The organism is Rhodoligotrophos defluvii (assembly GCF_005281615.1).
In the GTDB taxonomy this organism is placed as follows: Bacteria; Pseudomonadota; Alphaproteobacteria; order Rhizobiales; family Im1; genus Rhodoligotrophos; species Rhodoligotrophos defluvii.
In genome coordinates this window covers 279,651-393,420 of sequence record NZ_SZZM01000005.1, presented here as the reverse complement: position 1 = coordinate 393,420, position 113,770 = coordinate 279,651, and the positions used below count along the sequence as shown (strand labels likewise).

Here is a 113,770-nt window from a genome sequence, read left to right as displayed (position 1 = left end):
CGATTGGCGACAATATCGCTCAGCTCGGCTATTTCGCCGGCACCTATACGCCGAAGGAATTGCCGGTGGCCAATCTCGTGGCGTCGCTGGCCTTCGAGAGCACCGACATGGTGGCGCAAGTGCTGGCGGTGACGGAATTCAGCTTCACCAATGAAGCACAGCTCAAGGAATGGAAGGACAACAAGGTGGTGTTCGGCGGTGGTTTCAGCACCCCGCCCTATAACCTGTTCTGCACGACGGAGGTCAAGACGCTGGCCGATATGGCCGGGAAGCGGGTGCGGATGCCGGGCGGCGTCTACGAGCGCTGGGCACGGTTCGTCGGCGCGACGCCGGTCAATATCAGCTCCAATGAGATGTATACGGGCCTGGAGAAGGGCGCGCTGGACTGCGCGGGCAATTCCAACGACGCGCTGAAGTCGCACAGCCTGTGGGAGGTGGCCAAGTTCGCCAACATGGTGCGGGCCGGCGTCTATTTCTCCGGCGCGATGTATGGCTTGAACCCCGGGTTCTGGGCTGGTCTGACACCCGAGCAACGCAAAGTCATGCTCGACACGATGGCGGTGCACGTGGTGCGCACCACCCTCGGCTATGAGAAGGAGAACGAAGAGATCCTCGCCTGGGCCCAGGAGAAGGGGGTCAAGGTGGTCGAGCCTGCGGAAGACCTCAAGGCCAAGACGGCAGAATTCATCAGTGAAGACCGTAAGGCGCAAGTCAGCGGACCCGGCGCGATGGAGGGTGCGCAAGCCATCATCGACGACTATCTCCGCATCCTCAACCGCTGGACCGAGCTTCTGAAGACCATCGACCGCAAGGACGAAACCCAGGTGGTCGCTCTGCTGAAGAAGGAGGTCTATGACAAGCTCGACCCAGCCACCTATGGCGTGCAGTGACAGGACCGCTCGCGTCCATGGCTGACCCGGAGTTCATCGTGTCGAACGGAAGCTTCATAGCGGACGTGACCCGCATCGTCGGCGAGGAGAACTGCCTCACCGACCCTGCGGCGCAGGTCCCCTACCTGTCCGACTTCCGGGGTCTCTATCATGGGCGCGCGGCGGCGGTGGTGAAGCCGTCCGACACCGTGCAGGTGGCCGAGGTGGTCACCCTGTGCGGCCGGCGCGGTCGGCCGATCGTTCCGCGCGGCGGTAACACGGGGCTGTGCGGCGGCACGGCCCCCTCAGCCCAGGAAGACGGCATCATCTTGAGCCTTGAGCGGATGAACCGGGTCCGCTCGCACGATCTGGTCAACAATACCATCACAGTGGAAGCAGGCTGCATCCTGCAGGTATTGCAGGGTAAGGCAACAGCGCTGAAGCGCCATTTCCCGCTCAGCCTGGGAGCCGAGGGCTCCTGCCAGATCGGCGGCAATATCGCGACCAATGCGGGCGGCACGGCTGTGCTGCGTTACGGCAATATGCGTGAGCTGGTGCTGGGGCTGGAGGTCGTCCTGCCTTCCGGCCAAATTCTCAGCGACCTGCGCGGTCTACGGAAGAACAACACCGGCTACGATCTCAAGCAGCTGTTCGTCGGTTCGGAAGGGACGCTCGGCATCATCACCGCAGCGACGCTGAAGCTGTTCCCGGAACGGCGCCAGACGGAGAGCGCCTTGGTGGCTGTGGCCGATCTGAACGCCGTGCTCACGCTCTACGCGGACGTGCGGGACCAGGCGGATGAATTCCTCACCGCCTTCGAGCTGCTGCCGCGCAACGGCATCGAGATGGCGCTGGCTTATGTGCCTGGGCTGGAGGATCCGCTGGAGCAGCAGTCGTCCTGGTACGTGCTCATCGAATTGTCGTCGAGCCAGACGGCTGTACCGCTGCGGCCGGTGATCGAGGACATCCTGGCATCCAATTTCGCAGCGGAACGCGTTCTTGATGGGACTATCGCCGTCAGCACGCGCGAGGCGCAGATGTTCTGGCGTATCCGCGAGGCCTGCGTCGAGGCCCAGCGGCTAGCCGGGCCAAGCTTCAAGCACGACGTGTCGATGCCGCTCAACATGATCCCCCGCTTCATCGAAAGTGCCACGGCCGAGATCGGCCGGCGCTTTCCGGCAGTCGAGGTGGTGGCGTTCGGCCACGTAGGGGACGGCAACATTCACTTCAACATCTGCTGCGGCCGGGAGCAGAGCCCGGACGACTTCTTCGAGCTCGCCAAGCCGGTTGAGACCATTGTCTATGATCAGGTTGCCGCGGTGGGCGGAAGCTTCAGCGCGGAACATGGCGTGGGTTTGCTGAAGCGCGATGCGCTCATCCGCTACGGTGCGGCCGATGCCGTGGAGATGATGGCCTGCATCAAGCGGCTGCTCGACCCCGGCAATATTCTCAATCCCGGCAAAGTGCTGGCTTTGGGGTCTGGCGGCAGCAAAATCGACGAGAGGTCCTGCGCATGACCATGGGCCTCAACAGGGGGCGGCTTTTGGCTGACCAGATCGCCGATGTGTTACGGCAGGAAATCCTGGCCGGCACGCGCGAGCCTGGCAGCAAATTGCCCACCGAGCAGCAAATGGCTGACATGTTTGGCGTGAGCCGCGCGGCCATCCGCGAGGCCGTATCTCGGCTGAAGCAGGATGGGCTGGTGCAATCGCGGCAGGGCCTCGGCGCCTTCGTTAGCGAAACCGGCGCGAGCACCGCCTTTCGGATCGAAGGGGAGAGACTCGACCGACATGAGCTCGCGCTGATCTTCGAGCTGCGCCGGCCGCTGGAGGTCGAGGCAGCCGGCCTGGCCGCCAGCCGTCGGACCAAGGCCCACCTGAAACAGATGAGGGAAGCGATGGCGCAGATGGCCAAGGCCATCGAGCTTGGCGCGGATGGGTCGCAGTCGGATGCGCGCTTCCACCGGTCGATCGCGGAAGCCTCTGCCAATCACTACTTCATCGAGTTCATGTCCTTCCTGGAAGGCAGCGTGCGCGGAGCGATCGCTACCGCCCGGCAGAACACCGCGCGCTATCCCGGCCTCGGCACTACGGTGGAAAAAGAGCATGAGGCGGTCTTCCTCGCCATCGAGGCAGGCGACGAGGCGCGCGCTCGCGATGCCATGTTCTCCCATCTCAGCAACGCTGCCGCCCGGCTGGACCTGCAGCCGAAGAAGGGCGCACAGGCACGCGCGAAAAGGTGAAGCGATGATATCCACAGCGCTCAAGATACCCAATGCCCGCAAAGTGGTGCAGCTGTTGGGCGGCTGCACCGCCGAGACCCAGCTTCTGATCCTCTGCGATGCACTCACCGCCGGGAATGTGGAGCCGCTGGTGCTGGCGGCGACCGAGGTAGGTGCGCACCCGATCACCATGCAAATGATGCCCTCATCCCACCATGGGTCGGCGTTGGCCCCGGCCATAGCCGCAGCCATGGCCGCAAGCGAGCTGATCATTGGCGCGACCGTGCGAAACATTGCCCATACTGAGGCACGCCGCAATGCCCAGGCCAAGGGCGCAAGAGTGATCGTCTTGCCGGAATCGAGCGACGAGAACTTCTTCCTCGCGTCGGGCTGGCAAGTGGATTTCGAGGCCTTACGCCCGCAGATCGATGCACTCGCCCATGCTTTGACCGAGGCATCCACCGCACGCGTGGTCTCGGACCTGGGGACCGACATCACCATGAGCCTGGCCGGGCGGCGCGGGCGGTCGCTGAACGGCTTTGCCAATACTGTCGACATTTCCGCGGGCTATTGCCTGGAAGCGAGCATCGCGCCGGTGGAGGGCACGGCCAACGGGCGCATCGTGGTGAATGCCAGCATTCCCGGGGTGGCGCTGATCGAGAGCGCGCCGGTGGAGATCACCTTCCGCGACGGGCTGGCGGTCTCGATCGAAGGCGGCCGGGAGGCCAAGCTGTTCCGCGAGCTCCTGGAGAGCTTCGATGATCCCAATGTTTACAATCTGGGCGAACTCGGGTTGGGCATGAATCCGATGTGCACGCTGGATGGCACCATGCTCAGCGATGAGAGCGTGTGGGGCGGATTCCAGCTGGCGCTCGGCACCAGCGCCTATATCGGCGGCACCTGCAAGGCGGCCGCCCATTACGACACGGTGTTGACCGAGGCCACGCTCGAATTGGACGGCAAGGCGGTCTTTTCAGGCAACCGGCTGCTGATCTGACCGGGCGAAACTTTCATGACATCACGGCCGGTCTGCCGGCCGGGACAGGGGAGCGATGTTGGTATGAGTTGGATTGGAATAGATGTGGGCGGCACGTTCACCGATGCGGTCGCCTATGACGCCGCGCGCGGCGAATTGCGGTCGGAAAAGGCGCCGACCACGCCCCATGCGCCGCAGGAAGGAGTGCTTGCCGCGCTCAACCGTCTGGGCATCGAGCTTGCGCAGGCCGAGCGCCTGATCCACGGACTGACGCTGGCGACCAACACGGTGCTGGAGCGCAAGGGCGCCGATGTATGGGTCATCACCAATCGCGGCTTTCGCGATACGCTGGAGATCGCCCGCACCAACCGCCCGGTGCTCTACAACATCAAGACGCTGAAGGCCGCGCCTCTGGTGCCGCGCAGCCGGATCCTCGAGATCGACGAACGCACGCTGCGGGATGGAACCGTGTTGCGCGACGTTCCCAGGGACGAGCTTCAGGAGATCATCGCGAAGCTGCGTGCGGTGGATGCGATGGCGGTAGCGGTATGCCTGCTGCACAGCTATGCCAATCCTGCGAGCGAGCGGAAGATTGCGCAGGCCATCGAGGAGGCTTTGCCGGGTTGCTTCGTGACGACGTCGGCGGATGTGCTGCCGGAATTCCGCGAATACGAGCGCTACTCGACCGCGGTGCTCAACGCCTATACCGGTCCGCGGGTGAGCCGCTATCTCGCATCGCTCGACGGCGCCCTGAGCCAGCGCGGCTATGGCAAGCCGGTGTTCATCATGACCTCCAATGGCGGCGTGTTCACCGGCGAGCGCGCGGCACGCTTTCCCGTCAATACCATCCTCTCCGGCCCGGCCGGCGGCGTTGCCGCCTCGGTGTCGCTGGGGGAAGCCATCGGCATCCGCAACCTGATCACCTATGACATGGGTGGCACCAGCACCGATGTCTGCCTGTTGGAAGACCTGCAGGTGCCGCTCACCAACGAGCAGTTCATATCGGACTTCCCCAATCGCACCCCGCAGATCGAGATCAATACAGTGGGCGCCGGCGGCGGTTCCATTGCCTGGCTGGACAGCGGTCCCATTCTGAAAGTGGGGCCACAGAGCGCCGGGGCGCAGCCGGGGCCGGCCTGCTATGACCGCGGCGGCACGGAGCCGACGGTGACGGACGCCAATGTGGTGATGGCGCGCATCGATCCCGAGGGCCTCCTGGCCGGCACGGTGCGGCTGCGGCCCGACCTGGCGGAGGCGGCGGTCGACCGGCTTGCGGCCAAGATGGAGGGCGTGACGCGCCTGTCCCTGGCCGAAGGCATCGTGCGCATTGCGGTTGCACGCATGGTGAGCGCGATCAAGGAGATCTCGATCGGCATGGGCTATGACCCGCGCGACTTCGCTCTGCTCGCCTATGGGGGCGCCGGTCCCCTGCATGCCGCCTTTATTGCGGAGGAGCTGGAGATCCCGAAGGTGGTCGTTCCGCCAAACCCGGGCAATTTCTCGGCCTACGGTGCAATCCTCTCCGACGTCCGGCACGATTATGTGCGCACCCGTCCACTGCCGCTGGTGGCCGAGAATGTGCCGGAGATGGAGACGATCTTCGGCGAGATGGAGGCGGAAGGCGCTGCCGGGCTTGCGGCCGAATCGATCGAGTCGAGCTCGGTGCAGATGCGGCGCGCCTGTGGCCTGCGCTATGTCGGCCAGTCGTGGGAGCTGGTGGTCGAGCTGCCGGACGGCCCTATCGATCTGGCGCAATATGCGAAGGCCTTCCATCAGGCGCACGAGCAGCGCTATGGCCATTCGGCTGAGGGCGATCCGCTGGAAATCGTGAATTTCCGTCTGGCGGTGATTGGCGTCATGTCCAAGCCGATGCTGCCGGAATGGCATGTGCAAGGTACCCTTGCCGCTGCGTGCACTAGCGAGCGCAAGGTGCTGTTCGACGGCGCGTTCCAGTCCACGCCCGTCTACGACCGCACGAAGCTGCCGGCGAACGCTGCCTTCGCCGGCCCGGCGATCGTGGAGGAATCCGGATCGGTCACCGTGGTGCCGCCGGGTTGGCACTGCACGGTCGAGCGATTTGGGGTTCTCATTCTGGCAAAGGGGCAGTGATCATGGACCAGAGGGTAACAGGCATGGTTGACCCCATCACGCTGGAGGTGGTGACCGAGGGCTTGATCGCCATCGTGCGCGAGATGCGCGCCAATGTGGTGCGCACGTCCTATTCCGCGGCGGTCTACGAGCTCGACGATTTCTCCTGCGCCCTGTTCAGCGTGGATGCGGAATTGGTGGCGCAATATAACGACCTGCCGAGCCATATCATCCCCATGCCCTGGGGCGTGCGCTGCGTGATGGAGGATTTGGGCGACGACCTCGCGCCGGGCGATGTCATCCTGTTCAACGACAGCTATAGGGGCGGCACGCATCTCAACGACGTGACGGTGCTGATCCCCATGTTCGTGGATGGCGAGCTGTTCATGTTCCCCGGCGTGCGCACCCATTGGGCCGATGTGGGCGGCATGGTGCCGGGCAGCTATTCCGGCGCAGCGCAGAGCATCTTCCAAGAGGGTGTGCGCATTCCGCCGCTCAAGCTTTATGACCGGGGCAAGCTGAACAAGGCGGCACAAGACCTGGTGCTCTGCAATATGCGCATTCCGCAGGAGCGCCTGGGTGATCTCAACTCGCAGATCGGCGCCTGCCGCATTGCCGAGAACCGCATCCGCAAGATGATCGACAAATACGGGAAGGAGACGGTCAAGACCTGCATCAACCTCAATCTCGACCGGGCCGAGCGGCGCATGCGCGAGCGCATCTCCGCGTTGCCGGATGGCGACTATTACTACGAGGACTATCTCGAATATTATGATGACGGCGTGTTCGACCCGGTGCTGATGAAGCTGAAGCTGACGATCCGCGGCGACGAGATCGTGGCGGATTTCGCCGGCTCCAACCCGCAGGTGCCGGGCCCGGTGAATTCATCGCTGGCGGTGGCCGGTGCCGGCGTGTTCGTGGCGCTCAAGGCGACGCTCGACCCGGGCGGCGCCGTGAATGGCGGCTCGTTTCGGCCGATCAGCTTCACCGCACCGGCGGCCTCGATCGTGGACGTGAAGCCGGATGCGCCGGCCGGGGCGCATGCGGAGGTGCGCAAGCGCTCACTCTCGGTCATGCTGGGGGCCCTCTCGCAGGTGGCGCTGGAGCGCGTGTCCGGCGACCTGTGCGGTACCTCCTTTCCCAACAATATGGGCGGCTATCACACCGGGCATAAGCGCAACTACGTCTATATCGAGGTGCCGGCGGGCGGTAACGGAGGCTTTGCCGAGCATGACGGCTCGTCAGCCTTCGTGAATGTGGACCACGGCAATGTGCGCTCCATCGAGACGGTGGAGAACCTGGAGGCGACCATTCCCTTCATGGTCGAGCGCCTGGAGCTGCGCACGGATTCCGGCGGCGAGGGCATGAGCCGCGGCGGGCTCGGCATGCATCGCGCGCTGCGCCTCATGGATGAGGAGGCGGAATATTCGGTGCTCAGCGACCGTGCCGTGATCCCGCCCTATGGCATGGCACGGGCCCATGCCTCGCACCAGGTGCGCGCCACCATTTACCGCGACGGCGTCGAGCGGCCCCTTGCGACCCCGGGCAAGACCACCGGCTTGAAGCTGCAGCAGGGCGACGTCGTCGTCATGGAATCGGCCGGTGGCGGCGGTTATGGCGATCCACTGCGGCGCGATCCGGAGAAGGTGCGCGCCGATGTGGCGCTAGGCTATGTCTCGGTGGAGCGGGCGCGGGATCGTTATGGTGTGATCCTGACGGCGGCCGGTGAGGTCGACATGGAGGCGACAGTGCAGCGCCGGGCCGAAATCGCCGCCAGGCGTTTGCTGGTGAAGGTGCACGCCGACGAGACCAACCCTTACGAGGGCCGCCGCGGACGCCACCGCACCCTGCGTCTTTCACCGGCGCAGAGCGCTGCCTTTGGTGCATCCGATGGTGCCCTGATCGAGCTGCATGGCCGCAACCCTGCCCCGCTCAGAGCTTGGGCCAAGGTGGTCACGGACGCAAATGAGGAGACCATACCGCTGGACGCGTTCGGCCGCCGTGTTCTCGGTATCGCGGCTGGCGATGCGGTGGAGCTGCGTGTGCTATCCATGCCGCCTATTCCCGGCGGCTTGGCCACCGGCCCGCGCACAAGGCACTAATCATGTCTTCCACGCGCAGCCTTTGGCTAGACGAGGCATTGGCGGAGGAGACAGATCCTCCGCTGGCGCTCGAGGGCGACACGAAGGCAGACGTCTGTATCGTCGGCGGCGGCTTCACAGGTCTTTGGACCGTCATCGCCATCAAGACGCTGCGACCCGCAACGGATGTGGTGCTGCTGGAGGCGGACCTATGCGGCAGCGGGGCCAGCGGCCGCAATGGCGGCTTCATGCTGACCTGGGCGGCGAAATTCCTGACCCTGGTCAAGATGGTGGGCGGGCAGGACGCCCGACGCATCATCGAAATGGGCGAGTCATCCGTGCCCGAGGTCGGCCGCTTCTGCACCGAGCACGGGATTGACGCCCACTTCCGCCGCGATGGCTGGCTTTGGACAGCCAGCAACCCCGAGCAGGTGGGTTCCTGGCGCTCCACGCAGGAGGCGCTCGAGCGCTATGGGCTTCCGCTGTTCCAGCCGCTTTCACCGGAGGAGGTGCAGCAGCGCAGCGGATCGCGCCGGCAGCTGGCGGGAACCTTGTTGCCGAATGCGGCGACGATCCACCCGGCGCGGTTGGCACGAGGCCTCAAGCGCGTGGCGATCAGCAAGGGTGTGCGCATCTACGAAAAATCACCCATGACAAAGCTGGTGCGCGGCGCGGCGCCGCAGGTGGTCACCCCCCGCGGCACGGTCAGGCCTGAGCGCGTGGGCTTGGCGATGAATGCCTGGAGCGGCCTCATCCCGGAGCTTGCCCCCCTCATGGTGGTGGTGGGCAGCGATATCGTCGCAACCGCCCCCTGCCCCGAGATCCTGGCCAAATCCGAGCTGCGTAACGGCATTGCCATTTCGGACTCGCGCCTGTTCACGAACTACTATCGCTCCACCCTCGACGGCCGCATGGTGTTCGGCAAGGGCGGCGGCGCCTTCGCTTTCGGCCGCAAGCTGGGCAACCTTTACGAAGGCCCCTCCCCGTTCCGCGACCAGGTGCGGCAGACCATGGAGTGGTTCTATCCAGAGCTGCGGCAGGTGCCGGACGCCAAGAGCTGGTCCGGCCCGATCGACCGCACTATGACCGGCCTGCCGCTGTTCGGCCATTTGGCCGGCCAGCCCAATATTGCCTATGCCTTCGGCTATTCCGGCAATGGCGTGGGACCGAGCCATCTTGGCGGCCGCATCCTGGCCTCGCTCAGCCTCGGGCTCGATGACGACTATGCGCGGCTGCCGCTGGTGGACTACAAAGCCGAACGTTTCCCGCCCGAACCCTTCCGCTATGTCGGCGCCCGTGTTATTCGCGCTGCACTGGCCAGGAAGGAGGCTGCCGAAGACGCCGGCCGCGCCCCTGCCAGGCTTGATGTCGCGTTGGCGGCGCTGATGCCAGGCGGGCTGGTTCCGGTGAAAACGAAAGACGGATCGCAATGAGTTCCGATGGCAATCTCTACACGCTGCTCGAGAAACGGTTCCTGGAGGCCGGCGACAGTCCGGCCTTCACGGTGCCGGGGCGGGTGGGCCTGTCCTATGCGGGCCTGCTGGACAAGGTGGGCCGCTATGCCAATGCCCTGCGCGAGCTCGACATTCGGCCTGGCGACCGGGTGACCGTGCAGGTGGAGAAGTCGCTCGCCAATGTGGCGCTCTATCTCGCGGTGATGAAGGTGGGCGCGGTGTACCAGCCGCTGAATACCGCCTATACCACGGCTGAGGTGGACTATTTCGTCGGCGATGCCGAGCCGCGGCTGATCGTGGCCGACCCGGTGCGCCGCGCCGCCATGGACGAGCTTGCCGACAAGCACGGCGTGCCGGCGGTGGAGACCCTGGATGCGCAGGGCGAGGGCACTCTGGCCGAACTCGCGGCCGGTATGCCTGTGGCCGCCGAGACCACCCCGCGCGCGGGCGACGACCTTGCCGGCCTGCTCTATACCTCGGGCACCACCGGGCGCTCAAAGGGCGCCATGCTCACCCATCGCAACCTGTCCTCCAATGCGCTCACGCTGAAGGACCTGTGGGCGTTCGCGCCGGGCGACGTGCTGCTGCACGCCCTGCCCATCTTCCATGTGCATGGGCTCTATGTGGCGTTGAACACCGCCTTCCTGAACCGCTCCGAGATCATCTGGCTTGCCAGGTTCGACGCGGACCAGGTGATCGCCCAGCTGCCACGGGCCACCGTGATGATGGGGGTGCCGACCTTCTACACCCGGCTGCTCGCCCATTCGGGGTTCAACCACGACGTCTGCCGCAACATGCGCCTGTTCATCTCGGGCTCGGCGCCGCTGCTGGCCGAGACGCACCGGCAGTTCGCGGCGGTGACCGGACACGAGATCCTCGAACGCTACGGCATGACCGAATGCGGCATGATCACCTCCAACCCCTATCATGGCGAGCGGGTGCCCGGCACGGTGGGCTTCGCCCTGCCCGAGGTCAAGGTGCGCATCGCCGACGCGCAAGGCCGCCCCGTGGCGCCGGGCGAGGTGGGCATGCTGGAGACCGACGGCCCGAACCGGTTCAAGGGCTATTGGCGCATGCCGGAAAAGACCGCGGAGGAGATCAGGCCGGACGGGTTCTTCATCACCGGCGACCTCGCCACCATGGATGAGCAAGGCCGGGTGACCATCGTCGGCCGCGGCAAGGATCTCATTATCAGCGGTGGCTTCAACGTCTACCCGAAGGAGGTGGAAACCGAGCTTGATCAGCTTACCGGAATCGAGGAATCCGCGGTCATCGGCGTGCCTCATCCCGATTTCGGCGAAGCGGTGGTGGCGGTGGTGACGCTCAAGCCGAACGCGTCGGTTGACGAGCCGACAGTGATCGGCCAGCTGGCCCAGCGGCTGGCCAAGTTCAAGGTGCCGAAGCGGGTGCTGATGGTCAACGAGCTGCCGCGCAACACCATGGGCAAGGTGCAGAAGGCTGAGCTGCGCAAGCAGTATGGCGATCTGCTCAAGATTGAGACCTGAGCAGGCTCAGCGATATTCAGCGGACGGTGAAGTCTATCAGATGGACCGGGCCCCGCCCAGGTCGTCAACACCTGCAATGAAACAGATGTTGACTCTCTGCGGTATGGATATACCATCTGTTTCATGAGTGGGGCACAGCTGACCGAACGCATCAAGTCAGAGTTCGACCGGATGCCGGCGCAGATGCAGTCGGCCGCGCGCTTCATCTTGGAAAATCCAAGCGAAGTGGCTTTGCTGTCGATGCGCGAACAAGCCCGTCTCGCCAGCGTTCCTCCCGCTACCATGACCAGGCTTGCCCAGCGGCTGGGCCTGTCCGGCTATGACGAGTTGAAGGCCATTTTCGCTGACAACATGCGCGACAGCGCGGCCTGGTTCAGCGGACGCGCGGAGGGCATGCTCTCGAGGCGGGAGAAGCTCGGCGAAAAAGGCCTCGTTTCCGCAATGGCCGAGAGCCTGTCGGGCTATATCTCGGCGCTTGCCAGCCCCAAGGCGACGGCCAGCTTCATTGCGGCTGCCGACTGCCTGTCCAAGGCAGAACGGATCCTGTGCATCGGCGCGCGCGCTTCTTTTCCCGTGGCTTACCAGTTCAGCTACGTGCAGAGCTATTTCTGGGACCGCGCCATGCTCCTGGATGGTCCTGGCAATATCGGTCTTGATCCCTTGCGGCGCGCGCGGCCGAACGATGTGCTATTCGCGGTCAGCTTCGACCCCTATGCCCTGAGCACCATCGAGGCGGTGGAACTTGCCGCGCGCGCGGGCGTCCCGGTGGTCGCGATCACCGACAGCGAGCTGTCCGTCATCGGCAGGCTGGCAACCGTTCCCATCATCGTTCCGGTGCGCTCGCCCTCGTTCTTCGACACGATCTCCCCGGCGTTCGCCGCCGCCGAAATTCTCATGGCGCTGCTGGCGAGCCGCCTCGGGTCATCCGTGCCCGACATCGTGCGCCAGCGCGAGCAGGGGCTCACCGCCGCCGGCGTCTGGTTGAGCGGGACCAGACCCGCCAACGAGAAGGAGCCTTAGGCTCAGAAATTTCCTAGCATAGAGGGCGTCGGCTGCACCGCTCCCGCCCTTCCCGTCGAGAGAAGAGGTACCAGTGATGACCGAACCCCGTTATGCCGCCAACCTCCCCAGCGTCGGGCTCTGTACATTCTTCCGCTCCCCTCCGCATGAAGATCTGGCGACCCTCGATACCGACATCGCCTTTCTCGGCATCCCCTATGATTGCGGCATCGGCTTCCGGCCGGGCACCCGCTTCGGCCCGCGCGACATGCGTACCATGTCGGTGCGCTATTCCGCCTGGGGCGGGCACAAGCCCAACGGCTACTGGGACGTGAACCAGCGCAAGCGCTTCCTCAAGGGCGTGCGAATGGCCGATTGCGGCGACGTCGACATCGCCTATTACGATTTTGAGACCAACCGCCGCAACATCACGTCCAGCATCGAGAGGATTCTCGACCGCGGCGCCTTTCCAGTGCTGATCGGCGGCGATCATTCCGTCACCTTCCCCAATGTCTGTGCCTTCTCGCGTTTCGGTCCGCTCGATATCGTCCACATCGACGCGCATATGGACTGGCGCGACGAGATTGGCGGGGTGAAATTCGCCAATGCCAGCCCGCTGCGGCGCTCGAAGGAGCTGCCCTTCGTGCGCAACATGGTGCATCTCGGCATTCGCGACGTGCGCACCAGCGACGACCAGATCGCGGACGCGGAAGCAGCCGGCGCCATGGTGTTCACCCGCGAGGCCATCCGCGAGCTGGGGCCTGACGCGGTGCTGGAACGCTTCCCGAAATTGGGCAATACTTTCGTCACGATCGACATCGACGGCCTGTGCCCGTCCATTGCTCCCGGCACCGGCTCGCCGACGGCGGACGGCCTGCTCTACCACGAGGTCCGCAAGATCCTGCAGGGGGTGGCGGCACGGTCGAATATCGTCGGCTTCGACCTGGTGGAGGTGAACCCGATGGTCGACGAGCATGGCCGGACGAGCCTGCTCGCCAGCACGCTTATTCTTGAATTCCTCGGTGCCATCTTCGCGTCGCGCGGCATCGGGGTCGAGTAAGAAGAAGAACATCTCGCCAAGCATGAGAACAGGGGAGGTAGAACATGAAGCGATTATTCGGATGGATACTCGCGGCGGGTCTGGTGGCGACAATGGCCGCCGGCGCTGCCCAAGCAGAGGGCACCCTGAGGGTGGCGGTGCCGTCCAATGTCAACACGCTCGATCCGGCTAAGACCAAGATCGGCGAGGAATACATCATCAATAACCTGGTCTTTTCCGGTCTGACCGAAAGCGACCCGAAAGGCCAGGTGAAGCCCGACCTCGCCGAGAGCTGGACGGCGAGCGACGACCTCAAGACCTGGACGTTCAAGCTGCGCGACGGCGTGAAATTCCACGACGGCCGCCCGCTCGAGGCGGAAGATGTGAAGGCCACCATCGAGCGCGTGATGGACAAGGCGACCGCTTCGGTGGCGCGGGTGAACTTCAGCATCGTTGAAGCGATCGAGACACCCGACAAGAACACCGTCGTGTTCAAGCTGACGCAGCCCTATGCGGGGTTTGCCGAAATCCTGGCTGATCGCCAGGTCCGCATCGTGCCGCGCGACAAGCTGGATACGATCGCCTCCAAGCCGATTGGCACGGGTCCCTTCAAACTTGATCTGTTTCAACCGGGCGATCGTTTCGAGCTCTCGAAGAATGCCGACTATTACAACCCGGACATCCCGAAGCTCGACAAGATCCTGATCCGGATCATCCCCGAGCGCGCTGCGCAGTTCGCCGCCCTGGAGAATGGCGAGATCGACCTGATCTGGGACGTGCCGCCGGAAACGATCAGCCAGTACAAGGACAACCCGAACGTCGAGATGGACTCGATCGCCACGTCCACATGGGACGGCGTCATCCTGAATGCCAATCAGAAGCCCTTCGATGACCAACGGGTGCGCAAGGCGGTCTCCCTGGCGCTTGACCGGCAGGGCCTGGTGGACATCGCCCTGTTCGGCGCGGGCACGCCCACCCACACGATGATCCCGCCGACGCATCCCTACTACAATTCCGATCTGCCCATCACCAAGCCCGACATCGCCCAGGCGAAGGCGCTGCTCGCCGAGGCCGGGTATGCGGATGGCTTCGAAATTCCACTCTATGTCCCGAGCGGCCGGCCGACCCGCGAGCGCCTTGGTCTCGGCGTGGCGGAGATGCTGAAGCCGATCGGCATCAGGGCTGAGATCCAGCGCGTACCGTGGGATAAGTTCGTCAAGGATATCGAAGGCAAAGCCGCCTTCTTCATCGACGGCTTCTACAGCCGGCCGACCATCGATACCTCCATCTACCCCTGGTACCACTCGACCGGATCCTGGAACACGACGCTGTGGAACTACAGCAACCCGGAGATGGACAAGGTGCTCGATGCCGCCCGGGCGGCGAAGACCGACGAGGAGCGAGCCGCGCTCTACAAGAAATTCCAGGAAGTGGCGGAGGCCAGCCCGGCCGGGATCATTCCCTATGTGCTGAACCACACCAACGCCTTTTCGCCGAAGGTGAAGAACTTCCACTCGCATCCGATGATGTGGCTGGATCTGCGCGAGGTTACGGTTGAATAGCTGATCGCCGACCGGAGGCGGGTCTCATGACCGTCTACATCCTGCGCCGCCTGCTCGCTATCGTCGGGATACTGATCGTGACGTCGGTGCTGATCTTCGGCGTGACCCAGGTGCTGCCCGGCAATGTCGCCTATGTCATTGTCGGGCAGTTCGCCACGCCCGAGGTTGTCGCCGCGGTCGAGCAGCGGCTGGGCCTGAACGACCCGGTTTATGTGCAATACTGGCGATGGGCGTCCGGCATCCTGCGCGGCGATCTCGGCCAGTCCATGGTGATGGACCGGCCCGTGGCCCCCCTGATCTGGGATGCGTTGCGGGCCTCCGCCCTCCTTGCGGTGCTCTCCTTCATCTGCGTCACCATCATCGGCATCGCGCTCGGGGTGATCGCGGCAGTGCGGCGCAACAAGCTCACCGACCATGCCGTCTCGATGTTCACCTATCTCGGCATCTCGGTCCCCGAATTCTTCTGGGGCATCGTTCTGATCATCCTCTTTGCCCGCTATCTGCACTGGTTGCCGAGCGGCGGCATCGGCGACAGCGATGCCGACTGGGGCACCAGGCTCAAACATCTCATCCTGCCGACCGCGACGCTGACCTTCACCCTCATCGCCCATGTCTCGCGCCTCACCCGCTCCAGCATGATCGAGACCTTGCGCAGCAATTACGTCCGCAATGCCCGGGCCAAGGGGCTGCCGGAGCGGGTGGTGATCTATGGCCATGCCCTACGCAACGCGCTGCTGCCGACCATAACGGTGCTGGCGATCGACGTGGGCTGGCTGATCGGCGGCATCGTCGTGGTCGAGTCCGTATTCGCCTATCCTGGCCTGGGCCGGCTCCTGATCTTCGCCATCGAGCGCCACGACTTGCCGCTCATCCAGGGCACGATCCTGATCATCGCAGCGATCTATGCCGTCGCCAATCTGATCGCCGACCTGCTCTATGCCTTTTTCAACCCGAAGATCCGCTATGCCTGAGCAAGCAGCAGAGCCCACCACCGCCCTTGCACCGGCACGGCGGCTGCACCGATTGCCGGCAAAGCTGTGGGCCGGCGGTGCGATCGTCTTCAGTCTGGTGGCCGTGGGAGCCCTCGCCCCGCTCGTCGCGCCCTATCCCTATGACGAGATGAACATCATCCAGCGCCTGCGTCCGCCGAGCCCGCAGAACTGGTTCGGCACCGACGAATTTGGTCGCGACGTGTTGAGCCGCACCCTCTACGGTGCCCGGCTCTCGCTGATGACGGGCTTCTTGGCCACCGCCATCACCATTGCCATCGGCGTGCCGCTGGGCCTGATCGCCGGCTACAAGCGTGGCTGGCTTGATGGGCTCATCATGCGGGCCATGGATGTCCTCATGTCCTTCCCGCCGATCATGCTCGGCCTTCTGGTCCTTGCCGTCACCCAGCCGGCGTTGTGGAAGACCATCATCGCCGTCGGCATCGTCTATGTGCCGGGGGTGGTCCGCCTCACCCGCAGCGTGACCCTGGAACTGGCCCATGAGGAATTCATCGAGGCCGCACGCGCGCGCGGCGAGCACATCAGCTATATCCTCGCCCACGAGATCCTGCCCAATGCCTGGCCACCCATCGTGGTCGAGGCCAGCCTGCGCGTGACCTTCGCCATCCTGCTGGGCGCTGCCCTGAGCTTCCTCGGCATGGGCGCGCAGCCGCCCAGCTCCGACTGGGGACTGATGATCGCCGAAGCCCGGCCGTTCATCGATCAGGCGCCGTGGATTGCGCTTGCCCCGGGACTTGCCATGTGCGCGACGGTCATCGGCATCAATCTCCTCGGCGATGGCCTGCGTGAGGCCCTCGATCCGCGAATGATGCGGTCACCGGCATGAAACCGGAAGCACTCCTCGAGGCGACGGGCCTGACCGTGACCTTCCCGACCGCCGCTGGATCATTGGTGGCCGTGGACGGCATCGACTTTCGCGTCGATCCAGGCGAGGTGCTGGCGCTGGTGGGGGAATCCGGCTCCGGCAAGAGCACGGCGGCCTTGGCCTGCATCGGTCTGCTCGGGCCGGAGGCACGCATCGGCGGCACCGTGCACATCGACGGCCAGGAGCTGATCGGGCTTGCCGAGGCGGAACGGCGCAAACTGCGCGGCCGCGTCGTCAGCATCATATTCCAGGATCCGTTCACCTCCCTCAATCCGAGCCTGCCAATCGGTCGGCAGGTGGCCGAGCCGCTGGTTGTCAATTTCGGGATCAGTCCGGAGGCGGCCCGCAGCCGCACCCTTGAAGTGCTGGCGGAGGTAGGCCTTCCCGATCCGGCATCCCTGCTGAATGCTTATCCGCATCAGCTCAGCGGCGGCATGCAGCAGCGGGTGCTGATCGCCGGCGCGCTCATTTCCGATCCCAAGCTGCTCATCCTGGACGAGCCGACCACCGCCCTCGACGTCACGGTGGAGGCTCGCATCCTCGATCTGCTCGATACGATCCGGCAGCGGCGCAAGCTCGGCATGCTGTTCATCACCCACAATCTCGGGGTGGTGAACCGCATCGCCGATCGCGTGTGCGTGCTCTATGCAGGCCGCGTCGCGGAAACGGGGGAAAAGGACCAGGTGCTGGCCGCCCCGGCCCATCCCTATACCAAGGGTCTGCTTGCCTCACTGCCGAAACTGGCCGCAGTCGGACGGCACACGCGGCTGCTGCCAATCCCCGGCCGGCTGCCGGACATGACGGAGCCGCCTGCGGGGTGCGCTTTCATGGCCCGCTGCCCCTTCGCCGAAGAGGCGTGCAGCGCGCCGCAGCAACTGGTGCCGGCCGGTTTGGGACAATTGGCCCGCTGCTGGAAAGTCAATCAGCTCCGGGATCGGCCCTGGCCGAGCCTGGAGGCGCCCGCGGATCGGCGCGCGGAAGCCAGAGCTGCCGGAGCGACGATCGTCGGCCGCGATCTCTCCAAGACCTTCACGGGCCGGCAACTGGGCGGCAAGATCCGTTGGCAGCGCAAATACGGCCTGCCCTGGCCTACCCTGCCGGGCCGCACCGTGCATGCTGTGAACGGTGTCTCGCTCGAGATCGCGCCCAGCGAAATTCTTGGCCTGGTTGGCGAGAGCGGCAGCGGTAAATCCACCCTGGGCCGGCTTCTCCTCCGCCTGGTCGATCTGGACGAGGGCACGATCGAGATCGATGGGACCGATGTGAGCCGCCTGCCCGAGTCCAAGCTGCGGGCGTTCCGCAGCAAGGCACAGATCGTGTTTCAGAACCCGAACTCCTCGCTCAATCCGCGCCAGAGGGTGGGCGAGATCATTGGTCGGGCCGCCAAGCTCCACACACCTACACCACCCAATGGCCGGCGTGCCCAGGTCGAGGATCTGATCGACCGTGTCGGTCTTTCCCGTTCTTTCTACGATCGCTATCCCCACCAGCTTTCGGGCGGGGAAAGGCAGCGGATCGGCATCGCCAGGGCGCTGGCCACCCAACCGAGCTTCGTGGTCTGCGATGAACCAACCTCCGCCCTGGACGTGTCGGTGCAGGCGACCGTGCTCAACCTGCTCGCCGATCTGCGAGAGGAAGAAGGCCTCTCCTACCTGTTCATCTCCCATGATCTCTCGGTCGTGGCCCATATCAGCGACCGCATCGCGGTCATGTATGCTGGCCATATCGTCGAGATCGGCAAGACGGCCGACGTGCTGCATCCACCCTATCACCCCTATACGGAGGCGCTGCTCTCGGCCATTCCCCTGCCCGATCCGGCACTGGCGCAGCGCGAGCGCGTGACCTTGCGGGCAGACACCCCGCCCGACGGCGGCAAGGCTACGGGATGCCCGTTCCACCCCCGTTGCCCGCGCAAGCTCGGCAAGCTCTGCGAGACGGTGACCCCTCCGCTGCGGAAGCCGACGCCCGACCATGAGATCGCCTGCCACATACCGCTCGAGGATCTGGCCGCGATCCCCTCCGTCATTCCGGACTCCACGCCCCGCGCCGAGCCACGGTACTCCCGCCGATGAGCCAGCTTGCGGACCGCTAACCCCCGCCACCCACTTTGCTTCAGGAGAGCCGCCATGACGCTTCCCCTAACCGTCGCCCCGAAATTCGGTCACAAGAGCTTCCTGTTTTCGGAGGTCTCAACCGATCTCGACAACCTCCAGGCCGATATCGCCTTTCTCGGCATCCCCTATGGCGCCCCCTACTCCATGGAGGACGTGAACAACGAGCAGAGCCGTGCGCCGTTCGCGGTGCGCCAGGCATCCGACCGCGCGGTGCGCTCGCTGGAACGCTACGATTTCGACATCGGCGGACCGCTGCTGCAGGGCAAGGACATCAGGCTCGTCGATGTGGGTGACGTGCCGGGCAACATGCATGACTTCGACGAGCATTTCCGCCGCTCGGAGACGGCGGTGCGCAAGATCCTGAAAGCTGGTGCCTTACCCCTTGTGATCGGTGGGGACCATGCCATCACGATCCCGGTGCTGCGCGCTTATGAAGGCAGAGGCCCGATCACGCTCGTGCAGATCGATGCGCATATCGATTGGCGCGACGACTTCAATGGTGTGCGCCAGGGCTTGTCGAGCACGATCCGCCGCGCATCCGAAATGGCGCATATCGACCAGATCTTCCAGATCGGCCTGCGCGCCCAGGGAAGCGCCCGGCCAGAGGAGGTCGAAGCCGCGCTCGACTACGGCGCGCATCTCATCACCGCTTACGAGCTGCACGATGTCGGCATGGACGAGGTGCTCAACCGCATCCCCGACGGCGGCAATTACTATCTCACCGTGGATGCGGACGGCATGGACCCTTCCGTGATGCCGGCGGTGGCGGGTCCGGCGCCGGGCGGTGTCACCTTTCCCCAAGCGCGCAAGCTGATCCATGGGCTCGCCAATAAGGGCCGGGTGGTCGGCATGGATATCGTCGAAATCCTGCCGGCCATCGATGTCAATCGCATCACCTCGATCGTCGCGGGCCGGCTGTTCGTAAACATGATCGGCGCCACCATCCGCGCCGGCTATTACGGGAAGTAGCGCTCATCCCAGCTTGGCATTCGCGAGGCCCGCGCACCGGCGCCGGCGTCAGGCGATGATGGGCAGTATCTTGACATCATAGGCGTGGCGGAGACTGCGCCCCAGCCGGGGGTCTTGCAGCTCACATTCGAAGCGCGCAGCAGGCCTGATGCCGTCCATCGCGGCGTGCGTGCCGCAGAACATCACCGTCCCATCACCGGTTGCGCCGCCATAGCCTCCGAGCAGCTCTTCAGGCGAGAGCATCCCACTGACTGGCCCCTCCTGGTAGAGCACCCGCTCGCCATCGATCCAAATCCAGGATCGCAGCATGAGGCTGTCCCAGTGGTCCCTCACGTCGTCATAGCGCCAGAGGTCCTGACCCATAGGCTTGTCGCACATCTGCTTGGAGACGGTGATGTCGTAGGTCTCGACCTTGCGATCGGTGTGATCGGAGCCTATGCCCACCAGCAGCTCGCCGCGGTCACGCAGCATCACGAATTCCACCTCGCCGCTGGAGGCGGTCCCGACCGCTTCCAGGAGGGGGGCAGTGGTGATGCGGGCTGCGGCCACGCGATAATAGATCGGCGTGGAGGTTGGGCGCGGAACCCCCAGCGCCTCGAGCTCGGCTATGTGCTTCTCCAGCGCAGCCTTGTCGCGGCCGGTCCAGCCGGCAATGACCGCCTCCCGAATGGCGATCGACCGTTGCTCCCGGGCCTGCCTGCCATGGACTACGAAATTCACTTGGTATGTCATGAATATGCCTGCGGGCCTTGAGGTGTTTGTCGAGCCGACCAGAGCTCAAAGATTGCCGCCGTCAATGCGGATGGTCGTGCCGGTAATGTAGCCAGCCTCTCTGGATAAGAGATACTCGATCATCGAAGCAACCTCGTCCGTGTCGCCCGCGCGCCCGATCGGATAGCCCGCCAGCATGCGCGCACGCTCTTCCTCCGGCAGCGCATCGAACCGGTCGCGGATGCGCGAGCCCTTCTCCCCCAAGATCAAGCCGGGGCACAGCGCGTTGACCGTGATGCCATCGGCGGCGACATCCTTCGCGAGCTGTGCGGTGAACCCGATGATCGCCGCCTTCGCCGTCGCATAGGGCAGCCGCGCGGCCACGGTCGTCGGCGGCCCCTTCTCGCCGAAGGCGATGACGGAGGACAGGTTGACGATGCGGCCATATTGCTGGCCGCGCATCACCGGCATGACGGCGCGGCAGAATAGAAAGGTGCTTTTGACGTTCAGGTCGATCACGTGATCCCAGACGTCGGTATCGATCTCCTCGATATCCGTCACGCGCTTTGGTCCGGCCCCGCCGGCAATGTTGACGAGCGCATCGATCCGGCCAAAGGCTTTCACCGCCGTCTCGACAGCGGCGGCCACCTCGTCTTCGCGCACCACGTCGCTCGTCAGCGGAAGAATGCGGCTGCCCTCGCTCTCCAGCTGTTCCATCGCCCGGTCGATCGCCTGCTGGTCACGATCGATCAACAGCAGATCGAACCCCTTGGCAAGCAGCCTCGCCGCGGTCGCCAAGCCGATGCCGCCGGCGCCGCCGGTCAGGATCGCTGCCTGTTGCGCTGTCACCGATGTCCTCCCTTTAAGGCCGTTGATGAGCCGCGGTGCGGTGGCCCGCGGAAAAATCAGGCGGTTCCCACCGCCTTGGCCGCTGCGATGACCAAGGGCCCGAACTTCCTCGCGAAGTCCGAGGGCTCCCATTCGCTCAGGGAGCCGGCCACGTGAATCGCGCCGATGGGCTTGTTGTCCTTGTCCACAATGGCGGCGGCGATGGCCAACTCGCCGATCATGATCTCCTCGAGCGCCAGGGAATAGCCGAGCTGCCGAACCTCCTCGATGCGCTTGAGGATCTCTTCCAGCTGGACCGTCGTCCGGGGTGTGATGCGCCTCCGGTCGGAGCGGGCCAGAATGTCGAGCACCCTTTCATCCGGCAACCTCGCCAGCACGGCTCGCCCGCCAGAGGTGCAGAATGTGGGAACGCGCCGGCCAATGAGGTGGGCATAGAAGCTGTCCCGCTTACTCTGCAGGCGGACCAGATAGAGCATGGTGAGATCGTCGAACAGGCTCAAGTCTACCCGCTCCTGAACGTCGCGGCGCAGCTCCGCAAGGATCGGCACCGCGCGGCTGACCAGAGGATTGGCCTTCAAGTAATCGAAGGTCCGCTCCAGCAGCTTGCGTCCGGGCACGAGCCCGCCGGCCGCGCCCTGTTCGAGATAGCCCAGCTTGGTCAGAGTATAGGCAAGGCGCTGCGCTCCGCTCTTGTCCAGACCCGCGGCCTTGGCGATCTGGGATAAGGACATGGGCTCGGGCGTGTTGGCGAAACCTTCCAGCACCCGAAATGCCCGCGCCACAGACTGAACGAACAGGCGATCCGTCGAATCCTTGTTCGCGCTTTCAGCCGTCAGCGAAGTCGCTTCCGCTGATCGGAATGGCTGGCGGGTCCTGCTCATTTCTCACCATTCTCGCTCTTCGAGCCTTCGAAAACGTGCCGGGGCACGGCAGAAAAAGACAGGCCATGTGTTTGCTTCGACCAGACCTGTTGACGGGCGGTGCGCCACACGGTAGATTTTTGCAATCCTATAGTATTACGGTGCGATACGCAATGATTTTTGTCCGGCCACAGCAGGTGAAGAGATCTGCATCCAGCTTCGCCAATCGCGCAATGGGAGAAGCGTGATGTCCGGCACCCGGCCGCTTCATGGACGCAGCGCCATCGTGACCGGTGCCGCCAGCGGCATCGGAGAGGCCATCGCCCGCCGGTTTGCGGCCGAGGGAGCAGATCTGTTGCTGGTCGATCGCAATCCCGAGGTGGTGAGCATCGCGCGTGATCTGGGTGCCGAGGCCCTGGCGCTGGACGTGGCCGCGCAGGAGGCGGGCGAGCGCATGGCAGCCGCGTGCCTCGGGGCCTTCCAGCGGATCGATATCCTGGTGAACAATGCCGGCATCGGCCAGGCCCGCAGCCTGGCCGAAACCGATGACGAGATGCTGGACCGGATGATCGGCATCAATCTTACCGCGGTCCTGCGGGTCACCCGCAGCATCATGAGCCATCTCGCAAGTCCTGGCGGACGCATCATCAGCATCTCGTCGACGCTCGGCCTTGCCGGCCACCCCGGAACAACCGCCTACGCCGCCGCCAAGGCTGGCGTGGCCCAGATGACGCGCCAGCTTGCGGCCGAACTGGGCCCGCGCGGCATTCTGGTGAACGCGCTCGCGCCGGGCGCCATCGACACGCCCATGACCACCACCCGCATCCACGGCGATCCGGCCTATCGGCGCGCCTTCATCGATGCGGTTCCCATCAGGCGGGCCGGCCTCACGGACGAGGTTGCAGCCGTCGCCGCCTTTCTGGCTTCGGATGACGCCTCGTTCGTGTCCGGACAGGTGATCGCCGTCGACGGCGGCTGGCTCGCCGGCCGCCATCTCCCGCTGAACAGCCACTAACCAGCGCCTGCCGCCATCGAGCTCCGAGGATATGTCAGTGCTCAAATCTGCCACCTACAGCCCCAAGGACTTCACCCAGCTGACATTTCACGACGCCATTCCGGCATTCGTTGACGGCCGCGACACGCCTCGCGCCTATCTCGAGCGGTGCCTGGAGACCATCGCCGAGCGGGAGCCGGTGGTGAAGGCCTGGGTGACCTTGAACGAAGAAGGTGCGCGGGCCGCGGCCGACGCGTCCACGGCGCGCTATACGGCCGGTCGGCCCCTGTCCTCGATCGACGGTATGCCGGTCGGCATCAAGGACCTGTTCATGACGCGGGACATGCCGACCAAGATGGGCAGTCCGCTTTACGAGAGCAACTTCCCCAAGCAGGACAGCGCCTGCGTGCAGGCGCTCAGGGCGGCCGGCGCGGTCATCCTGGGCAAGACGGTCACCACCGAGCTCGGCATGTCGCACCCAGGCCCGACCACCAACCCGTTCGATCCTAGCCGCACGCCGGGCGGCTCCTCCAGCGGCTCGGCGGCGGCGGTCGGCGCGCGGATGGTGCCGGCTGCCATTGGCTCGCAGGTGGTGGGCTCCGTCATCCGGCCGGCCGGCTTCTGCGCCAATTATGCCTTGAAGCCCACCATGGGTGCCCTTCACCGCGGCGAACGGCTCGCCTTCAGCCAGAGCCATATCGGCGTGCATGCCGGATCGCTCGAAGACATGTGGCACGTGTCGATCGAGATCGCCAAGCGCGCGGGCGGTGACCCTGGCTATCCCGGTCTCTTCGGGGGCGACCGTCTGCACCCGCCCGTCGTGCCGCGGCGCCTGATCCTGGCGGAAACGGAGGGCTGGACCAGCCTCGATGAGGACACCCGGGCTGCTTTCGAGCAACTTCTGCACAGGCTGGAGCGCGGCGGCGTCGAGATCATCCGGCGCGGGGACAACCCGCTGATCGAAGCCTTCGAGCGGGCAATCTCCACGAGCCTCGTGCTGTGCCGCGACATCTGCGCCTACGAGCTGCGCTGGACCCTGAACAACCTGCTGGACCAGTTCGGCTCGGGTCTCAGCGAAAGCCTGATGTCGCGCAAGGCCCTGGGCGAGAGCATGTCCATTGACGACTATCGCATGGCCCTTGCCCAACGGGAGGAGGCCCGGCGCGCCCATGCCGCCATCGCGCCCTTGGCTGACGGTCTGATCACCCTGTCATCCATCGGCCCGGCGCCGTTGATGGCCAATACCGATCGGGATTCGGGTATCACGCACACCACCGGCCTGCCCGCCTTCAATGCCTGGACCTCGGTCTTGGGCTCGCCCGCGATCACGCTGCCGCTGCTGGCCGTGCGCGGATTGCCCGTCGGCGTGCAGATCGTCGGGCAGCAGCACACGGACGACACACTGGCCGGGATCGGCCGCTGGCTTTCAGACAGGGTTCTCGCGTCTGTTTCTTAGAGGGTTTGCGCCGGGAGGATGCAATGAGCTGGATGAATGGCGCCAAATGCGTGGTCATGCTGACCTTCGATTTCGATGCGGAGAGCCTGTGGCTGAGCCGTGACCCCACCAATTGGGACAGGCCGGGCGTCCTTTCGCAAGGCACCTATGGCGCGCTGGTGGGCGTGCCGCGCATCCTTGAGCTCTTGCAGGAAGAGGCGCTGCCCGCGACGTTCTTCGTGCCCGGCTGGGTCGCCGAATTCCACCAGGACAAGGTGGAGGCGATCGTGGCCGCGGGCCATGAGATCGGCCATCACGGTTACCTCCACGAATGGGTCGATCCCTCAGAGCCCGAGCGCGAGCGCGAAGCCATCGAGAAAGGCCTCGATGCCCTCAAGCGGACTGTTGGGATCGTTCCCAAGGGATATCGCTCTCCCGCCGGCGAGACGGGCTATCACGTGGCGGAGCTGCTGAAGGAAAAGGGCTTTCTGTACGACAGCTCCATGCTCGATGGCATCTTTCCCTATCGCATGACCCTGCGCGGGGGCTTGCCCGGCGTCGTCGAGCTGCCCTGGAGCTGGAGCCTGGACGATGCGCCCTATGCCCTGTTCAGCATCAAGAACCCGCGCCCGATCTTCACCAACGACCACGTCCTGAAGGTGTGGACCGACGAGTTCGATGCGATCTACCGCTGGGGCGGCCTCTTCAATCTGGTGATGCATCCACAGGTCATCGGCAGGCCTTCACGGCTCGATCTGCTTCGGGCCTTCGTCAACTATGCGCGGAGGTTCCCTGACGTCTACTTCGCGCAAGGAGTCGATGTGGCGAACTGGTTTGTGGCGCACGAGCCGCCATTCGTGGCCCGAAAAATCCCCGTCCGCCCGGCGAATACCTAGGAATCGGCGGTGCAAAATGTCTTGCCAAGCGGAAATATCTTTCCTTAAATATCTGCAAATCGGACGTATCGCTTTGCGATACTATCTGACGCAGAATGGAAAGCTGTGATGGAGCCTGCAGCATGAGCAAGACCTCCATCACCAACAGACGGCGATCGTCAGTGCTTGCCTTGGGCGGAACCACGCGAAAGAACTCCACCTCCGAGCGGGCCCTCAACATTGCCGTCGAGGAGTTGCGCAGCGCGGGCGTCGAGGTCACGGTCATCGCCGGTCCGGACCTGCTCCTGCCGATGTTCGACCCCGACAACCTTGCGGACGACCCGCGCGTGCGGTTGCTGCAGGATGCGGTGCACAACTGCGACGGCATGCTGATCTCGTCGGCGTCATATCACGGTGGTGTGCCCGGCCTGCTCAAGAACGCCATCGACTATATCGACGCGGCCGACCCGCGGCGGCCCTATCTGGACGGGCGAGCCGTCGGCTGCATTGCCTGCGCCGGCGGGTGGCAGGCAACCGGCAGCACGCTGACCGCCCTGCGCGCCATGGTGCACGCGCTGCGTGGCTGGCCGGTGCCGCTCGGCGTCGCGATCAACACCACGCAGAAACTGTTCTCGGAGAGCGGCGACTGCCTCGATCCGCACGTGGCGGAAAGCCTGCGCAAGATGGCGCAGCAAGTGCTGGAATTCATTCGGATGCGAGAGCTTGCCAAGGCCTGCTAGCGGCGACGGCGGCATCAAAGGACACGCAGATCATGACGCGCAACCCCCTCTTCAACGCCAACCGAATGAAGCTCGGGATCTTTGGCACCAACGGCAAGGGCGGCGCTCAAACCCTGGTGCCGGAAGCTTACAAGCCGACCTGGCCCGCTTCGGTGCAGACCGCGCAGATGGCCGATGCGGCAGGCTTTGAGGCGATCGTCGCCTATGCCCGCTGGAAGAGCTACATCCCCGGCCGGCCGAACCATCCGAGCGGCATCGTCATGGATCCGTTCACCTGGGCGGCGGGCATTGCGCAGGCCACCAGCTATTCCGCCGTGTTCGCCACATCCCATGCGCCGACCATCCACCCCATCACCTGCGCCAAGCAGTGCGCCACCATCGACATCATCTCCAACGGCCGCTTCGGCCTGAATGTCGTCGGCGGCTGGAACAAGCACGAGCTCGAGATGTTCGGCGCCCCCATGAAGGAGCATGACGCGCGCTACGATCATCTGGCGGAATGGCTCGAGGTGATGGAGCGCATGTGGCGCGAGGATGAGGAATTCGATTTCGACGGCGAGTTCTACAAGGTCGTGCGGGGGGCTTCGTTTCCAAAGCCGATCCAGCAGCCTCGCCCGCCGATCATGAATGCCGGCGGCTCACCCCGCGGACTTCGCTTCGCCTGCGAGCACGCGGACATGTGCTTCGTGATCCTCAAGTCCGACGACCCGGCAGTGATCCGCAAGCAGATCGACGAATACAAGGTGACCGCGCGCGAGCAGTTCGGCCGCGAGGTGCAGGTGTGGACCTATTGCCCCGTGGTGCAGCGGGATACGCGCAGGGAAGCCGAGGACTACCTCAACTACTATGCGGTCGAAATGGAGGACTCGGAGAGCCTGGACGCCTGGTCCGCCGGGCTCGGCGCCCAGACACAGATCCTCGATCCCAGCGCGTTACGGGAGTTCCGCAAGCGCTTCGCGGCCGGTGCCGGCGGCAACATTCTCGTGGGCACAGCCGATGATATCGCGAACCAGCTGCACACCTTCGCAGATGCAGGGCTCGACGGTGTGTTGTGCACCTGGGTTGATTTCATCGATGGGCTGAACCGCCTCATCCGGGACGTGCTGCCCATCCTCGAGAGCCGCGGCTTGCGGCAGCCCTTCGGCGCTCAGCAGCCTGCGGCGATGGCCGCCAATAGCTGAGCGGCAGCAGCCGGGGCTTTCTCGAGGGGAGATAGCCTCGGCTTAGTTAAACAGAAATGGGGAAAGGGAGTTCGGACATGATCACAAGACGCAAAATTCTGGCAGGTGCCGCCGCGACACTCGCCATGCCGGCCATCATCGGGCGTGCGGCCGCGCAGGGAGAGAAGCTCGATCTGGGTGTCATCACCTCGCTGTCCGGCGTGTTCGCCAATGTCGGCGAGCAGGTCGAGATCGGTAATCGGCTTGCCTACGAATATTACAAGGAGGCCGCCGGGCGCCCGCTCGGCTATGTTCTGCTGGACGATCACGGCGACCCCGGACGTTCGGTCCGCCTGGTGCAGGAAGCCATGCAGAAGCAAGGCATCAAGCACTTCATCGGCACAACCAACAGCGCGATCGCCTTGGCGGTGGCCAAGGAGGTCTATCGCGGCGGCGGGGTCAACATCAACTTGGCCGGTGCCGACGAGATGACCGGCGTCGACTGCAACAAGGCCTCGTTCCGCTGGCCGGTGGCAACCTACAGCGCGGCCAATGCCACCATCCGTCCGTTCGTCAAGCGCTATCCCGATGCGAAGCGCTGGTACACCATCACCGGCCAGTATGTGTTCGGGGAAAGCTTGCTCAGGAACACGGTGGCCACACTGACCGAGCTCGGCTGCGAGCATATCGGCAACAGCTACCATTCGCTGAGCGACCGCGAGTACAGCGGGTTCATCACGTCGGCGATCGCCGCCGAGCCGGACGTCCTCGCCATCTGCAATTTCGGCAGCCAGACGATCGACGTCCTGCGCCAGGCGGTGAGCTTCGGCATGAAGCGCAACACCAAGATCCTGGTGGTCTGGTCGACCGCCCTCGATCAGTTCCAGGCCTGGGGCCCGGATATCTGCGAAGGCGTCTATTTCGGGGCGAATTACTGGCACGGGGTCGACACGCCCGGAAACCGCCTGTTCCGCGAGAAGTTCGAGGCCGCCCACAAGCGGGTGCCCAACTATCTCAGCGCGGCAGGATGGGCCGTCACCCAGATCATCGTGGAGGGCTTGAACAAGGCCGGAACGGCTGACGTTCCCGCCGTCATCGCCGCCCTGGAAGGTCTGAGCTATGAGGGGCTGACCGGCACCGAAACCATCCGGCCGGAAGACCACCAGGTGCTGAAGCCCTATTACTTCATGCGCGGCAAGGCCAAGGCGGAAATGGCCGATCCCGACGATTACATCGAAATCCTGGGCGAGGAGAAGGTGTTCCTGGCGCCGGACAAGACCGGCTGCAAGATGTCGGCATAGCGAGACACTGGTGTCGATCAAGCTTCTGGTTTTCCAGGTCCTCAACGGCCTCGGCATCGGCATGATCTATTTCCTGCTGGCTGTCGGGCTGACGATGATCTTCGGCCTCATGCGCTTCGTGAATTTCACCCACGGAGCGCTCTACATGGTCGCGGCCTATGTGGCCTATGCGATCAGCCAAGCCACCGGCAGCATGCTCTGGGCCTTGCTGCTGGGCCCCGCGGCGGCAGCGCTGCTCGCCATCATCGCCGAGCGGCTGCTGCTGCGGCATACCTACCAGCTGCCGCACGAGGCCCAGATCCTCATCACCTTCGCGGTGGCGCTGCTGCTGCAGGAGAGCATCGTCATGATCTTCGGGTCTCTCGGCCAGAACGTGCCCGTGCCCGAGATCCTGTCGGGGATCGTGATGATCGGCAACTTCGTCTATCCGGCCTATCGGCTGGCTGTCGTGGCCGTCGCCGCGGCGATCGCGATCGCCATGTGGCTGGTGATCGAGCGCACCCGGTTCGGCGCCATTCTGCGCGCCGGCTCGGAAAGCGCCGAGATGGTCGGGCTGCTCGGCATCGACGTGAAGAAGGTTTTCCTCATAGCCTTTGCCTTGGGCGGCGCTTTGGCCGGCCTGGCGGGCGCGCTTGCCGCCCCCTTGCGCGGGGTCGACCCGTTCATGGCCAGGGAGGCGCTGTCGATCGCCTTCGTGGTCGTGGTGCTCGGCGGCATCGGCAGCTTCACCGGTGCCTTGGTCGGCGGATTGCTGATCGGCATCATCCAGTCCGTCATGGCGAGCCTGTGGCCTCAAGGCGCACAGCTGATGATCTATGCCGCCATGGCCCTCGTGCTGCTGCTGCGGCCCACAGGTCTCATGGGGCGCGCATGAAGGACAGGATCGGCCATCGCCGCTTTCCCGATCTCATTACCGCGCTCGTCGCCGCTACCCTGCTGGCGCTGCCATTCGTGCTGCCCTCGGTGACGCTGGCGAGCGAGATCATCGTCTATGCGACCGGCGCGCTGAGCTGTGCCTTGCTGCTGGGCAGCGTCGGCCTGCTTTCGTTCGGACAAGGCCTGTATTTCGGCTTTGGGGCCTATGCATCCGGCATCCTGCTGCGCGACCTCGCTGCCGGCAGCGGCTTTTCGGTGATTGCCGCCACCATTGGCGGTGCCCTGCTCGCCATCCCGATCGGCTTCCTCATCGTACGGCGGCGCGGCGTCTATTTCGTCATGCTCACCTTCGCATTTGCGCAGACCGGGTTCTTCGCCATGCTGGCGCTCAACGATTATACCGGCGGCGAGAATGGCCTGTCCGGGGTGCCGCGCCCCGAATTCGTCTCCGACAACGTATCGGCCAGCGCCTATGTCCTTTACTTCGTGCTGGCGGCGCTGTTCCTGGCGGCGTTCCTGCTGGTGCAGCGCCTCAGGGCATCCCCGCTCGGCTCGGTGCTCGATGCCATCCGCAGCAATGAGGGGCGGGCGGAAGCGCTCGGCTACAGCACCCGCCGCTACAAGCTTGCGGCCTTTGCCATAGCCGGCGGGATCGCCAGCCTGGCCGGTGCCATGAACACCTTGTTTCTCGGCTTCGTGCCGCCCAGCGCCATTGACCTCGAAATGAGCGAGAGGCTGCTCATCATGGCGCTGATCGGCGGGGTGGGCTCACCGGCTGGCGCGCTCCTGGGCGCCGGCTTCTATGTGATGCTGGCGGATCTCATTGGCCATCTGTGGCCGCGTTGGCTGATGATCGTGGCGGTGCTGCTCATCTTGATCGTACTGTTCCTGCGGGACGGCCTGAGCGGTGCCGTGAGCCAGCTCGCCTCTCGTCTAACCGGGCGCAAGATCGATGCCACCACTGGCCATTGAAGCACGCAATGTCGGCGTTCGGTTCGGGAGCTTCCAGGCGGTGTCGGAGCTCGACCTGGACATCGCCGGCGGCAGCATCCATGCGGTGATCGGCCCGAACGGCGCCGGCAAGACCACGCTGTTCAACGCCCTTTCCGGGGTGCGGCCGCCCGACACCGGCACCGTTCTCCTGGCGGGCCGCGACGTCACCCGGCTGCCGGCAAACCGGCGCGTCCATCTCGGCATGGCCCGCTCATTCCAGGTGACCAACATCTTTCCGGAGCTGACGGTGGCCGAGAACATCCGGGTGGGGGTTCAGGCGACGACGGGCTTTACACCGTGGGTCTTCTGGCGCTCGCCTTCGCGCACGCCCGGCGAACACGACAAGGTGCTGCAGCTGCTCGAGACGGTCGGGCTGGCTGACCGGGCGGGAACGCGCGCGGGCGACCTGTCGCACGGCGCGCAGCGCGCGCTGGAGATCGGCATGGCGCTCGCCTCCGACCCGCGGGTGGTCTTTCTCGACGAGCCCCTGGCCGGCATGGGGATCGACGACGTGCACCGCACGAAAATTCTGATCCGCTCGCTCGCACCGCAGCGCACGGTGGTGCTCATTGAGCACAACATGTCGGTGGTGCTCGACATCTCGGACCGGATCACCGTGCTGGCGCAGGGGGTCAAGATTGCCGAGGGCACACCGGCCGAGATCCGCAATGACGAGCGGGTCAAGGAAGCTTACTTGGGGTCGTCAGCATGAGCGCGCTGCTCAGCGTCGAGAATTTGCATGCGTGGTATGGCAAGAGCCATGTGCTGCAGGGGGTCTCCTTCGCGGTGGGCGAGCACGAGACCGTCGCATTGCTCGGCCGCAATGGTGCGGGCAAGACGACCACGATGCGCTCGATCATGGGGCTGTTGCCGCAGATCGAGGGCTCGGTGCGCTTTGCCGGTGAGGACGTGACGGCGCAGCCCAGCTTTCAGCTGACGCGCAAGGGCATGTCCTTCGTGCCGGAGACGCGTGGGATCTTCGCAAGCTTGACCGTGGAGGAGAACCTGCGCTTGGCGGAAAATGCCGCCTCGCCCTGGACGATCGACCGGGTCGAGGAAATGTTCCCTGCCCTCAAGCCGCGCCGGAAGACGCCGGGCGGCAAGCTGTCCGGAGGCGAGCAGCAGATGCTGGCCATTGCGCGAGCCTTGCTGGTGGGCCCGCGCCTTTTGCTGTTGGACGAGCCGACCGAGGGACTGGCGCCGGTCATCGTCGAGCGCGTGGTGGCGCTGCTCCAGGAGCTCAAGGCGGAAGGCCTGCCCATTCTGCTGGTGGAGCAAAATATCAATGTCTGCCGCGCGGTGGCCGACCGGCACCTGATCATCGATCAGGGCTGCCTCGTCTGGTCGGGAACGAGCGCGGACCTCGCCGCGTCGGATGAGGTCATTGCGCGCCACCTGACGCTCGAGCATGCCTGAGCCGGCCCGCGCGCCATCGGCGTGACCTTCCGCGGCCGTCTACCCATCCTGAGGCAATTGGACTATAGACCGCCCATGTTCTGCTGCCGATCTCGCGCCCGGCAGGCACAAATTCGGCCGGCCACAATCGAGTTGCCCCATGCACAGCTTCTCCGCCAGCGCTTTCTCCGACTTCCCCATGGTCGGCCAGGGCGATGACCTCGCCGAACTCATCCTCGCGGCCGCGGAGCAGAACGGATATGCTCTGCGGTCCGGCGACATCGTCGTCATCGCCCAGAAGATCGTGTCTAAGGCGCAGGGGCGCACAGTGGACCTTGCGACGGTGATCCCATCAGCCAGCGCACGCGCGCTGGCTGAGGCATGCGACAAGGATCCGCGCCTGGTGGAGATCATCCTCCGCGAGTCGACCGAGATCGTCAGAACCGCGCCTGGACTGATCATCGCGGCCCATCGCTGCGGGGTGGTGCTGGCCAATGCCGGCGTGGACCGGTCCAACGTGGCCGGCGATGACGAGACCGTACTGCTGCTGCCGGACGACCCGGATGGCACCTGCGCCGCATTGCGCGCCCGCTTCGCCGAACGGCTCGGCATCGATGTCGCGGTCATCATCGCCGACAGCCTCGGGCGGCCCTGGCGCATGGGGACGACAGGCACGGCCATCGGCGCTAGCGGCCTGCCCGCACTGCTCGATCTGCGCGGCAAGCCGGACCTGTTCGGCCGAGCCCTCATGGTGAGCGAGGAGGCGATTGCCGACGAGCTCGCCGCGGCCGCATCCCTGTTGCAGGGCCAGGGAGCAGAAGGCCGGCCGGTGGTGGTCATCAGCGGCGATTTTCCCTGGCGCGGCGCTGATATCCCCGCCGCGGCGCTGGTACGCCCCAAGGATCAGGATCTGTTTCGATAGGAGCAGCCCCATGCCAAAGGTCATTGCCCTGTCCGGCGGCGTCGGCGGCAGCAAGCTGGTGGAGGGGTTCGCCCGTACATGCCGGCCAGGCGAATTGCTCGTCATTGCCAATACCGGCGATGATTTCACTCATCTCGGCCTGCACATTTCCCCCGATATCGACACGGTGATCTACACCTGCACCGGACGCAGCAACCCGCAAACTGGCTGGGGACAGGACGGCGAAACCTGGTCGTTCATGGACATGCTGCACATCCTGGGCGGGCCGGACTGGTTCAAGCTCGGCGACCGCGATCTCGCCATGCATGTATGGCGCACCCATCGGCTGTCGCAGGGGGCATCGCTCACAGCCGTGACGCAAGAACTGGCGGAGCGCTGCGGCCTCACCTTCCCGCTCCTGCCCATGTCGGATGATCCGGTGCGGACCGTGGTCGAGACCACCGAAGGGCTGTTGCCGATGCAGCGCTATTTCGTGGAAAGGCGCTGTGCCCCGGTGGTCACCGGCCTCCTCTATGAGGGGGCCGAGACGGCACGCCCCAACCCGACGCTGATGGCGAACCTGCAGGATCCGGAGCTGGAGGCGATCGTCATCTGCCCCTCGAACCCGTTCCTCAGCATCGACCCTATCCTTGCCCTGCCGGGGCTGCGGCAGGCCCTGCGCAATGCGCCGGCGCCGGTCGTCGCGGTCACGCCGATCATCGGCGGTCGCGCCATCAAGGGCCCCACAGCCAAGATGATGGCCGAACTCGGCTTGCCGGTCGATGCGGCAGCGGTTGCGCGGCACTATGCCGGGCTGATCGATCTTTTCGTGCTCGATGAGCAGGACGCGTATCTCACGGGCGAAGTCGCAGCAGCCGGTATCAAGCCGTTTCCCGCCGAGACCATGATGCATGACACAGCCGACAGGATTGCCCTGGCCAAAGCCGTGCTGAACGCAGCCGCTGCGGCACATCAAACGCTCTGAAGGATCCAGTCCTTAAACAGCTTGGTGTGGGTGGTCACCTTGTCCTGGCGCTCGACGAAGAAGAACGACTTGGGGATCTTCACAAAGACATCGACAGGCTTCACCAGCCGGCCCGATGCGATGAGGTCGTCGGTCAGAAGCGTCCAGCCGAGCGCTACCCCCTGCCCTTCGCAAGCCGCCTGGATGACCAGCGGATGGCTGTTGAACTTGAGCGTGCGCGAGGCGCGAGACCCATCTATGCCGAGACGCGCGAACCATTCCCCCCAATCGAGCCGCCCCGGGCGGTCGTCTTCCATGCTGAGCAGCATCTGGTTGAGCAAGTCGTCCACGCCATGCATCTCCGGATGCGCCGCGGCATAGTCCGGCGAGCAGACTGGGAAGACCGTGCTTTCCTTGAGCAGCGTGGGCGTAAAGCCGGCCCAGGCACCATCGCCGAAGGCCACGCCGATATCCACCTGATCGGCGACACTGTCGAAACCGCGGTCGGTCGCGATGAGATGAACGTCAAGCTCAGGGTGGGCAGCGCGGAAGGCCGGCAGGCGCGGGATCAGCCAGAACGTCGCCACCGCGAAGGTCACCCCGACCCGGATCACCGGTGGCCGGCTGGCGGCGCGCATGTTCTCGGCAACGGTCGCGATCTGGCCAAGGGCCGTGCTCACTGTGCGGAACAGTTCCTGCCCCTGCTCGGTGAGATCGAGACCACGATGCAGCCGCACGAACAGGGTCACCCCAAGCTCCTGCTCGAGCGTGCGCACCTGCTGGCTGACCGCCGCCTGGGTCACATTCAATTCCTGGGCAGCAAGGGTGAAGCTTTGCAACCGGGCTGCCGCCTCGAACATGCGCAGGCGGGTCAATCGCGGCAGATGCTTGAGATAGTTCACCATTGTGCATACCCGGCGAGCACAGGATTTCGGCTCATACCGCATTCTCCGCCGCCGCGCCACTTTGATAAAACCCGAGCTTGGCCAAAGCCCTATGAAAATCTTTCGTTGAGGGCACTACGCCGAGTGCTAAATTCGCAGCCTAGATGAGAATTACCCCGGAGCCGAGATGTATTGATAGATCATCTATTGATATTTCTTGGTGAAGCGGTGTCCGGAGATCTTTCTTGCTAAAGATTGGCTATAAAGCGTCGGCTGAACAGTTCGGCCCGTCCGATTTGCTCAAATTCTCGGAATATGCAGAAGCACTCGGTTTCGACTCGGTGTTCATCAGCGATCATTTCCAGCCGTGGCGGCACACAGATGGGCATGCGCCGTCCGCTCTCCCTTGGCTCGGCGCGCTGGGGGCGCGCACCCAGCGCATCGTAATGGGCACCAGCGTGCTCACACCCACCTTCCGCTATCACCCCTCCATCGTTGCCCAGACTTTCGCCACCCTTGGCGTCATGTTTCCGGGCCGGGTGATTCTCGGGGTGGGCACCGGTGAATCCCTGAACGAGGTGCCAGCGACCGGCATGGCTTGGCCCGAGCCGAAGGAGCGCTTCGCCCGGCTGCGCGAAGCGTTGGCGCTGATCCGCAAGCTGTGGACGGAAGAGCGGGTTTCCTTTGCCGGCGAATACTACAAGACCGAGAACGCGACCATCTATGATCGCCCCCGCGAGCCGCTGCCGATCTATATCGCCGGCGCCGGGCCGATGATCACCAAATACGCCGGCCGCACGGCCGACGGCTTCATCTGCACCAGCGGCAAGGGCTGGGAGCTCTATCGCGAGACCCTGCTGCCCAACCTGGAGAGCGGTATCGCGGCGGCGGAGCGCCCGGCGGATGCGGTCGACCGCATGATCGAGATAAAGATCTCTTTCGATAATGACGCCCGGCGTGCGCTGGGGGATACGCGCCACTGGGCGGCGCTGGCCCTCTCACCCGAAGAGAAAGTCTCGGTGGAAGATCCGCGCGAGATGGAAAGGCTCGCCGACGCGCTCCCCGTCGAGCGCGCCGCCAAGCGGTGGATCGTGTCCAGCGACCCCGACGAACAGGTGGAACGCATCAGGCCGTATGTGGAGCTTGGATTCCGCCATCTGGTGTTCCATGCCCCCGGACCGGACCAGATGCGGTTTCTCAAGCTGTTCGCGGAACATGTCATGCCCCGCCTGCGCCGGGCCTTCGGGTGAGCCGAGATGACCGCGCCTCGGGGCATATCTGAGGGACGCAGCGGCAATGCCATTTGGGCGGTGCTGCCGATCAAGACCTTGTCTGCGGCCAAGCAGCGCCTGTCCGGCCAGTACGCCGCGGCGTTCAGGCGCCGATTGGCCCTGACTATGGCTGAGGACGTCCTCTCCGCCTTGACGGCGGTCACGTCGCTCGCCGGTGTCATGGTGGTCACCTGCGATACCGAGGCTGCCGCTCTTGCCAGGCACCACGGTGTCCGCATCCTGCAGCCTGAGGCCGATGCCGGCCATACAGACGCCGTCATGATGGCGGCTCGGGTGCTCGCCGACGAAGGGGCGGAAGGCATGCTGACCATGCCGGCCGATATTCCCTTGGTCACGCCAGATGAAATCGCCCAGCTGATCGCGACGCGTCGGCCTGCCCCGTCGTTCACCATCGTTCCGGCCCATGATCGCAATGGCAGCAACGCCATTCTCAGCACGCCGCCCGAAGTGGTTCCCCTCGCCTTCGGCGACAATAGCTTTGCCGAGCACTGCCGCCGGGTCCGGGCGCTCGGGCTGGAGCCGCGCATCGTGATCAGCCCCGGCTTCGGGCTCGACATCGACCACCCGGCCGATCTCGAACGGCTCATGGCACGGAGGGGCAATACAGCCACCCACCGCCTGCTGCGCGCCGAAGCAGCGGCAGGACAGCTTCCCGAGGCGACCAGGCAGGCCGCACTATGACGGACGATATCGCCGGATTTGGCCGCCTATGGGCCGCGGACCGGCTGCCAAGCCCCGAGGATGCCCTCCGCCTGGCCGATGTCTCCGATACTGCGGAGCTGATGAGGCTCGCCGCCCGCCTGCGCGACGACGGCCACGGCGACATCGTCAGCTATTCCCGCAAGGTATTCATCCCCTTGACTCAGCTGTGCCGCGACACCTGCCACTACTGCACCTTCGCCAAGGCGCCGCGGCGGATCGAGGCACCCTATCTGCTGCCCGAGTCCGTGCTGGCCATTGCCCGCGCCGGCGCACGGGCCGGCTGCCATGAGGCCCTGTTCACCCTCGGCGACAAGCCGGAGCTGCGCTACCGGGTTGCGCGTGAAGCGCTTGCTGCACTGGGTCATGACACCACCCTCTCCTATCTCGCGGAAATGGCGAGACTCGTCCTTGAGGAAACAGGGCTCCTGCCCCACCTCAATCCCGGCGTGCTCTCGCCCACCGAGATCGCCGATTTGCGCAAAGTCTCCGTGTCGCAAGGCATCATGCTGGAAACCAGCGCGGACCGGCTGAGCGCGCGCGGCGGCCCCCATTTCGGCTCGCCCGACAAGCATCCCACGGTGCGGCTGGCCACCATCGCTGCGGCGGGCGAGGCCCAAGTGCCGTTTACCTCCGGCATCCTCATCGGCATTGGCGAGACAAGGCGCGAGCGGATCGAGGCGCTGCTTGCCCTGCGCGACCTGCACCAGCGCCATGGCCACCTGCAGGAAATCATCGTCCAGAACTTCCGGGCCAAGCCGGGCACACGGATGGCTGCAGCCCCAGAGCCGTCGTTCGAGGATCATCTGTGGACCATTGCGGTGGCGCGCATCCTGTTCGGCCCGGCCATGAACATCCAGGCGCCGCCCAATCTCAGCGCCGGCGCCCTGGAGCAGCAGATCGCGGCCGGCATCAACGATTGGGGCGGCGTGTCTCCGGTCACGCCCGATCATGTCAATCCCGAGGCGCCCTGGCCCGAGATCGAGCGTCTGGCACAGGCGACCGCTGCCGCCGGCAAGGTGCTCACCGAGCGGCTGGCCATCTATCCCCAGTATGTGCGTGACGCCGCGCGCTGGCTCGACCCCGCCATAACGACGCCCACCCTGCGCCAGGCGGATGCGGAAGGCTTCGCCCGCGCCTGTCGCTGGATGCCGGGCGCGCCCGCGCGCCGGCCGGTCGAAATGCGCGAGCATATGCGGGCCACTCCCATCGGCATTGGCTCCCCACCGCGCACAGCCCTGGCCGACACCTTGGCCAAGGCCGTCGCGGGCGACGACCTTACTGAAGCCGAGATCGTTTTGCTCTTCGCGGCACGTGGCGCCGATGCCGAGCGCGTCTATCAGGCGGCGGACGACCTGCGGCGCGCCCAGGTGGGCGATATCGTGCGTTATGTGGTGAACCGCAACATCAACTACACCAATGTCTGCTCCTACCGCTGCCAGTTCTGCGCCTTCTCCAAGGGCAAGCTCAGCGAGAACCTGCGCGGCCGCCCCTACGATCTCGACCATGACGAGATCTGCCGGCGCAGCCGCGAGGCCTGGGATCGCGGGGCCACCGAAGTGTGCCTGCAAGGCGGCATTCACCCCGACTATACCGGCGAGACCTATCTCGGCATCCTGCGCGCCCTGAAAGCCGCCACCCCAGACATTCACATCCACGCTTTCTCGCCTCTGGAGATCTGGCAGGGCGCGGCAACCCTCGGCCTTTCGGTGCGGGACTTCCTCACTGCCCTGAAGACGGAAGGGCTGGGCACACTGCCGGGCACCGCGGCTGAGATCCTCGACGACGAGGTCCGGCGCATCATCTGTCCGGACAAGCTCACCACCGCGCAATGGCTGGAGGTGGTGGAGACGGCGCATGCGGTCGGGCTCAGCACCACCGCCACCATCATGTTCGGCCATGTGGATCACCCCCGCCACTGGGCGCGCCACCTCATCCATATCCGCAACCTGCAGAAGCGCACCGGCGGCTTCACCGAATTCGTTCCCCTGCCCTTCGTGCCCATGGAGACGCCCATCTACCTCAAGGGTCGCGCGCGCTCCGGTCCCACCTTGCGCGAGGCGCTGCTCATGCATGCGGTGGCAAGGCTTACGCTTCACCCGCACATCCGGAACATCCAGACCTCCTGGGTCAAGATGGGCGAGGAAGGTGCCAAGCTCTGCCTGCAAGCCGGAGCGAACGACTTAGGCGGCACCCTGATGAACGAGACCATCTCCAAGGCGGCCGGCGCGTCCCACGGCCAGGAGATGGCCCCTGCCCGCATGGAGCGCCTGATCACCGCGATCGGCCGCATCCCCCAGCAGCGCACCACCCTTTACGGGCCGGTACCGCCGGAACGGCGCGAAGCCTCCTTTGCGGCAGCCCCGCTCACTGCGCCCGTCGCCACACCGGCCGCCCAAAAATATCACCGGGAGCGCCGGCCGGCCGCGCTGGCGCCCATGTCATCCACCATCGCGGACTAGGGGAGACGAGACGCCATGATCGTGCTGGCCGCCTATTACAAGGGCACGGTAGACCCGGCGAACCGGGAAGCGTTCGACGCTTATGTCAGGGACGTGCATCTGCCGCTGGTGGCGCAATGGCCCGAGTTGCGGGCCTTGCGGCTCCTGCTCAACAATCATGAGCCCTATCTCGGCGAGGCACCGCAATATTATCACTGCTTCCAGCTGTTCTATGACGACAAGGCAGCGCTCAGCCGCTCGCTCGGGTCGGAGGCGCGCGAGGAGACCAAGCGCATCAGCCTTGCCGATCGCCCCCGCTTCCGCGATCTCTTCCAGGGCGAGGTTCTGCACATGGTGTTCGACATCACCGCCTTCCCCTGCAAGGACCGCGATCCCTCCCCCAAGCAGGACCTGACCGGCGCCTTTGCCCGCTGCGCGCTCTACATGGGCACCGTGCCGGAACAGCGCGAGCGCTTCGAAACCTATGTTAGCGACGTGCACCTGCCCATGGTGGCGGAATGGCCGCGGCTCAAGGACCTGAAGCTGCTGAAGAGCGACGGTACACCGTTCCTGACCGAGCCGCCGAGATACTTCCATGCCTTCGAGCTCTATTTCGACACCCAAGAGGACATGGACCTGTGCATGGCCTCCGACGAGCGCAAGGAAACGCGGCGGATCTCGGCCCAGGACGTGGACAGCTTCAAGGGCTTGTTTGAGGGCGAGGTCCATCACGTCAACTTTCGGATCACGGACTTTCCGTTGCGGCCAACGCGGTGAGCGGAGCGCACCCCTCTTAGCTGAAAGGCGCCTGGCATAAGCTCGTCTAAGGCAAAGCCCTCTGATTATCTTTTGTTGTTGAGGCCAGGAGGCGGCCATATCATTCCGGCAGTAAGGGGAAATAGGCAAAGCATCTTCGCGGACCAGACGTCAAACTGCCCCGTGAAATGCTTGCGAGACGAAAATGTCTCCGGGCCAATACAAGTTGGCTAAACCGAAAAATACTAATGGAGGAGGTGAGGATGTTTAGCAGGCGAAGTGTCTTGTCACTATCGGCAGCGTCGACGGCTGCATTGCTGCTGCCTAAGAGCCTCTGCGCCCAAGGATCGGCACCGGCCGCCGCCAAGCCGGGGGGCTCGCTCACTGCCGCAATCTTCGCCGATCCGCTCACACTCGACCCGCACCTCACCGGAAATCTGCAAGGTCGCGCCACGACACGCGCAGTCCACGATACCCTGTTCACCATCCGGGAAGGTCGCCTGGCGCCCGGCTTGGTGGAATCATGGGAACAGCCGGACGAGAAAACCTATCTGCTGAAACTGCGCCAGGGCATCAAGTTTCACGACGGCACCCCGTTCGATGCCGAGGCGGTGAAATTCAACATCGATCGCATTCGCGACAAGGATACCGGCTCGATCCGCGGCGGCGAGATCACCGCCCTCGATACGATCGAGGCGGTCGATGCCAATACCGTGAAGATGACCACCAAATACCCCTTCGCGGCCTTCCTGTTTCCGTTCACCGATGTGACGGGCTGCATCGGCTCGCCTACCGCCTTCCAGAAACACGGGCTGGACTATGGCCTGCATCCCAGCGGCACCGGTCCGTTCAAGCTCGCGGAATACAGCAAGGACAACCGCACGGTCCTCGAGAAGAACGGTGATTATTGGCAGGAGGGCAAGCCTTACCTCGACCAGGTGATCCTGCGCCCGGTGCCGACCGACAGCACGCGCCTGTCGGAGCTGCGCGCGGGCTCGGTGCTGATCGCCGAGGCCCTGCCGCTGCAGGACATCCAGCGGCTGCGCGCGGCCAACGAGTTCGTGGTCTCCGAAAAGCCCGGTTTCCGCTGGGAATATTTCGGCTTCAACCTGCGCGACCAGTATCCCGGCAAGTCCAAGGCCTTCCGCCAGGCCTTCCAATGGGCCATCGACCGGCAGGCCCTCCACCAGGTTGCCTATTTCGGCACCGGTGAGATCGGCTATGACGGCATCCTGCCCGGCAGCCCGTTCTACGACCCCAACTACAAGCCCTTCACCCGCGACGTGGACAAGGCCAAGCGGCTGATCGAGGACTCCGGCCTCGACACCCCCATCGTGATCGGCGCGCCCCTGCAACCCGATCCGGTCAAGCAGCGCGCCACCCAAATCTTCCAGGCCAATGCCGCCGAGATTGGCGTGAAGGTCAATATCGAGCAGATCGACAGCGCCGGTTATCGCAACATGTTGCGCGAAGGGAACATGCCGATGGACGCGCAGGGCTGGTGGGGCTACCGGCCCGATCCGGACCAGTACCTCGCCATCCTGCTCGGATCCGAGGGCTCCTATGCCAAGTATCACGGCTATTCGAACCCGGAGATGGATAAGCTCATCCAGGCCGAGCGCGCCGGCCGCACAGAGGAAGAACGCCGCGACGCGTTCCGCAAGATCTCCGCGCTGATGAACGAGGACGCCGTTTATGTGCCCTGGCACTACAGCTCGGACTTCAAGGGGCTGAACCCCAAGGTCAAGGGCTTCCACCACGCGGCCGACGGCATCATCAACTTCGCCGAGCTGTGGCTCGAAGCCTGAGCTCGCCTGAACCTGTCGCTGACCGGCCGGATGCCTGCCCGGCCGGTCGAGATGCAAGCCATCGCGCCAACCAGAGCAGGCAAGCGTGAGGATTGAAATCAGATGCCAGTCGTGCGGGTTTGTTTCTATGAAGGCCGTTCTCCGGAGCAGAAGCGCAAGATCGCCGAGGCGATCACCACCGCGCTGGTCGAGATCGCCGGCTCCAAGCGGGAAGCGGTGAACGTGATGTTCGACAACTTCACCAGGGAAGACTGGGTGATCGGCGGCGCCCCCGAATTCTCCAAGACGCAGCAACGCTGACCACCCGCGCCGGAGGAGGAGATCAAGGTGAAGCCCACACTCGGTATTCTGCTGTTTTCCGAAGGTCCGATCAGTGAGCTGGTCGAGATCGCTCGTGAAGCCGAAGACCTCGGCTATCACTATCTCTGGTACACCGACGTGCGCTTCGCCCGGGAATGCTACGTGGGGCTCACCGCTGTTGCCCTGAACACGACATCCCTCAAGATCGGACCGGGGGTCACCGACCCCTATTCGCGCCATCCCGCCATTACGGCCGCCGCCATGGCCACGCTGGATGAGGTGAGCAACGGCCGCGCCGTGCTCGGCCTCGGCACCGGCGGCGCCGGTTTCAAGGAGCTCGGCCTGGAGCGCGTGCTGCCGATCGCCGCCATGCGCGAGACCGTCACCATGATCCGCGCGCTCACCCGCGGTGAAAAGGTGACGTCGCAAGGCAAGGTCGTGTCGATCGACGGCGGCCGTTTCAGCTTCAAGCCGGTACGCGAGGAGATCCCCGTCTATTTCGCCACCCATGGACCGCAAATGACCCGCCTGGCCGGAGAGATCGCCGATGGGGTATTGATCGCCAACACGCTCAATCCCAAGGCCTTCGATTTCTACGTCGGCAAGCTTACTGAAGGCCTTGTCAAGGCGCAGCGTTCGCCGGACAGTCTGGATATCGGCTTGCGCGTAGAGGCCTGTATCGACGATGACGACGAGAAGGCACTGGATGTGATGCGCCGGCGCGTGGCCTCGCGACTGATCAGCCAGTATCCGCACTGGGATTATCTGGACGAGCTGGGCGTCACCTTGCCCGAAGCCTTCATCGAGGTGGCCAAGATGCAAGATGGCCCAGATCTCCCCAAGGCGTCGTCTCTCCTGCCGGTCGACGTGGTGGAGTCCATGGTGCTCGCCGGCAATCCCCGGCGGGTGAGCGAGCAGCTCGCCCGGGCGCTGCATCCGCGTGTCACGCAGCTCACCCTGCGGCCGCATGCGGTGCCTGGTGGAAAACTGGGATCCGTGGTGCGCGCCTTCGCAGAGGAGGTTTTCCCCGAAGCCTTGCGGAGGAGAGCGGAAAGCGTAGCGGCCTGACGAGATGGTCAAGTTCATTGCCCAGAGATTTGCCGCGACGATCCCGGTTCTGATCCTGACCTCGGTCATCATCTTCGTATTGATGCGGATCCTGCCGGGCGATCCGGTATTGATGCTCATCGGCGAGCATTCCGAGGTCAGCGAGGAAACCATCTCGACACTGAGGAAGCAGTACGGGCTCGACCAGCCCCTTCCCGTTCAATACCTGATCTGGGTGAAGAACGCGGTCACCGGCGATCTCGGCCGGTCCATCCATGGCCGGCAGCCGGTCTGGGACGTGGTGGCGCCCCGCATTCTGCCCACCGCCCAGATCGGCCTCACCGCCTGGATCTTCGCGGTCATGGTCGCCGTGCCCCTGGGCGCGCTCAGCGCCGCGCGGATGAATTCCTGGCTCGACTGGCTGGGAACGGTCCTGGCGCTGATCGGGGCCGCCATGCCCTATTTCCTTCTGGGCGGCCTCTTGATCTATGGCATCGCGCTCAAGACCGGCTGGCTGCCCATTTCCGGCTATGTCTCGCCTGCGGTTGACCTCAGCAGAAGCGTCCGCTCGACCATCCTGCCCGCCGCAACCCTCAGCTTGGCGCTGATCGCGGTCATCACCCGCCAGGCCCGCTCCAGCTTTGCCGACGTCCTGAACCATCCGTTCATCCGCACGGCGCGCGCCAAGGGCCTGTCGGAGCGCAGCGTGATCATCCGCCACGCCCTGCGCAACGCCATGGTGCCGATCGTCACCATACTGGGCCTGCAGCTCGGAACATTGTTCAGCGGCGCGGTGGTGACCGAAATGGTGTTCGCCATCCCGGGCGTGGGCCGCCTGCTCGTCGACTCCATTTTAAGCCGCGACTATCCCGTCGTTCAGGCGGTGGTGCTGTTCATCACCTTCTGCGTGGTTCTGGCGACCATGGCGGTCGACATCGCCTATGGGCTGCTCGACCCGCGCCTGCGGCCGAGGTAGGCCATGGCAAGCGACGGGCCCGGCATCCTCGGCGACACCAGACCTTATCAGGGCAGTCGTTCTCTCGCCGTTCGCGGCTTTCTTGCCCGCAACCTCATGCTGATGGCCGGCCTCGTTCTGGCGGCCGTGCTCGTCCTGGGCGCCATATTCGCTCCATGGCTCACTCGGTATTCACCGGAGGCCATGGACTACATGGCCATGCTCCAGGCCCCGAGCGCCGCGCATCTGTTCGGAACCGACGAGCTTGGCCGCGATATTTTCAGCCGGTCGCTCTATGGCGCGCGACTCTCGCTGAGCGTAGGCCTGAGCGCCGTTCTGCTGTCGGTCGCCATGGGCGTGCCGCTCGGGCTGATCGCAGGCTATCTCGGCGGTGCCACCGACACGGTGTTCATGCGCGTCCTCGACAGCTTGATCGCGCTGCCGCCACTGGTGCTTGCGCTCACCATTTCCGCCGTGCTGGGCACAGGGCTTGTGAACGCCACCATCGCCATCGCGATCGTCTCGGTCCCCACCTTCGCGCGGCTGATCAGGGGTCAGGTCCTGTCCCTGAAGCATCTCGAATTCATCCAGGCGGCGGAATCGATCGGGGTTTCCTCGCCTCTCATCATCATTCGGCACATCCTGCCCAACGCGATCAACCCGGTCATCGTCCAGTCATCGCTAGCCGTGGGCTTCGCCATCATTCTCGAATCGAGCCTGAGCTTCATCGGGCTTGGCGCCCAGCCGCCCGCCTCCACCTGGGGCTCCATGGTGCAGGTCGGCTTCCAATATCTCGAGCTTGCCCCCTGGTACCCGCTGATCCCCGCCACCATGATCTTTCTTGCGGTGCTGGGCTTCAACATGATGGGCGAAGGCCTGCGCCAAATGCTCGACCCGGCCTCACGGAGCCGGCCATGACCAGCGCCAGCCTCTATGAGGCCATCCCGACCCAGACGGCGCCGCACGCTGAGCCGGCAAAGCGCGTGCTGGACGTGGATGGTCTGGAAACCAGGATCCGCACCCGCACCGGCGAGATCGCCGTGGTGGACGGGGTGTCGTTTCACCTCGATGGCGGCGAGACCCTCGGCGTGGTCGGCGAAAGCGGCTGCGGCAAGAGCATGATGGCCCTGTCGATCCTCAGGCTTCTGCCGCCGTCGGCGCGCATCGCCGGCGGGCATGTCCGCTTTGCCGGCCGCGATCTCGTGAAGCTTTCGCCTGAGGAGATGCGCGCCATCCGCGGCAAGGACATCTCCATGATCTTCCAGGAGCCGATGACCTCGCTCAACCCGATGATGACCATCGGCCGGCAGATCGCCGAGGTGATCACTCTGCATGAGGGCTTGAGCCGCCGCGATGCCCTGGACAAGGCCGTCGCCATGCTGCGCCTGGTGCGCATTCCGGAGCCGGAGCAGCGGGTGCACGACTTTCCCTACCAGATCTCCGGCGGCATGCGGCAGCGCGTCATGATCGCCATCGCGCTGGCGTGCAATCCGAAGATCCTGCTCGCCGACGAGCCGACCACGGCCCTGGATGTGACCATCCAAGCCCAGATCATGGACCTGATGACCGACCTGCAGGAGCGCCTGCAAACGGCCATCGTGCTGATCACCCATGATCTCGGTCTGGTGGCCGAGAATGCCGACCGGGTGATGGTGATGTATGCAGGCAAGGCGGTCGAGGAAGCCAGCGTCGAGCAGCTGTTCGAGCAACCGCACCATCCCTATACCCGCGGTCTGCTCGGTTCTGTCCCCCGGCTCGGGTCATCCACCCTGTCCGGCGGCCGCACGCGCCTGGTGGAGATCGAAGGCAATGTCCCCGCTCTCAACCAGCTGCCGGCCGGGTGCGCCTTTGCCCCACGCTGCCCCTTCGCCAGCGCGCAATGCCGGGAAGCCCCGCCCCCCATGGTCGAGAAGCGCCCCGGCCAGCGCGCGGCGTGCTGGAACTCGGAGATCGTCGCCGCGTCGGGGGCACAATGAACCCGTCAGGAACCGAGGCCGCGGCCACCCTGGTGGTGGAAAATCTGGTGAAGCGCTTCCCCGTGGGCGGTGGTCTCTTGAGGAAGCCACGCGACTTCGTCCACGCGGTCGATGGCATTTCGTTCTCGGTTGCCCGCGGTGAAACCCTGGGGCTGGTGGGCGAAAGCGGCTGCGGCAAGTCCACCGCGGGCAAGACCATCCTGCGGCTGCTGGAGCCGACGGCCGGCCGGATCCGTCTACTGGGAGAGGACATCACCAGCCTTAGCCGCTCAAGCCTGCGGCCGCTGCGCCGGCAGATGCAGATGGTGTTTCAGGACCCCTATTCCTCGCTCGACCCCCGCATGCCGGCCGGCAAGATCGTGGCCGAGCCCCTCGCCACCCATGGGCTCGCCAAGGGGCGCAGAACGGAGGCGGTGGCCGAGCTGTTCCGCCGCGTTGGCCTGCGCCCCGACCAGATGAAGGACTATCCCCACCAGTTCTCGGGCGGTCAGCGCCAGCGCATCGCCATTGCCCGCGCCCTCGCGGTCAATCCCAGCCTGATCATCGGCGACGAGCCGGTGTCTGCGCTGGACGTCTCGATCCAGGCCCAGGTGGTGAACCTGCTTATGGATCTGCAGGAGGAGTACAAGCTCTCCTACATCTTCATCGCCCACGACCTCGCGGTGGTCGAGCAGATCAGTCATCGTATCGCGGTGATGTATCTCGGGCGCATCGTCGAGATGGCGGATACGCCTGTGATGATGAGCGCGCCGCTCCATCCCTACACCCAGGCGCTGCTCGATGCCGTTCCGGTGCCGCGCCCGCGCCAGCGCCGCCGTCCGCGGCCACTTGGCGGTGACGTGCCGAGCCCCATTAGACGGCCATCGGGGTGTCACTTCCACACCCGCTGCCCCCGCGCGGTGGACCACTGCCGCATCGAGGCGCCGACCTTGCGGGAGGTGCGGCCCGGCCACCTGGTCGCCTGCCATCTCGCGGACCGCTGGAGCTAACGGCCCTGTCTGGAGGCCGCGCCCGCGCTTGCACCGGCGATCCGCCCGAAGACCGCACCGCTGGTCAGGCCGGTGCCGCCAGGATAATTGAAGTAGAACAAGCCACCGACCATTTCGCCCGCCGCATAGAGACCCGAGATGGGCTCCCCCGCCACGTTCAGCACCCGCGCCCGTTCGTCGATCTTCACGCCGCCGAAAGTGAAGGTGATGCCGCAGGTTACCGCATAAGCTTCAAAGGGTGGTTCATCGATCGTATTGGCCCAGTTGCTCTTGTTGATGCGCAGGCCGCGCGTGCAACGTCCGTCCTTGACGTTGGGGTTGAACGGAATGCTGGTCTCGACCGCGGCGTTGTAGGCCCTGATCTCGCGCAAGGCATTCGGGCCGTCCACATCATCGAGCCGGGCTGCAAGCTCCTCCAATGTGGAGGCTGCAACCTTGGTCACCTGCCGGATCCGGTATTCATCGCGCAAGAGATGGATGACCTTGCGATCGAAGATCTGCCAGGCGAATTGCCCGGGCTGCTCCAGGATCACCCGCCCATATTTGGCATAGGTGAAATTCCGGAAATCGGCGCCCTCGTCCACGAAGCGCTCGCCGCGGCCATTGATCATGATGCCGAAGGGATAGCTGTGCTTCTGGAAGTTGTCGCCCACGGCGAGATCGCCATATTCCGGCGCGTTGCGTTCCCAGCCCACAGCATGGCAGCCCGACCAGTTACCGGCCGAGAGCGCCCCCGCATCGAGCGCCATGCGCAGCCCGTCGCCCTGATTGAAACGAGAGCCCCGGACTTTCGCCAGGTCCCAGCCGGGGCCGAGATAGCGGGTTCGCCATTCCGCATTGGCCTCGAAACCGCCCGCAGCAAGGACGACCGCTGCGGCGCGGAAGTCGGTGCGCTTGCCCTCGACCAGTGCCACCACCCCGCGAACGGCGCCATCTTCCAAAATGAGCTCGCGCGCCCGGCAGCCATAGCGGACCGCGATGCCCTCACGCTCCGCAGCGGCAAACAGAGCGTCCACCAGGCCAGGGCCGCCGCCCCAGGCCTCGACCGTCAGCCCGCCCCAGAACTTGAACCGACCGTCCACCTTGAACGCCTGCCGGCCATAGATCGGCGCAAACCGCACACCCTTGCTGCGCATCCACAGAAGGGTGTCGAGGCTGCGCCGCACCAGGATATCCGCGAGCTCCGGATCGCTCCGGTACTGGGTCACGCGGCCAATATCGTCGAGGAACTGGTCGGCGGGATAGGTCCCGAAATCGGTTCGGTTCTTCTCGTCTTCGGTGAGATCGGGCATCAGGGACTGGAGGTCGTCGACCCCGTCATAGACGACCCGCATGGCACCGGCGGTGAAGCGTGTATTGCCGCCCCGCTCGGCCTCGGGTGCGCTCTCCAGCACCAGGACACGGGCGCCCGTCTCCCGAGCGGCAAGCGCCGCGCACAGCGCCGCGTTGCCCGCGCCGACAACGATCACGTCACAATTCGCAGTCATGAAACTGCCGCGCTGGGGCGGCCTCCCATATTGCTGTTCGAAGAATGCGCGCGGAGGGTCAGGTCCGCTCGCTGAACGGGTTCTGACGGACCGTCAGGTTGATGCCGAGCAGGTCGGCCGTGTCGAAATAGGTGAAGCCCCAGCCATCCTCATGCCGGCCTTTCTGCTCCACCTTCAGCCCCATAGCGCGGCCCTTGGCCTCGGCGGCATCCACGTCGTCCACCAGAAAGCCCACGCTATAGACCCCTTGGCCGCGGGTCTCGAGGAACGTTTTGTGGCGGCTGGGCCGGTCGTCCTTGGGCGACATGAACTGCAGGTCGACCCCGTTGATCCTGGCGAACTTGTAGTGGATCGCCGCCAGGGCCTCCGCCTCGTTACCCTCGAGCAGCGTGTAATTGCCGGGGTGCTCATAATCCGTGAGCGTGATACCGATCGTGTTGAGAAAAGCCTCGACCTTCGCCATGTCGCGCACCACCACGTGGATGTGGTGGATGCGATTGAAAGGATAGTTCGCGGGCATTAGGCGCCTCCCTGGCTCTCGGTGTCGAAGGTGATGGCGGCCTTGCCGAGCCTTTCGCACCCGGTCTCTGTCACCAGGAACGTCTCGCCGGGAACGGCGGTGACGCCTTTGTCGGTGATGGGAATGAACATGAAGAACACCATCCCGGGCTCGGCGATGACCGGGTTGTCGCGATAGAGCATCGGCCAGTCCATCCAGTTGGGAGAGAATGTCGTGCCGAGGCTGTAGCCGCAGGCGTTGAGATTGTTTTCGAGAAACCCTGCCCTTTCGATATTGGCGATATAGGCGTTGAACACATTGCCGACCGGGTCGCCCGGCCGCAGCGCCGCGGTTGCGGCCGCCATGGCGTCCATGGCCCGGCGGTGGATCTCGATCTGGCGGGCATTGGCCTTGCCGATGGTGATCACCCGCATCAGGCAGGAATGGTAATGGCGGTAGACGCCGGCAAACTCGATGGTGAGCTGTTCGCCCGCAGCGACATGGCGGCGACCGGAGGTGTACCGGCCGAGATGAGCACCCGGGCCTGAGGCGATAATGAATTCGTTGCCCGAATAGTCCCCATCCCCCTTGAACACGGCACCCTGCAGGGCGGCGAGAATGTCACCCTCGAAGGCGCCGGGCCTGGCGAGCTTCAGGCCCTCGGCCAAGGCCGCATCGGCGAGTTCCGCGGCCTTGCGCACATAGGCGATCTCAGCCGGGCGCTTGACCACGCGCTGGCGCGTGACCAGCAGGGATGCATCCTCGAGCCGGCAGAACCCTTCCAGGGCGGCCGCCACCCGCCGTCCGTTCTGCGCGGTCAGGCCATAGGCGTCCCACTCGATGCCCAGGCGCCGTCCGCCGAGGCCCAGCTCCCGAACAATGGCCTTGAGCTCGAAAGCCGGCTCGGCCTCCGGCGCATCCACCCAAATGCGGATATCCTCGATATTGGAGGTGTAGCGGGCCGCGCGCGCATCGGGCGCCCGGGTCAGCAGCACCATGCGGCCGTCAGCGCGGAGGACGAGGCATTGGAAGAAGACGTAGCCGAACGTGTCGTAGCCCGTCAGGTAATACATGCTCTCCTGACGGAACATGAGCAGGCCGTCCAGCCCCTGTGCCTGCATCAGCGACAATGTCGCCGCCTGGCGTTCGGCAAATTCCTGTTGGGTGAAATGCAGTGGCACGCGCCCCTCCTTGGATCAGGTCGGCATTGAACTCAATGTCAGCAATTTTGTCAACAATCATCCGTAAGTTCCATATCGGGAAAGTTCAGCTGCCAGGATAAAGTTTGACATTGCCAACTGGATTGATGACAATCAGCGGCTGCGAAAGGTGACCTCACGCATGACAGGTTCGATTGCAATCATCGGGATCGGCGAAGCCGGAACGATCTTTGCCAGCGGATTCGCCCTTAAGGCTCATGTTCGCGCCTACGACATCCTGGAGACCTCGGACGCGTTCCGGCGCCGAACGGCTGGCCTGCGGGCGCAAGGGATCGAATTCCTCCCCTCCCTCCAACGGGCGGTGCAAGGCGCGGAGCTGGTGATTTCGCTGGTCACGGCGGCCGCTTCCCGTGATGTTGCGGAGGATGCCAGCAAGGTGATGTGCTCGGGTCAAATCTTTCTCGACCTCAACTCCGTGTCGCCCGGAACCAAGAAGGAGAGCGCAGCGGCGCTCGAAAAGGCCGGCATTCACTATGTGGATGGCGCCGTGATGGCACCGGTGCCGCCCCATGGCCTCGCCGTTCCCATCCTGCTGGCCGGGCGGCGTGCTCGCGTGATACCGGACATGCTCGCCGGCTTCGGCATGAACCTGAAGGTCATATCCGACGAGATCGGCGTTGCCTCCGCAACGAAGATGTGCCGCAGCGTCATCATCAAAGGCATCGAGGCGCTGTGCGCCGAAGCCTTCCTGGCCGCCCGTGCTCACGGGGTGGAGGATGCGGTGCTGGCCTCGTTGCGTGACACCTTCCCCGGAACGGACTGGCACCGCTATGCCGGCTACCAGATCGGCCGGTCGCTCGTGCACGGACGCCGGCGCGCCGCCGAGATGCGCGAGGTCGCTTCAACCCTCAGGGAGGCGGGGGTGGAGCCGGCAATGTCGCTGGCAACCGCGCGGCGCCAGGACTGGGCGGCGGATGTCGCGGATAGCGATCCACGCTTGAGAATGCGCAGCGACGAGGTCTGGCTGGAAACGCTCGACTTGATCTTGAAAGCCGGGACGCGCAAACCAGCAGAAGCGGATGCGTGATGCTTCAAGCGGAATCCACTAGCGAGGCGAGGCAACGTGGCAAGGACGAAGAATGACAAGCCTGATCCCACGGCAGTGCTGAGACGGGCGATCGAAACCGGCCATTTCATGCCGAGCCAGCGTCTGGTGGAGACGGAGCTCGCCGCCTGGCTCGGTACCAACCGCTCCAATGTGAAACTGGCGCTGGGCAAGCTCGAGCAGGAGGGACTGGTCGTCTCGGAGCCAAACCGGGGCGCGCGCGTGCGCGTCATCAGCGAGCGCGAGGCGTTGGAGATCCTCCAGGTCCGCACTGCGCTCGAATCGCTGATCGCGCGACAGGCCGCGGAGAAGGCCACCAGCGCCGACCACGACCGGCTGCGCGAAATCCTGCAGAACATGCGGGATGCCATCGACCAGGAGGATTTCACCGGCTATTCCGGCCATAATGGGCGGCTGCACGCGGAGATCCGCAAGATTTCCGGCCATGAGACCGCCAGCCGGCTGCTCGCCATGTTGAATTCGCAGCTGGTCCGCTTTCAGTTCCGCACGATCCTCTATCCCGGCCGCATCCATCAGTCGCTGCGGGAGCATACCGAGATCGTCACCGCTATCTGCGCCGGTGACGGCGACCGGGCCGAAAAGGCGATGCGGGACCATCTGGCGAATGTGACGGAGACTCTCGGCAGGAGCCTCGCGGCCTTGGCGCAACTCGCCGTCTGAGCTGTTGTCGGTGGGGCGTGGGGCCGCGCCAGTACCGGCCAATGGCAAGCCTGGCCGCCGTCAGGGATTGAGGGTGATCAGGCGTTCTTCGGTGTATTCGCGGATCGCATAGCGCGGGCCCTCATGCCCGAAGCCGCTGTCCTTGACCCCGCCGAACGGCATGCCGTCGGCCCGGGCGCTCGACGTCTCGTTGATATGCACCGAGCCGAAGCGCAGTCTCGCCGCCGCCGGCAACGCTGCACTCAAATCCCGGGTGAACAGGCCCACCAAAAGGCCGTATGGGCTGGCATTGGCGGCATTAATCGCCTCGTCGAGATGATCAAAGGGAATGACCGAGAGCACCGGCCCGAACACCTCCTGCTCCAGAACCTTGGCGCCAGGAGGCACCTCGGTGAGGATCGTAGGCGCATAGACTGCATCCTGCCGAAATCCACCGCAGCGGCTGCAGGCGCCCGCCGCCCTCGCCTCCTCGACCCAGGCTTCGATCCGCCGGGCCGCAGCCTCGGAGATCATCGGGCCGACCCGCGTTTCCACAGCGCGCGGATCGCCCGCCGGCATGGCCTGGGTCTGGCTCACCAGCGCCGAGAGCACCTCCTCGTAACGGGGCCGCTCCACATAGAGCCTTTGCACCGACGTGCAGACCTGCCCGGCCTTGCGGAAAGCGGCATTGGCAATCTTCGGAATTGCCCGGCCGAGGTCTGCATCGCGGCAGACGATGGTGCTGGCGATGCTGCCCAGCTCGAGTTGGGTGCGGCGCAACCCCGCCGCAGCCTGGATCAGGCGCCCCGTGCGGGTGCTGCCGGTGAAGGTGTAGAACCCGATCCGTTGATCCGCCAGCAACAGGCGTGCGGCCTCGCCATCCGCATCATGGAGCACCGCGAGCAGGCCCGCAGGCAGCCCCGCCTCGACCAGGAGCTCTGCGATCATCACCGCGGAGAGCGGCGTGAAGCCCGAGGGCTTCAGGATCACCGCATTGCCTGCGGCAAACGCCGGCCCGATCTTGTGCAGCACCACGTTCAGCGGCGAGTTGAACGGTGTTATGGCGCAGACGATCCCGATCGGGCTTCGGATGGTGAAGCCGATGCGGTTCTCCTGTCCGGGCGACGCGCCGAAGGCCACGACCTCGCCCACCAGGCGACGCGCCTCCTCCGCGCAGAGGCTCAGGGTGAGCACCGCCCGATCCACCTCGTTCGCTGCATCGGCCCGGGTGAAGCCCGCTTCGGCGATCATCGTTTCGGCGAAGACGTCGCGCCGATCGGCAAGAAACCGGGCCGCCTTCGCCAGAAACTCGAAGCGCCGGGAGGGCGGCGGCACGTCGGTCCGGGACGCCCGCTCGGCCGTGGCTATGGCCAGGTCCACATTGGCGGCATCTGCGGTTTCGACGTCCGCCAGGATCGTGCCCCGATATTTGTCGAGCACCGGGAAGACACCGCCGCCGCCATGGAACGCACCGGCAATGAACGAGCGTATGGTGCCGCCGCAGGGCATCATTGGCCGGCCGTTCGGCGGGTGCCGAGACCACGCATGAAGCTGTCGCGGATCCAGCTGGGGTCCCGGTCCGTGGGACCGCCGCCAGGCGCATCGTCGATCTTCGCCGCGATCAGATGCGGACGGTCAGCGCGTAGCGCTTCATCGAGGAGCGTTTCAAAATGGTCGGGATCGGAAGCCCATCGGCTGTCCGGCAGGCCGCAGCCGCGCGCCACCGCCACCAGATCGGTGCCGTGGCGGGTAGCGGTGGGCTGCGATCCGGTGATCTGGTAGCAGCCATTGTCCATCACCAGAAGCGTGAGGTTGGCTGGCTTCAGCATGCCGATGGTGGCGAGGCAGCCGAGCTGCATGAGCAGCGAGCCGTCTCCCTCGATGGCCACCACCCGCCGCTTGGGCTGCGCCAGAGCGACGCCGAGGGCGATTGGAAAGGCAAGGCCCATGCTGCCGAGCATGTAAAAATTCTGCGGCCGCCGACCCGCCGTCCACAGGTCGAAATTGTTGTTGCCGATGCCGCCGATCACCGCTTCCTCATGGGTGAGCTTGGCCACGAGCCGGGCGGTGAGATCGAGCCGGTTCATGCGGGCGTTGTCCGCTGTGGATGCGGGCGTCATGAGGCGCTGTCCTGTCGTGAGGGATGGGTCAGCAGCGGCGAAAGGATCAGAGCGGCCGGTGCCTGTGTCGCGATGGCCTGAGCGATGGTGCGGTCGACCTGGAAGTCGAGCTCGTCGAACCGCGCGAGCGTGTGATGCTCGATGCCAAGCGTCTCCAGCTGCGGCCGCATGGTGCGGCACACGATCGCCTGCCCAAGGTTGAATTCACCGAGGGTGCCCCGCTCGGAGATCATCATCAGCAACGGAATTTGATAGGGAACCGCCAGCGAGGCGATTACATTGCCGACCGTGGCAAAGCCGCTGGTCTGCATGAGCACGATGCCGCGCAGGCCGCCCATCCAGCTGCCACAGACGATGCCGACCGCCTCCTCCTCGCGCGTGGTTGGGAAGGCCGTGAAGAAGCCATCCGCTTCCACCGCCCTTATCAGCGGCGAGAGCACCTTGTCCGGCACATAAGCAACAAGCCGGATGTCGTTGCGCTTGAGCACGTCGACGACAGTTTGCGACCAGCGGGTCATTGCCCCTCCTTCAGCGCGGCCGCGGGCCGTTCCAGCTCGCTCGCCTCATTCACATAAACCAGGCCCTGGGCGGCCAAGGCCTCACGCATTCCGTAGATGTCGAGGCCGAGCTCGCCGGACTTGAGTCGCTTGCGCACCGCCTCTTCCTTGGCCAGGCGTTCCGCGCATTTCTTCGCGACATCAGCCGCACCCGCTCGCGGGACGAAGACCACGCCATCATCATCCGCGATAACCACATCGCCCGGGTTCACCAGCACGCCGGCAACCACCACTGGAATGTTGACCGCGCCGAGCGATGCCTTGACGGTGCCTTGAGCGCTGACGGTGCGGCACCACACGGGAAATCCCATCTCCCGCAGGCTCGCCACGTCCCGGCAGCCCGCATCGATGACCAGCCCACGCACCCCGCGCGCCATGAGCGAGGTGGCCAGGAGCTCGCCGAACATGCCGTCGTAATTGTCGGAGCTGAGGCCGACCACGAGCATGTCGCCGGGCCGGCACAGCTCCACCGCCACATGGATCATCCAATTGTCGCCCGGACGGGCCAGCACCGTGACGGCGCTGCCGGCGGCGGCACCACCGGGCCAGGCCGGCCGCAGATAGGGCTTGGCGAGCCCGGTGCGGCCCTGTGCTTCATGCACCGTGGCCACCCCCGCCGCGCCGAGCTCGGCAACGACGCTCGCTTCGACGCGCGGGATATTGCGGATCGCGACCGGCCTCATCCCAGCACCTCGGCGAGATCGGGAAACACTCGCTGATAGGCTTCCCCATAGACCACCTTGCGCCCGGTATTGCGGGCGGCCTGGTTGCCGCGCTGCAGGGCCGCGCGGGTGTAATATTCCCAAAGATGCTCCTGCGCGGCCATGCATTCGAAGGCCCGGCGCTTCTTCTCCCAGACTGGGCCAATGTCGAGGAACACGTCCGGCTTCCACTGGCACTGCTCCGGCTGGTGCGGCTCGAACAGATAAACCGGCGGGGCACCAAGCACCGCACTGCCGGGCTTGTGACCGTGGGCCTGAGCGATGATCCGCGCTTCCTGCGTCAGGTGCGTGGCCAGCGGGTGGTCGAAATTGTAGGGGTCAGCCAAGGAGTGCGACAGCACGAAGGCCGGCTGCAGGTCGCGTAAATGGTCGACCAGGGTGAACAGCAGTTCCCGATCCACGGTGAGCGGATAGTCGCCGCGGTCGAGAAACACGACCTCGCAGCCGAGGATCGCGGCGGCCGCTTCCGCCTCCTTGCGGCGTTCGCGCTTGACCACCTCTTCCGTCATCCCCCGCTCGCGCCACAGCTTGGCGGACTCGCCGCGCTCGCCGAAGGAGAGGCAGACGACCCGGACGTGATAGCCGCGCTCCGCATGCAAGGCGATGGCGCCGCCCGCTCGCCACACGAAGTCAGCTGAATGGGCGCTGACAATGAGCCCCGTCTTTGCAGTCATGCGGCGTCTCCCATCCGTATCTTGCCGTCTTGAAACCGGTTGCCTTGCCCCGCCTCCGGCCATGCGGAGCGAGGGATGGCGACGGCGCCGGCGAACAGCCGCCGCGCCGTCCTGATCAGCGCCGCCTTGCGCACTTGTGGACCGTCCGTCGTCATCCCGATGTCGAGGTCCACGGTGAACTCCCCGCTGGGATGCTCGATCGACAGGAGCCCTGCCGTAGGCCGACCCGCCATCTCGTGGGCGATCGAGCCTTCCAGCGCACAGGCGGTGGCAACCGTGACCGCGCCCAGAACGCCGATGCTGGCGTGACACACATGCGGGATGAAGGTGCGGGTATTGATTGCCCCACCGGCCCGCGCCGGCGAGATCAGCGTCATCTTAGGGATCGGCTTCTCTGCGACGTCGCCGAGCCCCATCATGCGGCCGGCCTTGAGACGGATAGGCTCCAGCTTGGCGGCAAGCGCCTTGTCCGCATTCAACGCGTCGCGGCTCTCATAACCGGAGATGCCGAGGCTGTGCGCCGGCAGCACCACCACCGGCATGCCATTGTCGATGAGCGTGCAGGGAACACCGTCGATGATGTCCATGGACTTGCCCGTGGGCAGTAGGGCCCCGCAGACGGATCCGCTGGTATCCCGAAATGCGATGGATATGGGCGCGTGGCCGCCAGGCACGCCGTCAATCCGCGTATCACCCACGTAGGTCAACTGGCCGCCCGGCGTTTGCACCGTGATGTCGGCCATGGTTCCGGTGTTCAGCGTCAGCACGCGCACCGTCGTCCGGTCCGCGCTCGGGGAAATAAGCCCGCGCTCGATGGCAAAGGGCACGACAGCGGCCAGCATGTTGCCGCAGTTGGGTGTGGTATCGACCAGGGCCTTGTCCACGCTGACCTGGGCGAACAGGAAATCGAGATCGACATCCCCGCGCTGCGAGCTTGAGACGATGCCTACCTTGCTGGTCAGCGGATCTGCCCCGCCGACCCCGTCGATCTGCCGGACATCCGGCGAGCCCAGCGCAGCAAGCAGCACCTTGGCGCGCGTTTCGCTGTCGGTCGGGAGGTCGGACGCGAGGAAGAATGGGCCTTTGGAGGTGCCGCCGCGCATCAGCGTGCAGGGAATGTCGATGAGACCGGATGTCATGTCGCCCTCATCTACCCTCACGCGAGGCCCGCCGCGGCGATCCGCCGGAGGGCTTCGTCGATCTCCTCGTCCGATGCCGTCACGCTGAGGCGCAGATGCCCGGCGCCAGCGCTACCGAAGGCCGAGCCCGGAACGGTCGCCACGTCGAGCTGGTCGAGCCAGCGGGCGGCGAGCGCCCGGTCGTCCGTATCGACCGCCGGGAATAGATAGAAGGAGGCATCCGGCGCGGTGCAGCGGATGCCGGCAACCGCATCGAGGCGCGCGGCCGCATCGCCCTGCCGACGCCGGAACATGGCGCGGTAGCCCGGCACCACCTCGTCATAGAGTTCGAGCGCCTTGAGCCCGGCCGCCTGCACCGCCCCCGGCACGCAATAGACGGAATGCTGCATGAAGCGGCTGATCGGCTTGGTGAGCCCCGGCGGCACCGCCAGATGACCCAGTCGCCAGCCGGTCATTCCGAATGTCTTGGAGAAACTGTCCACCACGAAGGTGAACGCCCGGCCCTTTCCCGTTCCCTGGGGCGACGGGAAGGATGGCCCATGCACCAGGTCCGAATAGACCTGATCGAAGATGATCCAGAGATTGTGCCGGTCGGCGAGCTCGACCAGGCCATCGATCTCCTCCCGGCTGATCACCCGACCCGTCGGGTTCACCGGAGAATTGATGATCATGGCCACGGTGGCCGGCGTCACCGCCGCTTCCATGGCGGCAAGGTCGAGCCGGTCGAGCATGGGTAGCAGCACCGGCTTGCCGCCGCAGAGCTCCACGCAGGGGCCATAGCTCACCCAGCCGGGCTCCGGCACCAGCACCTCGTCGCCCGTCTCCACGACGCCCATCAGAGCGGTCAGGAGGGCGAACTTGCCTCCGGGCGTCACGATGATGTCGTCTTCCTTGAAAAGCACGCCGGACCGCCGCTGCTCGTGAGCGGCAAGCGCTGCCCGCAGCCGTGGCTCGCCGAGAACCGGGGCATAGCGGGTATCGCCGGCCTTGAACGCATCGTAAGCGGCCTCAATGATGCGCGGATCGGTCGGAATGCCGGGATCTCCACTCGCGAGGCTGAAGATTCGACGCCCGCTGGCTCGCGCCGCCCGCACCTTTTCCGTCATCTCAACAGTCGCCGAGGGCCGTAACTGCGCCACCCGCCGGGAGATGCTCCGTTGCCGCTTCATCTGTCCGTTTCCATGCATCGCACTGCCCCGTGCTGTTTCCCCATCTATGGTCGTGCTGTCATTTTTGTCAACAATTTTGTCGCGCGAAATGCACATCCAGTAAGAAAGCAAAAACTCCGCCTTTTCCAAGTGAAAATTAACACCGCTTGACAAAGATGACAAAATTGTCGTCAATTTAGTGAGCGGCCAGGGACACCCGTGGGTAGGCCAGCCAAATGCGACAAAAGCAACAAAGGGGACGAACAAATGCCGATGACCATCCTGCAGATCGGACGTGCACTAACATCAGCGCTGGCCATTGCTTCAGCGCTTGTCGCCGCGAGCGTCACCGCGCAGGCCGACACGCTCACCAAAGCACGCGAGAGCGGCACGCTGCGGGTCGGCGTCGCCAATGAGACGCCTTTCGCCTATATGACGCCCTCCGGCGAGCTCACCGGCTTCGACATCGAGGTGCTCAGGCACATCACCGCCGATATGGGCATCAAAAATCTGGAGGGTAGCGTCACCAATTTCGGCGGGCTCATTCCCGGCCTCGTCGCCAAGCGCTTCGACCTGGTGACATCGGCCATCTATATCCGACCCGACCGCTGCAAGCAGGTTGCGTTTGCCGAGCCGCTCTATGTTCTCGGTGATGCGGTGGCTGTTAAGGCCGGCAACCCGAAGAAGATCCACAGCTACAAGGACATCGCTGCCGATCCCACCCTCAAGCTGGCCAACACGGCGGGCGGCACAGGCCTGCGCGACAATGCCAAGGCCATGGGCGTCAAGGACGAGCAGATCGTGACCATTCCCGATGACGCCAGCGGCTACACGGCGGTCAAGTCGGGGCGGGCCGATGCCTATACCAACGTCGCCATCGTGCTCGAAACCCAATTGCGCAGCCTGAATGATCCGGCGCTTGAGCGCGCCCATCCCTTCGAGCAGCCTGTGGTCGACGGCAAGCCGCGCTACGGCTTTGCCAGCTTTGCCATGCGGCTGGAGGACAAGGCACTGCTTGACGAGATCAACAAGCGCCTCGTCGCCTTCCGCGACACGCCCGAATATGCGGCGCTCATGGACAAATACGCGCTCACGCCGGACGATGCCGTCAAGCCGGGGATGACGACCGCCAAGGCTTGCACAGAATAGCGTGCGCCCGGCAAGCAAATGACGCACCGGCTCGAACGGAGCCGGTGCCGCGCGTTATCGCTCAAGGCGAGTACGGCCCCATGTCCCTCATCTACGAAGCGCGCTGGCTCTTCCTGGACGGTGCGCTGACCACCATCAAGATCACCGTGGCGGCGAGCCTCCTTGCGCTCGTGCTGGCCTTCATCGCCGGGCTGGCCCGCCTTTCGCCTTTCGCGCCGGTTCGGTGGGTGGCGCTCGCCTATATCGAGATCTTCCGCGGCGTCGCCCTTCTGGTCCAGCTGTTCTGGCTGTTCTTCGTGCTGCCCTTCTTCGGCATTCACCTGGAGCCGGTCTTCACCGCCATTCTCGCGCTGGGCCTGTGCAACGGCGCCTATGGCGCGGAAATCGTGCGCAGCGCCATCGCGGCGGTGCCGCGCGGACAAAGGGAAGCAGCCTGCGCGCTCAACTACACCCGTTGGCAAACGCTCTGGAAGATCCTCATCCCCCAGGCCGTGCCCCTCATGTTGCCACCCTTCGGCAACCTGATGATCGAGCTGCTCAAGGCCACCGCGCTCGTGTCGCTCATCACTGTGCATGACCTGACCTTCCAGGCGCTGACCTTGCAGCAGACCACTATGCGCACCCTGGAGCCATTCGCCGTGGTGCTGGTCGGCTATTTCCTCATCGCCCTGGTCATCACCGGCCTGTTCCGGGCCGCCGAATGGCGCGTGGCCCTGACGGGAGGGCGGCGATGATCCCGTTCGATTTCGACTATGCGCGGTCGATCCTGCCGCTGCTCCTCGAGGCCTCCGTCATCACCATCGAGGCAACCGTCGCATCTTTCGCGGTCGCCTTGGCGGTGGGCCTGATCCTGGCCTTGCTGTTGCGGCTGAAATGGCGCCTGGTGCGCTGGCCGCTCTGGGGCACCATGCAGTTCATCCGATCGACGCCGCTGCTGGTGCAGCTCTATTTCCTGTTCTTCGTGCTGCCCGACTTCGGCATCGCCATGTCGCCATTCGTAACCGGCGTCATCGGACTGGGCCTCCACTACAGCTGCTACATTGCGGAGGTCTATCGCGCGGGCCTCGAGTCGGTGCCGAAGGGCCAGTGGGAAGCGGCCACCGCCCTCAACTACGGGAGATCTGCCGCAATGCTGCAGATCATCCTGCCCCAGGCGATCCCGCCGATCATTCCGGTGCTCGCCAATTACATGATCGCGATGTTCAAGGACACGCCGATCCTCGCAGCCATCACGGTGATCGAGCTGATGCAGAGAGCCAACATCATTGCCACCGAGAAATTCCTCTATGTGGAGCCCATGACGCTCGTCGGCCTGCTCTTCCTCGCCATGAGCCTGGTTGCCTCCGCCGGCGTGCGTGTCCTGGAAGCGAGGCTAGCCCGATGAACCCGATCATCAAGCTCACCGATGTCCGCAAGTCCTTCGGCCCGCTCGTCGTGCTGGACGGCCTGAACATGGTGGTCGAGCGCGGCGAGAAGGTCGCGCTGATCGGCCCCAGCGGCTCGGGCAAGTCCACGGTGTTGCGGGCGATCATGACCCTCGAGCCCATCGATGGTGGGGAGATCGAGATCGACGGCGAGCCCCTTTGGCATATGCGGAAGAACGGCAAGCTCGTGGCTGCGAACGAAGCGCATCTGCGCAAGATGCGCGCCAAGGTCGGCATGGTGTTCCAGCACTTCAACCTGTTTCCCCATTGGTCGGCGCTGAAGAACGTCATGAACCCGGTCTGCACCGTGCTCGGGCTGGCGAAAACGGAAGCGCAGGCGCGCGCCGAGGAGCTTCTGGCGCTGGTCGGCCTGAAGGACAAGCTGCACGCCCTGCCCAGCAGCCTTTCGGGCGGCCAGCAGCAGCGGGTGGCGATCGCCCGGGCGCTGGCCATGCGGCCGCGGGTGATGCTGTTCGATGAGGTGACCTCGGCGCTGGATCCGGAGCTGGTGGGCGAGGTGCTGAACGTCTTGCGCCTGCTTGCCCATGAGCACGATCTCACCATGATCATGGTCACGCACCAGATGGGCTTTGCCCGCGAGATCGCCGACCGCGTGCTGTTCTTCGAGAAGGGCCGCATCGTCGAGGAAGGCAAGCCGCAAAAAGTGTTCACCGCGCCGGAAAGCGACCGCACCCGCGCTTTCCTCAATGCGGTGCTTCAGGGTTGACAATGGAGCAGACGATGGAGCCTTCGATGGCGGCATTGCTGGCGCTACAGGGCGTGGTCGACGCCGATTGGTGCAATCCGGCCAATGCCGCGCTGGCCCGCAAGATCAACGGGCGCGCCATGGCCATCGCCCAGCGCGAGATGGAGCCGGGCCTCTCCGCGAGCGACTTTGTGGCGCTGCTCGCCGCCGCCGCACGCCGGGCTGAAGCCGATGCACGTTCTTGAGCTCGACCTCACCGAGCTTGCGGGCCGGATCGCCTCCGGCGACATCAGCGCGCAAGAGGCCACCAGGGCCAGCCTCGATGCGCTCGACGGGCTGGGCCGGGCGCTGAACTGCACGGTTGCCACCTATCGCGACGAGGCTATGGAGCGCGCGGCCACGGCAGATCGGGATCGCGCCCGCGGCATCAGCCACGGGCCGCTCCACGGCGTGCCCATGGCCCACAAGGATCTGTTCGATGTGCAGGGCCGCGTCAACGCTGCCGGATCCCTCATTCGCCGGCACCATCGGGCGACTGGTACGGCAACCGCGATCCGCAGGTTGGACGCCGCCGGCGCGATCAATGTGGGGCGCCTGCACATGGCGGAATTCGCCCTGAGCCCCACCGGCTATAACGGCCATCTCGGACATTGCCGCAACCCGTGGAACCCGGACTTCATCACCGGCGGCTCATCCAGCGGCTCGGCAGCGGCGGTGGCCGCCAGGCTCGTTCCGGCCTCGCTCGGCTCCGATACCGGCGGCTCCGCGCGCATCCCGGCCGGCGCCTGCGGCGCGGTCGGCCTCAAGCCAACCTATGGGCTGATCCCGAAGGATGGCGTGACGCCGCTCTCCTCCTCTCTGGATTGCATAAGCCCGATCACCCGCAGCGCGGCCGATTGCGCCCTGCTGCTCTCCGTGGTGGCCGGGCCGGCCGCCACAGACCCGGTGACCACCCATGCGCCGCGCGTGGACTACATGGCTGCGCTCGACAAGGGCGTGGCGGGATTGGTGATCGGCATTTTGCCGGACCGGGCCCTGGCCCGCGTCGATCCCGAAATTTCCGCCATCCTGGACGCGAGCATCGAGGCGTTCAGAGATCTGGGGGCGCGGATCGTGGAGGTGGATATCGGCAGCCTGGAGCCGATCAACGACCTCAACCGGGTCGTGCTCGTGGTCGAGGCCGCCGCCTATCACGGCCGGGATCTCTCCACCCGGCCGCGGGACTTCTCGGCCCATGTGCTGAGCCGCCTCGAAACCGGGCTCTACATGCCCGCCACCCGCTATGCCGAGGCGCTCACCCTGCGCGGCAAGCTGGCGCGCCGGTTTGTGGAGCATGCATTCACCGAGGCTCACCTGCTGCTCCTGCCGTGCATGCCCGTGCCGGTGCCGACCATCGCCTCCGATGCGGATGGCCTGACGGGCACTGGCGCCAGCGACATCATGGATTTCACCCGAGCCATGAATTTCCTTGGCATTCCAGCCGCGAGCATCCCGGCCGGCTTCACCGCGAACGGCCTGCCCGCCAGCTTGCAGCTGGTCGGCCGGCATTTCGACGAAGCCCGCATCCTCGCCGCCGCCCATGCCTTCCAGCAAGCTACGGACTGGCACCGGCAGGCACCGGCCTTGGTCAGATAAGGGCGAGGAAACCCTCGGCCATGGCCGAACGGTTGCGCCCATGGCTCAAGAGCCAGACGGCAACCGTCGCATCGCTCTCCGCCAAAGGGCGAATGGCCAGATCGGGATGGCTGAGCCGGCTCAGGCCCTGCGGCAGGATCGCAACGCCGAGGCCCGCTGCAACGAGGCCGATCATGGTGCTATTGGCATTGGCCAGCTGGCTGATCCTGGGCTCGAAGCGCGCCCTGTGGCAGAGGTCCAGAACCACGCGCGGCAGCACCGCCCCCATTTTCTCGCCATAGAAGACGAAGGGCTCCTCCGCCAGGCTTGCGACAGGCAGCGGCCCCTCCCCCCGGCTCAAGGGATTGTCGCGCCGCATCGCCACCACCAGAGGCTCGTCCACCACCCTTCGCGATACGATCTCCCGCGGCAGGATCGGCGCGTCGATGCTGCGGACGATGGCAATATCCTGGCGTTCCTCCATGAGCGCCCCGATCTGCTCGCGGCTTTCAAGCTCGTTCAGCACGAGATCGACGCCGGGAAATTTGGCCCGATAGGCCCGTATGGCCTGCGCTACTTCCGGCACCAGCGGCGCGGAGGGAAACATGCCGATGCGCAATTCGCCCAGCTCACCCCGCTCAGCCCTACGGGCGACCGCTGCCGCCCGTTCCGCCTGCTCGATCACCGCGCGCGCTTCCCGCAGGAACAGGCGTCCGGCTTGCGTCAACACCACCCGCCGGTTGGTACGCTCGAACAGCGTGGTGCCGAGCTCCAGCTCCAGCTGACGGATCTGCTGGCTGAGCGGCGGCTGCGAGACGTTCAGCCGCTCGGCGGCGCGGCGGAAATGCAGCTCCTCCGCTACCGCCACGAAATATTTGAGATGCCGCAGTTCCATTCGCAAAACATATCATATGCACCGAAACAAAGTAGTATACAGTATCGCTGGAAGGCCTCGATCTCAGGGTGAAGCGGCGGTGTAGCACGGCTCGGCGACGCCGTCGCACATGGATGGAAATGAGCTAAGAACCTTGGATACTGCCTGGTGCAGGCCTCTGACAGCCTTAGAGACCGTCCGACCCGAGCGCCTTCACAGCGGCGGTGAGGCGCTTGAAACTCTCACGCGCTTTCACCGACATGTGCCGCGCGCGCAGAAAGCCGTGGGGAAGCCCCTTCTCCTCATGGGACCACGCCAATCCGCCCGCGGCTGTCAAGCGGTCGCGATACGTTGCGCCGTCGCAGCAGAGCGGATCGCATTCCGCCGTGAAGATCACGGTCGGCGGCAACCCGGTAAAATCCGGATCCGCGAGCGGCGTAAAGCGCACATCGCGGGATATGTCTGCGCCGCCTGCGCGCATGGCTTCGTACCGCTCGAGATCTGTCACGGAAAGCAGCGGGGCGTCCCTGTGATCGACATAGGAGCCGCGGGTCTTGTCGCCGCCCAGGCTAGGATAGACAAGCACCTGGCCGGCGGGCGAGCGCGCGTGGCCACGGGTATGATGGGCGACGGAGGCCGCGAGCGTGCCGCCCGCCGATTCTCCCACCAACACCACCGGCAATGTATAGGCGGTGGCGGCCCAGGCGAATGCCGCCATGGCATCGTCGAATGCGGCCGTTCCTGCATGCTCCGGTGCAAGGCGGTAGTCGACCGAGATCACGACATGCCCGGTTCCGGCGCAGAGCTCGGCGCAAATGTCGTCATGGGTGTCAAGGTCGCCGAGGACAAAACCGCCGCCGTGGAAGTAAAGCACCAGGGCGGATGCTTCATTTCCGATTGAACGATACGTTCTGATCGGGATCCGTCGATCGCTGGCGTCGATGAACGAATCCTGAGCCGTGATACCTGCCGGGCGGCCTGCATGGAATGCCGCCGACATCCGGCGATAGATCTCCCGGTTGCGTTCGATGGGAAGATCGAGCGCATCCGGGGGGTAGAAGGCGTTGATCCGCTCGATGAAACGCCAGACCTCCGCATCGAGCAATGTTCTGTAGCCCGGGTTCACCGACGAGGCACGCTCAGATGAGGCCGGCCTGCTTGAGGTAATTGCGCGCCACCTCTTCGACCGACTTCTTCTCAACATCCACCTGGCCATTCAGCCGCTGCATCGTGGCATCGTCCAGCTTGGTCGACAGGGATTCGAGGGTCTCCTTGAGGTCGGGATGCGCGTCCAGCGTTTCCTTTCGCACCACCGGCGCCAGCGCGTAATTGGGGAAGAACCCCCTGTCGTCCTTGAGCAGCACCAAGTCCATCGCGGCGATGCGCCCGTCGGTGGCGCCGACGGTCGCCACGTCGATATCGCCGTTGGCCAGGGCCGGATAGACGAGCCCGATCTCCATGGGTCGCACATTCGCGCGGCCCGCTTTGAATCCGTAAGCCTTCTGCAGGCCGATGAGACCGTCCTCGCGCTTGGGAAACTCGGCGGTCGTGCCCATCAGCACCTCCTTGCCGTCATTATAGGCTTTGGCGAGGTCCGACAAGGTGGTCATGCCGTCGGTCTTCGGATTGTTCTTGCGGATGGCAAGGGCATAGGTGTTGTTCGCGTTCGATGGCGCGAGCCAGACAAGTCCCTTGGCGCCGTCGAGCTCCTTGACCCTCGCATAGGTCTGTTCCGGACTGAGCTGCTCGGTTACCTTGTTGAAGGTGACGAGAGACGTGCCCGTATATTCCCAGTAGAGGTCGACCTCCCCGCCCTCCAGGGCCGCGCGCACGATATTCGTGCCCATGTTGTCCTTTTTCTCGACCGTGTAGCCCTTGCTTTCCAGGAGCTGCTTGGTCATCTCCGCCACGAGGAACTGCTCGGTGAAATCCTTGCCGCCCACCGTGATACTGGCTGCCATGGCGACCGCACTCAGCGCGATCGACAGCATAGCGCCAATGATCGCGATCCCGAAGGTTCTGGGGAGTGTCATCTGATCTCTCCTATGCTGTCATTAAACCTCAGCTGAGGCCGTTCTCCCTCAGGAAGTCGGTCGCGACCTCCTCCACTGTCTTCTTATTGACGTCGACCTCGGCATTGAGCCGCTGCATGACGGAGTCGTCGAGCTTGGCGGCAAGGCCCTCGAGGATCGGCCGCAGATCCGGGTTGGCCTCAAGCACCTCGGCTCGCACTACCGGCGTCATGGCGTAGTTCGGGAAGAAGCCCTTGTCGTCCTCGAGCAGCATCAGGTCCATCGCCGCAATCTGCCCGTCGGTGGCTTGCGCCGAGATGACGTCGAGATCACCGTTGGCAAGCGCCCTGTAGGCGAGCCCCAGATCCATCGGCCTGACATGCTCACGCCCCGCCTCGAAGCCATAGGCCTTCTGCAGGCCGAGGAGCCCGTCTTCCCGCTTGGGGAATTCGGCCGTCGTGCCCATAATCAGCGGCTTGCCGGCGTTATAGGCGGCGGCCATGTCGGAGATGGTCTTCAAGCCGTCCGTCTTCGGATTGTTCTTGCGAACCGCCATGGCGTAGGTGTTGTTCGCCTTGGAGGGCGTGAGCCACACCAGGCCCTTTTCGCCATCGAGCTGCTTCACCCGCTCATAGGTCTGTTCCGGCGAGAGCTTCTCCGTCACCTTGTTGAAGGTGACGAGAGAGGTGCCGGTATATTCCCAATAAAGGTCGACCTCGCCACCCTCCAGCGCCGCACGCACGATCTTCGTGCCCATCCCATCCTTCTTGTCGATCTTGTAGCCCTTGCTCTCCAGCAGCTGCTTGGTGATTTCGGCGATGATGAGCTGCTCGGTGAAGCCTTTGCCGCCGACGGTCAATTCCTTGGCGAAAGCAGCTGGCGCAATGGTCATCAGCATCGCCGACAGGATGATGGTGACTAACCTAGGTAGAATGGTCATCTCGGTCCTCCTCCTCTTCTGTTATTTCCCGTGGTTGACCTCTCACCGGAGCGGATTTATCCCTCGCGGCACCAAGTAGTATTGCAGCCGGCCGACAATGAAGTCGGTGGCAACTGCGAGCAGTGCGGTTGGAATGGCACCCGCCAGCATCATCGGCAGCTCGTCGAGGGCAATGCCGGTGAAGATCAGCTCACCCAGGCCTCCGGCGCCGATCAGGAAAGCCAGCGGCGCCGAGCCGACGCAAATCGCCAGCGCCGTCCTAATGCCGCCGAAGATCACGAACAGGGCATTCGGCAGCTCCACACGCCAGAACACTTGCCACGGCGTCATGCCCATGCCGCGGGCCGCCTCCAGCAGATAGGGCGGAACGGCACGCAGACCGGTGAAGGTATTCCGCACGATCGGCAGCAGCGTCGCCGCCCAGAGCCCGAAAACGGCCGGCACAGTGCCGATGCCCAGAACCGTCATCGACAGCGCAAGAATGGCCAGCGTCGGGATGGTGGAGCCGAGATTGAACACCTGCAGGATGAGTTCGGAAACCTTGCGGAAAGCGGGGCGCGCCAGCAAAGCCCCGAACGGCACGCCCGCAAGGACCGCAAGTCCGCCCGCCCAGGCGACGAGCTCGACATGCTGAACGGTGAGATAGGTGATGTCGTCCCAGTAGCTGAGGATCTCGGCCGGCATGCCGCTGGACCAGGCCCAGGCAGCGACCAGAAGCCCGATGACCAGCCAGATCAGCATGGCCATGCGGCCGGGGGCGCCCTCGGGCATGGCCGCCCTGGCCACGGCTTTCCGCGAGGCCGGCAGGTCAAGGCGCTGCGTGCCGGCTTCGCTCATGACGCGGACCTCGAGCGAGCGAGGCTGTCGACGATCGAACGATGGGTCAGGACGCCCTTGAGCAACCCCCCGTCGTCGACACAGGGCAGCACCGTCATGTCTTGCGCGAACATCAGGGAAACGGCGCTGCGCAGGTCGGCCGAGACCGGCACCGTCGCTCGCACCGGCTGAGGCTCGAGCGCTCCGTGCTGGACATAAGCGGCCGGGCGGCCTTCGCCGTCGACAAGGATGGCGGCCGGCAGGCCGGATCGCTGCATGATGTCCCGGGCCCGCGCGACGTCCCCGGCCTGGGTCACGCCATCGCCGGTCACCATGGCGTCCGCCACGCGCACCAGCCGCAGCTGCTTGAGCGCCCGATCGCTGCCCAGGAAGCTTTCGACGAAGCCGGTGGCCGGCCTGGCGAGCAGGCGCTCGGGGCTCGCGAACTGCTCAAGCCTGCCGGCCCGGAAAATGGCGATCTTGTCGGCCATCTTCACCGCTTCGTCGAGGTCGTGTGAGACGAAGATGATGGTCTTGCGCAGCGTCTGCTGCATGCGCAGGAACTCATCCTGGATCACCTCGCGATTGATCGGATCGATGGCGCCGAAAGGCTCGTCCATGAGCATCACGGGCGGGTCGGCGGCAAGCGCCCGCAGCACGCCCACCCGCTGCTGCTGGCCGCCGGACAGCTCGCGGGGATAGCGGTTCATGAAGATCGCCGGCTCCATGCCGACCAGCTCCAGGAGCTCGCCCGCCCGCGCCCGCGCCTTGTTCCTGTCCCAGCCCAGCAGGTCCGGGACGGTGCAGATGTTGTCGGCCACCGTCTTGTTGGGAAACAAGCCGACCTGCTGGATGACGTAGCCAATGGTCCGCCTGAGCTGGATCGGGTCCACCGAGGCCGTGTCGCGGCCGTCTATGAAGATCTTGCCGCTGGTCGGCTGCACCAGGCGGTTGATCATCTTCATGGTGGTCGTCTTGCCGCAGCCCGAGGGGCCGAGAAGCACGCAGATCTCGCCCGCCGGGAGTTCGAGGCTGACATCGTCCACCGCGGTGATTTCGCCGTCGCGCGTCGGAAAGACCTTCCTGAGATGCTGGAGCCGGATCACAGCACGACCTCGCTGCGGATGCCTCGCGACGTCATGAGGCGCTGAAGGAGCGCCAAGGCGAGGTCAGCTGCAATGGCGAGCAGCGAGACGCACACCGCCCCGGTCACGAGCTGGCGAGGATCCGACTGGCTGATGCCGCGCGAGATGAACACGCCGAGCCCACCCGCGCCGATATAGGCGGCGATGGCGGTCACACCGATATTCATCACGACGGCCGTGCGGATGCCGGCCATGATCACCGGGGCTGCCAGCGGGATCTCGATCTGGAAAAGCCGCTGCCCCGTGCTCATGCCCATGCCCTTCGCGGCCTCTCTCAGTGCCGGATCGACATTGGCGATTGCGGTGTAGGTGTTGCGGATGATGGGGAGCTGAGAGTAGAGGATCACCGCGATCACTGCGGGCACATAACCGATGCCATGGCCGATCGGCGACAGCAGGGGGATCATCAGCCCGAACAGTGCGATCGAGGGGACCGTGATCATCATCGAAGCGAAGTAGAGCACGGTGTCGGCGGCGGTTTTCGACTGTGTGACCGCGATCCCGATTGGAACGGCGGTCACGACGGCAATCGAGACGGCAACGAACACGATGGAGATATGCTGCAGCGTTCTTTCGCCGATCAGGTCGATGTTCGCCATCATGAACTGCAGAATTTCCATCGCAGCGCCCTGTCAGAGATGCATTCGGGTCAAAGACTCCGATAAAGCGGTTCTGCCGTCTCGAAAGTGAACCGCAGCGGCACCGAGCCTTCGACCTGCCAAACCTCGACGGTCTCGCCGTCGAGAAGCCGGCACGCCCCGTCCGTGTCCGTCACGGCGCCGCCATAGAGCCGGTTCGCCAAGTTGAGCACGCCCGTCTGGTGCATCGCGGCCGTTCCGCTGCCGCAAGCATCCTTGACCAACAGCACCCGCAGGCCGGCGGCGATCGCATCCTTGACCGTGGCGTCGACACAGGCCTCGGTCCAGACACCCGCCACCACGAGCCATTCAACCCGCCTCTCCGCCAGCGCCATGGCGAGCTGCGGGGACCCGAAGGCACTCGCCTCCGATTTCACGAAATGCAGCTCGCCCGGCGCCGGCGCGACCTCCGGGCAGAGCGCCGTCCAGGGATCGCCCTTGGCGCTGAAGGCCGAGCGCCCATCCGCCATAACCGGATGAAACGACTTGGCCTCGGCGGCAAGGTCGACCACGTAGGAGCAGTGGCAGAGCAGGACACCATTGCGGCGTTCCGCCTCCTGCAGCCGCCGCACATTCCTAAGCACGCTCTCGAACCCCGCCACGAGATAGCGTGGATCCTGTCGATGCTCCTCCTGGAGATCGATGAACAGCCCCGCGGTCCTGGCTGGGTCGATCGAGAGCGGGCGCCTCATTTACACCTGCCCGTTCAGAAATTCGTCCTCGTAAGGGAAGCGGGACAGGAGCTCCGTGCCGGTCTCCGTGATCAGGATCTCGTCCTCGAGCTTCACGCCCTCGCGGCCGCCCTTCTCGCCGATATAGCTCTCGACGCTCACCACCATGCCGGGGAGCAGGATCCCATCGCGTCCATAGGTCTCGTAATCCATGGCATGCGCGATGAAGGGCGTTTCGCCATGCATGCCCACACCGTGCATGACGGAGGTGTAGCGCTGGTCGACGAACCGGTCCGGGATCTTCCAGGCCTTCTCGGCGATCTCGCGGAAAGCCATTCCCGGCTTCACGATGGCGATATTGTGCTGCACCTGGTCGTAGGCCATCCGGTACAGCAATTTCTGATATTCCGTCGGCTTGCCCGGACCGCAGCGGAACGTGCGGGAGAAATCCGAGAAATAGCCGTAGCATCCGATCGTGTCCGTATCGAGCGCGACCAGCTCGCCGGGCCTGATCTTGCGCCCGCTCGCCTCGTTGAACCACGGGTTGGTGCGCTGTCCCGATGAGAGGAGCCGCGTCTCAATGAACTCGCCGCCCTGGCGGATGACCTCATGATACATGATGGCGAACAGCTCGTTCTCGGAAACGCCCGGCTTGATCGCCTCGCGCACCGCCGCCACCGCGGCCTCGGCGCCGGCCATGGACACCTGCAGGCACTTGATTTCCTCGGGGGTCTTCACCGCACGCACGGCAAGAATCTCGGCCTGGCAGTCCTTCACGACGGCGCCGCGCTTCTCCAGCGCCAGTGCCTGAATATGGCTGCAGCGATCCATGCCCAGCTTCATCGACCCACCGCCATGGGTCTTCAGGAGATCGATGATTTCCTCGGCGAACGGCCCGGCGGTTTCGTCATCGCGACCGGAGACCGAAGACCACACGAGCTTTGAGGGACGTGCCTCGTCTATCGTGTCGAGCACCATGGAGACGTGATAGCTCTGCGGGTACTCGAAGAGCACGATCGGCCCCTCGGTCGGGATGAAGAAGTAGCGCGTGGAGTTCCGTAAGAAATAGCCGAACATGTTGCGCGAGCCGGTCGCATAGCGCTGGTTATACGGATCGAACAGGACCACGGCGCCGTAGCCCGCCTCCGCCATCCAGTCGCGCAGCTTCTTCAGCCTGCCTTTGCGCAGCGCATCCGCGTCGATGAAGGACGGCTCCGTGTCCGACAGCCACATGCCACCGGCCGGATCGGCTGCGGCCGGATGGCGCATGCGGTCCGAGAAATCGACGTCCTCAACCTTGTCCGGATCAAAAACCACAATGCTCATGCGTCACCTCCACCCCGGCAGCATGGCGGATTAGAACTGTTCTCGTTATTCCAAAACCCGCAAATTCTGTGCGGAATTCCGCAACCTCCCTGATGCGCATGCCTGCGGTGCCCCCAATTCACTCAGCGGCCCGGGCTCCCCTGGTCCGGGCGGGCGAGCAGCCGAACTGCTCCTTGAACGCCCGCGAGAAGCTCGAGGCGTTCCAGAACCCGCAGCAGAGCGCGATCTCTCCGATCTGCAGCGTCGAGTGCGCCAGCAAGTCCGCCGCCCGCTTGAGGCGGAGGCGCCGGTAATAGGCGCTCGGCGCCGTTCTCAGCTCCTGCTGGAACGCGCGCTGCAGCTTGTCGGGCGAGACCTTCAGCCTGTCTGCGAGCTGCGCCATGGTGAGGTTGTCCTCGACCGCGTCCTCCATGATGGCGACCGCCGAGAGCACGAGCTCATTGCGGATCCCGGTGCGGAGCCTGAGCGGCATCATCCGCCGGTCCACGCTGGAGCGCAGCGGGCTGTGCACGTACCATTCGGCCACGCCCGCCGCGAGCGGTGCACCGAAATCCTTGCCGATCATGTCCAGCATCATGTCGAGACTGCCGACACCGCCTGCGGAGGTGAACCGCCGCCGGTCGATGACGTAAAGGTCGCGGCGCATCTCGAGATGGGGAAAGGCTTCGCTGAACGCAGCCTGGCTCGTCCAGTGCAGCGTGCAGGCATGCCCGTCCAGCAGGCCGTGCCGCGCTAGGAAGAAGGCTGCATCCGCCACCGCCCCGATATGGGCGCCGGCGCGTAGGTTGCGCCGGATCCAGGCGGTGGCATGGTCGGCGACGACATGGTCCGCATCCCCGCCCGAGCAGACGACGATCCGATCCACCAAGGGTGCATTGCGGGCGGAATGATCGGGTTCGATGCCCACGCCGTTGGACGCAAAGAGCTTGCCGTCGCCTGGCCCGACCGTGATCCAGGAATAGCAGGGTTTCCCCGCAAGCAGGTTCGCAGCCCGCAGCGGCTCGATCACCGAGCTGAAGGCCATGAGCGGAAAGCCGGGGAAGACGAGCACGGCGAAGCGGATCTCGCGTTCCGCCGATGACGGCAGTGAAGAGACGATCCGGTTTTTCTGCATTTCCGATGTTGCCGGCATGATGTCCCGCCTGCCCAATCCCGTTCATGCCGCGGCAGTGGCAGCCGCTCCTTGACCGATCCCGGTCAGCAGCAGCTCCAGCAGCCCGGAAACCGACCCGGCTTCCGCAAGTCCCGATACCGCGTCGGCAAGCGCACCGGCGCGCCGCGAACCCAGCACCCGATCGGCGAGCAAATGGAATTTGGCCATGATCTCCTCGTCCGAAAGCGGCCGCTCCGCATCCCCTCGCGCCGGCAGTGTATCGCTTTGCAGCAGGCGACCATCCTTCATCCGGTAGCGCACCCGCGCATATCGCTCAGCGGGAAAGCGCGCTTCGATATCCGGTGCCTCGATCAGCGAAATGCGGTCGCTCAGGTCGAGTATCGCAGGATCGCTGAGCGCCGCGCCAGACACATCCGTGGGCGCAAGCTCGCCCCTCGCGATTGCTGCCGCCACGGGGAACGGCAGGCTATATTGTGCCTCTTCGGTGGTCAGCGGCCGGCGCTTGCTCAATCGCACCGCATTGTGGAAAGTCTCGACCTCGATACGCTCGATCTCCCGGGGATCGACCCCATGCTGGCGGCGAAGCGCAAGCGCGGCATCGACCGCCGGTTGGGCCCAGCGGCAGGTCGGGTATGGCTTGAAATAGAGCTCGAGGATCCGCCAGCGGGTGCCGAGATCCGCCCAGAGATCGGCTACCTCCGCGCTCTCGATCACCATGGCGGGGGCACCCGTGAAGCCGTCGGCGGCGAGCGAGGCGGCCGACAGGCCGACCATGGCGCCCCAGCCGGAGCCGTCCTTCACCATGGTTGGGAAATCGATGCCGCGCATCATCTGGCTGCGGGGGCCGTGATATTCTGCAATGCCCAAGGCCTCGCGGAAGCGGATTGCATCGAGCCCCCACTGGCGGCAGGCGATCGCTGCCACGCCAAGGGCGTTCCAGGCGCCGGAGGTGTGATAGTCGGGTGCGGTCGCATGAAGGGCGATGCCTGCCCGGATCGCCATTTCGTAGCCAAGCACGAGGCTTGCCAGGAATTCTTCCCCGCTCATGGGCGCCGGTGCGGCATCCGCGAGCGCCAACAGGCCCGGCAGGATAGCGCAGCCGGCATGGCCCTTGGTGAGCACATGGCCGTCATGCGAATCGAAGCTGTCGATGGTCATGCCGCCGGCCATGGCAGCCCCCATCGGGCTGGCATACCGGCCGTCGAACAGAAGTCGGGCCCTCGGGGCGCCCTCTCCGGCCCCGAACCCTCTCACCGCATGATTGCCGATGATCGTCGAAAGCGGCGTCTCGGTTCCGGCAGCAGCTGTGCCGACCAGATCCAGGAGGCAGCGCTCCGCCATTCGTTGCACTGCGACCGGAAGATCCGCATATCGCGTTTCGCGAATATAGTTGAAAAGAGGGCTGACGGCCATTTTCGATCCGCCCCTTGCCTTGCCTCCCGATAAGGCAGCATGAAATCAGCAGGGTGAAGCGCCTCGCACTTTCTCGACGCTCTCTGTTCGCGTTCCGCCATCCCCTCGATCGGTCAGAGGTCGACGCCGCGCAACGCCTCCTTGCGCCGGGCGATGAAAGCCGCGAGAGCTTCCTCGATCGCCGGGTCCATCGCCGGACGCTCGTAGTCGGCAAGTGTCTGCTGCCAGATTTTGGTTGCCCGGCTGGTCGCGTCATGGGCGCCGGCCAATACCCAGCTTTCGTAGTTCTGCCAATTGGACAACAGCGGCTGATAGAAGGCGGTACGGTAGCGTGCCAGCGTGTGCTCGGCGCCGAAGAAATGCCCGCCCGTCGGGGTCGCTGCGATCGCGGCAAGGCCCGCTGCAATCTCCTCGTCATCCACATCGATCGGCCGGATCGTCTCCGCCATCATCTGCAGCATCTCGACGTCGAGCACGATCTTCTCGAAAGAGGCGGTGAGGCCGCCTTCCATCCAGCCGGCCCCGTGATAGACGATATTTGCATGCCCCATCACCGCAGACCAGATCGACATCTGCGATTCATACGCGGCCTGCGCATCCACCACATTGCTGGCGCTCGAATTGCTGGCCCGATAGGGCAGCTTGTAGAGCCGCGCCAACTGTCCCGCCGCCAGGGTCGCGCGAGCGTTTTCCGGGGTACCGAAGGCAGGCGCGCCGCTGCGCAGATCGACGTTCGACGTGAACGCACCGTAGACGACCGGCGCTCCCGGCCGAACGAGTTGCGTCAGCACGATGCCAGACAAGGCCTCGGCATTCTGCTGCACCAAGGCGCCGGCGAGACTGACCGGCGTCATCGCGCCCATCAGCGTGAAGGGTGTCACCACCACCGCTTGCCCGAACTCCGACATGGTCATCAGCCCCTCGCTCATGGCCTCGTCGAAGCGTCGGGGCGAGTTTACCGAGATGACCGTCAGCACGCCCGGATCCGCCATCATCTGCTCGCGGGTGAGGCCGCGGGAGAGCGCCATCACGTCGATACCATCGAGGGCCCGGTCGCGACCAATCGCGGAACAGTGATAGACGCGATCGGCGTAGGTGACATTCGCCAGATAGCAATCGAGGTGCCGGGTGTTGGCCGGCAGCTCGACGGGCGCCGTTGGCTGGTTGCCGAGAAGGTGAATAATATCGAAGCTCTGCGCGAGCTTGACGAGCGTCTTGTAATCTTCGTAGTTGCCCGAGCGGCGGCCGCGAACACAGTCATGCACATTGGGTGGCCCTGCCACCAGGGTGAAGGCGATGGCGTCGCCACCCACATGCACGCGCCGGGCCGGGTTGCGCGGTGTCAGGGTGAAGCGCTGCGGCGCCGAACGGATCGCCTCCAGCACGAGTTGGCGCGGCAGGCGCACAAGGCCCGTCTCGTCATTCACTTCCGCGCCGGCCTTGCGGAACAGGTCACGCGCCCTGGCGCCCATGAACTCGACGCCGGTCTCTTCCAGCAGTTTCAGCGACGCCTCGTGGATAGCCATGAGCTGATCTTCACTCAGCGGTTCGATGGGTTTGAAGGCGTTGCGCAACGGGCCCTTGATGGCGCGCCGTTCCGCCGCGTCGGCCGGGCTCCGGTTCGGGCGTTGGCGCCTTGCAACACGGGCGCTTGTCATGAATATCATTTCCTGGCTCTAACGGTGGCCCATCAGTCCATGAGGCGGGGGCGCCGGCGCGCCTGTTTTCGACCTCGGCTGACGATTTTAGGCCGCTTGCTGCGGGACGGATGCGGATCGATGGCCATCAAGAGCGAGATGTTTCATGTGGGCGTGGTGCTCACACCCGAATTCTCGCTGATGGCCTTCGCGTCCCTGGTCGAGCCGCTCCGCGCCGCAAACCTCCTGAATGGCGTGCCGCTTTACCGTTGGACCCACCTTTCCCCCGATGGCGGTGCGTTGCGCTCCAGCGGCGGCCTCGATGTACTCACCGAAGCCCTGCCACCTTTACAATCCGCCGATTTCGACATGTTCGTGATTTGCGGCGGCCTCGGCGACGAGACGTATACAAGCCTGCGGCTCCGCGACTATCTCCGTCAGCTGATGCGCCGCGACGTCATCATCGGAAGCGTCAGTACCGCGAGCTTCATTCTAGCGGCGGCCGGCGTGCTCGATGGCCGGCGCTGCACCGTCCACTGGGACTACTTGGATGCGTTTCGCGAGGCCTATCCGCGTCTCGACGTTCGCAACGAGCTGTTCGTCATCGACAAGCGTGTGTTCACCTGCGCCGGCGGCGTGGCTGCCATGGACGCGATCCTGGAGGTCATCCGCCAGCGTCAGGGGCATGATTTCGCAAATCGGGTGTCGGAGAATTTCGTCTACGGCACCATCAGGCAGGCCGCCGACAGCCAGCGCATGACCCTGCGCAACCGGCTCGGGATTGCCCATCCCGTCATGCTCAAGACGGTCGAGATCATGGAAGCGGCGGTCGAGACGCCGATGCGCCTGCCGCAGATCGCGCTCGAGGTGGGTGTATCGACGCGTCAGCTCGAACGCCTGTTCTATCGCTATTTCGGTTGCTCGCCCGCCCAGCACTACATTCGCGTGCGGCTGGAGAAGGCACGCAAGCTGCTGCGCCACACCACCATGCCGATCCTGGAGATCGGCATCGCCTGCGGCTTCACGTCAGCCTCCCATTTCGCCAGGGCCTACCGTCGCCATTTCGGCGTGGTACCGAGTGCGGACCGGAGACCTGCGCCGGTGTCGTTCGGCGGCAGTGAGAAACGGTAGAGGCATATCTCCTCAATTCAGCTCCAAGGAAACGGGCTGTTTGACGTCGGATGAAGCTTGCCTTGGGCGAAACGGGAGAAACGGAACGGCTCCAGGATATCGCTCGGGTTTCCGCAGATATCCTCCGCCACCAGCTTGCCGACCCCGATCATCTTGTAGCCGTGATTGGAATCGGCAATCACATACACATTCTCGCAGAAGCGGTCGAACACCGGAAAGCTGTCGGCGGTGAAGCTGCCGATCCCGCCCGATGGCTCTTTCTTATAGGCCGGCATCTTGCCTTCGAAACGCTTCTGGCAGAAAGCCAGCGCCGAGCACCACATGTGGGCGAAGTCATCGCCGACGACGAAGTCCGGTGACTTCGGCCCGTAAGGGTCGATCTTGACCTGGTCCGGCTCGGCCTTCACCTTGAGCGGCATGGCCCCGCCCTGGATGCCGCCGAAATTGAAGTCTGGCTTGTAGTAGAGCCCCCACATCTGATCGGTGATGAGCGAGCCGTCCACATCGGAATAGAGCGGCGCGTCCGTGTCTACATGAATGACCGGCGCCATCTTGCCGTCATTGGTTCGCTGCAGGCTGGGGTCAACCCCGAGGGTCCCTTCCTGGAGCGACCAGAACGTCCACATCGGCGCGTTGTGCATGGTGCCGTCCCGGCCCTTTATCGTGATCTCGGAGGGCAGCTCCAGCATCGCCCAGATCTGTCGGACCCAAGGCCCCGCGCCCACGATCACCATATCGCATTCGATCGTGCCCCGATCGGTGACGACCCGGGTCACGGCGCCGGAGCCGTCCTTCTCGAACCCGGTCACCGCGACCCCGGTGAGAATGCGCACATCTTCCGCCTCGGCCTTCCCGGCAAGCCCGTAGAGAGAGGCGAGATTGTTGGCGTATCCGCCCTTCTTCTCATGCAGAACCGAGGTTACTCCCTTCGCCTGCCAATCCTCGAAAATGCCCTTCATATAGGTCATCGCGTCTTTCTCGCCCTCGATGAAGACGGACGGGTAGCCGATCTCCTTCTGTTGCTGGGCGATGGTGGCGACGTCCGCGTGCATGGCCTCGGGGCTGATCTGCATGTAGCCCACCGGATGATAGCTGAAGCCCTTCGGATCCTGCTCCCACACCGATACGCTGTGTGCCATGAGGCGCCGCATCGCCGGCTGGAAATAGTTGTTGCGGATGACGCCGCAGGCGATACCCGAGGCGCCGGCGCCGATCGCAGTCTTGTCGATGACCAGCACATCCCTGCCGCCGCCACGCCCTTGCCGTCGCAAAGTTTGCGCAAGATGCCAGGCGGAGCTCAGGCCGTGGATGCCAGCGCCGATGACCACATATTTCACATGGGAGGGGAGAGCCATGGTCGTCCTCTGAATCCGTCGGCACGCGGCCGAGCTGAACCGCTCCAAGCTCATCCTCCGCGCGGAAATGCACGAGCATTCTTACGACGCTCAGTGATGAAGATTCGACCGGCATCACAAAGCCAGCGTGGTTGAAGCAGCCCTCGGCGCTCAGGCGACCCGCAGATCCCTGCCAGGCTCGACGGTTCTTGATAGTTCCATTCGCAAAACGTATCAAACGCGTCGAAACAAGTATTATACAGTATCGCTCGAAAGCCTCAATCTCGGGTCATGCGGCGGCGGTAATGAACGGCCGCCCGGATCAGCGCAAGGGATGGAGAGGCTTCCATGTTGGAACGCGCGACCGACACCTTCGACCTCATTTCCCTGGAAATCTTCTGGAGCAGGCTGATCTCGATCGCCGACGAGGCGGCCACCAGTCTGGTCAGAACGGCGTTCTCGACCATCGTTCGCGAGTCGAACGACTACGCCACGGTCATCATGGACCGCAACGGCGACAGCATCTGCGAGAACACCGGCGGCATTGCCTCGTTCTCCTGCATCTTGCCGCGCACGACGAAGGCCTTCCTCGCGAAATATCCCGCGGACACCTGGCGGCCGGGCGACGTTGTCATCACCAACGACCCGTGGCTGGCCACCGGCCATCTGCCCGACTTCACCGTGGTGTCGCCGATCTTCTACCGGAACGCCCTGGTCGGCTTTACCGGATCGATCGCCCACTCCCCTGATGTGGGCGGCTCCCTCTGGGCCGCCGACTGCCATGAGATCTTCGAGGAGGGCATCCGCATCCTGCCGAGCCGGCTTTTGCGGGCCGGCGAATGGAACGACACGCTGGTCGATACCCTGCTCGGCAATGTGCGCGTGCCGCGCCAGGTGCTCGGCGACCTCGAAGCCCAGGTGGTCGCCAATGACGTGGCGGTGCGCCGGGTGGTCGAGTTCCTGGAGGATACGGGGCTCGAGGACCTTCAGTCCCTGTCCTGCGTGCTGCATGCCAGCGCCGATCAGGCCATGCGGCGGGCGATCGCCGAGGTGCCCGACGGCGTCTATCGCGCCACCCTGCTGGCCGACGGCTTCGACGATGACCGGACGGAGATCGTCTGTGCCGTCACCGTTTCCGGCGAGCGGATGCATATCGATTATGCCGGCACCTCGAAGCAGCTCAACCGCGGCATCAATTGCGTGCTCAACTACACCCATGCCTATTCGGTCTATCCCATCAAATGCGCGCTCGACCCGTTGACGCCGCGCAATGAGGGCTCATACCGGGCGATCACCGTGACCGCCCCGGAGCGGTCGATCCTCAACCCGGTCTTTCCCGCGCCCTGCAGCGCGCGGCAGCTGACCGGTCATCTCCTTGCCGGCGTGATTTATCAGGCGCTGAGCGGGGTGCTGCCGGACAAGATCATCGCCGATTCCGGGGGCGCCCCGACCATGCGGGCGCTGTTCAGCGGGACCGACCGCGACGGCTCGCCCTTTTCCCAGGTGCTGTTCGCCAGCGGCGGCATGGGCGCCGGCCCCTTCCGGGACGGCCTCTCGACCACCGCATTTCCCACCAATGTCGGCGCGGGCAGTATCGAGGCTTATGAAAGCGTGGCGCCGCTGCTGGTGTGGAAGAAACGGTTGCGCACCGACAGCGGCGGCGCAGGCAAGCAGCGCGGCGGCCTTGGCCAGGAGGTCGAGATCGAGCTGCGCACGGAGACGCCCGCCCGGCTCTCGCTGCTGTCGGACCGGCACAAGCATCCCGCCCTCGGCATTCTCGGCGGTGAGAGCGGCGCCCCCTCCTCCATCACCTTGGAGGACGGCACCAAGCCACATCCGAAGTCGCGCAGCATCATCGCGCCGGGCCGGCGCGTAGAGCTGCTCTATGCGGGCGGCGGGGGCTATGGCGACCCCAAGACCCGCGACCGCGAAGCCGTGCGGTCGGACGTCGCCAATGGCTACGTCTCCGAGGAAGCCGCCCGGCTGGTTTACGGACTGGAGTAAGACCCATGGCCTCTGCATCGCGCACCGCACGCATCGGCGTGGATGTCGGCGGGACCTTCACCGATCTCGTGCTCTATGACAGCGCCCGCCGCATCACCCAGACGGGCAAGCTCCTGACTACCCCGCAGGATCCGAGCATCGCCATCATCAGCGGCATCGAGCGCATTCTGGCGGAAGCGGACCTCACCCCGGCAGACCTGCACAGTATCGTGCACGGTACCACCCTGGTGACCAACACGATCATTGAGCGGACCGGCGCGACGGTCGGGCTCATTACCACCGAAGGGTTCAGGGATACGATCGAGATCGGCCGCGAGACCCGCTATGATCTCTATGACCTGTTCCTCGAGACACCCCCTGTTCTGGTTCCCCGCGCCCGCCGGCTCGAAGTGGCCGAGCGGATCACGCCCGAAGGCGAAGTGCTGGTGGGGTTGGACGAGGAGGGCGTTGCCAAGGCGGCCCGCCGGCTGGTGGAAGAACATGGCGCCGAAGCGCTGGCCGTCTCCTTCATGCATGCCTATCGCTCCGCGCAGCACGAGCAGAAGGCGGCGCGGGTGATCAGGTCGCTCTATCCCCGGCTGCCCCTGTCGCTCTCATCGGAGGTCGCACCGGAGATCCGGGAATATGAGCGCACCACCACGGCCTGCGCCAATGCCTATGTGCAGCCGCTCATGCACCGCTATCTCGACAAGCTCGAAGCGGATCTCGAGCGAATAGGCTTCACCGGCCGCCTCTACATCATGCTGTCGAGTGGCGGCATCACCACCCTGCGCGAGGCCAAGGCCTATCCCATCCGGCTGATCGAGTCCGGACCCGCCGCCGGCGCCATGGCGGCGTCGTTCATCGCCAAGCTCGCCGGCCTCGACCGGGTCATCTCGTTCGACATGGGCGGCACCACGGCGAAGATCTGCCTCATCGAAGACGGCCAGCCCGACCACAAGTTCGATTTCGAGGCTGGGCGGGTGAAGCGTTTCCAGAAGGGATCGGGCTTGCCGCTCAAGGTCTCGGTGGTCGACATGATCGAGATCGGCGCGGGCGGCGGCAGCCTCGCCCGGGTCGACCCGGCCTCCGGCTTGCTCAAGGTGGGGCCGCGCAGCGCGGGCTCAGTGCCCGGCCCGGTATGTTACGGGCGTGGCGGCGACCAGCCGACCGTGACCGATGCCGACCTGGTGCTCGGCCGGCTCGACCCCGGATATTTCCTGGGCGGCGAATTGCGGCTGGACATGGACGGCGTGCGCCGGGCCTTTGCCGACAAGATCTCCGAAGCCACGCGGCTGGAGGTGGACGAGGCGGCCCTCGGCGTGCAGCGGATCATCGACGAGACCATGGCCGCCGCAACCCGCACGCATCTCGCCGAAAAGGGCAAGGACCCGCGCAAATACACGCTCATTGCCTTCGGTGGCGCGGGTCCGGTGCATGCGTTCAACCTGGCCCGCCTGCTCAAGGTCGGCAGGATGGTAGTGCCCATGGGCGCAGGCGTGGCCTCCGCCTTGGGCTTCCTGGTCGCGCCCCCGGCCACCGACATGGTCCGCACCAAGATGTCGCGACTGGATGCCGTTGATTGGCAGGCGATCAATGCGCTGTTCGAGGAGATGCGGGCGGAAGGCGTGCGCCTGCTGTCGGAAGCGGGCGCCGACCCCGAGCGCATCACCTTCAAGCCCACGGCCGAGATGCGCCACAAGGGCCAGGGCTTCGAGATCCCGGTGCCCCTGCCCTCCCTTGTGCTCTCCGAGCGGGATCTGGACGTGATCCGCGCGAGCTTCTTCGAGAGCTACCGCGCCCAGTTCGGCCGTATCATCGAGGACAGTCCCATCGAGGTGCTGAACTGGCGCCTGTCATTGGCCGCGCCTGGCAGCAAGATAAAGATCGGCGCCGGCGAGGGTAAAGCCGCCGCAGACCTCGGCCGGGCCAAGCGGGGTACGCGCAAGGTCAAGTTCGAGGATCACGGCTGGCTCGATTGTCCCGTTTATGACCGCTACCGACTGCCCAGCGGCTGCGCCTTTACCGGTCCGGCCCTGGTCGAGGAGCGGGAATCCACCTGTGTCATCGGGCCCGGCGCGCGAGTCAGGGTGGATGAATCCCTCAACCTGATCATCGACTTGGTCTGACAGGGTGAGCGGGCCTCCGGTCCGCTGGCGTGGTGCCAAGCTTGAGCTTTGCCACGGTCTCCGATTAAGTGGGGCAGCTCTTGCACGAGGCCGCGCGGACGTGACCACGCCCCTGTTTCAGCCACGCCTGGTGAACGACCCGTTTTCCGACGTGACGCTCTATCTCGACCTCCGCTTCGGCCGGCGTGCGCTCCTGTTCGACATCGGCGATCTTGCCCCGCTCTCCTCGCGCGAGCTTCTCCGGGTGAGCCATGTGTTCGTCACGCACCGGCACATGGACCATTTCGCCGGCTTCGACCAGCTGCTGCGCCTGTGCCTCTATCGCGACATGCGGGTCGACCTGATCGGCCCGCCCGGCGTTACCGACGCCGTCGAGGCCAAGCTCAAAGCCTATAGCTGGAACCTGCTGGGCGAGGACTCCCACGACTTCGCGCTCGCCGCCGCTGACTGGGGTCCTGACGGGTTCACCCATGCCAGCCTGTTCCGAGCGCGCGAGGCCTTCAGACGGCGTGAAGTCGCACCGCCACAGGCAATGGGCCCGGTGCTGCTGGATCATCCGGAATTCCAGGTGGAAGGCCTGCTGCTCGACCACGGCATTCCCTGCCTCGCCTTTGCCATGCAGGAAAAGCTGCGCGTCAACGTGCACAAGGCGCGGCTGGACGAGCTCGGCCTGCCGGTGGGCCCTTGGCTCACCGCGGCCAAGCGCGCGGTGCGCGCCGGGGGAGGACCGGCTCGCTTCACTCCGGCACCCGGCTTGACCGTCTCGACGGATGAGCTTGTGGGCGCCGGAGCGCTCAAGACCGCGCCCGGCCAGCGGATTGTCTACGCGACCGACCTTGCCCACACGGAAGCCAATGTGGAGAAGCTGGTCGCGTTCGCCCGCAATGCCGACCAGCTGTTCATCGAGGCGGTGTTCCTCGAAGAGGACCGGGCGCTTGCCGCCGCCAGAAAGCACCTGACCGCCGCCCAGGCCGGGTCCATCGCGCGCAGGGCCAATGTCCGCGTGGCAGTCCCGATGCATTTCTCGCCACGCTATCTCGACCGGGAAGATGCCTTGCGCGACGAATTCACGCGCGCCCTGGCGTCCGGCTGAGCCCTACCGAACACCGTCGAGCGCCTGGGTCAGGTCATCAAGAATGTCGTCGACGTTTTCAAGGCCGACCGACATGCGCACCAGCCCTTCGCTGATGCCGTGCTTGGTCCGCTCCTCCGGCGGATAGGCCGCGTGCGTCATGCTGGCCGGGTGCTGGATCAACGTCTCCGCATCCCCCAGGCTCACGGCGCGGGTGATGAGCTTCAGCCGATTCATGAGCTTGAGGCCGGCATCGTGGCCGCCCTTGAGCTCCAGCGCGATAAGCCCGCCGGTATCACGCATCTGCCGCGCGGCGATCTCTTTGTACGGGAAATCGGCAAGACCGGGATAGGAGATGGTCGCCACCGCCGGATGGGACGCGAGAAGCTCCGCCACCGCCCGTGCCGACTGAGAGTGGCGCTGCATGCGGATCTCCAGGGTCTTGAGGCCGCGCAGGATGAGGAAGGCGTTGATCGGCGAGATGGTCGCGCCCGTGAGCCAGCGCAGGCCCACGCCGCGGATCTGGTTGATCAGCTCCGCTCGGCCGATCACCGCGCCGCCCAGCAGGTCGCCATGACCACCCAGGAACTTCGTGGCCGAATGCACCACCAGGTCGGCGCCGAAAGCCAGCGGGTTCTGTAGCGCCGGCGAGCAGAAGGTGTTGTCCACCATGACGAGCGCCTTCCGCCCATGGGCGATCTCGGCCACCTTGGCGATGTCGATGACGCGGAGGTTCGGATTGGCCGGGCTTTCGAAGAACACGATTTTCGTGTTCGGCGTCAGCGCCTCCTCGACCATGGCGAGATTGGTCATGTCGGCTGGCACGGCTTTCACGCCGAAGCGCTGCAGGCCCTTGGTCAGGAAGGCATAGGTGCTGCCATAGAGGGTCTGGTCGAACACCACCTCATCGCCCGCGGAGAGCAGGGTCCAGCACGTCGCGGTAATCGCCCCGATACCGGAGGAGACCACCAGCCCCGCCTCCCCGCCTTCGAGGCTCGCCAGCCGCTGCTCCAGCAGGGTCTGGGTGGGGTTCTTCGTGCGGCCATAGATATAGCCTTGTTTCTCGCCCCGGAACAAAGCCGCGCCGTCCTCGGCGCTCTCGAAGGCATAGGTCGAGGTGAGGTAGATCGGCGGCGTCAGGGCGCCCTGGGCGGTGCTGGGGTCATAGCCCAGGTGGATCGCGCGCGTCGAGAAACCCAGCGGGCGGTTGCGCCCGAAGTCTTCGTTGGCCATGGAATGCTCCTGTTCCCGTGGGGTCAGCTGGCGCTCTTCAGCGATTTTTTGGCGGGCGCCCTCGGCACTGGCGCCTTCGGCGCAAGCTTCTCGATCTGCGGCATGGGCGCGACCAGAGCCCCTTCGCCCGACAGGCCAAGGCCGCTGGATATGGCGCTGGCCGCCGTCAAGGTGGCCTTGATCATCTTCTCGACGTCGCCCCGCATCATCCGCTCTTCCGGACCAGCAATGCCAAGCCCGGCGACGATCGCGCCCGTGGCCCCCCGCACCGGCGCGGCTATGCCGAACACCCCGGGCTGCCACTCCCCATGGGTGATGGAGTAGCCCCGCTCGCGAATAGCGGCGAATTCAGCCTTGAGGGCAGCAGCATTGGCGATGGTGTTCGGCGTGTATTTCTTGAGGTCGCGCAAGGTCGCGAAAACCTGCTCCTCCGGCATGAAGGCCAGCATCGCTCGCCCGGTGGCGGTGCAATAGGCCGGGGCCCGGTCGCCGATACGGATATAGGCGCGCACGGCGTGCGTGCTGTCCACCTTGTCCACATAGATGACCTCGCTGCCGTCCAGCACTGACAAATGCACGGATTCGTTGGCGGTACGGGCCAGCGTGATGAGATGCCGGGCGGCGGCGCTGCGAAGATCGAGCCTGTCGAAGATGCCCATGCCCAACTCCCACAGGCGCAGCGTGGGTTCGTAGGTCTTGCTCTGGAGATCCTGGCGCACATATCGGCATTCCTCCAGGGTCTTGAGCAGCCGGTGCGCATTGCTCTTGGTGATGCCGCAGCGCTGGGCGATGCTGGTGAGCGTGGCGGGCTCGCCCTCGAGCGCAAGCATCTCCAGCACGCGCAATGCCTTGACCACGGTGGTTTCCATGCGGTCTTACCTCTGTTATCCGCCAGCATCATCGAACGAGACCGGCTGTCCCGTCCGTGCGGTCAAGCCGCCGTCGATGACCAGATTGGCGCCTGTGATGAACGAAGCCTCGTCGGATGCAAGAAAGGCCATGGCCGCAGCGACCTCCTCCGGCCGGCCCATGCGGCCGATGGCGCAGGCCCTGTTGTAGCGCGCCGTCATGGTGTCCGCGTTGCCGAGGCTCGCGATCATCCGAGGACTGGCGATCGGACCGGGCGAAACCGAATTCGCCCTTATCCCGAGCCGTCCCACTTCCCAGGCCAGGGACTGGGTGAAGTTGATGATGGCGGCCTTGGCGGAGTTGTAAGCCGCCCAGCCCGGATCGCCTCTCAGACCCGAAATCGAAGCCATGGTCACGATGCTGCCGCTGCCGCGCTCTGCCATGCGCCGTACGGCGAGCCGGCAGGAAATCGCTGTCGAACGAACGTTCAATACAAACAGCCGATCCCAGACGGAGGTGTCAAGCTCCGAGATGAGCCCCTCCTGGCTGCCGCCGGCCACGGCCATCAGCACATCGAGCCCCGGGCTTGCCTGAGCCACTCTGGCGAAGGCCGCCGTGAGCGATGCTTCCTGCGTCACGTCCACTTCTATCGTGGTGAGCGCTTCCCCGGGCCCTGCCGCTAGCGGTCCAACCGCTTCCGCCAAGGCTGCGAGCGCCTGCGGGTTCACATCGAGCGCGAACACCCGCGCTCCTTCCTGGAGCAGGCGGTGCACGCAGGCGGCACCAATGCCCCCTGCCCCGCCCGTCACTATAGCCGTCTTGCCAGCGAACCGTTTCACATTAGGCCTTCAGCAATTTGCGCTCGGGGTCCAAGAACGGCATGGGCACCACCTTGGCTTCAAGGGCGTGCCCACCAGCATCGACCGTGAGCGGGGTGCCCAGCATCACCGCCCGACTGTCGAGAAAGGCGATGGCGATGGGATAGCCCAGCGAGGGCGAGCCGATGGCCGAGGTCACCACGCCCACATCGCGCCCGTCATAGCGCACGCGGTCGCCAGTGAGCGGCACCTCGTCGCCCGGGAACTGCAGGCCGGCCAGCCGGCGGGACGGTCCTTCCGCTTTCGCCTTCAGAAGCGCTGATTTAGCCCGATAATCCTTCTTTTCGCTGATCATCCAGCTGAGGCCCACCTCGATCGGCGTGTGCTGCCAGTCGAAGTCATGGCCATAGTTGAGGATGGAGGCCTCGATGCGTCGGATGTTCATGGCGCGGCTGCCGCAGAGCAGTCCTCCCGCCTGGCGCACCATCGTCCACAGATCCTCGAACAGGCCCGGTGCCCGCTCGATATCCACGTAGATGTCGTAGCCGAGCTCCGCCGTGTAGCCCGTGCGCGAGATCACCACCGGCACGCCGCAGACCTTCGCCTCGATCATGCCGTAGAACGGCAGCCCGGTGACATCGCCGTCGCACACGTCCTGCAGCAGTTCCCGCGATTTCGGCCCCTGCAGACTTGCCACATGAATGCGGTCGAGAAAGCTCTGCACCGTCACGTTGCGGCCGAGCGCATTGGCATAGAGCCACTGCTCCGAGCCGCCGGGCCCCCCGACCCACCAGAAGCGGTCTTGCGAGAAACGGATCAGCACCGCGTCCTCGACGATACCGCCATAGTCGTAGCACATCACGCAGTAGTAGCATTGGCCGTCGGCCATGCGCGAAACGTCTCGTGGGATGAGGTCGTTGAGCAGCGCCAGCGCATCGGGGCCGGAAATCTCGATCACCTCTTCCCCGGTCACGTCCCACAGGCCGCATACCTTGCGCAGGGCCCAGTACTCCTCCATCGGGTCGGTGAGGAAATCGGGCTTGAGATAGGTATTGTGCAGCTTGTAGTCGGTGGCGAACCGGCTGATGGTCGGGAAGAAGGCCGTGCGCTTGAGGCCGCTGCGCGCCCTGATGCCAATGTCGAGATAGGGCGGCACGCCGGTTACGCTCGCAAATTCCGTGCGGGCAAGATTGTTGGCCTCTCTCATCTTCATGCGGAACTCCGAAGGGGTGTACGCGACGCGGAAGCTGGGATGTCGACGAGGTCGGCCTGCGCCTTGGCCAGCTCGGCAAGCGGGATATGGCAGTGGACCACCTTCCCGGCCGGGCCGGTGCGGGCCGGCGGCTGCTGCGTGTCACAGATGGAACCGAGCTTGCGCGGGCAGCGATGAGCGAAGACGCAGCCGGCCCGGCTGCTCGGCGCCGGCGCAGACACCTGTGTCGCTGCCTCGGCAATGGGACGGCCGATGCGCGGCACGGCGGCGAGCAGCATCTCCGTATAGGGATGGTAAGGCGGACGGAACACCGCTTCCACCCGCCCCACCTCGCAGAATCGCCCGCGATAGAGCACGCCCACGTCATGGGCGAGCCAACGCACCACCGCGAGGTCGTGTGAAATGAAGAGATAAGCCAGGTCGCGGTCGCGCTGCAGCTGCCGGAGGAGGTCGATCACCCCCGCCTGCACGGAGACGTCGAGTGCTGACAGGATCTCGTCGCAGATGATCAGGCTGGGCTCCGCGGCGAGCGCCCTGGCGATCGCCACCCGCTGGCCTTCGCCGCCGCTCAGCTCGCGGCTGCGGCGATTGACATAGCCGGGGTCGAGCTGCACGCTCGCGAGCAGCTCCCGCACCCGCGCATCGCGTTCAACCCCGGCCAGACGCGCATACATGGCGATCGGCCGGCCCAGCAGATAGCGCACGGAATGGCGCGGGTTGAGCGAGGCGTCCGGGTTCTGGAAAACGATCTGCAGCCGGCGCTTGACCTCCTTGGGCCGCGCCCGCACCGAGCCCGTCACATCGCCACCCTCGAACAGAATGGAGCCGGCATTCGGCGTAAGCAGCCCTGCCACCGCACGGGCGATGGTGGACTTGCCGCTGCCGCTTTCGCCCACCAGGGCAAAGGTCCGCCCACGCGCCACCTGGAACGAGACGTCGTCCGCCGCCCACACCGCCGGGCGCCGCGGCTTGAGCCCAAACCAGCTCCTGCCCCCGTAAATGAGCGTGAGATTGCGCACCTCGAGCAAAGGCCGGTCAGCCATGGCCGGCCTCGATCTGCGGCCAGAGCTGGCAGGCAACCCTGCGACGCAAGCCGTGCACCGGGCTCAGAACCTGGCGGGTGGGCCAGCAGCTGTCGATGGCGAAGGGACAGCGGGGCGAGAAGCGGCACCCTTCCGGCAGCTCCGCCCGCCGCAATGAGCCGGTGAGCCGTATATCTTTGGCATCGGGTGCGTCGAGGCGCGGCACCGAGGCGATGAGCCCCTTGGTATAGGGGTGCAGCGGCCGCGCGAAGATGTCGGACGTCGCCCCCACCTCCACCATCTCGCCCGCATACATCACCGCGATCCGGTCGCTGATCTGCGAGAGGGCTGCGAGATCATGGCTCACATAGAGCAGGGCCACGCCCGTTTCGGCGCGCAGATGGGAGAACAGCGCCAGGATGCGGTTCTGGGTGGTGACGTCGAGGCCGGTGGTCGGCTCGTCCAGCACGATGAGCTCGGGCCGGCAGGCCAGCGCCATGGCAATCATGATGCGTTGCTGCTGCCCCCCGGAAAACTGATGGGGATAGCGCGACAGGGCCGAGGCCGGATCCGGCAGCCCCACCGCCTCCAGCAGTTCCACCAGCCGCGTCCGCATCGTGCCATCCGCCCCGACGCCGTGAGCGGCCATCGTCTCCGCAAGCTGGCGGCCCACCGACATGGACGGCGTGAGATTGGCAACCGGGTTTTGCGGCACGAGGCTCACCCGCTTGCCACGCACCGCCTGCAGCTGCTTCGGCGGCAGGGCGAGCAGATCCTCGCCGCCAAGCAGCACCCGGCCCGCACGGATCCGGCTGCCACGGCGGGTTTCGCCCATGAGCGCATAGGCAACCGTAGACTTGCCGCAGCCGGACTCGCCCGCGACCCCCAGGGTTTCGCCCGGAAACAGCGCGAAGGAAACGTCGCGCACCACCTCGGTCCAGCCGGTCCCGTTCCAGAAATCGACCGTCAGTCCCTCGACGCTCAAGACCGGGCTGCTCATGCGCCGCTCCTTGCAACAGGAGCATCGCGCGCCAGGATCCGGGCGAGATTGTCGGTGAACAGGTTGATGGCCACCACCAGGATCGCCATGGCGATGGCGGGCGACAGCACTGGCCACAGCGACATGCTCATGTCGCTGCGGCCTTCATTGATCATCAGCCCCCATTCCGGCGTGGGCGGCGGCGCGCCGAACCCCAGGAAGCCCAGGCTGCCGATGAAGATGATCACGAAGCCGCTGCGGATGGCGAACTCGACCAGGATGGTGCCGGCCACATTGGGCAGGATCTCGCGCGTACAGATCGCCCAGATCGATTCCCCGCGCGCCTGGGCGGCGGCGATATAATCCTGGGTGGCGATCGAGAAGGTGGCGGCGCGCACCACCCGCACCACGCGCGGCGTAAACAGGAAGGCCACCACCAGAACCACATGAAGCGGCGAATTGCTGAGCGCCGTGATGACCAGCAGCCCGAAGATGAGCGGGGGAATGCTGATGACGATGTCGATGAGCCGCGTCACCGCCTCGTCCAGCCAGCCCCTGAGATAGCCGAGCGCGATGCCGATCAGGCTGCCGGCCGCGACCGCCAGGCTGGTTGCGGCAAACATCATGCTCAAGACCGCCGTCGAGCCGAGCACCACCCGGCTGAAGACATCGCGGCCCAGGCCATCCGTGCCCAAGAGATGGGCGAGGCTCGGGCGGGCGAACGGCTCGCCCGTGAGCACCGCATCCGCCGGATAGGGCGCCCATAGGGGCGCGGTCACCGCCACCAGCACATAGAGCGCGATCACCACCAGCCCGATCCAGCCGGTCGGCGTGAGCCGCGCCAATATGTCGGCGCTCACTCGCCGCGCGGGTCCGATCCGTTCGAGCGTGTCGGTCGCAGCCATCAGCGCAGCTTCGGATTGAACACCATGGCGAGCAGGTCAGCCGCCAGGTTGCTGAGGATGTAGACGGCCGTCATCAGCATGGCCACCGTCTGGATCACCGGAATGTCCTTGAGGCTGATCGCATCCACCATCAGCCGGCCGAGCCCCGGGAAATCGAACACCGCCTCGACCAGCACGACACCGCCGATCAGCCAGGCGATGTTCATGGTGGTGATATTGAGCGCCGGCCCCAGCGCATTGGGCAGCGCATGCATCAGGATGACCCGCGCCGGCGACAGGCCTCTGAGCCGCGCCATGGTCACATAGTTCGACTCGAGCACCTCGATCAGGCTTTCGCGCATCATGCGCACCGCATAGGCCGTCATGGCCGCGACCAGGGTGAGCGTCGGCAGGGTGAGCAGCTGCACCAGCTCGCCGAAGCTTCTCGCCTGATCGACCAGGGCGAGCGGCGGGAACCAGCCCAGGCCCACTGCGAAGACCGAGATCAGCAAGATGCCGACCACGAATTCAGGCAGACACATGCCGACCAGCACCAGCACCGAGAGCACATTGTCGACCTTGGTGCCGCGCTTCATCGCCGTGATCACGCCAAGGGCGATGCTCAAGGGGAAGTAGAGCGCCAGCGCAAAGCCGGTCAGCGTCAGCGTGTTGACGGCGCGCTGCCAGATATAGTCCACCACTGGACGCCCGGCGGTCAGCGATGTCCCGAAATCGCCAATAACGAACGAGGAGAGCCAAGTCCAATACCGGACCATGGGCGGCTGATCCAGGTTGAGCTCTTGGCGCAGCTGCGCCAGGGCGGATTGGGTGGCATTCCGCCCCAGAATACGCGTTGCGGTGTCGCCGGGCAGCCACTCCACGCACCAGAAGATGACGAACGACACGACCAATAGACTGAGCAGTGCCGTCAGCGTCCGGATCAGGAGCAGTCGCGCCATCTCACCTCAGCTCGTGAACTCGACCTGCGAGAAATCCTTCGAGTACTGCTGCGGATGGAGCTTCCAGCCGGTCACATTGGCGCGGGTGGCGCCGATCGCGTCGGGGAACATGGAGATGAGCGCCCCGCCGTCCTCCCGCACCATGCGCTGCGCCTGCTGATAGAACTCGGTGCGCTTGGCCTCGTCCAAGGTCTGCCGCGCCTGCTTGATGAGATTGTCGAACTCCGGCCGGCGCCAATGGGTCTCGTTCCATTCCGCATCGGATAGATAGGCGACCGACAGTGCGTCATCCGCATCCCGCCCCGCCCATGAAGAGCAGACGAAGGGCTGCTTGAGCCAAGTGTTGCTCCAGTAGTCATTGGCCGGCGCGCGAACGAGATTCACCCGGATGCCTGCGGGCTCAGCGCTCGCCTTGTAAAGCGTCGCCATCTCGATAAAGCCGGGTGTCGTGTCCGAGGTATAGAGCTCGATGTCTATCCCGTCGGGATGGCCCGCTTCCGCCAGCAGCTGCTTGGCCTTCTGCGGGTCATAGGCGCGCGGCTCGGTCTTGAGCGCATATTTCACCCATGGCGCTACCGGATTGTCGTCGCCCATATTGCCGCGCCCGCCGAGCACCAGCTTCAGCATCTTCTCGCGGTCGACCGCGTATTTCATGGCCTCGCGTACCTTCGCATCGTCGAAGGGCGGCGTGTCGCACCAGGCGCTCATGGTCATGACGAAGGGCGACCTGACCGACACGACATTGACGTCCTTGTTGTCTTCGAGCGTCTTGAGGCCCGTGCGCGGCAAATCCCATACGAGGTCGATCTGGCCTGACGCGATTGCTGCCACCCGCGCTGATTCCTCGGGGATCGCCCGCAGCTCCACCGCATCCACCTTGGGCAGGCCCTGGCGCCAGTAGTTCTCGTTCTTCACGAAAACGCTGGGCTCCTCGCCGGGCACGAATTTCTGCACCTTGAAGGGACCGGTGCCCGCTGCCTTGGTGCGCAGCTCCTCCGCCGGCTGGTCCTTGCTGACGATATAGCCGAAGCGGTTGGCCAGCAGCGACGGAAACTCGACCACAGCGCTCGGCAGCTTGAAGGTGACGGTCAGCTCGTCCGCCGCGGTGATGCCATTGGGGTCGATGACCTTGAGCGATGGCGCACCGGGCGAAGCGGTCTTGGGGTCCAGCAGGCGCTTGTAGGTATAGACCACGTCCTCGGCGGTGAGCTTGCTGCCGTTGTGGAAGGTCACGCCGGGACGCAGCTTGAAGGTCCACTCGCTGGCGCTGTCATTCGACGACCAGCTTTCCGCAAGCTGCGGCTGCGGCGCAAATGTATCGTCGAGCACCACCAGCCGCTCCAGTACGAGCGCGATGCGCGCGGCATCCGGGTCGGACACGCTGAGCGCCGGGTCCAGCGTGCCGCTCGGCCCATCCGCCTCGCCGGCGGCAATCCGCAGCGTCTTGCTTTGGGCCCTGGCCTGAGGCGCGAAGGGAAGCGAGCCTATCTGGCTTGCCGCGACTGCAAGCGCGGTCGTGCCAAGGAATTTACGACGTGAAACTTTCGTGAAGCTCAACTCGGACATGATCAACCCTCCTCGTCGGCCGATTTTCCCGGCCTTGTCTGTTTGAGAACCGGTCCCCACCCGACCGGGCGATGCAGCCTCCGCCTGATCGCAAGCAAAAGGCTACATCACATTTCTACTATTTGGAACCGCATTCTTGCGCTGCCGTGGGCGGATAGCGCGTGGGCCAAGTGGTCACCGGATGCGGGGCAGTGAGCGCCGGACGGTCGATGGCAAATGGCGCGACCACCTTTTCGGTTTCGCCGTCCAGCGCGAGCTCGCTGAGCACCTGCCCGATGACGGAGGCGAACTTGAAAGCGTGGCCCGCCCCGATCGCCACGAAGCAGTTCTCGTGGCCCGGCACCCGGTCGATCACGAACTCCCTGGCCGGCGTCAGGGTCATGATGCAGGTCTTGCTATAGATCACCGGACCCACGCTGCCCGGAATGTATCGCTCGAGGAAGCTGCGTGCGTCCTGCTCGTTCTGCGGGTCAGGCTCAAAGCGGCGTGTCTCGGCGGTCACCGCCTCGAACCGGTCGAAGCCAATCTTCACCCCCGCTTCGCCATAGATGGGAAAGCCGTAGAGGCAGGGGTCGGTCATCCAGATCCACACCGGAAACCGGTCGAGCGCGAATGGCTCGGGTTGGGGCGGCTTGAAATAGGTGACCTGCTCCTGGGTGACCGTCAGGGGCAGCCGCGTGCCGAGCTGCGCAAGCACATCATTGGTCCAGGGCCCGGCCGCGACCACCAGCTTTTTCGCGCTGAACGTGCCTTTTTCCGTCGCGACCTCATAGCCATCGCCACTGGCGCGGATGCGGCATCGGCCGGCATTCTCGACCAGGCTCGCCCCGTGGGCGCGGGCCATCCGCTGGTGCGCTGCGGTGCAGCGGGCCGCCGCCGCCAAACCGCCGTCGGGCTGATAGATGGTCGTGATGCTGTCGTCCAGCCGGAACTGGGGAAAGCGGCGCGCAACTTCATCGGGATCGAGCACCTCGAAGGGCACGCCCTCCGCTGCCATGCAGGCGATATAGCCATCCGGCCGCAAGTCGACGAGCTCGGCATCCATCGGCTCGACCGTCGCCGGTCCAGGGAAGAAATTCACCTCCCCCGTTCTGAAGATCAGCTGCTCGCCCGCCTCCGTTTCCAGCTCTTCCCAGGCCGCATAGGACTGCTGCGCCAGACGGACATAGTGCGCGGCGTCGTAGGTCTTGCGGATGATGCGCGAGTGATCGCCCGATTCGCCGCGCACATGACCTAGGGCGAACTGCTCGATGCCGAGCACATCGCGTCCGGCACGGCGCGCCAGCCAGTAGGCCGCGCCGCTGCCGATCCCGCCCAAGCCGAGGACGATGACGCTATAATCCGTTCTCATGCACACGCCCTCGCATCCGCTCGACAGCACTTGATCGCCTCTTACTGGTTCTGTATCCTGATATAAAGTCTCGGAATTTGGAACATCTTTTGCGCTCGAGGGGCCGTGCCGGCATGCAGAAATTCTATTTTGATCCCGATGCGGATCTCAGCAAGCTTCATGGCCGCAAGGTCGCGATCATCGGCTATGGCAATCAGGGCCGTTCGCAGGCGCTGAACCTCAGGGACAGCGGCGTCGACGTGGTCGTCGGCAATATAGAGGACGAGTTCGCCGAGATCGCGCGCCAGGATGGCTGGACGGTCCTGCCCATCGCCGAGGCGGCCGCGCAAGCCGACATCAAGATGATGCTGACCTCGGATGACAGCCAGCCGGACGTTTTCACGAAATGGGTGGAGCCGACCCTCAAGCCCGGCGATGTCATGTCGTTCGCCCACGGGTTCAATATTCATTACGGCGAGATCAAGCCGCCGGCCGATGTCGACGTGGTCATGGTCGCGCCCCGCATGCTGGGCGAAGGCGTGCGCGCCACCTTCCTCGAAGGCCGCGGCTTTCCGAGCCTCATCGCCGTGCACCAGGATGCGACCGGCAGCGCCCTCGATATGACCCTGGCGCTGTCCAAAGGCATCGGGTCGACCAAGATGGGCGTGCTCATGTCCAGCTTCGAGGAGGAGACCCTCATCGACCTGTTCGAGGAGCATCAGCCCGGGCTCTATGGGCTGAGAGCCATGTTCGAGGCCCTTGTCGAGGCGGGCTGCTCGCCCGAAGCGGTGATGCTCGACCTCTATGCCTCGGGCGAAGGCGTGAAATGGGCCGAATATGGCCGCGATCTCGGCGCTTTCGAGCGCATGAAACGCGCCTCGCAAACGGCGCAGTTCGGCCATCTGGTCTGGTCCAAGCAATATTTCGACCGCGAGGCGGCCCTGGCCGGGATGCGCGAGATGATCGCCAACATCAAGAACGGCAGCTTCTACCGTGCGCTGAAGGAGCAGAAGCAGGCGAATCTGAAGCAATTGGAAGAGGTGATGGCGGAGAATGACGAGCACGAGATGATCAAGCGCGAGCACGAGTTGTACAAGCTGCTCGGCCGCCGTCCCAAAGACGCGTGAGCCACGCGCATGGCCACACCGCTCGCCTCCGGGACTAAGGCCGGCATACGCCTCGGCATCGACGTTGGCGGCACATTCACCGACCTCCTCGCCCTCGACGAGCGTGACGGCCGCGTGCTGGCGCTCAAGACCGCCTCCACCGTGGCGCCGGAGGACGCGATCATCAACGGCTTGGCCGAACTGGGCAAGCGCTTCGGGGTCACACCGCAGGATGTCACCTATTTCTCCCACGGCACCACTCTTGCCGTGAACACGCTGCTCCAGCGCAATGGCGACGCGGTCGGCGTGCTCACCACCCGCGGGTTCCGCGACACGCTGGAACTGCGGCGTCTCCGGCTGCCCAAAGCCAACGACCTGTTCGTGCCGAAGCCGGTCTCCCTCGTGCCACGCCGGCATATGCGCGAGATCGACGAGCGCCTTCTGTCCGACGGTACGGTGCTGATTCCCATCGATCGCGCCCAGATCGAGGCGGAAGCAAAAGCGCTCTACGATGCGGGCATCCACAATATCGCGATCTGCTTCCTCCATTCCTTTCGCAACGATGTGCACGAGCGGCAGGCGAAGGCCTGGGTGGAGGCGCTGCTGCCGGACGCCTATATCTGCACCTCATCCGAGGTGTGGCCGCAGCAGCGGGAATACGAGCGGTTCCTGATCAGCGTCATCAACTGCTATGTCGGCGGCCGCATGAAGCGGTATTTCTCGACGCTGCAGAGCAAGCTCTCGGCGCTGGGGATGACGTCGCGGATCTTTTCCACCAAGTCCAATGGCGGCGTCATGTCCCTGGATGCGGCCAGGGACCGGCCGGTACAGACGCTGCTATCCGGCCCTGCTTCTGGCGTGATCGGCGCCGCCTATATCGGCCGGCTCATTGGCGAGAGCCGGCTGATCACTCTGGACATGGGCGGCACCAGCGTCGACATCGCCGTCATCAACGGCGAGCTGCCATACGCGACTGACAACAATGTCGGCGACTATCCCGTGATCATGCCGGCGGTGGATGTCTCGGCCATCGGCGCCGGCGGCGGCTCGATCGCATGGATCAATCCTGAAGGCGTGCTGAAGGTCGGGCCCGAAAGCGCCGGTGCCGTGCCGGGCCCCGCCTGCTATGGCCGTGGCGGCACCCGCCCTACGGTCACCGACGCCTATGTGGTCACCGGCATCTGCAGCCCCCACAATTTTCTGGGGGGCGAGATGAAGATCGACGCGGGCAAGGCCAAGCGGGCGATCGGCAGGCTCGCCGACCAGCTGGAAATGGGCGTCTCCGAGACCGCCGATGCCATTTTGCAGATCACCACGGCCAATATCTATGCCGGTCTCATTCCGCAGATCGCCCGCCGGGGTGTCGATGCATCGGATTGCGCGCTGCTGCCTTATGGTGCGGCCGGCCCGACCCATGCCTTCATGGTGGCGCGCGAAATCGGCTTCAAGAAAGTGATCGTACCGCCCACGCCCGGCCTGCTCTGCGCACTCGGCTGCCTGGTGGCAGACCTGCGTGCGGATTTCGTGTCGACCCTCACCCGCGACATCTTTGATCTGGACGATGCGGAGCTGAACGCGGTCTACGACGAACTCGAAGCCCAGGCGCATGACTGGATCGACCGCGAGCGCATCGAAGTGCACGAGCTGCACATCCTGCGCTCCGCCGATATGTGCTATGTCGGCCAGTCCTTCGAGATCAACGTCCCCCTGCCCTCCACCGGAAGCAGCCTGTCGACTGCCGGGCTGGCCCATGCCTTTCACCAACGCCATGCCGCCGTCTACGGGCATGCCGACGAGGCCTCCCCCGCCCGCCTCATCGAGGCGCGTGTGCAGGTGGTCGGCATCATGCCCAAACCCGAGGTCAACCTGATCGCCTCGCGGACCGCGCGCAGCGTGGAGCGGGAGATCTCCCGCGAGATCTTCGAGCGCGGCCGCACGGTGAGCGCCCGCATATACCAGCGGGCGAGCCTCGGGGTGAGTGACGTGCTCGAGGGGCCTTGCGTCATTGAGCAATACGACACGAACATCTATGTACCGGAGGGTTTCCGTCTCACGGTGGATGAGCGCCTGAATATCGTTGGTACCCCTCTATGAGCTTCAGCGAGAAGGTCGAGCTCGAGATCCTGAGCAATCGCTTCCAGGCCGTGGTGGACGAGATGGCTCAGGTGATCTTCCGCACCGCCCACACCGTGTTCGTGAAGGAAACCCAGGACTACGGCTCCGTCCTGGTGAGCCTGGGGGGTGAGATCTTCGCCGCGCCCCGGCGCTACGGCGTGCTGAACATGATGGGCATGCCCATGGGTGCTGCCATCCGCTGCGTGGGCGATGACGTCCGCGAAGGCGACATCTTCATCACCAACGACCCGGAAGCGACAGAGGGCATGGTCACCCACCTCTCCGACGTGTTCCTGTGGAAGCCGATTTTCCACGAGGGCGAGCTCGTCTGCTATGCCTGGACTTTCATCCACATGTCGGACGTGGGCGGCAGGGTGTCGGGCAGCATTGCGCCTTCCAGCTACGAGCTCGTGCAGGAAGGCATTCGCGTGCCACCGCGCAAGCTCTATCGCGAGGGCGTGCTAGATGAAGAATTCCTCCACATGTTCCTGGTCAACACCCGCACGGGCGATCAGAACTGGGGAGACATGAAGGCGCTGCTCGCGGGGCTCGCCACGGCCGAGCGCCGCGTCAAGGAGCTGATCGCAAGCTTCGGCAGGGCCAAGATTCGCGACGGCATCCCGCGGGTGCTGGACTATGCGGAGACCCAGGCACGCCGCATCATCGGGCGCGTCCCGAACGGCACCTATCGCTACAGCGACTTCATGGAAGCCGATATGGTCGGACTGGGGCTCCTGCGGGTGAACCTGGCCATGACCGTGAAGGACGGCGAGATGCTGCTGGACTTCACCGGTACCGCCCCGCAGGTGCGGGCCGCGCTCAACCTGCCCACCTATTCCAAGACCGGCCATTGGATGGTGATCACCGCGCTGACCAACTGGCTGTGCACCATCGATCCCACCATCGCCTACAATGCCGGGCTGGTGCGGCCGTTCCGCATCCACGCGCCGAAGGGCTCCCTGCTCAACCCCATGCCGGGCGCCGCCTATGGGGCTCGCTATGCCACCTCGCACAAGGTGGGCGACGTGACGATCGGGGCCCTGGCCCAGGCCGTGCCGAACGAGCTGCCCGCCACCGATTCCGGCCAGGGCTCGATCCTGCTCGTCTCGGTGCCCGATTTCGAGCGCGGCACCAACAAGGTGAGCGTCATCCAGCCCATCGTGGGCGGCTCCGGCGGAAGGCCCGGGGAGGATGGGGTCGATGGCACCATGGTCATGCTCAACTTCCTCAAGAACGTGCCAACGGAAGTGCTCGAGCGGGAAATGCCGGAGATCCTCATCCGCCGCTATGCCCTGCGGCCGGACTCGGCCGGCGCCGGCAAATATCGCGGCGGCACCGGCATCGAGATCGAGTTCGAGACCTCCGTGCCCTATACCACCGTGACCTCGCGCTGCATGGAGCGCTATATCTTTCCGCCGGCCGGCCGTCTGGGCGGGCTTCCCGGCGCCACCGGCTATACCATGCTCAACCCGGGCGGCAATAACGCGCAGGACATCGGCAAGATTGACGTGCTGCATCTGGACGCCGGCGACCGGCTGCTGATCGGCACCCAGGGCGGCGGCGGCTTCGGTGACCCGCTGGAACGCCCGCCCGCTCGCGTCCTCGAGGATGTGCTGAACGGGCTGGTGCGCGAGGAGCACGCCTTCCGGGACTATGGGGTCCGTATCGCCAATGGCGCGCTGGACGAGGCGGCGACCACTGCCGAACGGGCGCGGCGGCGCAACGCGCGCAACGGCAACCCACTGCCCGAATTCACCTTCGGACCGGCGCGCGACCGGCACGATGCCACCTGGACCAATGAGCTCTACGAGGCGCTCGACCAAGCAATCGCGCCGCTGCCGCCCCTTGCCCGGCAGCTCATGTATCAGCGCCTGTCACGCGAGATCGAGCAGCGCTTTGCCAGAGGTGATAAGGTCACGCCGGCCGATATTTCGGTCATCGCCGTCGCCATGGCGGTGAGCCAACGCTTCGGCACCTCTGGAACAGCTTGAAAGGATCTCGCCCATGCCACAGCCGCTCAAACATGGATACAAAGCCCTGCTCGCCGAGGCAGAAGCCGAGGTTGAGAGCGTGGAGGCCGCCGATGCCGTCTCCATGGCCGGCCGGGACGATGTGGTGATCGTGGACCTGCGCGATCCCCGTGAGCTGGAGCGCGAGGGGCGCATCCCCGGCTCGTTCCATGCGCCGCGTGGCATGCTGGAATTCTGGGTCGATCCGGAGAGTCCCTATTTCAAGCCAGTGTTCGGCGAGGACAAGACCTTCGTGCTCCACTGCGCCAGCGGCTGGCGCTCGCTGCTTGCGACCCAGCAGCTCAAGCGCATGGGGCTGCCCAAGGTCGTCAACATGAAAGGCGGCTTCAGCGGCTGGAAAGCGGCCGGCGGGCCGGTGGAGGCTTGGCAGCAGAAGAAGGGATAGGGCGGCAAGGCCCAGCCGCCGATTTCGTCATCATCGGCGCAGGCTCCGCCGGCTGCGCGCTGGCCGAGCGGCTCACCCGTTCCGGCCGCTATTCGGTGCTGCTGCTCGAAGCCGGCCCGGACGACCGCCGCATCTCCGTCCAGGTACCGCTCGGCTACGGCATGTCCTTCTATGACCCTGCCGTGAACTGGATGTATTGGAGCGAGCCGGTGCCGGGCCTCGACGGACGCTCCGTCTATGTCCCCCGCGGCAAGATCATCGGCGGGTCGAGCGCCATCAACGCCATGGTCTATCTGCGGGGCCTGCCCGGCGACTTCGATGATTGGGAACGGGCCGGCAACCCGGGCTGGGGCAGCGCGTCTGCCATGGCCCTCTATGACCGCATCGAGGCGGAGGACCTGCCGGTCACCACCATGGCACCGCTCGCCCACTCGACCTGCAAGGCCTTCTTCGCGGCGACCGACAGCATTGGCCTGCCGCGTGCTGCCGACCTCAACCGCGACGAGGAGGGTATGGGCTTCTATCCCGTCACCATCGCGGGCGGCCGGCGCCTGTCCGCCGCGCGCGCCTTCCTGCAGCGGGCCCGCCGTCGGCGCAACCTCACCATTGTCACGGGTGCTGAGGTCACGCGCCTGGACATTGAGGGAAGCCGCTGCACTGGTGTCGATTATTCCCATCGAGAGCAGCGATTCAGGGCGCGGGCCGGCCGCGAGGTCATCCTGTCGGCGGGGGCCATCAACTCACCCCAGCTCTTGCAACTGTCCGGCATCGGCCCTGGCGCACTTCTCCACCACCATGGCATCACGGTGGTAAAGGACAACCCCTGGGTCGGCGAGAACCTGCAGGACCATCCCGGCTATGACATCACTTGTCCCGCGTCCGTCCCGACCCTGAACCAGGAGATCGGACCGCTCGTCCCCCGGGCCTTCGCAGCTTTGAGATACCTTTTGGCGCGCACCGGCCCGCTTGCCGGCAGCCTGAGCCATGCAGGCGGCTATGTGCGCAGCGCTCCTGATTTGTCCGTGCCTGATCTGCAGCTCTATTTCTGCCCCTCATCCTACGACCGCGCGCCGCCGAAAACCCGCAAGCTGACCCGGCCGGACCCGTTCCCGGCCTTCTCGCTGTGCATGTCCCTCTGCCGGCCGGCAAGCCGCGGCCACGTGCGCATCCGCAGCGCCAGCCCGACCGAGCCGCCGTCGATCCAGCCCAATCTGCTGGGCGAAGATGCAGATGTTCCGGTGATGCTGGCCGGTGCGCGGCTCATGGAGAGGATCGCGGCAGCGGCGCCTTTGCGCCGCATCATGGCAGCGAATGCACCTGCCCCGCTCGATGATGAGGCACGAATTGCCGATATCCGGGCGCGGGCCTATTCCGCCTATCACCCCTGCGGCACCTGCCGCATGGGACCCGATCCGAGCACGAGCGTGGTCGACCCTCGCCTGCGCGTGCATGGCGTGGGCGGGTTACGCGTGATCGACAGCGCCATTTTCCCGAACATCACCGCCGGCAACATCAATGCGCCCTCCATGCTGGTGGGGGTCAAGGGCGCCGAGCTCGTCCTTGAGGATTACGGCAGCGCGGCATAAGCCTTCGCCGCCGCCGCACCCAGGGCGATGGAACACTGCTCCGACCAGTCATCCGGCCGGCCGAAGGCGTCCGTGAAGTGGCAGATCGGCAGCTCGAGCGTCAGGGCCGGCGCGCCGAAGCGCTGCATCACCGCCGGCCCGAGCATGGAGGACAGCAGCGCGCCCGAGGGCGCCTCCGTCCAGGGATAGCGACGCCCGGCCACGATCAGCGACGAAGCGCGGGCAAGCGCCTCCTCGAAGCGGCGGGCCCAGCCGGCCAGCGGCTCAGGCGTGCCCAGGAAGGCATCCAGCACGTCGAAATAGACATAAGGCAGCTCGAAATCCGTATGCACGTCCAGGCACGAGGCAACCCCAAGGTCTTGCATGGCCGTGAACAGCGCGAAGGCCTCGGGGCACGTCTCGTTCTGCGGACTGTTCCATTGCCGGTTGGGATCGATGCCGCGGTCATTGGTGCGCAGGTGCCCTGCCCGCATCCCGTCCAGGTTCAGCACCGGCACTATGTGGAATCGCGCCCGCTCCAGAACGCCGGCCATCTCGCCGGCCGCAAGCGCCTGGAGCAGCCCGAGGGCAAACCAGCTCGACGGCGGCTCGCCGCCATGCTGGGCCGCAATGATCCAATGCTGGGGCGTATCCCGCGGCCCGCTACCGATCGAGAATGCGGGAATGGCGCGGCCCGCGCTGGTATCGCCGAGCACCCAGCGGCTCACCCCCGGCAGCCCCGCCATCGCGTCGAGCTGCTCTTCCGGAAAGATCGGGAAGGCCGCGTATATAGCCTCGCCGCCCTCATGGGTGAAGCTGAGGGTGCCATCCCGGTATTGCGTGGCAATCCGGATCCAGCCTTGACCTGCAATCGACCGGGCCACCCGGAAGGCCGGCCACCCCGCGGGATAGGTGGCGGCATCGGCATTGGTCAGCCGCAACGGAATGCGGTCGCCGTGCGCAATCTGGAAGCAGAACCACTGGGCTGTGCCTGCTCCAGGGTCGCGCCTGATCTCGAATTCCGCGGCACCGTCGGGGGCAAGGCCGATGAAGGTCGCATTGCCTGCCCAGAAGTCTGCGTGCCAAACAAGCATGACGAACTATGGCCGATCGGGCATGCTCGGCGCAAGACCTACCTGTTGCCCCCGCAGCGCGGCGTGATCCGGACGGGCCCGGCGGCCTACCCGAGCATCAGCTGGTTCCACTTCTCCTCATAGGCCAGTGAATACTCGGTCGCCTCCCCCTCTTGCAGGATCAGCATGTCCTTGATGTTCTCGGGCGCCATGACCAGGATCTTGCGGGTTGCCTCATCCGCCTGAGCTGCGGCTTGTTCGAGCACCGGCCCGTAGGTCTTTAGCTGCAGCAGCTTCACCTGGCGTTCCGGCGCGAGGGCGAAATTGATGGCCTCGTGCGCCAGCTCGACCTTCGGCGAGCCTTTCGGGATGACCCACCAATTGGCCCAGGCAAGACCATCCTTGTAGGTATAATCGACGGGCGCACCCTCGGCCGTGGCCGCGAGTATCCGGCCGCTCCAGGCCGATGACAGAGCGAGCTCCCCTGAGGAGAGCAGCTGAGGCGGCTGCGCGCCCGCCCCCCACCACACCGTCACATTGGGCTTCAATTCCTTCACCTTGGCCAGCGCCATGTCGGCCTTTTCGGGCGTGAAGGGGAAGACCTCTTCGCGCTTGAGCCCGGCGGCGAGCAGCGCGGCTTCATAGTTGTAATAGAAGAACTTGTAGAGGCCGCGCGGACCGGGGAACCGCTTGACGTCCCAGAAGTCGGCCCAGGATTGCGGGCCCCCCTCGGGCAATGCATTTTTCGACCAGGCAATGATGGTGGCGCCGGTCGAGGTGGCGATGCCGTTCGGTGCGACCCAGCCCTTGTCCAGGGCAGCGGCATTGGGGACCTTGGCAAGATCGATCGGCTCGAGGAAGCCTTCCCGGGCTCCCTGCCAGACGGTGCGGCCACCCACGTCGACCAGGTCCCATTCGACCCGTCCCGCCTCGACCATGGCCTTTATCTTCGCGGTTTCGGTGGGCGAGGTATTGATCACAGGGATGCCCTTGGCCTCACCGAAGGGATCGATGAACGCCTCCTTCTCCGCCTGGGACAGTGCACCGCCCCAGGAGGTGAAGGTGAACGGCCTGTCCTGGGCCGAAAGCCGACCGGGAAGACCAGCGGCACCGGCGAGCGCGCCCGCCGCGGCACCGATAAGCAAACTACGCCTGTTCATGGGTTTTCTCCCTCCTTGGTTGTTGTTCGGGAACCACGCGCGCCGAGCCTGCCCGCCACCACAGGTGGACCTTGGCACCAGGGCCGATGCGCTGGTCGGTGATCTGCCGGGACGTCAGCACCGTGCCGTTGGCGACCCTCAGGGTGAGCTGCGTGAGCTCACCGAGATAGACTACTTCGACCACTTCGGCGGGCACGCTCTCGGCGGAATTGTCGAGCACGATATGCTCGGGCCGGATCAGCAGGCGGGCCGGTGCGCCTGGCGCAACACCCTGCGCAGCATCGACCTGCAGCGTCCTCCGCAGCGCCTCCACCTCTACGGCCGCCTGTCCGTCCGAAGCGGAAAGCACCCGCACCGGCAGCAGGTTGGATTCGCCGATGAAGCCCGCCACGAAAGCATTGCCGGGCCGATCGTAAAGCTCGTCCACCGGGCCGAGTTGCTGGATCCGTCCGTGGTCCATGACAGCGATGCGGTCCGAGAGCACCAATGCTTCCTCTTGGTCGTGAGTGACATAGATGGTGGTGCGGCCATGCTCCCTATGCAGCCGGCGTAGCTCCAGCTGCACCGCGCGCCGCAGCTGCTTGTCCAAGGCGCCCAAGGGCTCGTCCATCAGCAGCACGTCGGGCTCGATCACCAGCGCACGCGCCAATGCCACCCGCTGCTGCTGACCTCCGGACAGCTGCTGGATGCCGCGTTCGGCGAAACCGTCGAGTTGCAGCAGACGCAGCACGTCGGTAACCCGCCGGGCAATCTCGCGCTTCGGCACTCCCCGGACGGTCAGCCCATAGGCAACGTTCTCGCCCACGGTCATGTGGGGGAACAGCGCGTAGTTCTGGAACACCATGCCGATATTGCGGTGCCGCGCCGGAACACGGGTCACGTCGCGCTCACCGATGTGGATGGTGCCGGAAGACGGCTCGATATAGCCGGCGGTGAGATTGAGGAGCGTGGTCTTGCCCGAGCCGGAAGGCCCGAGCAGCGTCAGGAACTCTCCCGCAGCAATCGACAGATCAGTGGGCTCCAGCGCGGCGATCTTGCCATAGTGTTTGGAGACGCCAGTGAGCCGCAGTGACAGCCCGGATGCGGTCATGACGGCTGCCCCCTGCCGGCGCGGCTTGCGCGCTCCGCCGCCACGAACAGGAGCAGGGCCAGCGCGATCATGACCGTTGCGGCCACCGCGATGACCGGGGTGAACTCGAGGCGCACCGACTCCCACATCTTGACGGGCAGGGTCTTGTTGCCATAGCCCGCCATGAACACCGCGATCACCACCTCGTCGAAGGAGGTGATGAAGGAGAAGATGGCGCCGCCGACAATGCCCGGCAGGATGTTTGGCAGGGTGATGGTGCGGAAGATCTTCCACGGGCCGGCGCCCAGGCCCGCGGCGGCCCTGAGCCAGCTCTCGCTCACCGCGCGCAGGGCAATCCCCACATTGATCACCACGAAGGGCAGCGCCAGCACCACATGGCTGAGGCTCATGCCGAGAATGGTGCCGTTCAGCTGAACATCGATGGCACTGCGGTAGATGGCCACCGCCGTAACGATCACCGGCACGATCAGCGGGGCGAGGAACAGGCCGGTGACGATGCCGCGCAGCCGTCCCTCGATGCGGCGCAGGCCCAGTGCCGCCAGAGTCCCCAGCACCACGGCGATGACGGTCGCCAGCAGCCCCACCTCGACGCTGTTCATGAGCGAGCTGCGCCATTCCCCATCGTCGAGAAACCGCTGGTACCACACCCCGGAATAGGCGTGCGGCGGCAGATGAATGAAGCTCGCCGCGTTGAACGAAGCCGGAATGACGGCAAGGATGGGTAGCACCAGGAAGGCCAGTACCAGGCTGGCGCAGGCATTGGAGATGATCCTCAGCGACAGGGGCAGGCGGCTCATCGCGCGAAGATCCCCTTGTCGACCGGCAGCAGCCTTGCCGTAAGCCCGAGGATTATGAACACCATGGCCAAGAGGGCGAGCGACCCGGCGGCTGCCAGCGACCAGGCGAGCCGGTCGGTCACGAAGCTGGCGATGAGCATGGACAGGGTGATGGCGTTGGCGCCGCCCAGCAGCGCCGGCGTGATGAAAAAGCCCAGGGACAGGAGGAACACGAAGGTCGCTCCGCCGATCAGGCCCGGCAGGCACAGCGGGAAGTAGATGCGCCGGAAGGTCTGGAACAGGCTCGCCCCGAGCCCGTCGCTGGCCTGCAGCAGGCGGGGATCGACCCGAACCATCGCCCCATAGAGCGGCAGGATCATGTAGGGCAGCAGGATATGGATCATGCCGATCATCACGCCGGTGTCGTTGAACAGCAGGGGCAGCGGATTGTCGGTGAGGCCCAGTCCCATGAACAGCCGGTTCACCGGCCCGTTGCGCTCGAGCAGCAGCATCCACGAGAAGGTGCGGACCAGGACCGAGATCCAGAAGGGAAACAGCACGCCGTAGAGCGCGACCGCGAACCAGATGCCCTTGAGGCGGGACAGCACATAAGCCAGAGGCCAGGCCAGAATTGCCGAAATGGCGGTCACGGCGATGGCCACGAGGAAGGTGTTCACCATCACCCGGCGATAGACCTGGCTTTCGGCGAGCAGCGTAAAGGTCGCGAACGGGCCGCCTGGGTCGGTGAAGGCCAGCGAGAACAGGCGCGCAAGCGGCACGATGAACAGCACGGCCAGGGTGATCACCGCTGGAGCAAGCAGCGCGGCTGTTTCGATGTGCCGCCGAGCCATCACGGGCCCCCTGACGCCGGACGCGGAACCATCATGCAGCCACCCCCGGATCGATCTCGCTGAAAATGCCCAGGCCCCGCTTCCGGATCTGCCCGGCCACCACCACCCGCTGGATCTCGGAGGTGCCTTCCCAGATGCGGTCCACACGGATGTCGCGATAGAGCCGCTCGACTGGGTTTTCCCGCATGTAGCCGCGACCGCCCAGGACCTGCAGCGCCTTGTCGATGATGCGCCCCGCCGCTTCCGAGGCATAGAGCTTGAGCGCACTGGCATGGGCATGAACCCGCTTGCGGTCGAGCCCTTGGTCGATCTCCCAGGCCACCCGGTAGAGCATCGACTTGGCGGCGAACAGCTCCACCGCCATATCAGCGAGCATGAACTCAATGCCCTGGAAGTCGCGGATCGGCCGCTCGAACTGGTGCCGGGTGGTGGCATAGTCATTGGCGATCTCCGCCGCCCGGCTCGCGGCGCCGATCGCGTGGGAAGCGATTTGCAGCCGCGCCTCCACGAACCAGTCCTTGGTCAGCTCGAACCCCTGGCCGATCGCGCCCAGCATCTTGTCCTCCCCCACCGGCGTCTCGGCGAAGTGCAGCTCGGCATGGTCGAATGCGAAATTGTGCATGAACTTGGGCGAGCGGACATGGGTCAGGTTCTCCGCCGGCTTGTCCACCAGGAACAGGGTCGGCTTGTCCGGGTCGCCATCCACATGGGCGTGGACGATGACGAAGTCGGAGGCGTTGTAGGAGGTGACGAACCACTTCTCGCCGGAAAGATGCCAGGTGCCGTTTCTGAGATCGGCCCTGGTCTTCACCCGGCGCGGATCGGAGCCGGCGTCCGGCTCGGTAATGGCGAAGGCGCCACGGCGATAGCCACCGCAGGCCGGCACCAGATAGGCCTTCTTCTGCGCCTCGGTACCGAATTTGAGGCTCACCGGCGGGCGCCACACACAGGTCCACAGGCCGTTGGTGGCGCGGCCCAACTGCTCCTCGATGGCGGTCTGCTCCACCATGGTGAGACCCAGCCCGCCGTCTTCCCGGCTGTGGTTGATGCCGGCCAGGCCCCAGTCGCGCACCGCCTGCTTGACCGCCTCCCGCCGCTCCATGGGCAGCTCGCCGTGCTCATCGGTGATGAGCTCGAGGGGCAACAGCACGTCGTCGCAGAATGCGCGACCCCGCCGCGCCAGCTCCTTTTCCCGCGCGCTCAGCTCGAAATTCATGCGCCTGCCACTCCCGCGCCCTGTTGATCAGGCGCTGCCTTGCCGAGCACCAGCGCATCGACCGCAAAGCAGCCGTGTTCGCTGACGATCAGCGGGTTCACATCCATTTCCGCAATGAGATCGCCCAGATCGGCCCCGATTTGGGAGAAGCGCACCACCGCCTCGTAAAGCGCCCGCTTATCGGCGGCAGCCAGGCCGCGACGGCCGTCGAGAAGCGGCGCAAGCTTGAGCTGTCCAACCAGCATGGCCGCTTGCTGCAGGCTCACCGGTGGCATGGCCACGGCCCGATCCTTGAGGAGCTCGATCCAGATGCCGCCGGATGCGACAACCAGATATGGTCCGAACTGCGGGTCATGGATCATGCCGAGCCCCAGCTCGATCCCCGGCGACGCCATTTCCGCCACGATCGCCCGCGGCCCAAGCCGCTGGACCATATCCCCATAAGCGGCCATGAGCGAAGCCTCATCGGCAAGGCCAAGCTTCACGCCGTCGACCTCGGTTTTATGCAGAATGCCAGGCGCAGCGGTCTTCAGCGCCACGGGAAAGCCGATGTGGCGCGCCGCCGCGATGGCCGCTTCCACACTGTCCACGAGACAGGCTTGGCTGGTCCGGATGCCGTAATCGGCAAGCAACGCCAGGCCCTCCAGCTCATCGAGCGGCGCTCCGCGCATCAGCCGCGCCCGCCAGCGATGCTTCACATGATCGGCAACCGGCGGCAGGTGCTCATGCGCCGTGCGCTTGCGGTCGCGCAGGCGTAAAAGGCTTCGGATCGCGTGCAGCCCCTCCTCGGTGCCGTCGATCACTGGCACGCCCGCCTCGGTGGTCGCCAGCGCAATCGACCGGTGATTGACGCCGGCATAGTTGGTCACCACCGCCACCGGCTTGTCGCTCCCGGCGCTCGCGCGGATCACGGCCCGGGTGAAGCCCTCGGCGATATAGGAGCCGTCGCGAACGTCTTGGAATAGCACGCCAAGGGCGGTGTCCGGATCGGCGAGCATGGCGGCCATGCAGGCTTCCACGTGATGCTCGAAGTCGCGCCCCGATCCCCACACGTCCAGCGGGTTGGCCGGCTTGAGGCCGCTATCGAGATGGGGCCGCAAGGCATCGAGCGTCTGTTGGGAGACCGCCGCGAACGGCACGGCGAATTTGGCGGCAAGGTCGGCAACCATCTCCCGCTCGCCGCCGGAATCATGCAGGCTGGCGAGGCCCCCTGGCGCGGCGGGCCTGCCAACAGCGAACAGCAGCAGATTGGCGGCCAGCTGATCCAGCGTGTCGACGGTCACCACGCTCCATTTGTTGAACAGGGCTTCATAGGCCGCATCATCGCCGGCGATGGCACCGCTATGGCTGGCGGCAAAGCCGGCGCTGAGCTCGGTCCGGCCGACCTTGAGGACCACCACCGGAACGTCCCGCTCGTCCGCCTTCTGCAGGGCGCGCATGAACAGCTCGGGCTGCCGGGCCGTCTCCAGAAAGAGGCCGATCACCTGGGTTTCCGGTTGATCGAGCGCCCAATCCACATAGTCGGCCGCTGTCGTGGTCAGCTCGCGCCCGCTCGATACGCAGAGCGAGAACTTCAACCGCCGGTCGCTATAGGCAAGGGCGCTGAACGCCGAGCCCGATTGGGTGATGAAGGCGGTGCCGCCCGGCTTGAGCCGCGGGCCCGCCGCATAGCCGGAGACCCGCAAGCCCAGCGGCGGGTTGAGGAAGCCCATACCGTTGCCGCCGCAGATCGCAAGGCCCGCCTCACGGGCGATATCGGCAATCCGGGCAGCTAGGCGATCATCCGGCCTGCCGGTCAGGTCGCAGCTTGCGAAAATGGTTGCCGCCCTTGCGCCATGGCGGACCACGCCCAGCAGGTGCTCCTCCAGCGCCTCGTTCGCCACGCCCAGAACCACATGCTCGACCGTCTCGGGCAGGCTCGCCAGATCGGGAAAACAGGCGACCCCTTCCACGGCGTCGTATTTTGGATTCACCGCATAGAGGCGGCCGCCAAAGCCATCGCGCGCGGCATCCCGCACCATGGTATTGCCGGGCGTATCCGGCCGTGGCGACGCGCCGACAAAGGCAACGGAAGCAGGGCGCAGCAGCGGATCCAGCCGGTGCCGCAACGGCCGATGCCGGGCGAGAGTGGCCGTTTCCTCGATCTTGCGGCCCTGGCCCGGAATGGCGTGCACGACGGCTCCCCTGCTTTGCGCGTCCGATCCTGCCATACTCGTGGGGGCGGCCGGTTGATCATGACCATAGAGGATGGCCGTCGCCTGCGCACGCCGCGAAATAGTCAGGTGCCGATGACTTCAGGTCATGGGCTCCTGGATCGTCACGAGCGTAGCACCTCGTGCCGCAGGGTCTCCATTTCGCTCAGCAGCCAGTCGCGCACCAGCGCCGCCGGCTTGCGCAGGGGGCGCCGGGCCGAGGCCACGAGCCAATAGTGATCGCCGGTATGCAGCCAGTGAGGGCTCGCCTCCACCAAGCCTTTCTGCAGCAGCTCATGCGCCACCACGTGCCACCAGCCGAGCGCGACGCCGCGGCCCTTGACGGCAGCCTGGATCACCAGGGAATAGTCGGAAAAGATCAGGCTCCGGCTCCCGGTCGGCGCGGGATAGCCGAATTCCGCGAGATAGCGCTGCCAGGGCACCCGTACCGACCCGGAAAGATGGGCCAGCGTGTGCTTGTGCATGTCCGCGCAGGGGCCAAGTCCGCCATGTTCGGCCAAATAGCTTGGGCTGCACACGGGAAGCACCACCTCCTCCATCAGCACCCAGGCGTCTGCGTCCGAACTGGACGGCTGATTGTGCCGGATCGCGAGATCCACGTCGTCCACGGGGCCAGCTGGCTCGCCCCAGGCGAGCTGGAAGCGCAGGTCGATGCCGGGAAAGGCGGCCTGGAAGCGGTCGGAGCGCGGCATGAACCAGTGCATGGCAAAGGCCGATGAGAGCGAGAGCGTCACCGTGCCCGCATCCCCGTGCCGCGCCCGGATCTCATCGAGCGCGATCTCGATCTGCTGAAAGCCGTTGCCGACCGAATTGTAAAGCAGCCGGCCATCGTCCGAGAGCGCGATGCCGGTCGGCGACCGGATGAACAGCTTTACACCAAGATGCTGCTCAAGCCGGCCGATCATGCGGCTGACCGCCGATTGAGTCACGTTGAACTCGCGCGCCGCCCGGGTGAAGTTCAGGTGGCGAGCAGCCGCCTCGAACATGAAGATGGCATTCGGCGAAGGAAGCAATTTCCGCAGCGACATCTCTGTTGCAGCCTGGCGCTGGTTCCATTCCTCGCCATTATAGCCGCCACTCGCTTGGCTATCGATCCAAAAGCCATCACATGTTGCAATCTGACCAGCAATGGCGGCACCATGGGCAAAACGGCCTGAAGGGGTCGGCCCGGAGATCTTCATGACCGGCGGTGGCTTCATTGCGCCCATGGAAGGGCACGGCGCCTACAACCGGAGTTCGAGCGTGCAGGCGGCAGGGTCGGCGCCGGCGCTGCCGCTTTTCGTTCGGGCGGCGCGCGAGGTTGCCTTGCCGCCTGGACGAGAATGGCTCCTCATTGCCGACTATGGCTCGTCCGAAGGGCGCAACTCGCTTGCGCCGGTGGCGGCGGCCATACCCGCTCTTCGGGAGAGGACCGGTGCGGAACGGGCCATATCAGTCGTGCATATCGACCAGCCCAGTTCTGATTTCTCTAGCCTTTTCCAGGTGCTGAACCAGGATCCGGCGCGCTATCTCCACCAGGCCGAGCCGACCTTCGCCTTCGCGGTGGGCAGATCGTTCTACGACCAGGTGCTTCCCTCCGCCAGCGTCACGCTGGGTTGGAGCTCCTGGGCGGTGCAGTGGCTGAGCCGAAGCCCGGGCTCGATCCCGGATCATGTCCAGGTGGCCTACAGCGCGGATGAGACGGCGCGTGCCGCCTACGCCCGCCAGGCGGACGAGGATTGGCGGACATTCCTTCTGCGCCGCGCCCGCGAGCTACGGCCCGGCGGACGGCTGGTGGTGGAGACCATGGCCTTGGACGCCACCGGTGCGTTCGGCTATGAGGCGGTGCTGGCGGCCTTGTATGGGGCACTGCTCGATCTCGCGGAGCAAGGCCTGATCACCATGGCCGAGGTCCGGCGCATGGCCCTGCCCGTGGTTGCCCGCAGCCGCGCCGACCTAATGGCGCCCTTTGCCGAAACCGGCTCGTTTCAGGGCCTGTCGGTCGAGCATCTCGACATCTTCCATGGGGAGGACCGCCTGTGGAGACAGTTCGAGGCCGATGGCGATGCCCATGCCTTCGCGGCCGGCTGGACTGCCTTCCTGCGCGCAGCCGTGTTCCCGACCCTCGCGCTTGGCTTGGAGCCCGGCCGCGGGAACGACTTCCCCCGGGTCTTCATGAACGCGCTGGCGTCGGTCACCGCCGAGCGGCTCGGCGGCGAACCACAGAGGACGGTGATCCCTCTCGCGGTCATGGTGCTCGCGCGGGAAGGACTGAGCTCGAAACAGGGGGGCTAATCCTGACCAGTCTCCACCGGGATATCGAAGTGCAGCACTTCTTCCCGGGTGCCGAGCTTCTCATAAAGGGCAATGGCCGGGTCGTCACCGTAATCGGCCTGCACATAGATCACCCAGGCCCCGCGGCGGGCGGCAATCTCGCGCAAGTGCCCGATCAGGGCAGTGGCGATACCCTGCCGGCGATGCGGCTCGCTCACCGCAAGGTCGTAAATGTAAACCTCGCGCCGGGCCCGCTCGAACTTGTCGAGCTCGTAGGCCACGAGCCCGCCTACCACCTCGCCGCCTATAAGCGCCACGAGAACGCAGACGTGCTCTTTCGCAAGCAGGCCTTCCAGGTAGGCATCGCTCGGCGGTTCGGCCCCATAGGTGTCGGGCTCGGCGAAGGCTTCGCCGAACAGAATGTTCAGCTTGCGAAACAGCGGCACGTCGCCTGACTTAAGGCGCCGCACGATGACAGAAGCGGACGGCATGGGCTGGATCTAGCGCATTTTCCGGCCCGGGTCACGTTCCCCCGCGGGGGGTTGGCCCCTTGATCTCACATCCTGCATATGGAAGGACTCCCGGAGGTGGCATTCTTCGGGCAGGGTTGAGAAATGAGGAATTTCCAAAGCCGGTCCTTGCCGATGATGGTGGCCGGTCTGGCAGCCGGCCTGATCCTGGCCGCCGGAGCGCTCCTTGTCCCGGCGGTTGAGCCGGGCGCCGAGTTGCCGCCGCTGCCCTTCGATGCGAAGGCCGATCACGTCATCGTCCAAAAGTCGGAGCGGACCATGACGCTGCTTCGCGATGGCCAGCCGCTGAAGACCTATGCCGTCGCGCTGGGTCGCGGGGGACTCGCTCCAAAGCAACGGGAAGGCGACAACAGAACGCCCGAAGGCTCCTATCGGATCAGCGGACGCAATCCGAACAGCGCTTATCACCTGTCGCTCCGCATCAGCTACCCCGGACCGCAAGATGTGCAACGCGCCGCCGCACGGGGTCAATCGCCAGGCGGCGACATCATGATCCATGGCATCCGGAACGGACTTGGCTGGCTCGGCAGCCTACACCGGCACGTGGATTGGACCGCCGGATGCATTGCGGTGACCAATGCGGAGATCGAGGAAATCTGGCAGGCGGTTCCTGACAACACGCCGATTGAGATCTTGCCCTGAGCCGATGGCCATCGATGGCACGGCGATCAACTCTTCGCGCTGGAATTCTCGTTGCGCTTGTCGGCAGTCGTGACCGGCCCCTTCGAGGCCTTGGAGCCGCCGCCCCATTCCTGTGCTTTGCGGGCGTGATCACCGCCTTTTGCCGGCCCACTGCTCTTGTCGCTGCCGCTGGCCGGCTTGTGCGACCTATGCGTCTTCTCATCCATGTCGTCCTCCTGTCCCTAACAGCTCTAAACCCCGAACGGATAGGTCTCCGGCGTGCCCGGCTTGGCATGCTCTGGCCCGAGCGGTGTCACTGCGGTCGTTTCGTCGAACCAGACATAGGCATCGAATTGCTGCGGCAGGCTCGCTTCCGAATAATGGCTCCACAGCTCGGTCTCCGGCCGGTAGATCACGCCGATGAAGCGCTCGAGCCGCGGGTGCAGCAGCTTCTGGCGCAGATCGGGGTGCTTATCCTCGCCCAGGTCCAGCAGGAAGCGGGGCAAGCCCGCGGCATGGCACAGGCGCTCATAACTATCGGTGCGCGAGGGCAGCACCCGCTTCACCTCCATGTCGCCGCC

The 113,770-nt window shown here is 65.2% G+C and carries 105 protein-coding genes (2 of these 105 only partly in view); 57 read left to right on the top strand and 48 right to left on the bottom strand.

What is annotated here, in order from left to right:
* The 15 genes from E4P09_RS21015 to E4P09_RS20945 form a co-directional block, all read left to right on the top strand.
* Nucleotides 1-890, top strand: partial view of a C4-dicarboxylate TRAP transporter substrate-binding protein gene (locus tag E4P09_RS21015; protein WP_137391581.1) — the 3' portion only. The gene continues 229 nt to the left of window position 1, outside the view; the window shows 890 of its 1,119 coding nt (coding positions 230-1,119); the start codon falls outside the window, past its left edge; its stop codon occupies nt 888-890.
* A gap of 17 nt (nt 891-907) precedes the next feature.
* The gene (locus E4P09_RS21010; RefSeq protein WP_137391580.1) at nt 908-2,386 is read left to right on the top strand and encodes an FAD-binding oxidoreductase; all 1,479 of its coding nucleotides are present in this window, start codon (nt 908-910) and stop codon (nt 2,384-2,386) included.
* Nucleotides 2,383-3,111, top strand: coding sequence for a FadR/GntR family transcriptional regulator (locus tag E4P09_RS21005; protein ID WP_137391579.1), 729 nt, complete (start codon nt 2,383-2,385; stop codon nt 3,109-3,111). The genes E4P09_RS21010 and E4P09_RS21005 overlap by 4 nt, the downstream gene beginning before the upstream one ends.
* A gap of 4 nt (nt 3,112-3,115) precedes the next feature.
* The gene (locus tag E4P09_RS21000) at nt 3,116-4,087 is read left to right on the top strand and encodes an aminopeptidase (protein WP_205042218.1); all 972 of its coding nucleotides are present in this window, start codon (nt 3,116-3,118) and stop codon (nt 4,085-4,087) included.
* Nucleotides 4,088-4,150: 63 nt separating this feature from the next.
* A complete protein-coding gene (locus E4P09_RS20995; protein WP_170984538.1) occupies nt 4,151-6,175 on the top strand; it encodes a hydantoinase/oxoprolinase family protein in 2,025 nt (674 codons plus the stop codon).
* Between the two features lie 2 nt (nt 6,176-6,177).
* Nucleotides 6,178-8,256, top strand: coding sequence for a hydantoinase B/oxoprolinase family protein (locus E4P09_RS20990; protein WP_137391577.1), 2,079 nt, complete (start codon nt 6,178-6,180; stop codon nt 8,254-8,256).
* A gap of 2 nt (nt 8,257-8,258) precedes the next feature.
* On the top strand, nt 8,259-9,668 hold the full coding sequence (locus E4P09_RS20985; RefSeq protein ID WP_137391576.1) for an FAD-dependent oxidoreductase: 1,410 nt from the start codon (nt 8,259-8,261) through the stop codon (nt 9,666-9,668).
* Nucleotides 9,665-11,194 carry a malonate--CoA ligase gene (locus E4P09_RS20980; protein WP_137391575.1) on the top strand — a complete coding sequence of 510 codons (1,530 nt, stop codon included), beginning with the start codon at nt 9,665-9,667 and terminating at the stop codon, nt 11,192-11,194. Before E4P09_RS20985 ends, E4P09_RS20980 begins: the two co-directional genes overlap by 4 nt.
* 123 nt (nt 11,195-11,317) lie before the next feature.
* Nucleotides 11,318-12,214: a MurR/RpiR family transcriptional regulator gene (locus E4P09_RS20975; RefSeq protein WP_137391574.1), complete on the top strand. Its 897-nt coding sequence runs from the start codon at nt 11,318-11,320 to the stop codon at nt 12,212-12,214.
* 76 nt (nt 12,215-12,290) lie between these two features.
* The gene (locus tag E4P09_RS20970; RefSeq protein WP_137391573.1) at nt 12,291-13,253 is read left to right on the top strand and encodes an arginase family protein; all 963 of its coding nucleotides are present in this window, start codon (nt 12,291-12,293) and stop codon (nt 13,251-13,253) included.
* A 44-nt stretch (nt 13,254-13,297) separates the two neighbouring features.
* On the top strand, nt 13,298-14,794 hold the full coding sequence (locus tag E4P09_RS20965; protein ID WP_137391572.1) for an ABC transporter substrate-binding protein: 1,497 nt from the start codon (nt 13,298-13,300) through the stop codon (nt 14,792-14,794).
* A gap of 26 nt (nt 14,795-14,820) precedes the next feature.
* Nucleotides 14,821-15,765, top strand: a complete 945-nt coding sequence (locus E4P09_RS20960) for an ABC transporter permease (RefSeq protein ID WP_137391571.1) — start codon at nt 14,821-14,823, stop codon at nt 15,763-15,765.
* Complete coding sequence (locus E4P09_RS20955; RefSeq protein ID WP_137391570.1) at nt 15,758-16,630, top strand: ABC transporter permease; 873 nt, start codon at nt 15,758-15,760, stop codon at nt 16,628-16,630. The genes E4P09_RS20960 and E4P09_RS20955 overlap by 8 nt, the downstream gene beginning before the upstream one ends.
* The gene (locus E4P09_RS20950) at nt 16,627-18,741 is read left to right on the top strand and encodes a dipeptide ABC transporter ATP-binding protein (protein WP_137391569.1); all 2,115 of its coding nucleotides are present in this window, start codon (nt 16,627-16,629) and stop codon (nt 18,739-18,741) included. Before E4P09_RS20955 ends, E4P09_RS20950 begins: the two co-directional genes overlap by 4 nt.
* Before the next feature lie 54 nt (nt 18,742-18,795).
* On the top strand, nt 18,796-19,752 hold the full coding sequence (locus E4P09_RS20945; protein ID WP_137391568.1) for an agmatinase: 957 nt from the start codon (nt 18,796-18,798) through the stop codon (nt 19,750-19,752).
* A 48-nt stretch (nt 19,753-19,800) separates the two neighbouring features.
* On the opposite strand, the gene E4P09_RS20940 is transcribed toward E4P09_RS20945, so the two are convergent.
* From E4P09_RS20940 to E4P09_RS20930, 3 genes are read right to left on the bottom strand one after another with little or no spacing between them, the layout of a single operon-like run.
* On the bottom strand, nt 19,801-20,484 hold the full coding sequence (locus tag E4P09_RS20940; protein ID WP_137391567.1) for a DUF2848 domain-containing protein: 684 nt from the start codon (nt 20,482-20,484) through the stop codon (nt 19,801-19,803).
* A gap of 45 nt (nt 20,485-20,529) precedes the next feature.
* Nucleotides 20,530-21,312 carry an SDR family NAD(P)-dependent oxidoreductase gene (locus E4P09_RS20935; protein WP_170984537.1) on the bottom strand — a complete coding sequence of 261 codons (783 nt, stop codon included), beginning with the start codon at nt 21,310-21,312 and terminating at the stop codon, nt 20,530-20,532.
* 56 nt (nt 21,313-21,368) lie between these two features.
* Entirely contained in the window at nt 21,369-22,193 is an 825-nt protein-coding gene (locus E4P09_RS20930) for an IclR family transcriptional regulator (protein WP_137391565.1), read from the bottom strand.
* 226 nt (nt 22,194-22,419) lie between these two features.
* Between E4P09_RS20930 and E4P09_RS20925 the strand changes: the two genes are divergently transcribed.
* From E4P09_RS20925 to cofD, 12 genes are all read left to right on the top strand, one after another.
* Nucleotides 22,420-23,187 carry an SDR family NAD(P)-dependent oxidoreductase gene (locus E4P09_RS20925; RefSeq protein WP_137391564.1) on the top strand — a complete coding sequence of 256 codons (768 nt, stop codon included), beginning with the start codon at nt 22,420-22,422 and terminating at the stop codon, nt 23,185-23,187.
* A 37-nt stretch (nt 23,188-23,224) separates the two neighbouring features.
* Nucleotides 23,225-24,622, top strand: a complete 1,398-nt coding sequence (locus E4P09_RS20920; protein ID WP_205042217.1) for an amidase — start codon at nt 23,225-23,227, stop codon at nt 24,620-24,622.
* A gap of 23 nt (nt 24,623-24,645) precedes the next feature.
* Nucleotides 24,646-25,497, top strand: coding sequence for a polysaccharide deacetylase family protein (locus E4P09_RS20915; RefSeq protein ID WP_137391562.1), 852 nt, complete (start codon nt 24,646-24,648; stop codon nt 25,495-25,497).
* Between the two features lie 122 nt (nt 25,498-25,619).
* The gene (locus E4P09_RS20910) at nt 25,620-26,216 is read left to right on the top strand and encodes an NADPH-dependent FMN reductase (RefSeq protein ID WP_137391561.1); all 597 of its coding nucleotides are present in this window, start codon (nt 25,620-25,622) and stop codon (nt 26,214-26,216) included.
* A gap of 32 nt (nt 26,217-26,248) precedes the next feature.
* The gene (locus E4P09_RS20905; protein WP_137391560.1) at nt 26,249-27,397 is read left to right on the top strand and encodes an LLM class flavin-dependent oxidoreductase; all 1,149 of its coding nucleotides are present in this window, start codon (nt 26,249-26,251) and stop codon (nt 27,395-27,397) included.
* Between the two features lie 77 nt (nt 27,398-27,474).
* Complete coding sequence (locus E4P09_RS20900; protein ID WP_170984536.1) at nt 27,475-28,677, top strand: ABC transporter substrate-binding protein; 1,203 nt, start codon at nt 27,475-27,477, stop codon at nt 28,675-28,677.
* Between the two features lie 10 nt (nt 28,678-28,687).
* A complete protein-coding gene (locus E4P09_RS20895; protein WP_239025297.1) occupies nt 28,688-29,551 on the top strand; it encodes a branched-chain amino acid ABC transporter permease in 864 nt (287 codons plus the stop codon).
* The gene (locus E4P09_RS20890) at nt 29,548-30,525 is read left to right on the top strand and encodes a branched-chain amino acid ABC transporter permease (protein WP_137391559.1); all 978 of its coding nucleotides are present in this window, start codon (nt 29,548-29,550) and stop codon (nt 30,523-30,525) included. The genes E4P09_RS20895 and E4P09_RS20890 overlap by 4 nt, the downstream gene beginning before the upstream one ends.
* Nucleotides 30,506-31,258: an ABC transporter ATP-binding protein gene (locus E4P09_RS20885; protein WP_137391558.1), complete on the top strand. Its 753-nt coding sequence runs from the start codon at nt 30,506-30,508 to the stop codon at nt 31,256-31,258. Before E4P09_RS20890 ends, E4P09_RS20885 begins: the two co-directional genes overlap by 20 nt.
* Nucleotides 31,255-31,962, top strand: a complete 708-nt coding sequence (locus tag E4P09_RS20880; protein ID WP_137391557.1) for an ABC transporter ATP-binding protein — start codon at nt 31,255-31,257, stop codon at nt 31,960-31,962. The genes E4P09_RS20885 and E4P09_RS20880 overlap by 4 nt, the downstream gene beginning before the upstream one ends.
* 139 nt (nt 31,963-32,101) lie before the next feature.
* Complete coding sequence (gene cofE, locus E4P09_RS20875) at nt 32,102-32,863, top strand: coenzyme F420-0:L-glutamate ligase (protein ID WP_137391556.1); 762 nt, start codon at nt 32,102-32,104, stop codon at nt 32,861-32,863.
* Between the two features lie 10 nt (nt 32,864-32,873).
* On the top strand, nt 32,874-33,827 hold the full coding sequence (gene cofD / locus E4P09_RS20870; RefSeq protein WP_137391555.1) for a 2-phospho-L-lactate transferase: 954 nt from the start codon (nt 32,874-32,876) through the stop codon (nt 33,825-33,827).
* On the opposite strand, the gene E4P09_RS20865 is transcribed toward cofD, so the two are convergent.
* Nucleotides 33,815-34,711 (bottom strand): LysR substrate-binding domain-containing protein, encoded by an 897-nt coding sequence (locus E4P09_RS20865; protein WP_170984535.1) that lies wholly within the window; start codon nt 34,709-34,711, stop codon nt 33,815-33,817. The genes cofD and E4P09_RS20865 overlap by 13 nt on opposite strands.
* Nucleotides 34,712-34,935: 224 nt before the next feature.
* Between E4P09_RS20865 and fgd the strand changes: the two genes are divergently transcribed.
* The 11 genes from fgd to E4P09_RS20810 all read left to right on the top strand — a co-directional run bounded on the left by fgd (nt 34,936) and on the right by E4P09_RS20810 (nt 46,953).
* Entirely contained in the window at nt 34,936-35,940 is a 1,005-nt protein-coding gene (gene fgd, locus E4P09_RS20860) for a glucose-6-phosphate dehydrogenase (coenzyme-F420) (RefSeq protein WP_137391553.1), read from the top strand.
* Nucleotides 35,941-35,946: 6 nt separating this feature from the next.
* Nucleotides 35,947-36,663, top strand: coding sequence for a 2-phospho-L-lactate guanylyltransferase (cofC, locus tag E4P09_RS20855; RefSeq protein WP_137391552.1), 717 nt, complete (start codon nt 35,947-35,949; stop codon nt 36,661-36,663).
* On the top strand, nt 36,660-39,143 hold the full coding sequence (gene cofH, locus E4P09_RS20850; RefSeq protein WP_137391551.1) for a 5-amino-6-(D-ribitylamino)uracil--L-tyrosine 4-hydroxyphenyl transferase CofH: 2,484 nt from the start codon (nt 36,660-36,662) through the stop codon (nt 39,141-39,143). Before cofC ends, cofH begins: the two co-directional genes overlap by 4 nt.
* Nucleotides 39,144-39,158: 15 nt before the next feature.
* The gene (locus E4P09_RS20845) at nt 39,159-39,899 is read left to right on the top strand and encodes an EthD family reductase (protein WP_137391550.1); all 741 of its coding nucleotides are present in this window, start codon (nt 39,159-39,161) and stop codon (nt 39,897-39,899) included.
* A gap of 242 nt (nt 39,900-40,141) precedes the next feature.
* Nucleotides 40,142-41,686, top strand: a complete 1,545-nt coding sequence (locus E4P09_RS20840) for an ABC transporter substrate-binding protein (RefSeq protein ID WP_170984534.1) — start codon at nt 40,142-40,144, stop codon at nt 41,684-41,686.
* A 111-nt stretch (nt 41,687-41,797) separates the two neighbouring features.
* Nucleotides 41,798-41,986 (top strand): tautomerase family protein, encoded by a 189-nt coding sequence (locus E4P09_RS20835; protein WP_205042216.1) that lies wholly within the window; start codon nt 41,798-41,800, stop codon nt 41,984-41,986.
* Between the two features lie 27 nt (nt 41,987-42,013).
* Nucleotides 42,014-43,054, top strand: a complete 1,041-nt coding sequence (locus E4P09_RS20830; RefSeq protein WP_170984533.1) for an LLM class flavin-dependent oxidoreductase — start codon at nt 42,014-42,016, stop codon at nt 43,052-43,054.
* A gap of 4 nt (nt 43,055-43,058) precedes the next feature.
* On the top strand, nt 43,059-44,009 hold the full coding sequence (locus E4P09_RS20825; RefSeq protein WP_137391546.1) for an ABC transporter permease: 951 nt from the start codon (nt 43,059-43,061) through the stop codon (nt 44,007-44,009).
* A 3-nt stretch (nt 44,010-44,012) separates the two neighbouring features.
* Nucleotides 44,013-44,906, top strand: coding sequence for an ABC transporter permease (locus E4P09_RS20820; RefSeq protein ID WP_137391545.1), 894 nt, complete (start codon nt 44,013-44,015; stop codon nt 44,904-44,906).
* Nucleotides 44,903-45,964 carry an ABC transporter ATP-binding protein gene (locus E4P09_RS20815; RefSeq protein WP_137391544.1) on the top strand — a complete coding sequence of 354 codons (1,062 nt, stop codon included), beginning with the start codon at nt 44,903-44,905 and terminating at the stop codon, nt 45,962-45,964. Before E4P09_RS20820 ends, E4P09_RS20815 begins: the two co-directional genes overlap by 4 nt.
* Nucleotides 45,961-46,953 (top strand): ABC transporter ATP-binding protein, encoded by a 993-nt coding sequence (locus E4P09_RS20810; protein ID WP_137391543.1) that lies wholly within the window; start codon nt 45,961-45,963, stop codon nt 46,951-46,953. The genes E4P09_RS20815 and E4P09_RS20810 overlap by 4 nt, the downstream gene beginning before the upstream one ends.
* Here the strand turns inward: E4P09_RS20810 and tcuA are convergent.
* From tcuA to E4P09_RS20795, 3 genes are read right to left on the bottom strand one after another with little or no spacing between them, the layout of a single operon-like run.
* A complete protein-coding gene (gene tcuA / locus E4P09_RS20805) occupies nt 46,950-48,440 on the bottom strand; it encodes an FAD-dependent tricarballylate dehydrogenase TcuA (protein WP_137391542.1) in 1,491 nt (496 codons plus the stop codon). The two genes, E4P09_RS20810 and tcuA, sit on opposite strands and share 4 nt — an antisense overlap.
* 58 nt (nt 48,441-48,498) lie before the next feature.
* On the bottom strand, nt 48,499-48,960 hold the full coding sequence (locus E4P09_RS20800; RefSeq protein WP_137391541.1) for a VOC family protein: 462 nt from the start codon (nt 48,958-48,960) through the stop codon (nt 48,499-48,501).
* Nucleotides 48,960-50,120, bottom strand: coding sequence for a M24 family metallopeptidase (locus E4P09_RS20795; protein WP_137391540.1), 1,161 nt, complete (start codon nt 50,118-50,120; stop codon nt 48,960-48,962). The genes E4P09_RS20800 and E4P09_RS20795 overlap by 1 nt, the downstream gene beginning before the upstream one ends.
* Nucleotides 50,121-50,280: 160 nt before the next feature.
* Between E4P09_RS20795 and E4P09_RS20790 the strand changes: the two genes are divergently transcribed.
* Both E4P09_RS20790 and E4P09_RS20785 read left to right on the top strand, forming a co-directional pair.
* The gene (locus E4P09_RS20790) at nt 50,281-51,186 is read left to right on the top strand and encodes an NAD(P)-dependent oxidoreductase (RefSeq protein ID WP_137391539.1); all 906 of its coding nucleotides are present in this window, start codon (nt 50,281-50,283) and stop codon (nt 51,184-51,186) included.
* Nucleotides 51,187-51,222: 36 nt separating this feature from the next.
* The gene (locus tag E4P09_RS20785) at nt 51,223-51,885 is read left to right on the top strand and encodes a GntR family transcriptional regulator (protein WP_239025296.1); all 663 of its coding nucleotides are present in this window, start codon (nt 51,223-51,225) and stop codon (nt 51,883-51,885) included.
* Nucleotides 51,886-51,945: 60 nt separating this feature from the next.
* Here E4P09_RS20785 and E4P09_RS20780 read toward each other — a convergent pair whose 3' ends face one another.
* The 7 genes from E4P09_RS20780 to E4P09_RS20750 are packed head-to-tail and all read right to left on the bottom strand — an operon-like array spanning nt 51,946 to nt 58,245.
* Complete coding sequence (locus E4P09_RS20780) at nt 51,946-53,376, bottom strand: aldehyde dehydrogenase family protein (RefSeq protein WP_137391538.1); 1,431 nt, start codon at nt 53,374-53,376, stop codon at nt 51,946-51,948.
* Nucleotides 53,373-53,984 (bottom strand): thiamine pyrophosphate-dependent enzyme, encoded by a 612-nt coding sequence (locus E4P09_RS20775; protein WP_137391537.1) that lies wholly within the window; start codon nt 53,982-53,984, stop codon nt 53,373-53,375. The genes E4P09_RS20780 and E4P09_RS20775 overlap by 4 nt, the downstream gene beginning before the upstream one ends.
* Nucleotides 53,981-54,502 (bottom strand): decarboxylase, encoded by a 522-nt coding sequence (locus E4P09_RS20770; protein WP_137391536.1) that lies wholly within the window; start codon nt 54,500-54,502, stop codon nt 53,981-53,983. Before E4P09_RS20770 ends, E4P09_RS20775 begins: the two co-directional genes overlap by 4 nt.
* Nucleotides 54,499-55,224, bottom strand: a complete 726-nt coding sequence (locus tag E4P09_RS20765; protein WP_137391535.1) for a 4-carboxy-4-hydroxy-2-oxoadipate aldolase/oxaloacetate decarboxylase — start codon at nt 55,222-55,224, stop codon at nt 54,499-54,501. Before E4P09_RS20765 ends, E4P09_RS20770 begins: the two co-directional genes overlap by 4 nt.
* Nucleotides 55,221-55,937, bottom strand: coding sequence for a PIG-L deacetylase family protein (locus E4P09_RS20760; RefSeq protein ID WP_137391534.1), 717 nt, complete (start codon nt 55,935-55,937; stop codon nt 55,221-55,223). Before E4P09_RS20760 ends, E4P09_RS20765 begins: the two co-directional genes overlap by 4 nt.
* Entirely contained in the window at nt 55,934-57,076 is a 1,143-nt protein-coding gene (locus E4P09_RS20755; RefSeq protein WP_137391533.1) for a 4-oxalomesaconate tautomerase, read from the bottom strand. Before E4P09_RS20755 ends, E4P09_RS20760 begins: the two co-directional genes overlap by 4 nt.
* A 17-nt stretch (nt 57,077-57,093) precedes the next feature.
* A complete protein-coding gene (locus E4P09_RS20750) occupies nt 57,094-58,245 on the bottom strand; it encodes a pyridoxal phosphate-dependent aminotransferase (protein ID WP_170984532.1) in 1,152 nt (383 codons plus the stop codon).
* A 246-nt stretch (nt 58,246-58,491) separates the two neighbouring features.
* On the opposite strand from E4P09_RS20750, the gene ehuB reads away from it, so the two are divergent.
* The 6 genes from ehuB to E4P09_RS20725 all read left to right on the top strand — a co-directional run bounded on the left by ehuB (nt 58,492) and on the right by E4P09_RS20725 (nt 63,138).
* The gene (ehuB, locus tag E4P09_RS20745; protein WP_137391531.1) at nt 58,492-59,373 is read left to right on the top strand and encodes an ectoine/hydroxyectoine ABC transporter substrate-binding protein EhuB; all 882 of its coding nucleotides are present in this window, start codon (nt 58,492-58,494) and stop codon (nt 59,371-59,373) included.
* 80 nt (nt 59,374-59,453) lie between these two features.
* Entirely contained in the window at nt 59,454-60,107 is a 654-nt protein-coding gene (ehuC, locus tag E4P09_RS20740) for an ectoine/hydroxyectoine ABC transporter permease subunit EhuC (RefSeq protein WP_137391530.1), read from the top strand.
* The gene (gene ehuD / locus E4P09_RS20735) at nt 60,107-60,757 is read left to right on the top strand and encodes an ectoine/hydroxyectoine ABC transporter permease subunit EhuD (RefSeq protein ID WP_205042231.1); all 651 of its coding nucleotides are present in this window, start codon (nt 60,107-60,109) and stop codon (nt 60,755-60,757) included. The genes ehuC and ehuD overlap by 1 nt, the downstream gene beginning before the upstream one ends.
* On the top strand, nt 60,754-61,524 hold the full coding sequence (ehuA, locus tag E4P09_RS20730) for an ectoine/hydroxyectoine ABC transporter ATP-binding protein EhuA (RefSeq protein WP_137391528.1): 771 nt from the start codon (nt 60,754-60,756) through the stop codon (nt 61,522-61,524). Before ehuD ends, ehuA begins: the two co-directional genes overlap by 4 nt.
* A gap of 26 nt (nt 61,525-61,550) precedes the next feature.
* Nucleotides 61,551-61,748, top strand: a complete 198-nt coding sequence (locus tag E4P09_RS26070; RefSeq protein ID WP_170984531.1) for a hypothetical protein — start codon at nt 61,551-61,553, stop codon at nt 61,746-61,748.
* Complete coding sequence (locus E4P09_RS20725; protein WP_170984530.1) at nt 61,735-63,138, top strand: amidase; 1,404 nt, start codon at nt 61,735-61,737, stop codon at nt 63,136-63,138. Before E4P09_RS26070 ends, E4P09_RS20725 begins: the two co-directional genes overlap by 14 nt.
* Here E4P09_RS20725 and E4P09_RS20720 read toward each other — a convergent pair.
* The 12 genes from E4P09_RS20720 to E4P09_RS20665 all read right to left on the bottom strand — a co-directional run bounded on the left by E4P09_RS20720 (nt 63,131) and on the right by E4P09_RS20665 (nt 75,724).
* On the bottom strand, nt 63,131-64,012 hold the full coding sequence (locus tag E4P09_RS20720; RefSeq protein ID WP_137391526.1) for a LysR substrate-binding domain-containing protein: 882 nt from the start codon (nt 64,010-64,012) through the stop codon (nt 63,131-63,133). The genes E4P09_RS20725 and E4P09_RS20720 overlap by 8 nt on opposite strands.
* 166 nt (nt 64,013-64,178) lie before the next feature.
* The gene (locus E4P09_RS20715) at nt 64,179-65,117 is read right to left on the bottom strand and encodes an alpha/beta hydrolase (RefSeq protein ID WP_239025295.1); all 939 of its coding nucleotides are present in this window, start codon (nt 65,115-65,117) and stop codon (nt 64,179-64,181) included.
* Nucleotides 65,118-65,130: 13 nt separating this feature from the next.
* The gene (locus E4P09_RS20710) at nt 65,131-65,982 is read right to left on the bottom strand and encodes a glycine betaine ABC transporter substrate-binding protein (protein ID WP_487392616.1); all 852 of its coding nucleotides are present in this window, start codon (nt 65,980-65,982) and stop codon (nt 65,131-65,133) included.
* A 70-nt stretch (nt 65,983-66,052) separates the two neighbouring features.
* The gene (locus E4P09_RS20705) at nt 66,053-66,901 is read right to left on the bottom strand and encodes a glycine betaine ABC transporter substrate-binding protein (protein WP_487392615.1); all 849 of its coding nucleotides are present in this window, start codon (nt 66,899-66,901) and stop codon (nt 66,053-66,055) included.
* An 84-nt stretch (nt 66,902-66,985) separates the two neighbouring features.
* Entirely contained in the window at nt 66,986-67,714 is a 729-nt protein-coding gene (locus tag E4P09_RS20700) for an ABC transporter permease (protein ID WP_137391622.1), read from the bottom strand.
* Between the two features lie 62 nt (nt 67,715-67,776).
* Entirely contained in the window at nt 67,777-68,865 is a 1,089-nt protein-coding gene (locus E4P09_RS20695; protein ID WP_137391522.1) for an ABC transporter ATP-binding protein, read from the bottom strand.
* Nucleotides 68,862-69,524 (bottom strand): ABC transporter permease, encoded by a 663-nt coding sequence (locus E4P09_RS20690; protein WP_137391521.1) that lies wholly within the window; start codon nt 69,522-69,524, stop codon nt 68,862-68,864. Before E4P09_RS20690 ends, E4P09_RS20695 begins: the two co-directional genes overlap by 4 nt.
* Nucleotides 69,525-69,553: 29 nt before the next feature.
* Entirely contained in the window at nt 69,554-70,234 is a 681-nt protein-coding gene (locus E4P09_RS20685) for an isochorismatase family protein (RefSeq protein ID WP_137391520.1), read from the bottom strand.
* Nucleotides 70,235-71,539: a M24 family metallopeptidase gene (locus E4P09_RS20680; protein WP_137391519.1), complete on the bottom strand. Its 1,305-nt coding sequence runs from the start codon at nt 71,537-71,539 to the stop codon at nt 70,235-70,237. It lies immediately after the preceding gene.
* 118 nt (nt 71,540-71,657) lie between these two features.
* On the bottom strand, nt 71,658-72,653 hold the full coding sequence (locus E4P09_RS20675) for a GlxA family transcriptional regulator (protein WP_137391621.1): 996 nt from the start codon (nt 72,651-72,653) through the stop codon (nt 71,658-71,660).
* 42 nt (nt 72,654-72,695) lie between these two features.
* Complete coding sequence (locus E4P09_RS20670) at nt 72,696-74,066, bottom strand: MmgE/PrpD family protein (protein ID WP_137391518.1); 1,371 nt, start codon at nt 74,064-74,066, stop codon at nt 72,696-72,698.
* A gap of 113 nt (nt 74,067-74,179) precedes the next feature.
* A complete protein-coding gene (locus tag E4P09_RS20665; RefSeq protein ID WP_137391517.1) occupies nt 74,180-75,724 on the bottom strand; it encodes a trimethylamine methyltransferase family protein in 1,545 nt (514 codons plus the stop codon).
* 120 nt (nt 75,725-75,844) lie between these two features.
* Here E4P09_RS20665 and E4P09_RS20660 point away from each other — a divergent pair, with 120 nt between their 5' ends.
* Nucleotides 75,845-76,834 carry a GlxA family transcriptional regulator gene (locus E4P09_RS20660; RefSeq protein ID WP_170984529.1) on the top strand — a complete coding sequence of 330 codons (990 nt, stop codon included), beginning with the start codon at nt 75,845-75,847 and terminating at the stop codon, nt 76,832-76,834.
* A 17-nt stretch (nt 76,835-76,851) separates the two neighbouring features.
* On the opposite strand, the gene E4P09_RS20655 is transcribed toward E4P09_RS20660, so the two are convergent.
* The gene (locus E4P09_RS20655; RefSeq protein ID WP_137391515.1) at nt 76,852-78,189 is read right to left on the bottom strand and encodes an NAD(P)/FAD-dependent oxidoreductase; all 1,338 of its coding nucleotides are present in this window, start codon (nt 78,187-78,189) and stop codon (nt 76,852-76,854) included.
* Nucleotides 78,190-78,516: 327 nt separating this feature from the next.
* Between E4P09_RS20655 and E4P09_RS20650 the strand changes: the two genes are divergently transcribed.
* The 3 genes from E4P09_RS20650 (at nt 78,517) to E4P09_RS20640 (ending at nt 83,373) form a co-directional block, all read left to right on the top strand.
* Nucleotides 78,517-80,172 carry a hydantoinase B/oxoprolinase family protein gene (locus tag E4P09_RS20650; protein WP_137391514.1) on the top strand — a complete coding sequence of 552 codons (1,656 nt, stop codon included), beginning with the start codon at nt 78,517-78,519 and terminating at the stop codon, nt 80,170-80,172.
* A gap of 5 nt (nt 80,173-80,177) precedes the next feature.
* Nucleotides 80,178-82,280 (top strand): hydantoinase/oxoprolinase family protein, encoded by a 2,103-nt coding sequence (locus E4P09_RS20645; RefSeq protein ID WP_137391513.1) that lies wholly within the window; start codon nt 80,178-80,180, stop codon nt 82,278-82,280.
* A gap of 100 nt (nt 82,281-82,380) precedes the next feature.
* Nucleotides 82,381-83,373, top strand: a complete 993-nt coding sequence (locus E4P09_RS20640; RefSeq protein WP_137391512.1) for an MBL fold metallo-hydrolase — start codon at nt 82,381-82,383, stop codon at nt 83,371-83,373.
* Between the two features lie 3 nt (nt 83,374-83,376).
* Here E4P09_RS20640 and megL read toward each other — a convergent pair whose 3' ends face one another.
* The 10 genes from megL to solA form a co-directional block, all read right to left on the bottom strand.
* A complete protein-coding gene (gene megL, locus E4P09_RS20635) occupies nt 83,377-84,585 on the bottom strand; it encodes a methionine gamma-lyase (protein ID WP_137391511.1) in 1,209 nt (402 codons plus the stop codon).
* A gap of 23 nt (nt 84,586-84,608) precedes the next feature.
* Nucleotides 84,609-85,454, bottom strand: coding sequence for an IclR family transcriptional regulator (locus E4P09_RS20630; RefSeq protein WP_137391510.1), 846 nt, complete (start codon nt 85,452-85,454; stop codon nt 84,609-84,611).
* A 15-nt stretch (nt 85,455-85,469) separates the two neighbouring features.
* Complete coding sequence (locus E4P09_RS20625) at nt 85,470-86,273, bottom strand: SDR family NAD(P)-dependent oxidoreductase (RefSeq protein WP_137391509.1); 804 nt, start codon at nt 86,271-86,273, stop codon at nt 85,470-85,472.
* Between the two features lies 1 nt (nt 86,274).
* A complete protein-coding gene (locus E4P09_RS20620; RefSeq protein ID WP_137391508.1) occupies nt 86,275-87,465 on the bottom strand; it encodes an aminomethyl transferase family protein in 1,191 nt (396 codons plus the stop codon).
* On the bottom strand, nt 87,462-88,508 hold the full coding sequence (locus tag E4P09_RS20615) for an oligopeptide/dipeptide ABC transporter ATP-binding protein (protein WP_137391507.1): 1,047 nt from the start codon (nt 88,506-88,508) through the stop codon (nt 87,462-87,464). Before E4P09_RS20615 ends, E4P09_RS20620 begins: the two co-directional genes overlap by 4 nt.
* Entirely contained in the window at nt 88,501-89,487 is a 987-nt protein-coding gene (locus tag E4P09_RS20610; RefSeq protein WP_137391506.1) for an ABC transporter ATP-binding protein, read from the bottom strand. The genes E4P09_RS20615 and E4P09_RS20610 overlap by 8 nt, the downstream gene beginning before the upstream one ends.
* Nucleotides 89,484-90,371 (bottom strand): ABC transporter permease, encoded by an 888-nt coding sequence (locus tag E4P09_RS20605; RefSeq protein WP_137391505.1) that lies wholly within the window; start codon nt 90,369-90,371, stop codon nt 89,484-89,486. The genes E4P09_RS20610 and E4P09_RS20605 overlap by 4 nt, the downstream gene beginning before the upstream one ends.
* Nucleotides 90,371-91,309 carry an ABC transporter permease gene (locus E4P09_RS20600; protein WP_137391504.1) on the bottom strand — a complete coding sequence of 313 codons (939 nt, stop codon included), beginning with the start codon at nt 91,307-91,309 and terminating at the stop codon, nt 90,371-90,373. The genes E4P09_RS20605 and E4P09_RS20600 overlap by 1 nt, the downstream gene beginning before the upstream one ends.
* 6 nt (nt 91,310-91,315) lie before the next feature.
* Complete coding sequence (locus E4P09_RS20595) at nt 91,316-92,875, bottom strand: ABC transporter substrate-binding protein (protein ID WP_137391620.1); 1,560 nt, start codon at nt 92,873-92,875, stop codon at nt 91,316-91,318.
* A 118-nt stretch (nt 92,876-92,993) separates the two neighbouring features.
* Nucleotides 92,994-94,226 (bottom strand): N-methyl-L-tryptophan oxidase, encoded by a 1,233-nt coding sequence (gene solA, locus E4P09_RS20590; RefSeq protein ID WP_137391503.1) that lies wholly within the window; start codon nt 94,224-94,226, stop codon nt 92,994-92,996.
* Between the two features lie 113 nt (nt 94,227-94,339).
* Between solA and ilvC the strand changes: the two genes are divergently transcribed.
* Genes ilvC through E4P09_RS20565 form a run of 5 tightly spaced genes read left to right on the top strand, consistent with a single transcriptional unit; the run spans nt 94,340 to nt 101,427 of the window.
* Nucleotides 94,340-95,332, top strand: coding sequence for a ketol-acid reductoisomerase (gene ilvC / locus E4P09_RS20585; RefSeq protein WP_137391502.1), 993 nt, complete (start codon nt 94,340-94,342; stop codon nt 95,330-95,332).
* 9 nt (nt 95,333-95,341) lie between these two features.
* Nucleotides 95,342-97,405: a hydantoinase/oxoprolinase family protein gene (locus E4P09_RS20580; RefSeq protein ID WP_137391501.1), complete on the top strand. Its 2,064-nt coding sequence runs from the start codon at nt 95,342-95,344 to the stop codon at nt 97,403-97,405.
* A complete protein-coding gene (locus E4P09_RS20575; protein WP_137391500.1) occupies nt 97,402-99,417 on the top strand; it encodes a hydantoinase B/oxoprolinase family protein in 2,016 nt (671 codons plus the stop codon). Before E4P09_RS20580 ends, E4P09_RS20575 begins: the two co-directional genes overlap by 4 nt.
* A 13-nt stretch (nt 99,418-99,430) precedes the next feature.
* A complete protein-coding gene (locus E4P09_RS20570; RefSeq protein WP_137391499.1) occupies nt 99,431-99,841 on the top strand; it encodes a rhodanese-like domain-containing protein in 411 nt (136 codons plus the stop codon).
* On the top strand, nt 99,820-101,427 hold the full coding sequence (locus tag E4P09_RS20565) for a GMC family oxidoreductase (RefSeq protein ID WP_239025292.1): 1,608 nt from the start codon (nt 99,820-99,822) through the stop codon (nt 101,425-101,427). Before E4P09_RS20570 ends, E4P09_RS20565 begins: the two co-directional genes overlap by 22 nt.
* Here the strand turns inward: E4P09_RS20565 and E4P09_RS20560 are convergent.
* From E4P09_RS20560 to E4P09_RS20525, 8 genes are all read right to left on the bottom strand, one after another.
* Nucleotides 101,409-102,500 (bottom strand): M14-type cytosolic carboxypeptidase, encoded by a 1,092-nt coding sequence (locus E4P09_RS20560; RefSeq protein WP_137391498.1) that lies wholly within the window; start codon nt 102,498-102,500, stop codon nt 101,409-101,411. The genes E4P09_RS20565 and E4P09_RS20560 overlap by 19 nt on opposite strands.
* Nucleotides 102,501-102,586: 86 nt before the next feature.
* A complete protein-coding gene (locus E4P09_RS20555; protein WP_137391497.1) occupies nt 102,587-103,639 on the bottom strand; it encodes an ABC transporter substrate-binding protein in 1,053 nt (350 codons plus the stop codon).
* Nucleotides 103,626-104,729: an ABC transporter ATP-binding protein gene (locus E4P09_RS20550; protein WP_137391496.1), complete on the bottom strand. Its 1,104-nt coding sequence runs from the start codon at nt 104,727-104,729 to the stop codon at nt 103,626-103,628. Before E4P09_RS20550 ends, E4P09_RS20555 begins: the two co-directional genes overlap by 14 nt.
* Nucleotides 104,726-105,526 (bottom strand): ABC transporter permease, encoded by an 801-nt coding sequence (locus tag E4P09_RS20545; protein ID WP_137391495.1) that lies wholly within the window; start codon nt 105,524-105,526, stop codon nt 104,726-104,728. The genes E4P09_RS20550 and E4P09_RS20545 overlap by 4 nt, the downstream gene beginning before the upstream one ends.
* The gene (locus E4P09_RS20540; protein WP_239025291.1) at nt 105,523-106,356 is read right to left on the bottom strand and encodes an ABC transporter permease; all 834 of its coding nucleotides are present in this window, start codon (nt 106,354-106,356) and stop codon (nt 105,523-105,525) included. The genes E4P09_RS20545 and E4P09_RS20540 overlap by 4 nt, the downstream gene beginning before the upstream one ends.
* A 31-nt stretch (nt 106,357-106,387) precedes the next feature.
* Entirely contained in the window at nt 106,388-107,572 is a 1,185-nt protein-coding gene (locus E4P09_RS20535) for an acyl-CoA dehydrogenase family protein (protein ID WP_137391494.1), read from the bottom strand.
* Nucleotides 107,569-109,746 (bottom strand): acetate--CoA ligase family protein, encoded by a 2,178-nt coding sequence (locus E4P09_RS20530; RefSeq protein WP_170984528.1) that lies wholly within the window; start codon nt 109,744-109,746, stop codon nt 107,569-107,571. The genes E4P09_RS20535 and E4P09_RS20530 overlap by 4 nt, the downstream gene beginning before the upstream one ends.
* 143 nt (nt 109,747-109,889) lie before the next feature.
* Entirely contained in the window at nt 109,890-110,813 is a 924-nt protein-coding gene (locus E4P09_RS20525; RefSeq protein ID WP_170984527.1) for a LysR substrate-binding domain-containing protein, read from the bottom strand.
* A 151-nt stretch (nt 110,814-110,964) separates the two neighbouring features.
* On the opposite strand from E4P09_RS20525, the gene E4P09_RS20520 reads away from it, so the two are divergent.
* On the top strand, nt 110,965-112,059 hold the full coding sequence (locus tag E4P09_RS20520) for a class I SAM-dependent methyltransferase (RefSeq protein WP_137391491.1): 1,095 nt from the start codon (nt 110,965-110,967) through the stop codon (nt 112,057-112,059).
* Here E4P09_RS20520 and E4P09_RS20515 read toward each other — a convergent pair.
* Nucleotides 112,056-112,529 carry an AAC(3)-I family aminoglycoside N-acetyltransferase gene (locus tag E4P09_RS20515; protein ID WP_137391490.1) on the bottom strand — a complete coding sequence of 158 codons (474 nt, stop codon included), beginning with the start codon at nt 112,527-112,529 and terminating at the stop codon, nt 112,056-112,058. The genes E4P09_RS20520 and E4P09_RS20515 overlap by 4 nt on opposite strands.
* A gap of 123 nt (nt 112,530-112,652) precedes the next feature.
* Between E4P09_RS20515 and E4P09_RS20510 the strand changes: the two genes are divergently transcribed.
* Complete coding sequence (locus E4P09_RS20510; protein WP_239025290.1) at nt 112,653-113,210, top strand: L,D-transpeptidase family protein; 558 nt, start codon at nt 112,653-112,655, stop codon at nt 113,208-113,210.
* 26 nt (nt 113,211-113,236) lie between these two features.
* On the opposite strand, the gene E4P09_RS20505 is transcribed toward E4P09_RS20510, so the two are convergent.
* Both E4P09_RS20505 and E4P09_RS20500 read right to left on the bottom strand, forming a co-directional pair.
* Complete coding sequence (locus E4P09_RS20505; protein ID WP_137391489.1) at nt 113,237-113,416, bottom strand: hypothetical protein; 180 nt, start codon at nt 113,414-113,416, stop codon at nt 113,237-113,239.
* 24 nt (nt 113,417-113,440) lie between these two features.
* A protein-coding gene (locus E4P09_RS20500) for a protein-L-isoaspartate(D-aspartate) O-methyltransferase (RefSeq protein ID WP_137391488.1) crosses the window boundary here: on the bottom strand, nt 113,441-113,770 show its final stretch. The gene runs 1,686 nt beyond the window's last position; only the last 330 of its 2,016 coding nucleotides appear in the window; its start codon lies off the right edge, out of view — the gene reads right to left on this strand; the stop codon is at nt 113,441-113,443.

Excerpts from the sequence above, each read along its gene's own strand:
- E4P09_RS21010 (WP_137391580.1), top strand. The coding sequence starts at position 908 with ATGGCTGACCCGGAGTTCATCGTGTCGAACGGAAGCTTCATAGCGGAC.
- E4P09_RS21005 (WP_137391579.1), top strand. The coding sequence starts at position 2,383 with ATGACCATGGGCCTCAACAGGGGGCGGCTTTTGGCTGACCAGATCGCC.
- E4P09_RS21000 (WP_205042218.1), top strand. The coding sequence starts at position 3,116 with ATGATATCCACAGCGCTCAAGATACCCAATGCCCGCAAAGTGGTGCAG.
- E4P09_RS20995 (WP_170984538.1), top strand. The coding sequence starts at position 4,151 with ATGAGTTGGATTGGAATAGATGTGGGCGGCACGTTCACCGATGCGGTC.
- E4P09_RS20990 (WP_137391577.1), top strand. The coding sequence starts at position 6,178 with ATGGACCAGAGGGTAACAGGCATGGTTGACCCCATCACGCTGGAGGTG.
- E4P09_RS20985 (WP_137391576.1), top strand. The coding sequence starts at position 8,259 with ATGTCTTCCACGCGCAGCCTTTGGCTAGACGAGGCATTGGCGGAGGAG.
- E4P09_RS20980 (WP_137391575.1), top strand. The coding sequence starts at position 9,665 with ATGAGTTCCGATGGCAATCTCTACACGCTGCTCGAGAAACGGTTCCTG.
- E4P09_RS20975 (WP_137391574.1), top strand. The coding sequence starts at position 11,318 with ATGAGTGGGGCACAGCTGACCGAACGCATCAAGTCAGAGTTCGACCGG.
- E4P09_RS20970 (WP_137391573.1), top strand. The coding sequence starts at position 12,291 with ATGACCGAACCCCGTTATGCCGCCAACCTCCCCAGCGTCGGGCTCTGT.
- E4P09_RS20965 (WP_137391572.1), top strand. The coding sequence starts at position 13,298 with ATGAAGCGATTATTCGGATGGATACTCGCGGCGGGTCTGGTGGCGACA.
- E4P09_RS20960 (WP_137391571.1), top strand. The coding sequence starts at position 14,821 with ATGACCGTCTACATCCTGCGCCGCCTGCTCGCTATCGTCGGGATACTG.
- E4P09_RS20955 (WP_137391570.1), top strand. The coding sequence starts at position 15,758 with ATGCCTGAGCAAGCAGCAGAGCCCACCACCGCCCTTGCACCGGCACGG.
- E4P09_RS20950 (WP_137391569.1), top strand. The coding sequence starts at position 16,627 with ATGAAACCGGAAGCACTCCTCGAGGCGACGGGCCTGACCGTGACCTTC.
- E4P09_RS20945 (WP_137391568.1), top strand. The coding sequence starts at position 18,796 with ATGACGCTTCCCCTAACCGTCGCCCCGAAATTCGGTCACAAGAGCTTC.
- E4P09_RS20940 (WP_137391567.1), bottom strand. The coding sequence starts at position 20,484 with ATGACATACCAAGTGAATTTCGTAGTCCATGGCAGGCAGGCCCGGGAG.
- E4P09_RS20930 (WP_137391565.1), bottom strand. The coding sequence starts at position 22,193 with ATGAGCAGGACCCGCCAGCCATTCCGATCAGCGGAAGCGACTTCGCTG.
- E4P09_RS20925 (WP_137391564.1), top strand. The coding sequence starts at position 22,420 with ATGTCCGGCACCCGGCCGCTTCATGGACGCAGCGCCATCGTGACCGGT.
- E4P09_RS20915 (WP_137391562.1), top strand. The coding sequence starts at position 24,646 with ATGAGCTGGATGAATGGCGCCAAATGCGTGGTCATGCTGACCTTCGAT.
- E4P09_RS20910 (WP_137391561.1), top strand. The coding sequence starts at position 25,620 with ATGAGCAAGACCTCCATCACCAACAGACGGCGATCGTCAGTGCTTGCC.
- E4P09_RS20905 (WP_137391560.1), top strand. The coding sequence starts at position 26,249 with ATGACGCGCAACCCCCTCTTCAACGCCAACCGAATGAAGCTCGGGATC.
- E4P09_RS20900 (WP_170984536.1), top strand. The coding sequence starts at position 27,475 with ATGATCACAAGACGCAAAATTCTGGCAGGTGCCGCCGCGACACTCGCC.
- E4P09_RS20890 (WP_137391559.1), top strand. The coding sequence starts at position 29,548 with ATGAAGGACAGGATCGGCCATCGCCGCTTTCCCGATCTCATTACCGCG.
- E4P09_RS20885 (WP_137391558.1), top strand. The coding sequence starts at position 30,506 with ATGCCACCACTGGCCATTGAAGCACGCAATGTCGGCGTTCGGTTCGGG.
- E4P09_RS20880 (WP_137391557.1), top strand. The coding sequence starts at position 31,255 with ATGAGCGCGCTGCTCAGCGTCGAGAATTTGCATGCGTGGTATGGCAAG.
- cofE (WP_137391556.1), top strand. The coding sequence starts at position 32,102 with ATGCACAGCTTCTCCGCCAGCGCTTTCTCCGACTTCCCCATGGTCGGC.
- cofD (WP_137391555.1), top strand. The coding sequence starts at position 32,874 with ATGCCAAAGGTCATTGCCCTGTCCGGCGGCGTCGGCGGCAGCAAGCTG.
- E4P09_RS20865 (WP_170984535.1), bottom strand. The coding sequence starts at position 34,711 with ATGGTGAACTATCTCAAGCATCTGCCGCGATTGACCCGCCTGCGCATG.
- cofC (WP_137391552.1), top strand. The coding sequence starts at position 35,947 with ATGACCGCGCCTCGGGGCATATCTGAGGGACGCAGCGGCAATGCCATT.
- cofH (WP_137391551.1), top strand. The coding sequence starts at position 36,660 with ATGACGGACGATATCGCCGGATTTGGCCGCCTATGGGCCGCGGACCGG.
- E4P09_RS20845 (WP_137391550.1), top strand. The coding sequence starts at position 39,159 with ATGATCGTGCTGGCCGCCTATTACAAGGGCACGGTAGACCCGGCGAAC.
- E4P09_RS20840 (WP_170984534.1), top strand. The coding sequence starts at position 40,142 with ATGTTTAGCAGGCGAAGTGTCTTGTCACTATCGGCAGCGTCGACGGCT.
- E4P09_RS20825 (WP_137391546.1), top strand. The coding sequence starts at position 43,059 with ATGGTCAAGTTCATTGCCCAGAGATTTGCCGCGACGATCCCGGTTCTG.
- E4P09_RS20820 (WP_137391545.1), top strand. The coding sequence starts at position 44,013 with ATGGCAAGCGACGGGCCCGGCATCCTCGGCGACACCAGACCTTATCAG.
- E4P09_RS20815 (WP_137391544.1), top strand. The coding sequence starts at position 44,903 with ATGACCAGCGCCAGCCTCTATGAGGCCATCCCGACCCAGACGGCGCCG.
- E4P09_RS20810 (WP_137391543.1), top strand. The coding sequence starts at position 45,961 with ATGAACCCGTCAGGAACCGAGGCCGCGGCCACCCTGGTGGTGGAAAAT.
- tcuA (WP_137391542.1), bottom strand. The coding sequence starts at position 48,440 with ATGACTGCGAATTGTGACGTGATCGTTGTCGGCGCGGGCAACGCGGCG.
- E4P09_RS20800 (WP_137391541.1), bottom strand. The coding sequence starts at position 48,960 with ATGCCCGCGAACTATCCTTTCAATCGCATCCACCACATCCACGTGGTG.
- E4P09_RS20790 (WP_137391539.1), top strand. The coding sequence starts at position 50,281 with ATGACAGGTTCGATTGCAATCATCGGGATCGGCGAAGCCGGAACGATC.
- E4P09_RS20780 (WP_137391538.1), bottom strand. The coding sequence starts at position 53,376 with ATGATGCCCTGCGGCGGCACCATACGCTCGTTCATTGCCGGTGCGTTC.
- E4P09_RS20775 (WP_137391537.1), bottom strand. The coding sequence starts at position 53,984 with ATGACGCCCGCATCCACAGCGGACAACGCCCGCATGAACCGGCTCGAT.
- E4P09_RS20770 (WP_137391536.1), bottom strand. The coding sequence starts at position 54,502 with ATGACCCGCTGGTCGCAAACTGTCGTCGACGTGCTCAAGCGCAACGAC.
- E4P09_RS20765 (WP_137391535.1), bottom strand. The coding sequence starts at position 55,224 with ATGAGGCCGGTCGCGATCCGCAATATCCCGCGCGTCGAAGCGAGCGTC.
- E4P09_RS20760 (WP_137391534.1), bottom strand. The coding sequence starts at position 55,937 with ATGACTGCAAAGACGGGGCTCATTGTCAGCGCCCATTCAGCTGACTTC.
- E4P09_RS20755 (WP_137391533.1), bottom strand. The coding sequence starts at position 57,076 with ATGACATCCGGTCTCATCGACATTCCCTGCACGCTGATGCGCGGCGGC.
- E4P09_RS20750 (WP_170984532.1), bottom strand. The coding sequence starts at position 58,245 with ATGAAGCGGCAACGGAGCATCTCCCGGCGGGTGGCGCAGTTACGGCCC.
- ehuB (WP_137391531.1), top strand. The coding sequence starts at position 58,492 with ATGCCGATGACCATCCTGCAGATCGGACGTGCACTAACATCAGCGCTG.
- ehuC (WP_137391530.1), top strand. The coding sequence starts at position 59,454 with ATGTCCCTCATCTACGAAGCGCGCTGGCTCTTCCTGGACGGTGCGCTG.
- ehuA (WP_137391528.1), top strand. The coding sequence starts at position 60,754 with ATGAACCCGATCATCAAGCTCACCGATGTCCGCAAGTCCTTCGGCCCG.
- E4P09_RS26070 (WP_170984531.1), top strand. The coding sequence starts at position 61,551 with ATGGCGGCATTGCTGGCGCTACAGGGCGTGGTCGACGCCGATTGGTGC.
- E4P09_RS20725 (WP_170984530.1), top strand. The coding sequence starts at position 61,735 with ATGCACGTTCTTGAGCTCGACCTCACCGAGCTTGCGGGCCGGATCGCC.
- E4P09_RS20720 (WP_137391526.1), bottom strand. The coding sequence starts at position 64,012 with ATGGAACTGCGGCATCTCAAATATTTCGTGGCGGTAGCGGAGGAGCTG.
- E4P09_RS20710 (WP_487392616.1), bottom strand. The coding sequence starts at position 65,982 with ATGCTGTCGATCGCGCTGAGTGCGGTCGCCATGGCAGCCAGTATCACG.
- E4P09_RS20705 (WP_487392615.1), bottom strand. The coding sequence starts at position 66,901 with ATGCTGATGACCATTGCGCCAGCTGCTTTCGCCAAGGAATTGACCGTC.
- E4P09_RS20700 (WP_137391622.1), bottom strand. The coding sequence starts at position 67,714 with ATGCCCGAGGGCGCCCCCGGCCGCATGGCCATGCTGATCTGGCTGGTC.
- E4P09_RS20690 (WP_137391521.1), bottom strand. The coding sequence starts at position 69,524 with ATGGAAATTCTGCAGTTCATGATGGCGAACATCGACCTGATCGGCGAA.
- E4P09_RS20685 (WP_137391520.1), bottom strand. The coding sequence starts at position 70,234 with ATGAGGCGCCCGCTCTCGATCGACCCAGCCAGGACCGCGGGGCTGTTC.
- E4P09_RS20680 (WP_137391519.1), bottom strand. The coding sequence starts at position 71,539 with ATGAGCATTGTGGTTTTTGATCCGGACAAGGTTGAGGACGTCGATTTC.
- E4P09_RS20675 (WP_137391621.1), bottom strand. The coding sequence starts at position 72,653 with ATGCAGAAAAACCGGATCGTCTCTTCACTGCCGTCATCGGCGGAACGC.
- E4P09_RS20670 (WP_137391518.1), bottom strand. The coding sequence starts at position 74,066 with ATGGCCGTCAGCCCTCTTTTCAACTATATTCGCGAAACGCGATATGCG.
- E4P09_RS20665 (WP_137391517.1), bottom strand. The coding sequence starts at position 75,724 with ATGACAAGCGCCCGTGTTGCAAGGCGCCAACGCCCGAACCGGAGCCCG.
- E4P09_RS20660 (WP_170984529.1), top strand. The coding sequence starts at position 75,845 with ATGGCCATCAAGAGCGAGATGTTTCATGTGGGCGTGGTGCTCACACCC.
- E4P09_RS20655 (WP_137391515.1), bottom strand. The coding sequence starts at position 78,189 with ATGGCTCTCCCCTCCCATGTGAAATATGTGGTCATCGGCGCTGGCATC.
- E4P09_RS20650 (WP_137391514.1), top strand. The coding sequence starts at position 78,517 with ATGTTGGAACGCGCGACCGACACCTTCGACCTCATTTCCCTGGAAATC.
- E4P09_RS20645 (WP_137391513.1), top strand. The coding sequence starts at position 80,178 with ATGGCCTCTGCATCGCGCACCGCACGCATCGGCGTGGATGTCGGCGGG.
- megL (WP_137391511.1), bottom strand. The coding sequence starts at position 84,585 with ATGGCCAACGAAGACTTCGGGCGCAACCGCCCGCTGGGTTTCTCGACG.
- E4P09_RS20630 (WP_137391510.1), bottom strand. The coding sequence starts at position 85,454 with ATGGAAACCACCGTGGTCAAGGCATTGCGCGTGCTGGAGATGCTTGCG.
- E4P09_RS20620 (WP_137391508.1), bottom strand. The coding sequence starts at position 87,465 with ATGAAGATGAGAGAGGCCAACAATCTTGCCCGCACGGAATTTGCGAGC.
- E4P09_RS20615 (WP_137391507.1), bottom strand. The coding sequence starts at position 88,508 with ATGGCTGACCGGCCTTTGCTCGAGGTGCGCAATCTCACGCTCATTTAC.
- E4P09_RS20610 (WP_137391506.1), bottom strand. The coding sequence starts at position 89,487 with ATGAGCAGCCCGGTCTTGAGCGTCGAGGGACTGACGGTCGATTTCTGG.
- E4P09_RS20605 (WP_137391505.1), bottom strand. The coding sequence starts at position 90,371 with ATGGCTGCGACCGACACGCTCGAACGGATCGGACCCGCGCGGCGAGTG.
- E4P09_RS20600 (WP_137391504.1), bottom strand. The coding sequence starts at position 91,309 with ATGGCGCGACTGCTCCTGATCCGGACGCTGACGGCACTGCTCAGTCTA.
- E4P09_RS20595 (WP_137391620.1), bottom strand. The coding sequence starts at position 92,875 with ATGTCCGAGTTGAGCTTCACGAAAGTTTCACGTCGTAAATTCCTTGGC.
- solA (WP_137391503.1), bottom strand. The coding sequence starts at position 94,226 with ATGAGAACGGATTATAGCGTCATCGTCCTCGGCTTGGGCGGGATCGGC.
- ilvC (WP_137391502.1), top strand. The coding sequence starts at position 94,340 with ATGCAGAAATTCTATTTTGATCCCGATGCGGATCTCAGCAAGCTTCAT.
- E4P09_RS20580 (WP_137391501.1), top strand. The coding sequence starts at position 95,342 with ATGGCCACACCGCTCGCCTCCGGGACTAAGGCCGGCATACGCCTCGGC.
- E4P09_RS20575 (WP_137391500.1), top strand. The coding sequence starts at position 97,402 with ATGAGCTTCAGCGAGAAGGTCGAGCTCGAGATCCTGAGCAATCGCTTC.
- E4P09_RS20570 (WP_137391499.1), top strand. The coding sequence starts at position 99,431 with ATGCCACAGCCGCTCAAACATGGATACAAAGCCCTGCTCGCCGAGGCA.
- E4P09_RS20560 (WP_137391498.1), bottom strand. The coding sequence starts at position 102,500 with ATGCTTGTTTGGCACGCAGACTTCTGGGCAGGCAATGCGACCTTCATC.
- E4P09_RS20555 (WP_137391497.1), bottom strand. The coding sequence starts at position 103,639 with ATGAACAGGCGTAGTTTGCTTATCGGTGCCGCGGCGGGCGCGCTCGCC.
- E4P09_RS20550 (WP_137391496.1), bottom strand. The coding sequence starts at position 104,729 with ATGACCGCATCCGGGCTGTCACTGCGGCTCACTGGCGTCTCCAAACAC.
- E4P09_RS20545 (WP_137391495.1), bottom strand. The coding sequence starts at position 105,526 with ATGAGCCGCCTGCCCCTGTCGCTGAGGATCATCTCCAATGCCTGCGCC.
- E4P09_RS20540 (WP_239025291.1), bottom strand. The coding sequence starts at position 106,356 with ATGGCTCGGCGGCACATCGAAACAGCCGCGCTGCTTGCTCCAGCGGTG.
- E4P09_RS20535 (WP_137391494.1), bottom strand. The coding sequence starts at position 107,572 with ATGAATTTCGAGCTGAGCGCGCGGGAAAAGGAGCTGGCGCGGCGGGGT.
- E4P09_RS20525 (WP_170984527.1), bottom strand. The coding sequence starts at position 110,813 with ATGTCGCTGCGGAAATTGCTTCCTTCGCCGAATGCCATCTTCATGTTC.
- E4P09_RS20520 (WP_137391491.1), top strand. The coding sequence starts at position 110,965 with ATGACCGGCGGTGGCTTCATTGCGCCCATGGAAGGGCACGGCGCCTAC.
- E4P09_RS20515 (WP_137391490.1), bottom strand. The coding sequence starts at position 112,529 with ATGCCGTCCGCTTCTGTCATCGTGCGGCGCCTTAAGTCAGGCGACGTG.
- E4P09_RS20510 (WP_239025290.1), top strand. The coding sequence starts at position 112,653 with ATGAGGAATTTCCAAAGCCGGTCCTTGCCGATGATGGTGGCCGGTCTG.
- E4P09_RS20505 (WP_137391489.1), bottom strand. The coding sequence starts at position 113,416 with ATGGATGAGAAGACGCATAGGTCGCACAAGCCGGCCAGCGGCAGCGAC.